The following is a 115343-nucleotide window of genomic DNA, read 5'->3' on the forward strand; positions in this document are numbered from 1 at the left end:
CGGATGACTGCGGGTTTGTCATATTGGTTGGCGTTAGTCGGTGATAAGGACTAACAACAATGACATTGACGCCTGCTGTCTGTTCTTGCATACCGCGCGCGTTCGGCCAAAGTGCCGGATTAAGGGTCGTTAAACAAAACATAGAAACGGGATCACTCATCATGGCGGACACCGATTTTGAAATGCACGAGACGCTGATCACTCTGACGGCGGATATTGTTGCAGCACATGTCAGCAACAACAGTGTGGCTGTTGCAGACATTCCAACCTTGATCGAAAATGTACATCGCGCCCTCAACGGCTTGTCGCCGACTGAAGCGGTGCCCGAGGTCGAGCGGCCTGAACCGGCCGTTACCGTCCGTGCGTCGATCAAGCCCGATTATATCGTCTGCCTCGAGGACGGCAAAAAGCTCAAGATGCTCAAGCGGCATCTGATGACGCATTACAACATGACGCCCGATGACTATCGCGCGCGCTGGAACCTGCCTGCCGATTATCCGATGGTCGCGCCGAATTATGCGGCGACCCGCCGCGAACTGGCGAAGAAAATCGGTCTCGGTCGCAAGCCAGGCAAGCGCCCGGTCAAGTAAGTTTTAGGCAAAATCGGCCTTTGTCGCCGCGCGGCCAAGGCTGGCGGTTGCAATTGTTGCGATGCACGATAAATTGGCTGGCAGATGCGGCACCGTCCGCGCCTGCCAGCCATCGTGCCATATCGGTGCACGACAGGCCTGGCGTTCACCATCGACGGCATTCAAAGGGGCAGCATGCGCCAGAAAATAGACCTGGAGGCGCTGTGCGCTGATCGTGGCCTTCGGATCACCGACCAGCGCCGCGTGATCGCGCGCGTCCTGTCCGAAGCCGATGACCATCCCGACGTCGAGCGGCTGCATGAGCGTGCCTCGGCGATCGATCCGCGCATCTCGATCGCCACCGTCTATCGCACGGTGCGGCTGTTCGAGGAGGCGGGCATCCTCGACCGCCACGATTTCGGCGACGGCCGCGCGCGCTACGAGGCCGCGCCCGAAGCGCATCACGACCATCTGATCGATGTCGAAACCGGCAAGGTGATCGAATTCGTCGATCCCGAGCTTGAAGCGCTGCAGAAGCTGATCGCCAAGAAACTGGGCTATCGGCTGGTCGATCACCGCATGGAACTGTACGGCGTCTCGATCGACCGCAAAGACTGACCGCGCATGAGCGAGGCAATCGCGCCGCCCCCGCTTCCGTCGCCGCCACCTTATCCCGATACGCCCGACATGGCGCATCTGCATTGGGTCGATCCCGGTCCGATCGGCAGGGTGCGACTGGCGCTGAGGGCTACGGCGATCGTCATCGCGCTCATCATGTGCGTCCCCTTGTATTACATCTGGCGCGCGCTCAGGCTCTCCAATCCATGGCCAAAACTGTTCCTGCGCGCCGTCGCGCGCGCGTGCGGCGCGCGGGTGAACATCGTCGGCACGCCGCTCAAGCGTGACGTGTTCTATATCTCCAACCATCTCAGCTGGCTCGACATTCCGGTCATCGCCGGGCGCAACGGCAGCGCTTTCGTGGCGCAGGACGGCATCAAGAGCTGGCCGCTGGTCGGCTGGCTGTGCAAGCTCAACGACACCGTGTTCGTCTCGCGCAGCAACCGCATGGGCATCGCCGGACAGATCAACGAACTGCGCGATGCGTTGAGCGAAACCTGGGCGATCACGATCTTCCCCGAGGGCACCACCACCGATGGCAGCACCCTGCTGCCATTCAAGTCGCCACTGCTGCAGGTGCTCGACCCGCCGCCGCCCGGGGTGATGGTGCAGCCGATGTACCTGGATTACGGCGCGCATGCGCGCGACATCGCCTGGGTGGGGGAAGAGACCGCCCCGAACAACGCGCTGCGCCTGTTCACGCGGCGGGGCAATTTCGATGCGACGCTGCATTTTCTCGAACCGTTCAGCCCTGCCGATTTTCCCGGCCGCAAGGCAATCGCGGCAGAAGCGCGGGTGCGGATCGAAGCAGCGCTTTGTGCTTCCGTAGGGCGCGATCGCACTGTATAGCCGGTGCATCCATGAACCAATCCACCGATACCCTTGTCGCCCCGACCTCCGCCCCCGATGCGGACGGCGGACCCCGCCGCTATTTCGTCACCTCGTTCGGCTGCCAGATGAACGTCTATGACGGCGAGCGGATGGGCGAGATGCTGGCTGCGCAGGGCATGCAGGCGACCGAGCGGCGCGAAGACGCTGACCTCGTCATCCTCAACACCTGCCACATCCGCGAAAAGGCGGTGGCGCGGGTCTATTCGGATATCGGCAGGCTCAAGCGCGAAGACGGATCGACGCCGATGATCGCGGTTGCCGGCTGCGTCGCGCAGGCCGAGGGCGAGGAAATCGCCCGGCGCGCGCCCAGCGTCGACATCGTCGTGGGTCCGCAGGCGTATCACCGCCTGCCGCAATTGATCGAGCAGGCGCGCGCAACGAAGAAAACGGCGGTCGATACCGACATGCCCGCGATCACCAAGTTCGGTGCGCTTGCCCCCCGCGCTAGCCAGCCGCGTCCATCCGCCTTCCTCACCGTGCAGGAAGGCTGCGACAAGTTCTGCACCTATTGCGTGGTGCCCTATACCCGCGGCGCCGAAATCAGCCGCCCGTTCTCCGATCTGGTCGATGAGGCCAAGGCTCTTGTCGATGGCGGGGTCAAGGAGATCACGCTGCTCGGCCAGAACGTCAATGCGTGGGTCGGCGACGACGCAAGAGGCTGCCGCCAGGGGCTCGAAGGGCTGATCGAGACGCTCGCCGACATCGCCGGGCTCGAACGTATCCGCTACACCACCAGCCACCCCAACGACATGACCGACGGGCTGATCGCCGCGCACCGCGATATCGCCAAACTGATGCCCTATCTGCATCTGCCGGTGCAATCGGGCTCGGACCGCATCCTCAAAGCGATGAACCGCAGCCACAATGCCGCGAGCTACCTCGCGGTGATCGACAAGGTGCGCGCCGCCCGGCCCGATATCGCGCTGTCGGGCGATTTCATCGTCGGCTTTCCCGGCGAGACCGAAGCGGATTTCCAGGCGACGCTCGATATCGTGCGCGCTGCCGGTTACGCGCATGCCTACAGCTTCAAATATTCACCGCGCCCCGGCACGCCCGCTGCCGATATGGAGGATCAGATCAGCCCCGAGATCATGGACGAGCGGTTGCAGCGCCTGCAGGAATTGCTGGGCGAACAGCAACAGGCCTTCAACCAGACCACCGTCGGCCAGCGCACCCGCGTGCTGCTCGAACGGCCGGGCCGCAAGCCCGACCAGCTGGTGGGCAAGTCGCCCTGGCTGCAATCGGTGCATGTCGTCGATGCCCAGGCCAGGATCGGCGACCTGATCGATGTCGAGATCATCTCTGCCGGGCCCAACAGCCTGGAAGGCGCCGCGCTGCAACTGGTGACCGCATAATGGCGCGCAAGCAGGGCGGCGGCAGCGGCGGTGATCGGCGCGGCGGCGATGGCGGCAAGTTTCGCGGCAAGCCCGAGCCGCAGAGCACCCGGCTCTCGCCGGTCTATGGCACCGACTTTCCGTTCAACCGGCCCGAACCCGCCAACAAGGCGCGGATCGGGGTGGAGTTCGATGAGCCGACCTTGCTTGGGCCGCTGTTCGGCCAGTTCGACAAGAACCTCGTCGCGATCGAGAATCGGCTTGGCGTCTATATCGCCGCGCGCGGCAACCGCATTCAGATCGAGGGAGAGGCCGAAAGCGCCGCACGCGCCCGCGACGTGCTGGTGGGTCTGCACAAGCGGATCGAACAGGGCCTGGATATCGACGAAGGCGCGGTCGAGGCGCTGATCAGCATGTCGGCGGAACCGACGCTCGAGGGCATCGTGCGCAGCGATGTCGCGCAGGCGCCCGGCATCATGATCCGCACGCGCAAGAAGACCATCGTGCCGCGCTCGGCGACGCAGACCGAGTATATGGGCTCGCTGGTCCGCGACGACATCATCTTCGCGCTTGGTCCGGCGGGCACCGGCAAGACCTATCTGGCGGTCGCGCAGGCGGTCAGCCAGCTGATCACCGGCAGCGTCAACCGGCTGATCCTGTCGCGCCCTGCGGTCGAGGCGGGCGAGCGGCTGGGCTTCCTGCCCGGCGACATGAAGGAAAAGGTCGATCCATACCTGCGTCCGCTCTACGACGCATTGTATGATACGCTGCCTGCCGAACAGGTCGAGCGGCGCATCGCCAGCGGCGAAATTGAGATCGCGCCCTTAGCGTTCATGCGCGGTCGCACATTGGCCGACAGCTTCATCATCCTCGACGAGGCGCAGAACACCACGCCTGCGCAGATGAAGATGTTCCTCACCCGCTTCGGCATGAACAGCCGGATGGTGATCTGCGGCGACCCCAAACAGGTCGATCTGCCCGGCGGCGTCGGCGCTTCGGGCCTGGCCGATGCGGTAAGCAAGCTCGAGGGTGTGCAGGGCATCGGCACGGTGCGCTTCACCGCCGCCGACGTGGTCCGCCACCCGATCGTCGGGCGCATCGTGGAGGCCTATGAGGGCAAGGATGCGTGAGGTATCTGCGCCTCACTCGTGCAACATTTCCGAGTTCCCGAGCGAAGTCGAGGGACCTATGCGCCACCGGTCGCGCGCGCGTCCCTCGACTTCCCGGTTTTACCGGGAAGTTTATCCCGAGCGGCTGGCTTGCCAGCCAGCCGAGGGGCTCGGGAGAGCGGGTTGGGTTAGGTCTGGCTCAACCCAATGATCGAAACCGAAACCTCCACCGACCCGCTCTGGTCCGCCGACACCGACTGGGAAGCGCTGGCCACCCGTGCGGTCGCCGCAGCGCTCGCGGTCAGCCCTTATGGCAGTCTTGCCGATGCGCGCTTTGCGGTATCGGTCAGCGTGCATTTCGGCTCGGACGATGAGGTGCACGCTCTCAACCGCGACTATCGCGGCAAGGACAAGCCGACCAACGTGCTGTCGTTCCCGATGCTCGAACCCGACATGCTGGATGCGCTCGCCAACACCGACGACGGCGAGGTGCTGCTCGGCGACATCATGCTCGCCTATCAGACCTGCGCCTCCGAAGCGGCGGAAAAGGGCATAGCGGTTGCCGCCCACGCCACCCATCTGATCGCGCACGGGACGCTGCATCTGGTGGGCTATGACCATATCGATGATGCCGCTGCGGTCCGCATGGAAGAGCTTGAAGTGAAAGCCCTTGCCAATTTGGGGTTGGACAATCCATATTGACGCAGCGTAGTGGCGCGCGACGATCTGATATATTCCACCAATAGCGGGGTTAAGATACAGCCAGTCATGGCAGACGCAGACAGTAATGGCGGCGGTAAATCCGCCGCAAACGACGACGGCACGGGACGAATTTGGCGGGGTCTCAAGGCCCTGCTGTTCGGAGAACACCAAGACCAGTCGCTGCGCGCCCAGCTCGAAGAGGCCATCGACGAGCATGAGCACGACGACGATGCCGATGGCGCTTCCGGCAAGGGAGACCTGTCGCGGATCGAGCGCGAGATGCTGCGCAACCTGCTGCACTTCAGCGAGCACGATGTCGACGATGTCGCGGTGCCGCGCAGCGACATCATCGCGATCGACAAACATGCCAGCTTCGATGCGCTGGTGCAGATTTTCGCTGAGCACGGCCACAGCCGGGTGCCGGTGTACGATGGCTCGCTCGATCACATCGTCGGCATGGTACACATCAAGGACGTCTTCCCGATCATCGCGACCGATGGACCGCGTCCCGACACCTGGGACGACCTGATCCGCCAGCCGCGGTTCGTGCCCGAAACCATGGGCGTGCTCGATCTGCTTGCCGAAATGCGCCAGACGCGGACGCATCTGGCCATTGTGATCGATGAATATTCGGGCACCGAAGGGCTGGTGACGATCGAGGATCTGGTCGAGGAGATCGTCGGCGATATCGAGGACGAACACGACGACGAGCCCGAGACTTTGGTCAGCCGCAGCGAAGACGGCAGCTGGGACGCCGATGCCCGCGCCGAACTGGACGATGTCGCCAAGTTGATCGACGCCGCGCTGGGCGAGATCGACGAGGATGTCGACACGCTGGGCGGCCTCGCGTTCATCCTGGCGGGCGAAGTGCCTGCCGCCGGGCGGGTGCTCGATCACCCCAGCGGTTGGCAGCTCGAGATCGTCGATGGCGACGAACGCCGGGTGACCCGCATCCGCCTTTTGCCGCCTGCCGAAGCGGTCGCCCTGCACGGCTGACCATGCGCCGCGCGTCGCGGCAGCCACGCGCTCTGGCTTTTCGGCGAGCGCACGCCTAAGGCGACGCGATCATGGATATTTCCGATCTTCGCATCGCGCTGTTCAGCGGCAACTACAATTACGTGCGCGACGGCGCCAACCAGGCGCTGAACCGGCTGGTCGGGTGGCTGCTCGACCATGGCGCGGCGGTGCGCGTCTATTCGCCGACCACCAAGACCCCGGCGTTCGATCCGGCAGGCGATCTTGTCAGCCTGCCCTCGCTGCCGATCCCCGGGCGCAGCGAATACCGCGTCACCACCATACTGCCGCCGGGAATCAAGAAGGACCTCAACCGGTTCGCGCCCAATATCGTGCATGTGTCCAGCCCCGACAGCGCCGGACACAGCGCGGTGCGCTGGGCGCAAAGGCACAACCTGCCGATCCTGGGATCGGTGCACACACGGTTCGAGACCTATCCGCGCTATTACAACATGGCGTTTCTGGAGCCGGTGCTCGAAGCGATCCTGCGGCGGCTCTACCGCAAGTGCGATGCGATCGTCGCGCCATCCGATTCGATGGCGCAGGTGCTGCGCGAACAGCGGATGAGCTATGACGTCGGCATCTGGTCGCGCGGCGTCGACAAGCATATCTTCAACCCCCAGGCCCGCGACATGGACTGGCGGCGCTCGCTGGGGCTGACCGACGACGTGCCCGTGATCGGCTTTCTGGGGCGGCTGGTGATGGAAAAGGGGCTCGACGTCTTTTCCGATTCGATCGACCGGCTGATCCGCCGCAACATCCAGCATCAGGTGCTGGTGGTGGGTGAGGGGCCGGCGCGCGGCTGGTTCGAATCGCGTTTGCCCGGCGCGGTGTTCGCAGGCTTTCAGGGCGGCGCGGACCTTGGCCGCGCGGTCGCCAGCATGGACATGTTCTTCAACCCCTCGATCACCGAAACCTTCGGCAACGTGACGCTGGAAGCGATGGCGTGCGGTCTTCCCGTCGTCGCCGCGCGCGCCACCGGCAGCGAAAGTCTGGTCGAACACGGGGTCACCGGCCAATTGGTCCGGCCCGGCGCGACGATGGAATTCGCCGATGCGCTGCAGGCCTATTGCGCCGATCCCGCGCTGCGCCACACCCACGGGACCGCCGGCATCCGGCGCAGCGAGAAATACAGCTGGGACCGGATCAACGGCGGCCTTGCGCAGACCTATATCCGGCTGATCCGCCAGCGCCAGGCGGGCACCGGCGGCGTACCCTATCGCGCCATTCGCTGAGCGCTTTCCGGCCCTCGGACATGCCGAGGGCCGGAACAGGCATCATACCGCGTCGAGCGCCTGTTCGAAATCGGCGATCAGATCGTCGGGGTCTTCGACGCCGATCGAGATGCGCACCAGATTGTTGGTGATACCCAGCGCCGCCTTGCGCGCATCGGGCACCGACAGGTGGGTCATCGCCGCAGGGTGGCTCGCCAGCGTCTCGGTACCGCCCAGGCTGACGGCGAGCTTGGCGATCACCATCGCATCAAGGAAGCGGAAGCTCTCGGCCTCGCCGCCCTTGATGAACAGCGAGAAGGTCGACCCCGCGCCCGAGCAATGCCGGTCATAGATGTCCTTCTGGCGTGCGTCCTGGATCATGCCGAGATAGCCCAGGCCATCGACCTTGGGATGCTGCGCCAGGAATTCGCAGACCTTCGCCGCGTTCTCGCCGGCGCGGTTCATGCGCAGTTCGACCGTTTCAAGCGACCGCATCAGCATCCAGGCCGTGTTGGGATCGCAGATGGTGCCGATGGTGTTGCGCAGCGCGCGCACCGGGTCCATCCACTTCTTGGGGCCAGACAGCCCGCCTGCGACCAGATCGCTGTGCCCGCCGACATATTTGGTGAGGCTGTAGACCACGATGTCCGCGCCATGGTGCAAAGGCTGCTGCCACAGCGGACCCAGGAAGGTATTGTCGATCGCGATCGGGGTCGGGGTTTCGCCGCCCAGCACCACGTCGCGCGAGGCTGCCACCGCCTCGATATCGACCAGCGCATTGGTGGGGTTGGCCGGGCTTTCGAGATAGATCAACGCGACGCGGCCGCCCTGCTTGGCCGCCATGTCCCTGGCCTGCTCCATCACCATGTCGATTTCCTCGCGGGTCGCGCCTGCGGGGAAGTCGAGATAGGTGATGCCGAAGCGCGACAGGATGCGCGCGATCATCGTCTCGGTCGCGGCATAGAGCGGGCCGGAATGGACGATGACATCGTTGTTGCTGCAATAAGCGAGCAGCAAGGTGGCGATCGCCGACATGCCGCTGGAAAACACCAAGGAATCCTCGGCATCGTCCCAGATGCTCAGGCGGTCTTCGAGGATTTCCTGGTTGGGGCCGTTGAAGCGCGAATAGACCAGGCCTTCCGCGCCGCCCGGGCGCTTGCCGGTCAGCCCCTCGAAATGGCGCTTGCCGGCGGCCGCGTTCTCGAACGCGAAGGTCGAAGTGAGGAAGATCGGGGCTTTCAGCGATCCTTCGGAGAGCACCGGATCGAAGCCATGGCCCATCATCAAGGTGGCAGGCTTGAGCTTGCGCCCGCCCAAAGTCGCCACCTTGGGCTTGGGTTTGCGGCGCGGGGTGGGGGTGGTGATCGGCTTGACGGGAGTGTCGGTCATGATTGGGTTCCTGCGATTGGGGCCGGTTTATACCAGCAACACCCTCCGCTCAGCCTGAGCCTGTCGAAGGCCACGGGAAACCGCCAGCGGGGGCGCGGGACCTTCGACAGGCTCAGGTTGAGCGACTGTGGGTGCCGGGAATATCCGGCCCTTGTTATGCCGCCATCTATGCCCGAGCGATCAACTGATTACAAAGGAAACCACCCAGATCGTGCCCACCATGAGGGGAACGCCCGCGACATCGAGCATCAGCCCGGCCTTGAGCTGGCGCGGTAGCGAGATGTTGCCGCTGGCCCAGGCGATGGCATTGGGTCCGGTGCCAGAGGGCAGCATGAAGCCCCAGCTCGCCGCCATCGCCACCGGCATCGCGAGCAGCACCGGATCGACCCCCAAAGTGACGATCAGCGCCGCGACGACGGGCATCACCCCGCTCGCGGTGGCGACGTTGCTGGCAAATTCGGTGACCAGCACCACTAGGCCGGTCAGCGCCAGCGCGATGACGATCAGCGGAACGCCCGCCAGCGGCTCGAGCGCGGTGCCGATCCAGCTGTCGAGCCCCGATGCCCCGATCCCCGCTGCGAGCGCCAGTCCTCCGCCAAACATCATGATCACATCCCAGGGCGCGCGATTGGCCTCCTTCCACACCAGCATCGGACGGCCGGTGCCATCGGGCATGATGAACAAGGCGATGCCTGCGATCACCGCGATGCTGCCATCGGTGAGCGCGCCTGCGGGCAGCATGCCGCTGAACCAGGGTTGCAGGATCCACGCGATCACGACCAGCGCGATCACCGGCACCAATCGGCGTTCAGGCACGCTCCATTGGTCCTGCCGGGCGATCGCGCTGCGCGCCGCATCGACATCGAAGGGAAAGCGGCTGAGCTTCTGAACCCGCGCCAGGATGTAGGCCGCGATCGGCACCGACAGGATCACGATCGGCATCCCGTACGCCGCCCATTCGGCAAACCCGATTTGCAATCCGGTGGTCTTTTCGAGCAGCCCTGCGGCGATCGCATTGGTGGGGGAGCCCACGAGCGTGCCAAGCCCGCCGATCGAGGCGGCAAAGGCGATCCCCATCATCAGCGCGCCGGGCAGCCCCTCGCTCTCGCCCTCGGCCACGTTGCCCGCGAGCAGCACCGCGCTGGCGATCGGCACCATGATCAGCGTCGTCGAGGTGTTCGAGATCAGCAGCGAGAGCGTTGCGGTGGCGATCATGAACGCGAACAGCAATTGCGCCGAGGTGTGACCCGATCGGTTGACGATCGCGAGCGCGAGGCGCTTGTGCAGGCCCACCCGCTCGATCGCCAGCGCCAGAAACGCGCCGCCCAGGATCAGGAACAGGATCGGCGAATAATATTCCGCCGCGATATCGTTGGCGCTCATCACCCCGGTCAGCGGCAGCACCACGAAGGGCAGCAATGCGGTGACGGTGAGCGGCACGACCTGCGTCATCCACCACGTCGCCATCCAGAACACCAGGCCTGCGGTGCTCCACGCCTGCGGCTCCATCCCGCCGGGCGCCGGCGTAATGAGCGTGAGCGCAAAGCCCCCGATGCCGATGACAAGCCCCCAGATGGTTTTCAATGCAACGCCCGCCCTTTTGTGTCCGCACCCGCTTGGCGGAGGGGATTACTGCCCGATCGGGTTCGCCACCGCCTCGGCGCGCGGAGAGTAGCCCGGCGCGACCCGTGCCTTGCTCGTCTGCTCGAACGCGTACCCGGCCTTGATCACGTCATGGTCCTGCCACTTCCCGCCGATGATCGATAGCCCAACCGGCAACCCCGCGACATAGCCCATCGGCACAGTGATGTGCGGATAGCCCGCGACCGCAGGCATCTGGCTCTGGCTGGGGCCGACGCTGTGGTCGCCATTGACCAGATCGCTGACCCACGCAGGTGCGTTGCTTGGGCCGACGAGGAAGCGGACATCGTGCGTTTTCATGAGCTTGTCGATGTCTTCGGCTCCCGCCAGCCGCTTCGATTTCGCCAATGCCTCGGTGTACTCCGGATCATCGAGCCCCTTCTGGCTTTCGGCGAGATCGAACAGCGACTGGTCGAACCAGGCGAGCTCGGTTGCGGCATTGGCGGCGTTGAACGCGATCACATCCTTGAGCGTCCGCGCCGTGACCTCGGGGGGCGTGGTCGCGAGGTACGCGTTGAGATCGGCCTTAAGCTCGACCATCAGCACCTTGAACTCGGCCTCGCCCAGCCCCTCGAGCCCGGTGCGGCTGTCTTCGATCTCGACCAGTTCGGCGCCGGCGGCGGCAAGCTGGTCGAGCGCGCCTGCAAACACCGCCTGCACCCGCGCGTTGCCCCCGGTGCGATCCTTGAGCACGCCGATGCGCACACCCCGGAGGTAATCGGGGGATAGCCCGGCGGCATAATCGGTCTTGCGCGCATCCGCCTCGGCGGTGGCGGGATCCGCCGGATCAGAGCCCGCCAGCGCGGTCAGCACCAACGCGGCATCGGTAACCGAGCGCGCCATCGGCCCTGCGGTGTCCTGGCTGTGGCTGATCGGGACCACGTGCGTGCGCGAGACAAGGCCGAGCGTCGGCTTGAAGCCGACAAGCCCGTTGATCGACGCAGGGCAGATGATCGAGCCATCGGTCTCGGTGCCGATCGTCGCGGCCGCGAGGCTCGCCGCTGCCGCCGCGCCGCTGCCCGATGAGGAACCGCAAGCATTGCGGTCGAGCGCATAGGGGTTCTTCACCAGCCCGCCGATGCTCGACCAGCCGCTGACCGAATCGTTGCTGCGGATGTTGGCCCATTGCGACAGGTTGGTCTTGCCCAGGATGATCGCGCCTGCCGCGCGCAGCCGGGCCACGAGCGGCGCATCGCGCTCGGTGACATTGGCGAGCAACGCGGTCGATCCGGCGGTGGTGGGGACGGGGCCTTGGGCCTCGATATTGTCCTTGATCAGGATCGGGATGCCGTGGAGCGGACCGCGCAAGGCTCCTGCCTTGCGTTCGGCATCGAGAATGCGCGCTTCCTCGATCGCGCCTGGCATCACCGCGATGACGCTGTTGAGTCTTGGGCCCGTGCGATCGATTGTCTTTATCCGGTCGAGATAGGCCTGGGTCAGGGCTTCGCTTGATGTTTCGCCGGAGGCTAGCAGAGCGGACAGCTGGGCGATCGATCTCTCTTGGACCGCATCAATGCGCGGGCTCTTTGCCTCCGCGGCCGATTGCGCGGCAGACATCGCGCCGATGGATGTGAGTGTGAGGGCGGCAAGTGCCAGGGCAACGGTTCGCATGGCGCTCACGATAGCGCAGCGATTCCGCCCGGCAAGATGGCGCGCGCGAAATGTTCCGCGCTCACTGGCCAAGCCGTAGCCCCGCGCCCATATCCCGATCATGCCCGAGAAACGCTACACCAAGTCGAACCTGCCCGAGAAGATCTGCGCGGCGTGCGGGCGGCCGTTTGCCTGGCGCAAGAAATGGGCGCGCGACTGGGACAATGTGAAGACCTGCTCGGAACGCTGCAAGGGCGACCTCAGGCGCCAGAACCGCTCCGTTTGAAGGGGCTCAGCCCTGCGCAGCGATCTGCTGGGCGATGGCCATCTGCTGCCGTGCCTGCTCGAGATGCAGCAGCTCGACCATCCTGCCATCGACCCGGATCGCGCCCTTGCCGGCATTTTCGGGCAAGGCGAACGCAGCGATCACCGCCTCGGCGTGCGCCAGCTCGTCTGCGCTGGGCGAGAAGACCGCGTTGCACGGGCCGATCTGGTCGGGGTGGATCAGTGTCTTGCCGTCGAAGCCGAACAGCAGCCCCTGCTCGGCTTCGGAAGTAAACACATCGAGATCGCGGAACTCGTTGCACACCCCGTCGAGGATCGCGACGTTGTGCGCGCGCGCCGCACCCACCGCCAGCGTCAGGATCGGTAGGAAGGGCGTGCGCTCGGGCGTCAGCCTTGCCCGCATTTCCTTGGCGAGATCGTTGACCCCCATCACGAACAGCGACAGCCGCGTTCCCGCCGACAGCGCCGCGAGCGCATCGAGGTGCGGCACCACCGCACAGGTCTCGATCATCGCCCACAATTGCAGCCGCGATGGCGCATCAGCGAGCGCAGCGTTGCACGCGGTGATGTCGGTCGGACGATAGACCTTGGGCACCAGCACCGCGTCGATATCGGCATGCGCAACGGCGGCGAGGTCATCCTTGCCCCAGGGCGTGTCGAGCGCATTGATCCGGATCGCCAGCTCACGGTTGCCGAAACCGCTCTCTGCCGCGGCAGCGATCGCGGCATCACGCGCGTCCTCCTTGGCCTCGGGCGCGACCGCGTCTTCGAGATCGAGGATGATCACATCGGCAGGCAGGCTGCGCGCCTTGGCGATCGCGCGCGGGTTGGAGGCGGGCATATACAGCGCGCTGCGCCTGGGTCTTGCGATGTCGGACATGGGGCCTCCTGTGATCAGGCCCGATTAGCACCCAGATAGCGGAAGGCAACCACGGTGAGGTCGTCGCTGGGGTCGGTGCCCGCCTCGAACGCACGCACGGCGTCGCACAATGTGGCGACCATTTGAGCCGCGCTCGACTGATCGGCGACCAGCGCATCGCGGGTCCGCTGGGTGCCGAACAGTTGCTCGTGCGCGTTCTGCGCCTCGGTCACGCCATCGGTGATCAGCACCAGCGCCTCGCCGGGCAGCAGCGTGAGGTGTTCGGACGGCCAAGGATAATCCATGATGCAGAATGGAGGACCACCCTCGAGCGGCTCGTCAATCACCTCGCCCGCGTTGGTGATCCGCAGCGGATTGTCGTGCCCGGCATTGACCATCTCGACCCGCCCGGTGGCAAGATCGATCAGGCATAGCAGCATCGTCAGCCCCAGCGCATCGCCGCTGTCGCGCATCAGCTCGGCGTTGAGCATCGCGGCGGTATCGGCCAGATCGCCGGGACTGCGCAGCATCGCGCTGCGCGACAACGCCTTGGACAATGCCATGAACAACGCGGCAGGCACGCCCTTGCCGGTGACGTCGGCGATCAGGATCACCACTCGGTCCTTGTCGAGCGGGATGATGTCGTAGAAATCCCCGCCCACCGACTTGGCCGCTTCGAGTTGCGCGGAGATGTCGATGCGCGGGTCGAGCCTGGCCAACGCGGCGCGGTCGGGCAGCATCCCCAGCTGGATAGCGCGAGCGGCGTCCAATTCGCCTTCGGTGCGGCTTTGCGCATCGCGCAGCACCGCGCGCTCGCGCCTCGCCTCGCGGAACAGCGCGCCGAACACCGCGAGCGCCGCGCCGCTGCCCAGCAGCAGCGGGCGAACGGGATCGAACAGTGTGTCGGCAAAGCGGAACAGCATCCAGCTCGCCAGCGGCAGGATCACGACCGCCGCCGCCAGCACGCCCCATGTCATCCGCCCTCGCGTCTGGCGCGCGGCGAGCAGCAGCAGGATGATCGCGAGCAGCGCGCCTGCCGCCCATTCCGCCACTTGGGCCCACGCGGGGCGCACCAGCCAACCGCCGCGCCGGATCGCGTCGGCCGCCTGCGCCTGCACCAGCACGCCGAACATCTCCGATCCCAAGGGCGTCGCGACGATGTCGGGCGACCCCTCGGCGGTCAGCGAGACGATCACGATCTTGCCGCGCAGCTGGGTCAGATCGAAGTCCTCGGACAGGATCTCGATCGCCGAATAGACATGGGCTTGCGGGATTTCGGCAAAGTGCAGCCGCATCCGGCCCTCACTGTCCACCGGGATAGCGCGGTCGCCGACCCGCAACATGCCAGGGGTCAGCGTGATCTCAGCATCCGCGCCGCTCTGCTGCTCCAGCGCGACCCGCGCCAGCTCGAGCGCCAGCCCAGGCACCACCGCATCGCCTGTCTGCAGCACCAAGGGCACGCCGCGCACCCGGCCGTCGCCATCGGGCTTGCCGTTGAGCAGCCCGAAGCCCGCCGCGCGCTGCTCGAGCGTATCGAGGTTGCGCTGCACCAGCGGAAAGCGGGGCATGGCAGCGGGCGGCTTGCCGGTGATCGTCGCCCATTGGCTGAGCTCGGCAGGGTCGGCGCCGCCCAGCGTGACCCCGGCGCGGCCGAGCACCACCGGCGCGGTGCTGATCGCTTCGGCAAACTCGTCGTCCATGCTGCCCAATTGGCCGAGCCAGGCTTCGGCCGCAGCGCTGTCGGGCGGATAGAGCCGGGAAAACCGCGAGGGGCTGACCGCATCGGGCTCGGCAAAGATGATATCGAAGCCGATCGCGCTGGCGCCGCCTTCGGTGAGACGCTGGGTCAGCGTCGCGAATACCCGGCGCGGCCAGGGCCAGCTGCCGATAACATCAAGGCTCTCATCGCCGATCGCGACGATGCGCACATCGCTGGCCGAAAGGTCGCGCGGGGCGATCCGCTGCCAGCCATCGAAAACCGCATTCTGCACCCGCGGGCTAAGCGCGAGGCTCAGCAAGGCTGCTGCGGCAAACCCCGCCAGCGCCGCCAGCCACAAGGTGCGCGAGGGGAGCGCAGCCGCGCTAGAGGGCGACTTCAAGGCCGTCATAGGCGCACAGCACCTCCAGCGGAGCATGCTCGCGGGTCAGTTCCTCATAGCGGATGCTCTCGGCGTGCATCCGCGCGATGTCGGCATCCGAATAGACCGGCTCGTGGTGGAACAGCGCCAGCCTTTTTGCGCGCGCGCCATGGCACAGGTCGATCGCGACGATGTTGCTCGAATGACCCCAGTCTTCCTTCATCGAGACGCTGTCGGCGAGCGAATACATCGTATCGCAGATTACGAGATTGGCGTTGCTGAAGAACGCCTCGACATCGGCCTCGCCTTGCATCTTCTCCATCTTGTGCTCGCTGTCGGTGCTGAACACCGCGACCTTGCCGGCGGCGTCGGTGAAGCGATAGCCGAAGCTGCTGTGCGAATGGTGCTGCTCCATCACCTCGACCTGCACCACGCCGATCGAATAGACCTCGCCGGGCTCGAGCGTGCGGAACTCGATCTTGGCGCGCAGCCAATCGAACGCCACCGGGAACGAAATTTCCTCCTGCTGGCGGCGGAGCGCAGTCTCGGCATCGGCATGGCCCGAATGGATGATGATGTGCGCATTGGGGTCGAACGCAGGCACGAAGAACGGGAAGCCCATGATATGGTCCCAGTGCAGGTGCGACATGAAGAAGTGATAGACCCGCGCATGGCCACCGGCACAACGGCGCATAGCATCGAGTCCGAATCCGCGAAGCCCGCTGCCCATGTCGCAGATGATGAACGGATCGCCCGCATCGGAATCGCCCGCCTCGATCTCGACACAGGTGGTCGCCCCGCCGAAGGTGCCGCCGGTGGCGAAGTCCAGTTCGTCGCGGGTAAAGGCGCGGGCCTCATCGATATCGGCAAAGCTGCGGCCCGATGCGGCGAGCAGTGCGTGAGCGACCTTGTCCTGCACGATCGACGCTGTCGCCGCCACCGGCAAGGACCCGCGTGTTCCCCAGAACCGGACCAGCATCCGCACCCCCCCTTGGTTTTAAGGACCCTGCTAAAGCACGCCCTCGATCGTATCGCTTACCGTAAACAGCTTGTCGTAGCGGCTGATCGCCAGAATTTCGCGCATCACCGCGTTGGGCCGCGCCAGTGCCATGGTGACGCCGGCGGTATCCGCCTGGCGCTTGGCGAGTGTGAGTGCGCGCAGACCGCGCGACGACATGTAATCGAGCCCGGCGAAATCGACGATCAGCTTGCGGTTCGCCGACTCGGCGGCCATCGCCACGCTCTCTGCCAGATGTTCGGTGAATGCCTGCGCCGTTGCCTCGTCAACCCGGCCATCAGGGCTCGCGACGATACACCCCTGCTGCTCGGTGCTGGACCATTGCATGTCTTCTGCCTTTCGCATCACGCACGAAGACTAGCTGCAAATTAACCTCGTGGGAAGTTGCCCTGAACATGGCTGGGGTGATGATAGGAAAGGGACCGTTTGCCGTCCGGCATCCAGCCCGCTAGTGTCAATTGCAATGGACACATCACCCGCGCCCAACCCGCACATCCTGACGGTCGATTTCGCCCCTGCCGTCCCGCGCACGCTTTGCACCGATTGCGGCATATCGCGGACCAGCGACCCCAAGGCGTGCGGGCGGGCGTGCCAGTTCATCCAGCCCGATTACCCGAAGCTCGAACGCCAGGTGCATGGCCGCGCGCGCGACGCTGCCAAGGGGGACGAACTGTTCTTCGGCCACTATCGCCGCATGGTGACGGCCGAGCTGGTTCCGCCTTCGCCGGGCGCGCAATGGACCGGCATCACCACCCGCATCGGGGCGCGGCTGCTCGAAACCGGAGCGGTCGATGCGGTGCTGGCGGTCGGTCCGCACCCCGATGATCGCTGGCGGCCGCTGCCGATGCTGGTCACGCGGGCTGAGGACATGGCAAAGGTGCGCGGCATGCGCATGGGCTATGCCCCCTTGCTGGCGCTGCTCGAGCCCGCGCGCGCGGCAGGGCACCGGCGGATCGCGGTGATCGGCATCCCGTGCCAGATTCACGCATTGCGCGCGCTCGAGGCGGAGCTGGGGTTCGATCGCATCTACGTCATCGGCACGCCGTGTTCGGACAACACCACCACCGAGAACTTCCATACGTTCCTGGGGCTGCTCTCCGACGCCCCAGAGACGATCAGCTATTTGGAGTTCCGCGCCGACTATCATGTCGAGCTGCGCTTCGATGATGGCAAGACCCGCGAAATCCCGTTCCTGCAGCTGCCGATTTCGGACCTGCCGGGCGATTTCTTCCCGCTGACCTGCCGCACCTGCGTCGATTACACCAATGTGCTCGCCGACATCACGGTGGGGTACATGGCGGGGCGGGGCAATCAGTGGCTGCTGGTGCGCAACGCGCGCGGCGAGGAGCTGATGCAGCTGCTCGGCGACGAACTGCGCACCGCCGAGGTGACCAGCGCGGGAAAAAGGGCAGGGCCGGTCAAGGGGTTCAAGACCAACACCGAGCTTGCCGCAGGCGGGCTGCCGTTGCGGCGGATGCCCAAATTCATGCGCAAGGTCTTCGGCTGGCTGATGCCGCGCGTCGGTCCGCGCGGGAGCGAATTTGCTCGCGCGCGGCTCGAGATGAAGGCGGTCGAAACCGTGCTCCACCTGCGCCGCGCTGCGCCGGCCAAGATGAAGGCGATGATCCCCGATCATGTCTGGACGCTGGTCAAGCCCTACGGGATCGAGCCGGAGCCGGGGGAATGGCGCGAGCGGGGTGAGACCTGACGCATATTGCCCGTCACCCCCGCGAAGGCGGGGGTCCCGCTTCTTTGCCACCGTCGCGCACAAGCGGGATTCCCGCGTTCGCGGGAATGACGGTGAGTGTTGTTGAAACTAACTGCGCTTTACCGCGATCCAGATGGTGTGCCGTGCGCCGCGCCCCGATGCGGTGGCGCGGACGGTCTCTTCGGTCACGTCGAACCCCGCCTTGCGCAGCCTTGCGGTAAAGCGCGGATCGGGCCCGCTCGACCAGACGGCCAGCACCCCGCCGGGACGCAGTGCCGCGCGGGCTTCGGCAAGGCCGACAAGCGTGTAGAGTGCATCGTTGCCTTCGCGCGACAGCCCGTCGGGGCCGTTGTCGACATCGAGCAGGATTGCGTCGAAATGGGTTTTGGAGGCGCGGATCAGCGCGCCGACATCCTCGATGCGGACCTGCACCTGCGCACTGTCGAGCGTGCCATCGTGCAGATGCGCCATCGGTCCGCGTGCCCAGTCGACGATTTCCGGGACAAGCTCTGCGACCGAGATCGTCGCTAGCGGGCCGAAGGCGGCCAGCGCTGCCCGGAGCGTGAAGCCCATGCCCAGCCCGCCGATCAGCACGCGGGGTTTGGTGACCCCTGTCAGCCGGGCCTGTGCCAGCGTGGCGAGCGCCTCTTCCGAGCCGCTGAGCCTGCTGTTCATCAGCTCGTTGGCGCCGAGCATGATCGAATATTCGCTGCCCCGGCGGATCAACCGCAGCGGGTCGCCACCACCCGGAACATCAGCGGTGGCGAGGAGCTCGCGCGGGACCATGAGGGTAGACCGGTGTTATCTGCGCTTCTTGCGCGCCGCATAGCGCGCATCGCGCTTGAGCTTCTTTTCAGCCTCGGTCTCGACTTCCTGCAGCGCAGCCTGCTCGGCCTCGGCCTCGGCAGCGGCGATCTTGGCAGCGGCATCCAGCTTGGCCTGCTCGCGCTCGGCGATCTTCTCGGCACGCTTGGCGGCCTGCGCTTCTTCCTTCGCGGCTTGCGCGGCGAGACGCTGGGCGACCACTTCGGGGTCGGGGGCCGGCTTGGCTTTCAGCTTGTCGAGTGCAGCCTGACGCGCCTTCTGCGCGAGCGCCTGCCGCTCCTGAAACCCGGGGTCTTTATACGATGCCATAGAGATGCAATTCTTTATTCTTGAACCAGAAAGGAATACAGGCACCGTTGCAGGGAAGGGGGAGTATCAATCCAGCCCACGCTGCGCCGGGTCAAAGCCTGCGCGATGACAGGCCTTTAGTCCAGTCAGGCAAAGAACGCAAAGCGGGAAACCGGCAGAGGCAATCTCAACCGGTCGGCTCAGCCGCCATTGCACATAGGGCCGCCGGTGCAGACATTGCCCGACTCGACGATGTCCCGCGCGTTGCGGTTGCCCTTGTCGCTCATCGCGCGCCATTCGGCGACGGTGCGGCACACCTTGGTCTTGCGCGCCAGCGAACCGGTCACCTCGACCTTGCGGCAGCGGATCTTGTCGTCATCGGCCGTCGACTCGTCATTCGCAGCCGCTTCCTTGGCAGAAGCGGTCACGCTGGCAGCGGGAACCCAGGCGCACGAAGCGGCCAGGGCAACAATCATTGCAATATTCTTCATCGGGATGATGTCCACTTCAACCACGGGCGCGACCGCAGACCCAATCCTGCCAGCTCCCCACCCTTATAAACGGATGTTATCATGCTGCATTGCGGAAAACAAATATCTTAAAACGCATGACTTGCAACATTTTCGGATAGGTTCAGCCCAGATTGGTGTTGAACCCGCTGGCATCGGCGGCCGAAAAATACCCGCAGATGATCTCCTGCTCGGCGGTGGTCAGATGCGGGTTCCACACATCGAAGATCAGGACGGCGCGATGGGTATCACTGTCGTTCCAGGCTTCGTGCTCGATGGTGTCGTCAAAGGCGAAGGCCTTGCCGACCTGCCATTCGCGGGTTTCCCCGCCGACGCGAAACCCGCAACCCGACGGAACCACCAGCGGCAGGTGAATGATCGCCCGGGTATTGGTGACCCCGGTGTGCGGCGGAATGCGCGTGTGCGGATTGAGGATCGAGAAGAAGGCTGTCGGGGCGCGGCCGGGGATATGGCTTTGCGGAATTCTGGCCAGCGCCGCTGCGGTGTGCGGGCAGCGATCGAGCACAGGCTGGTTGGGGGCGCCGTATTCCCACAGGAAGCAGGCGCCCCAGGCGAGCGACTGGTCCAGCGTCGACCATTTGCTTTGCGGGCTGCCCTTCTCCATCCGCACATAAGGCCGCAGCGCATCGCCGGGGCTGGCAAGCAGCGCTTCCATCTCGGCGCGGATCAGCTCCGTGCTGGCTTCGATATCGGCAAACCAGGGGAAATGCGCTTCGTCGAAGAACTCGTCGGCGGGCAGGAACGGATAATGCAATCCATGGCATTCGTTGGTGTAAATCTTGCGTTTGCCCAGCGCGGCATCGACGAACGCCCGCGCCCGCCGGCTGCCTGGCAGGTCCATCCTGGCGCTGAACGTGCCCAGATCATGGGTAATGCGCTGTTCGATGCGGCTCGAGCAGGCGTCGGAAAAACGCCTGCCTTCCGCCAGCACCGGTGCGAGTGAATCAGGAAGCGGGTCGAGATGCGTGGCAAGCTGCAACACCGCCTGCCAGGCGGCAAATGCCTGTGGCTCATCGTTCAGCCGCTGGTGCAGTTCGGCCTTGCGCAGCCATGCCATGAAATCGCGGCGGTCCGCATCGATCGCTGCGTCGAGCGCCGCCAGTTCGCCTGCATCGTCCCCCAGCGACCGCTTGGCGGTGGCAAGGTTTCGCCAGAGTGCGGTCGCTGCCGGGTCTGCCGCCACCGCGCGGGTGAAGGCGGCCGCCGCATCTGCATAGCGCCCTTCGCGCAATGCCGTCATCCCCGCGCTGTTGAGCGCCACCGGATCGACCGCTGCTGCTGGTACTGCTCCGTTCATGCTTGTCCCCCGACCACGTCCTGCTTGCCACGCTGTCGGCAGCTTGGCAAGGATTGCCGCCATGACGAATTTCCAGCCTGAGGCGGCCGACGAAAAGCGCGGCATCGTCCGCGATTCCCGGTGGCACGCGCACCGTTATGATGCGGCGCAGGACGCCTTCCAGTTCCGCCAGGTGAGCCGCGAGGCGCACCGCCAGGCGACCTTCCTGACCGACGAATATCTGGGCGAATCGTCGCGGACTGTTCCGGTCCCCAGGGTTGAAGCTCTGGCAGCCGGGGCAGAGCGCGCGCGCGTCCATTTCATCTTCCATTCCGCGTTCTGTGCCTCGACCATGCTGGTGCGTGCGCTCGACGTCCCGGGCATGGCCATGGGCCTGTCCGAACCGATGCTGTGCAACGACCTGATGGGCTGGCGCTGGCGCGGAGCGGAGCGTCGGCAGGTCGCCGCCGTGCTCGATGCATCGCTGGCGCTGCTGCAGCGCCCGTTTGGCGCGGACGAAGCGGTGGTGATCAAGCCCTCCAACATCTTCAACCCGCTGATCGGCGCGGCCATGGCGCTGCGGCCAGACGCGCACGCCGTGCTGCTTTATGCTCCGCTGCCCGTGTTTCTGGCGTCGGTTGCGCGCAAGGGGCTGTGGTGCCGCCTGTGGGCGCGCGAATTGCTTGAGGGTCAGCTGCGCGAGGGCACGGTCGATCTGGGCTTTGGCCCGGCGGATTATTTCCGGCAAAGCGACCTGCAGGTGGCGGCGATCGGCTGGCTGGTGCAGCATCGCATGTTCGCGCAGATCGCCGGGCAGCTGGGTCCCGAGCGGGTCCGCACCCTCGACAGCGAAACCCTGACCGGCCGGAAGGCAGATGCGCTGACGGCGGTGACCCGGCACTTCGGGCTGTCGCAGGCGCCTGAAATCCAGGCAGCGATGCTGGCCGGCCCGGCGCTGTCGAGCCATTCGAAATTCGGCCAGAGCTTCAGCGCCGACGATCGTGCCGCCGAACAGGACTTCGCCCGCCGCGCTTATGGCGACGAGATCGACAAGGTGCATGCATGGGCGCTGGAAGTCGCGCGGGTCAATGACATCGCAATGGATCTAGCCCACCCGCTACTGCCCTGATCCAGTCATCGCACAGTAATTCTCTGGCCAGTCTCACCTTTGGTGCAACATATTACATCGCACGCCGGAACCAGTTGGTCGCTGTTCCGTAACCCATGGCATGATCGCCCACCTGGCGCATCGCAAAAAAAACGGGAGACTGAACATGGGTTTGATTCTGGCACTGATCATGGGCGGCATCATGGGCTGGCTCGCCAGCAAAGTGATGAACCGCGATGCACAGATGGGTATCTTCTGGAACGTCGTGGTCGGCTGTGTCGGATCGGTCCTCGGTCACTTCCTGCTCGGCAGCCTGCTCGGTGGCCAGGGTCTGCGCGGCAATGCGTTCGATCCGCTGACTCTGCTCACCGCCTTTATCGGTGCGGTCATCCTGCTCGCGATCGTCAATCTGGTCCAGCGCGGTCGCGCACGTTAATCGGGCGCAGCGGACCAGCCTTTACTTCAAAATGCTGATCTAGACACGGGAGGCAGCGGGCGACATCGCCTTGCTGCCTCTCGTTTTGTTGTGCGCGACGGTTCGACAATTGCCACGACCACAGTCCCGTTCTAAAGGCACCGCTGCTGCGGGAAGCTTTATTGGCTTGCACGCGGTGACTTAATTGGATAACACAGTGCCATGAAAACCGGATGCCGCAGCTGCTGCATTTCGGGATAAAGCCGCCGGATCAGGGCAGGCCTGGCTCTCGCTCTGCGGGGTTCGGCGCGCTACGGGGCATGTGGCGGCGTGGTTTGGACGGATCGGTCAATGAATTACGAAAGCAGCATGAGCGGCGATACGATTAGCGCGCGCAGCGAAGACCTTTACGGGTCCGAAGCGGACGAGGCCGTGAAAAAGTCGCGCCGCAACAAGATCATCGGCGCCGTCATAGCGATTGCGCTGTTGATTGCTGCAGGCGTGTATTTCTTTGGCGGCGATGCCGATACCGCAGCAGGCGAAGCGGCGAGCGCCGGTGCAGGCGGCAGTGATTCGCAGGCACCGGCGGTTACCGTGATCGTGCCGGGCTCGGGATCGGTCGAGCGGGTGATCAACGCAACCGGAACGCTGGCGGCGCGCCGCGAAATGCCGGTCGGCATCGCCGGCGAGGGCGGCCAGGTCGTCCGCGTGCTCGTGCAGCCGGGCGACTGGGTGAAAACCGGGCAGGTGCTGGCGATCATCGATCAGGACGTCCAGACCCAGCAGGCCCGCTCGCTCGCAGCGCAGATCCAGGTCAACCAGGCCGATGCCGTGCTTGCCCAGAGCGAACTCGACCGTGCGCTGCAGCTGGTCGATCGCGGCTTCATCTCCAAGGCCGATGTCGATCGTCGCCGCGCCACCCGCGATGCTGCCGAAGCGCGGGTCGAGATTGCGCGCGCGCAGCTGCGCGAAGCGCAGGCGCGCAATGGACGCCTTAACATCCGTGCGCCCGAAGGCGGTCTGGTGCTCGAGCGCAATGTCGAGCCTGGCCAGGTCGTGGGTGCGGGCACCGGCGTGCTGTTCCGTCTGGCGGCCGGCGGCGAGATGGAACTGCGCGCACAGATGGGCGAGGCCGATCTTGCCAACCTGACGGTCGGCGTGCGCGCCGAAGTCCGTCCCGTCGGTGCAGGCCAAACCTTCACCGGCCAGGTCTGGCAGCTGCTGCCGGTGATCAACGAAACCTCGCGCCAGGGCATCGCTCGGATCGCTCTGTCCTATGACAAGGCGCTGCGTCCAGGCGGCTTTGCGAGCGCTGCAGTCATCAGCGGTTCTTCGCAATCGCCGGTGCTGCCCGAATCCGCAGTGCTCAGCGACGACAAGGGCAGTTATGTCTATGTCGTCGGCAAGGACAACAAGGTCGAGCGGCGCGACGTGACCACCGGAACGGTGACGCCGCGCGGCATCGCGATCGCAAGCGGCATCACCGGCGCGGAGCGGGTGGTGCTCTATGCGGGCGGATTCCTCAATCCCGGTGAAACGGTGCGTCCGCAAATGCAGGGCGCCAAGCGGAGCTGATCGCTTCACCGTCGTCGAACGCGAGCATGCATTGGTCGAGGCAGGGCGGTGGAGCTTTGCCCATGCGGGCATGGCCATATTGCTGCATTGCTTGCGCGGCCGCTGCATCTGGCTGTATTGGGATGGCGTAACTTTGAATGGGCCGGGTATCATCCGGGTTGAGGATTGAGCGATGAATTTCAGGAACATGTCGGCCTGGTCGATCCGCAACCCGATCATCCCGCTGGTCTTCTTCACAGGACTGCTGTTCGCGGGCATCCTCAGCTTCATGCGGATGGACGTGGTCAACAACCCGGACATCGACTTCCCGGCAGCGCAGATCACCATCTCGCAGCCCGGCGCTGCGCCGACCGAGATCGAAAACCAGATCACCCAGCGCATCGAGGCAGCCGTGCGCTCGATCAACGGCGTCAAGAACATCAGCTCGACCGCCAGCGAGGGCAGTTCGAATACGTTTGTCGAGTTCGAGATCGGCACCGACACCATCGAGGCGGTCAACGAGGTCAAGAACGCGGTCGACCAGATCCGCGGCAGCCTGCCCGAAGGCATCCTCGAGCCGTCGGTGCGCAAGGTCGATGCGACCGGCGAGCCGATCGCCTATTTCGCGGTCGAAGCCGACGACATGACCATCGAGCAATTGAGCTGGTTCGTCGATGACACGGTGACCAAGCGGCTGCTGTCGATCGATGGCATGGCCGAGGTCGATCGCTTCGGCGGGGTTGATCGCGAAATCCGGGTGATCCTCGATCCTCAGCGGATGCAGGCGCTGGGCGTCACCGCGAGCGTGGTCAACAATGCGCTGCGCCAGATCAATGTTGATGCCGCAGGCGGCCGCGCCGATGTCGGCGGCACCCGCCAGTCGCTGCGCGTTCTGGGCAATGCCGACACCGCGTTCGAGCTGTCGCAGATCCAGGTTCCGCTGGGCGGCGGGCGCACGATCAAGTTGACTGACGTCGCGACCGTAACCGATGGCTTTGGCGAACCCACCTCGATCAGTAAGGTGCGCAACAAGGAGGTGGTGAACTTCGCGATGACCCGCTCCAAGGGCGCATCCGACGTTACCGTCTATGATGACGCCATCAAGGCGATGGACGAACTCAAGGAGCAGAATCCCGGCGTCAGGTTCATTCGTTTGGGCTCGAGCGTGGATTACACCAAGGGCCAGTATGAAAGCTCGATCGCCTCGATGATCGAAGGCGCGGTGCTCGCCGTGGTTGTGGTGTTCTTCTTCCTGCGCGACTGGCGCGCGACGATCATCTCGGCAATCGCTATCCCCTTGTCGGCGATCCCGACGTTCTGGTTCATGGATCTGCTGGGCTTCAACCTCAACTTCCTCTCGCTGCTCGCTTTGGGGCTGGTGGCAGGCGTGCTGGTCGATGACGCGATCGTGGAGATCGAGAACATCGTGCGACACATGCGCATGGGCAAATCGGCCTATCAGGCCTCGATCGACGCTGCCGACGAAATCGGCCTGGCGGTGGTCGCGACCTCGTTCTGCATTGTTGCGGTGTTCCTGCCGGTGGGCCTGATGCCGGGCATTTCGGGCCAGTTCTTCAAGAATTTCGGCATCACCGTCGTGGTCTCGGTGCTGATGAGCTTGGCCGTCGCGCGTATGATCACGCCGATGGTCGCGGCCTATTTCCTCGAGGCCAAGGGCCACGCCGCGCACGGCGAGGGCAAATTGATGGACCGCTATATGCGGATGCTCAACTGGTCGCTCGATAAGCGTCGTGCGCAGGCCTATCGCGGCGAGAACCCGGGTTTCGGGCGCAAGTTCATCTCGATCTTTCTTGATCACCGTATCTGGATGATGGGAATCGGCCTGCTGGCGTTTCTCGTCACGATCGTGCTGTTTGCCAGCACCCCGGCGCAGTTCCAGCCGACCACGGACGAAGACAACAGCCGCATCCAGATCGAGATGGTGCCGGGCACCACGCTCGAGCAGACGGAGGTGGTTGCCGACAAGGTGGCCGCGATCATGTACCAGCAGCCCGAGGTCGAACGCGCGCTGATCCGCATCCGCGAAGGCAACGGCACGATCTTCGTGACGCTGAAGAAGGATCGCAAGAAGAAGTCGTTCGACTTCGAGCGCGACCTGGCGCCGACGTTGCAGAGCATTCCCGATGCGCGCGTGACCTTTGCCTCGCAATCGGGTGGCGGCGGCACCAACCGCGACATCTCGATCATGCTTACCGGGTCCGACCCCGATAAACTCTACCAGACCGCTGGGGTCCTGGTGGAGCAGATGAAGGGCCTCAAGCAGATCACCGGACCACGCGTGAACGCCGACATGCGTCGCCCGGAAATCATCATCAAGCCTCGTGCCGATCTGGCTGCGCAGCTGGGTATCACCACCGCCGCGCTCAGCCAGGCGATCCGCATCGCGACTTTGGGCGAGATCGAGCAGAACTCGGCCCGCTTCTCGCTGTCTGATCGCCAGATCCAGATCCGTGTCGTGCTGCCCAAGGAATCGCGCAACGATTTCAACACGATCCAGAACCTTCCGGTGCAGACTGCAGCAGGCGGCTCGGTGCCGCTCAGCCGGGTGGCGGATATCTCGTTTGGCTCGGGCCCGACCACCATCCAGCGCTACAACCAGGAACGGCGTGTCTTCGTGGGTGCTGACCGGGCGCCGGGCGTGGTGACCGGCGAGGCGATGACCGCGATCAACAATCTGCCGATCATGAAGAACCTGCCGACAGGCGTGGGCAACAAGCCGTTTGGCGAACAGGAATGGCAGGCCGAGCTTGCGGTGAACTTCATCATCGCGCTGGTCTCGGGCGTGCTGCTGGTGTTTGCGGTGCTGGTGCTGCTTTACAAGAGGCTGATGTCGCCGCTGGTCAACATGGGTTCGCTGGCGCTTGCGCCTCTTGGCGGCATCTTCCTGATCTGGGTGCTCGGCGAGCCGCTTTCGATGCCGGTGCTGATCGGGGTGCTGATGCTGCTGGGGATCGTGTCGAAGAACTCGATCCTGCTGATCGACTTCGCCATCGAGGAAATGCACCGCGGCGTGCCCAAGCTCGAGGCGATCCTCGAGGCCGGGCACAAGCGCGCGCAGCCGATCGTGATGACCACCGTGGCGATGACCGCAGGCATGGTGCCCACCGCTCTGTCGCTCTCGGGCGATGGCGCATGGCGCGCGCCGATGGGCATCGTCGTGATCGGCGGGCTTGTCGTCTCTACGCTGTTGACGCTGGTGATCGTGCCGGCGGGCTTCAGCCTTGCCGATGGCGTGGAAAAGCGCGTCGGCCCGTGGCTGCGCAACAAGTTCCTTACCTACAAGCCCGGCGATAACGCCGATGATAAGGCGTTGATGGCTGGGGGCAAGCCGCACGGGATTCAGCCTGCGGAGTGAGCGGCGGATACCTGCCATGACCGCCCGAGCCTTGCCAAGAAGCGCTGACCCCGCTTGGCGCATCCGGGCTATCGCCACCGGCATGCTGGTGGTGATGGCGGGCGTGTTCGTCGCGACCCATTGGGCCGAGGGCAACGTAGATGCGCGCTGGGGCTATGTCCGCGCCTTTGCCGAAGCGGCGATGGTTGGCGGGCTGGCCGACTGGTTCGCGGTCACCGCGCTGTTCCGCCATCCTTTGGGCTTGCCGATCCCGCACACCGCGATCATTCCGCGCAACAAGGACCGTATCGGCGACACGATGGCGCAGTTCCTGCGCAGCAATTTCCTGACGCCTTTGGTGGTCGCGCGGCGGATGCGCATGATGAATGTCGCCTCGGCAGCGGGGCGGTTCCTGGTTCAGCCGACCGGCGGCGAGGGGCGGCTGCGGCTGGGCGCGTCGAACATGATCGCCGATGTGCTCGAATCGCTCGATCAGGACCGGCTCGGCGGCAATGCCAAGGAGGCGCTGCGTGTCCAGCTCGACAAGCTTGATGTCGCGCCGCTGCTCGGCCAGATCCTGACCGCCGCGATCGCCGACAACCGCCATCTGCCGCTGATGGATGGGATCATCAAATGGACCCAGCGCACGCTGTTTGCCAACGAAGAGCTGCTGCGCGATATGGTGCGCAACCGCGCCAACACCATCATGCGCTGGACCGGACTCGACGAGCGGCTCGCGACCGGAATCGTCGATGGGCTGCACAACCTGTTGTTCGACATGGCCGAGGACACCAATCACCCGCTGCGTCACAAGGTCGAGGAGGGGCTCGAGACGATGGCCTACCGGCTGCTCAACGATCCCGACATGCAGGCCAAGGTCGCCGGCATCAAGGCCGAGATGCTGGCCAATCCCGCGATGGCGCGCTGGCTCGACGGCCTTTGGGAGCGCAGCCGCACCGCGCTGATCCGCGCCGCGCGAGACCCCGACCATGCGCTCTCCGGCCAGTTCGGCGACGGCCTGCGCCAGATCGGCGAATCGCTGCAGAACGATGCGCGGATGCAACTGCAGATCAACCGCTTCGCGCGCCGCACCCTGGTCGGCATCGCCAACCGCTATGGCGACCAGATCGTGCGCCTGGTGTCGGAGACCGTCCACCGCTGGGACGCGCGCACGATCACCGACCGCGTCGAAACCGCCGTCGGCAAGGACCTCCAGTTCATCCGCATCAACGGCACATTGGTCGGCGGGCTGGTGGGCCTGACGATCCATACGGCGGTGGTTTGGTTGGGTTAGGCACCAAATCCTCCCCCAGCTTGCTGGGGGAGGGGGACCGCCCGCGCAGCGGGTGGTGGAGGGGCAGCGGGATAGTGCAGCCCTGCCGATGACGTGCCATCCCGCTTCCCCTCCACCCCCGACCTTTGGACGGCGGTCCCCCTCCCCGAGACAAGCTCGGGGAGGATTTTATCAACCCTTTAGCGCATCCCCCATCGCCCTGACCGCCTCGACCTTGGCGAACAGCGGCGCCCAGTCGTCGCGCTCGGCGATTGCGGCCCAGAGGCTCTCGACCTCGTCGATCAGCATCGATTGTGGTGCATCGCCGTGCCAGTACGCATGATCACGCGTCTGCGCCGCAGCATAGCTCGCCTTGATCGCGCCGAACGCCGCCCACAAAGGCTCGCTCTCGGTGCCGACCAGGTACGCCGGGCACGCGGGCACCGCATCGCCCATCCACGCGAAGAAGAACGCGTCGATCCCGACACCGCCCTGCATCATCACCGCCTCGGCCGCCGCGACGAGCGCGCGGTCGGCCTCGAGCCCCTGGCTGACCACCCCCAGCCGCCAGCAGAACCTCCGCACCAGCGCCTGCTGGTACAATGGCCCGAAGCGTTCGAGCGCGGCGATCAGCGGGGGCGCGTCGCTGATCAGCCGCAATGCGACCGCGAGCTGCCCGAGGTTCCAGTGGATCGCCTCGGGCTGGCGGGCGAAGGCATAGAGTCCCGAATGGTCGAAATACGCCGCGGTGAACCCCGGCTGCCAGGTCGGCGCGAACCGCCACGGGCCGTAATCGAAGCTCTCGCCGGTGATGTTCATGTTGTCGGTGTTGAGCACGCCATGGACGAACCCTGCGACCATATAGCTCGCGGCCAGATCGGCCATGCGCTCGACCGCGAGGTTCAGCAGCAGCGCCGCGTCGTTCTCTCCGCTTTGGCCGTCATACAGCGTGTCGAGCGCATAGCGCACCACGCGATGCATCTTGGCCGCGTCGTCCTCGTACGCGATCCGCTGAAAGGTGCCGAAGCGGATATGGCTGTGGCTCAGCCGCACCAGCACCGCCGAGCGGGTCGGCGAAGGCTCGTCGCCGCGCCACAGTTCCTCGCCGGTCTCGATCACCGAGAAGGTCTTGGAGGTGTGCACGCCCAAGGCCTCGAGCATCTCGGTCGCCAATATCTCGCGCACCGCGCCCTTGAGCGTCAGCCGCCCGTCGCCATCGCGGCTGAACGGGGTCTGCCCCGATCCCTTGGTGCCCAGATCGAGCAGCCGCCCGGCATCATCGCGGACCTGCGCGAACAGGAACCCGCGCCCGTCGCCGATCTGCGGATTGTAGTTGCGGAACTGGTGGCCGTGATAGGCCAGCGCCAGCGGCTGCGGCAGGTTGCCGGGCAAAGGCTCGAACCGCCCGAAATGTCGCGCCCAGGCTGCATCGTCCAGCGTGTCGAGCCCGACGGTCGCCGCATGCCGGTCGTTGCGGAAGTGCAGCACCGTCTGCGGGAAATCCGCCGCCTTGACCGGGTGGGCGATGGCATCGGCAATCGAGAGGATCGCGGGATCGGCGCGGGTGGAAGCGGCTTGCGGTTCTGATGTCATCCAGCGATAGTGGGGGTGCAACGGAGCCAGCGCAACCATGACCAAGCCCGATCGACCCTATAGCGATGGTTTCTGGTGGTCGAACGACGGCCTGCGGCTCCATTTCCGCGATTATCCCGCGCGCCCCGAAAACGCGCACCGCCCCCCGGTGATCTGCATCCCCGGGCTCACCCGCAACGCACGCGATTTCGAACAGGTCGCAGCGCGACTGGCGGGCGACTGGCGGGTGATCTGCGTGGACCTGCGCGGGCGCGGCGACAGCGCCTATGCCAAGGATGCGATGAGCTATGTGCCCCTGACCTATGTCCAGGACATGGAGGCGCTGCTGCGCGAGCAGGCGATCGACCGCTTCGTGGCGATCGGCACGTCGCTGGGCGGGCTGATCACCATGCTGCTCGCTTCGACCCGGCCTGGCCGAGTGGTCGGTGCATTGCTCAACGATGTCGGGCCGCAGATCGAGCCGGCAGGGCTGGCGCGGATCCGCGATTATGTGGGGCAAGGGCGCTCGTTCCCCACCTGGATGCACGCCGCGCGCGCGCTATCCGAGGTGCAGGGCGCGGTGTTCCCCGGCAACACCGTCAGCGACTGGCTGGACATGGCCAAGAAGGCGATGAAGGTGGGGCCGGGCGGGCGCATCGTCTATGATTACGACATGAGGATCGCAGAGCCGTTCGCGGTTCCGGGCGGCGAGGCAGGCGTGGACCTGTGGCCCGCGCTCGCCGGGCTTGCGCCGGCGCCGGTGCTGATCGTGCGCGGCGCGTTGTCCGACCTGTTCAGCGTGCCAACCGCCCAAAGGATGCTCGATCTGCTGCCGCACGCGCGTCTGCTCACCGTGGCCAACAAGGGCCATGCGCCCTCGCTCGAGGAGCCCGAGGTAGCCGAGGCGATCGACACGCTGCTCGCCAGGGTCGATGCGGCGGCGCTTGCGACGCAACCTTAAGCGGTTATAGCCGCCGCCATGAAGCCTGCCGTCAAGATCCCCGCAAAGCCCGCGCGCATCCTCCACCTGCACAGCACGTTCGATCTGGGCGGCAAGGAGGCGCGCGCGGTGCGGCTGATGAACCATTTTGGGCCAGCAGCTCACCACACCATCCTCACCGCGGTGCCCGGAGCGCTGGGCGCGCGGGGCAGCATCGCGCCGGGCATCCGCGCCGATTTCCCGGCCGATGCGCCGTCTCTCGCGGGCAAGCCCAGCATCGCGCGCTACCGGCAATTCGTCGAGTATTTCAAGAAATTCGATCTGATCTGCAGCTATAACTGGGGCGCGATGGACGGGGTGATGGCGCGCACGCTGTTTGCCGGGCAGACCAGGCTGCCGCCGGTGATCCACCACGAGGACGGCTTCAACGAGGACGAGGCGGTGCGGCTCAAGCGCAAGCGCAACTGGTTCCGCATGGTCGCGCTGGCGCGCACCGAGGCGCTGGTCGTGCCTTCGTACACGCTCGAGCGGATCGCCTTCGATGTGTGGAAGCAGCCTACGACCCGGGTGCGCCGCATCCCCAACGGCATCGATATCGCCGCCTACGCCAAGCGCCCGCAGCGCGGCGCGATGCCCGGCTTCCAGCGCCGCGATGGCGAGATCGTCATCGGCACGCTCGCAGGCCTTCGCGCGGTCAAGAACCTGCCCCGCCTGATCCGCGCCGTCGCCGCGCTCGACATGCCGGTGCGGCTGGTGATCGTCGGCGAGGGGCCCGAGCGCGCCACGATCGAAGCCGAAGCCGCCCGCGTCGGCCTCTCCGACCGCCTGCTGATGCCGGGCTTCCTCAAGGCGCCTGCGCGTTTTGTCGGCCTGTTCGATATCTTCGCTTTGTCGTCGGACAGCGAGCAGCAGCCGATCTCGGTGATCGAAGCGATGGCGGCGGGGCTGCCGATGGCCGCGCCGATGATCGGCGACGTCGCCAACATGGTCGCGCCCGACAACGCGATCCTGCTCGGCGAACCGGGCAGCGAGGCGGGGCTGATCGACAACCTACGCCGCCTCGCGAGCGACCCCGCGCTGCGCGCCTCGCTCGGCGCCGCGAACCGCGCAAAGGCCGAGGCCGAGTTCGACGAGCGCAAGATGCTGGAGCGGTACGCCGCGCTCTACGGCCGCGCGATGGGGCGGCCGGAGTTCGGGCGGTGACGGATCTTCCCGAATAGGGTGAGGTGGCTGGCGCATTGACAATACCCAGCACTCAGTGCTACCTTTTAGTTCATGAATGCGGTTGCCTCGACACCTGCCCGCGTGTTCAAAACCGCTTGGTTCGCTAAAGCGGCGCGGAAGGCGCGCATTTCTGACGACGAATTGTGCGACGCGATTGCGCAGGTCATGAAGGGGCAGGCCGATGATCTTGGCGGCGGCGTTTTCAAAAAGCGCCTCAACAAAAACCAGCATCGCGCGATCATTGTCGCCAAGGCGGGGCGACACTGGATGTATGAATATCTGTTCGCAAAGAAGGACAGGGCCAACATCGAGGATCATGAACTGGCAGCCTTTCGGAAGCTGGCCAAAATTTACGAGACGCTGACCGATGCCCAGATCGTGCGGTTGCTTGCCGATGGCGACATCATGGAGATTTGCAATGACGACCAAAACTAAATTCAAGAGCGATGCGTTCGAGGCGATCCACGCCTCCGCCTCAGCACTGCGAAAGGTGGGGGCCATCGACAAGGCGACCATGCGCACTTTCGACGAGACCTGCCTGGCAGCGCCGCCCGCCTTCAAACCCGAACAGATCAAGCAACTGCGCGAAGCCCATCGCGTGAGCCAGCCGGTGTTTGCGCGCTATCTCAACACCAGCGAAAGTACCGTCGAGAAATGGGAGACCGGCGCCAAACGACCCAGCGGCATGGCGCTCAAACTTCTGGCGGTTGTACAGAAGCATGGGTTGGCGGTGTTAGGGTAGGGTTGGCTGTACCAGTAATTAGCTGCACGAGCGATGTGTAGCGATATAGCCTCGGTGATTTCCATTCCAAATCAGAAAATAAAATTTGGGCACCAGTATTCAGAATAATGGCTACGCTAAAGAACTATGAAAAAGTATCACGATGGTGAACATAGAAAAAATTATCGAGCGCATAAATGCTCTTCTTCACGAGGATACAGACGCAAGTGTATGCTATGCTGCACTCGAGGCTAGACTTGCACTTGAAAAGGTTTGCTATGACCGATTGCGGCAACGTCATGACTACATCTCCCATGCGGACTTAAAGGCCTGGACACCACGCCATGTCGTAAAACGAATAATGGAAGAAGTAGATGGCAGTGTGGCTCTCACAAAAACCCTGTCAATCAGCAAAGGTCCGGCGCGTGAAGGTGTCAAGCCAGAGGACGAAGACTACGTAGAGGTTGGAACGGAGGTTGGATTCAAACCCCAACATATAGCTTCCTTATGGCAGGCCCTCTCAAATCTTGCGCTGCATGTGCGTGTACCGGAGCATCGCGATGATCAGATCTCTGCTTATGGTGACAGGTTGAAGACACGTGCAAAAGTTGCCGAGGTTGTAGGGGAGCTTGAACGCCTCGCAAAAGGCACAATGATATTTTCGGGGTTTGGCGATGAGGTTTCGTTCGAATGCCCTTGTGGACAAAAAAATAGGCGACGGGCAGGCTTGCTCAAGGTCGATCAGATTGTTTCGTGCTTTAGCGAAAGTTGTAGCCGCAGTTACAAAGTGACGGTTGATGACGATGGAAGTTTCATATTCCAGTTGGATACAATAAAAATTCCCTGCGAAGGTTGTGGAAAAATGATGCTCGCGCCTAGGAGCAAGCTTTTTGAAATGCGTTACGAGGAACCGGCGAATATCAAGTGTATTAAGTGTGGACATCAGAACCAGATCGAGTGGAAACTCGCTCGACTGGCTTCGATCCCAAAGTCACCTGACGATAAAGTTGAAGGATGAATGTCCTCGCGTTTTGATTGACAATCTGCATCTGGCGCAGCCCTGACGTAACGCGCAACCGTAAAATATCAGCAACACGCTATACTCCATCCCCCCACTCCCCACCAATCCGCTCCCCCAGCACCGCACGCACCCGCGCCACCACCGCCTCGGGCACCGCACCCGCTTCCTGCATCAACACCCCCAAAGTCCGCACATGCGCGAAGTCCTCCATCGGCACCCGCGCCACGCCCGGTGCGCCAAAACAATCCGGCATCACCGTCACGCCCACGCCTGCTGCGACCAGTGCCAGGATGCGGTCGTCGTTGCGCGAGCGGGCGGCGAAGAAGGGGCGGACGCCGCGCGCGGTGAAGTGCTGGCTGGTCGCGGTGAGCAGCTCGCAGTGGCGGCGCACCAGCATCACGTTGTCGGCGAGCTCGTGCGCGGCGATCGTCGCGCGCTGGCCAAGCGGGTGGCTGGCGGGCAGGGCGAGGCTGTAGCCCTCGGTTGCCACGGGCATGAACTGCGCGCGGTGGCGGCCCTGCGGCTCGGTGATGATCGCCATGTCGATCCGCGCGGCGTCGAGCCGGTCCTGCAATTCGCTCGCGCGGCCCTCGACGAACTCGGTGCGGATCCCCTCGATCCCGCCCAGCGCCCCGGCGATCGCGGCGATGATCGCGCTGGGCAGGGTGGAGAGCACGCCCAGCCGGATGATCGCCTCGGGCCGGCGCTGCTTCATCGCCTGTTCGGCCAGGTTGAACTGCGCCTCGATCCGGCGCGCATGCTCGGCGAACTGCGCACCGGTCGGCGTCAGATCGACCCGCCGGTTCGATCGGTGGAACAGGCGCTGCCCCACGCTCTCCTCCAGCCGCGCGATGCCGACCGACAGCGTCGGCTGGGTCACGTTGCAGCTCTCGGCCGCGCGCGTAAAATTGCCGTGCTCGACGACAGCAAGAAAGTAGCGCAGCAGATAGCGTTCGATCATAGACAGCGTCTAGGATAAACCCCTTTCAATATCAATTTTCCTTTGTTGACCGTGCGCCCTAAAAGCCGCTTCAATCGAAGAACAAACGAGAGGATCCTATCGCATGTCGACGCTCCCCGAATTCGACTTCGCGCTTGGCGAGGCTGCGGACATGATCCGCGACACCACCGCGCGCTTTTCCGCAGACAAGATCGCGCCGATTGCGGCCAAGATCGACGCCGAGGACTGGTTCCCGGTCGAGCTGTGGCCGCAGATGGGCGCGCTCGGGCTGCACGGCATCACGGTCAGCGAGGAAGACGGCGGGCTGGGCCTGGGCTATCTCGAGCATGTCATCGCGATGGAAGAGGTCAGCCGCGCGAGCGCCTCGCTGGGGCTGAGCTACGGCGCGCACTCGAACCTGTGCGTCAACCAGCTGCGCCGCTGGGGCAATGCCGAGCAGAAGGCCAAGTATCTGCCCGGGCTGATCTCGGGCGAGCAGGTCGGGTCGCTGGCGATGTCCGAGGCGGGCGCGGGCTCCGACGTGGTCTCGATGAAGCTGAAGGCCAGCGCGGTCGATGGCGGATACCGGCTCAACGGCACCAAGTTCTGGATCACCAACGCGGCTTATGCGAGCACGCTGATCGTCTATGCCAAGACCGGTGAGGGATCGGGCGGGATCACCGCGTTCATTATCGAAAAGGGCATGCCGGGGTTCTCGATCGGCCAGAAGATCAGCAAGATGGGCATGCGCGGGAGCCCCACGGCGGAACTGGTGTTCAACGATTGCTTCGTGCCGGAAGAGAACATCATGGGGCCCCTGAACGGCGGCGTCGGCGTGCTGATGAGCGGGCTGGACTATGAGCGCGCGGTGCTCGCCGCGGGGCCGCTTGGCATCATGCAGGCGTGCCTTGATGTGGTGCTGCCTTATGTGCGCGAACGCAAGCAGTTTGGCTCGCCCATCGGATCGTTCCAGATGGTGCAGGCCAAGGTCGCCGACATGTACGTCGCGCTGAACAGCACGCGCGCCTATGTCTATGCGGTGGCGCGCGCGTGCGATGCGGGCAAGACCACGCGGTTCGATGCCGCCGGCGCGATCCTGCTCGCCAGCGAGAACGCGGTGAAGTGCTCGCTCGAGGCGATCCAGGCTTTGGGCGGTGCGGGCTACACCACCGACTGGCCGGTGGAGCGCTTCCTGCGCGATGCGAAATTGTACGACATCGGGGCGGGGACGAACGAGATCCGGCGGTTCCTGATCGCCCGCGAACTGATCGGAGCGCGGTGATGGTGATGGCGCAGGTCAGTCCTCCCCTGCAAGGGGAGGTGGCATCGCATCGCGATGACGGAGGGGTGTCACCCTCGCGTAGTCGTGGACACCCCTCCACCGCTTCGCGGTCCCCCTCCCCTTGCAGGGGAGGATTTTAAATATGACAGCCCCCACGCTCGATACCAAGATCGACACGAATTCAGATGCCTACCGCGCAGCATATACGCACAACATCACCCTGCGCGATGAGCTGTGGAGCAAGGTCGCCGAGGCCGCGCTCGGCGGCAACATCAAGTCGCGCGAGCGGCACACCGCGCGCGGCAAGCTGCTGCCGCGCGAGCGGGTCGAGCGGCTGCTCGATCCCGGCTCGCCGTTCCTCGAGATCGGCCAGCTGGCGGCGTGTGATCTGTACGATGGCGAAATCCCCGGCGCAGGGATGATCGCCGGCATCGGCCGTGTTTCGGGCCGCCAGTGCATGATCGTGTGCAACGACGCCACGGTGAAGGGCGGCACCTATTATCCGATGACGGTCAAGAAGCACCTGCGCGCGCAGGAGATCGCCGAGGCCAACCGGCTGCCGTGCATCTACCTCGTCGATAGCGGCGGCGCGAACCTGCCGCACCAGGCCGAGGTCTTCCCCGACCGCGACCATTTCGGCCGCATCTTCTTCAACCAGGCCAATATGTCCGCCAAAGGCATCCCGCAGATCGCCTGCGTGATGGGCAGCTGCACCGCCGGCGGCGCCTATGTGCCCGCGATGTCCGACGAGAGCGTGATCGTGCGCAACCAGGGCACAATCTTTCTCGCCGGCCCGCCTTTGGTCAAGGCCGCCACCGGCGAGGAAATCAGCGCCGAGGATCTGGGCGGCGGCGATCTGCATGGGCGCAAATCGGGCGTGGTCGATCATGTCGCCGAGAATGACGAGCACGCGCTGACCATCGTGCGCGACATCGTCTCGCATCTGGGGCCGATCCCCAAGCCGAACATCGACCTGCGCGATCCGCGCGCGCCCAAGTTCGATGCCGAAGAGCTGTACGGCATCATCCCGTCGGATGTTCGCGCGCCGTATGACGTGCACGAGGTGATCGCGCGCATCGTCGACGGTAGCGAGTTTCACGAGTTCAAGGCCCTGTACGGCAGCTCGCTGGTCTGCGGCTTCGCGCATATCTGGGGGATGCCGGTCGCGATCCTCGCCAACAACGGCGTGCTGTTCAGCGAAAGCGCGGTCAAGGGCGCGCATTTCATCGAGCTCGCCTGCCAGCGGCGGATCCCCTTGCTGTTCCTGCAGAACATCTCGGGCTTCATGGTCGGCGGCAAGTACGAGGCGGAAGGCATCGCCAAGCATGGCGCCAAATTGGTGACCGCGGTGGCAACCGCGAGCGTTCCCAAGGTCACCGTGCTGATCGGCGGCAGCTTCGGCGCGGGCAATTACGGCATGTGCGGGCGCGCGTATTCGCCGCGGTTCCTGTTCAGCTGGCCCAACAGCCGCATCAGCGTGATGGGCGGCGAGCAGGCGGCCAGCGTGCTGGCGACGGTGCACCGCGATGCGGACAGCTGGACCCCCGAGCAGGCCGAAGCCTTCAAGCAGCCGATCCGCGATGATTACGAGGCGCAGGGCAGCCCGTACCACGCGACATCGCGGCTTTGGGACGACGGCATCATCGACCCGGCGCAGACGAGGGACGTGCTGGGCCTGGCATTCGCGGCGTGCCTCAACGCGCCGGTCGAGGAGGGCACGCGGTTCGGCGTGTTCCGGATGTGATGGTGGGCTGGGCGACCCAAATCCTCCCCGAGCTTGTCTCGGGGAGGGGGACCGCCCGCGCAGCGGGTGGTGGAGGGGCTCTTCATGCTCAAGGATGAAGCCCCAAAACCCGCAACCGGCTCCGTGACGCGCGCCCGCCGGCTGCGCAAGGATATGAGCTTGCCCGAGGTGCTCTTATGGCAGCTGCTCAAGACGCGGCCTGACGGTCTCAAATTTCGCCGACAGCATCCCAGTGGCGATCTCACACTCGATTTCTACTGCGCCGACGCGCGCCTCGCGATCGAGATCGACGGGCAATCGCACGACTGTGGCGACCGGCCACAGCGTGATGAGCGCCGCGATGCGTGGGTGTCGTCGCAAGGGATTGAAACCCTGCGTATTCCCGCAAGCGATGTGCTTCGGGATTGTTCCACTGTAGCCGATGGGATCGTTCAGTTCGCACGGTCGCGATTGCCCCTCCACCACCCGGCAAGTGCCGGGCGGTCCCCCTCCCCGAGACAAGCTCGGGGAGGATTTTCAGGAAGCCCTGCATGATCACCTCCCTCCTCATTGCCAACCGCGGCGAAATCGCTTGCCGGATCATCCGCACCGCGCGCGATATGGGTATCCGGACCATCGCGGTGTACTCCGACGCCGATGCCAAGGCGCTGCATGTGCGCTCGGCCGATGAAGCGGTGCATATCGGGCCGTCGCCTGCACGCGAGAGCTACCTGGTGGGTGACAAGATCATCGCGGCGGCCAAGCAAACAGGCGCAGAGGCGATCCATCCGGGCTATGGCTTCCTCTCGGAAAACGCCGAGTTCGCGCAGGCCGTGATCGACGCAGGGCTGATCTGGGTTGGCCCCAAGCCAGATTCGATCCGCGCGATGGGGCTCAAGGATGCGGCGAAGAAGCTGATGGATGCCGCGGGCGTGCCGACGACGCCCGGCTATCTGGGCGAGGACCAGTCGCCCGACCGGCTGGCTGAAGAGGCGATGCGCATCGGCTATCCGGTGCTGATCAAGGCGGTCGCAGGCGGTGGCGGCAAGGGGATGCGCAAGGTCGATGCGCCCGCCGATTTCGCCGATGCGCTCGCCAGCTGCAAGCGCGAGGCGGCGGCGAGTTTCGGCAACGATGTCGTGCTGCTCGAAAAGTGGATCGAGAGCCCGCGCCATATCGAGGTGCAGGTGTTCGGCGACTCCCACGGCAATGTCGTCCACCTGTTCGAGCGCGACTGCTCGCTGCAACGCCGCCACCAGAAGGTGATCGAGGAAGCACCCGCGCCCGGCATGGACGACGCGACCCGCGAGGCGGTGTGCGGTGCGGCGGTGCGCGCGGCCAAGGCGGTGGATTATGAGGGCGCGGGCACGATCGAGTTCATCGCCGATGGCTCGCAAGGCCTGCGCGCCGACCGCATCTGGTTCATGGAAATGAACACGCGGCTGCAGGTCGAGCATCCGGTGACCGAGGAGATCACCGGGGTCGATCTGGTCGAATGGCAGCTCCGCGTGGCGAGCGGCGAGCCGTTGCCCAAGCGGCAGGAGGAGCTCAGCATCAATGGCTGGGCGATGGAGGCGCGACTGTATGCGGAAGACCCGGCCAAGGGGTTCTTGCCGAGTATCGGTGGCCTCTATAATCTCACGTTTCCAAGTGAATGCCGCGTTGATACGGGGGTCGAAGAAGACGACGAGGTCACTCCCAATTACGACCCAATGATCGCAAAATTCATCGTTCACGGAGCGAGCAGGGCTGTTGCAATCAATCGGTTGGCCGAGGCCTGTGGCGCGTTCGAAGCCCAACCTGTGCGCACAAACGCATGGTTTCTGAAGCGTCTGCTGGGCGATGCTGATGTTCGTTCCGGCAATATGACTACAGGCCTCATTGCCAGCAAGATCGAGGTCCTTGCAGCCGCACCAATCTTAAGCAAACCTGCTCTTGAAATCGCCGCAACCAGCCTCACGAACGACAACTTCGTGGGGGGAAGCAGGGGTGAATTTTGGTTCGAGGCGGCACGGCACATGCGCGGATTCCGTTTAAACGCGGCATCTCGGACTGATGTCCGCCTTATCGTCGATGGCACCCTTCGAGTTGTGGATATTACGGCCAGCGACGACGAATTGGTGTCCGAAAGCTGGCGGAGGCAAGCGCAACTTTTTAGTCAGCAGGGCATAATCGCATTCGAGCATGGAGCGACGTTTGAAATCTCCCTCGATCAACCACGTGGGAGCGGCCACCTCCACGCCCACGATGGAGCTATCCTCTCCCCGATGCCGGGCAAGGTGATCGCGGTGGATGTGACGGCGGGGCAGGCGGTCACAAAGGGGCAGAAATTGCTGACGCTCGAGGCGATGAAGATGGAGCATTCGCTCGTCGCGCCGTTCGATGGCGTGGTGGCGGAGTTGAATGCCAGCGAGGGCGCGCAGGTGCAGGTCGAGGCGCTGCTGGTGCGGATTGAGGCGGCGGCGGAGTGATGCGCGGCGATCCTTCTCCCTGTGGGAGAAGGATACGGAGCGTTACCAGCTTGCTGGTTACGCGCAGTTGGATGAGGGTGATGTGGGCGGGCGCGTGACGACGCAAGCGTTGCTGCCCCCTCTCCCAGCTTCGACTAGGCAGCAAGCTGCCAAGTCTTCGCAACCCTCTCCCTCGGAGGGGAGAGGGGTTAGATAGGAAACAGTATGGCAGGCAAATTCTTCGACGAGTGGACCATCGGCGACCGGATCGAGCATGAGATCCGCCGCACGGTGACCGAGACCGACAATCTGCTGTTCAGCACGATGACGCACAATCCGCAGCCGCTGCATCTCGATGTCGAGGCGGCGAAGGCGAGCGAGTTCGGGCAGATTCTGGTCAACGGCACCTTCACCTTTGCGCTGATGGTAGGGCTGTCGGTAGGCGATACGACTTTGGGCACGCTGGTGGCGAACCTGGGGTATGACAAGCTCGTGATGCCCAAGCCGGTGTTCATCGGCGACACCATGCGCGCGACCAGCGAGGTCACCGAACTCAAGCCATCGAAGTCGCGGCCCAATGCGGGGATTGTCACCTTCACCCACGAGCTGATCAACCAGCGCGATGAGGTCGTGTGCCGCTGCCTGCGCTCGGCGTTGCTGAAGAAGCGGGACGCTTAGATCCGTCATTCCCGCGAACGCGGGAATCCCGCTTTAGCGCTGCCGACAAAAAGAAAGCGGGACCCCCGCATGCGCGGGGGTGACGAGGTTGGCAGGCTGCCTCTAATAAAAACAGCGGCTTGATCGGTTTGTATACGATAACCCACCGTCCCCCTTGACCCCGTGACCCCCTCCTGCGTCTAATGCGGCGCACCAGTTCGCAGTCATTCCGGGATCCCATACATGCGCGCATCACCTCTCCTGCTTTCGCTCCTGCTCGGCGCCGCGAACGTCATCGCGACGTCCGCGTTTGCGCAGGAGGATGCGCCGCCGGCTCCCGTCACTGCCACGGTTGCCAAGCCCGCCCCCGGCCCGATGGATGCCAAGCTCCGCGCGCTTTACGATGCCGAGTGGGAGTGGCGGCAGAAGGAGTATGCGCAGGTCAAGGAGGGTGGCCGCTGGGTGCAGGGGGACCGGTTCTCGGACGAGACCGCCGAGGCGCAGGCGCGGCGGCTGGCGTACTGGACCGATGTGCTGGGGCAGCTCGATGCGATCCCGATGGACCAGCTTTCGCCCGATGAACAGGTCAATGCTGCGGTGTTCCGCCAGTCGGTGTGGGAGAACGCCAAGGGCCTGGAATACAAGACCTATGAAGCGCCGTTCAACAGCGACACCTTCTTCTGGGGCGGGCTGAACCCGCGCGCGGGCTATCCCAACGCCGCCGGATATCGCCGATATCTGGGGCGGATGAACGACATTCCGCGCTATTTCGACGAGCACACCGTCAACATGCGCGCCGGCCTCGCGCGCGGCTACACCGTGCCGCGCGTCGGTATCGAAGGCCGCGACACAACGATCGAGGCCTATACCGCCGCGGGCGAGGCCAACCCGTTCTACGACGCTTTCCGCACGATGCCCGACAGCATCCCGGCGGCAGAGCAGGCGGCACTGCGCGCCGACGCGCTGAAGGCGATTGAGACATCGGTGGTGCCCGCCTACACCAAGCTGCTCAGCTTCATGCGGGCTGAATACATGCCCAGGGCGCGGACGTCGATCGACGCGTATTCATTGCCCGATGGCGAGCGGTACTATCAGGACATGATCAAGGTCTTCACGACGCTCGACCTGACTCCAGAGCAGATCCACGAGATCGGCCTCAAGGAGGTCGCGCGGATCGATGCCGATATGCAGAAGACGATGCGCGAGACGGGCTTCAAGGGCACTTTCCCCGAGTTCCTCAATTTCATGCGCACCGATCCGCAGTTCTACGCCAAGACCCCGCGCGAACTGCTGTCGTACGCGGCGTATGTCACCAAGAAGATGGACGGCAAGCTCAAGGAATCGTTCGGGCTGCTGCCGCGTTATCGCTTTACCATCCGCCCCGTCCCCGACGAGATCGCGCCGATCTATACATCGGGGCGCGGCGGGCTGGAGAGCTGCCTGTTCAACACATACGACCTGCCCTCGCGGCCGTTGTACAACCTGACCGCGCTGGCGCTGCACGAGTGCATCCCCGGGCACAGCTTCCAGGCGGCGGTTGCGCTCGAGGCGCCCAACCGGCCCGATTTCCGGCGCCAGACCTATTTCTCGGGCTATGGCGAGGGCTGGGGGCTGTACACCGAGTGGCTGGGCACCAAGCTTGGCATGTACGAGACGCCGTACGAGGAGTTCGGCCGCGAGACCTTCGAGATGTGGCGCGCGGTGCGGCTGGTGATCGATACCGGCATCCACACCAAGGGCTGGAGCCGGCAGAAGGCGATCGACTATCTCGCCAGCCACACCGCGCTGGCGCAGCGCGATGTCGAGACCGAGGTGGATCGCTACATCTCGTGGCCGGCGCAGGCGCTGGCGTACAAATTGGGCGAACTGGCGTTGCGCAAGATGCGCAGCAAGGCCGAGGCCGAGCTGGGCGCGGGCTTCGACCAGCGACCGTTCCATGACGCCTACCTCGCGCTGGGATCGGTGCCGCTGCCGGTGATGGAGGCGCAGATGGAGAAGTTCATCATGGCTGAGAAGGCGAAGCTGGCCAAGGCGGGCAAGTGACGACAGCGGAACCCATTTCTGCCGTCACCCCCGCGAAGGCGGGGGTCCCGCTTTTGGCGGTCAGCGCGGCGCACAAGCGGGATTCCCGCGTTCGCGGGAATGACGGGGTGGGTTTTCTTGCGGCATGCGTGGCGATGGCATTTCTCTGCGCTTCGCCCACTTTTGCTCAAGCCCCCACACCCGAAGCCGAAATCCGCGCCGTTATCGCCGACATGCAGGCGGCGTGGAATCGCGGCGATTTCGAAGGCTATATGCGCGGCTTTCAGAACCCCGGCGTGGTGTTCGTCTCGCGCGGCCAGTTCCAGGACGACTGGCAGGGGACGCTCGACCATTATGTCCGCGATTATGGCGGCGCAGCCGAGCGGCGGGGCACGCTGCATTTCTATGATATCAAGGTGGAAGTGCTGAGCGAGGACGCCGCACAATTGATCAGCCGCTATCATCTCGACCGCGCGGAAAGCCCGCAATACGGCATCAACACCCGGCTGATGCGGCGGGTCGGCGGGCGCTGGGTGATCGCGCTCAACCACGTGTCTTCGACAGACACGCCCGATCCGAACGATCCGGTCGAGGCGCACAGATAGAAGAAATCCTCCCCTGTAAGGGGAGGGGGACCATCCGCAGGATGGTGGAGGGGTGTCACCCTCTCGCAAAGGTGGACACCCCTCCGTCTCGCTGTCGCGAGCCACCTCTCCTTTCAGGGGAGGATTTTTGCTCGGCTTACGCCTTGCGCGTGCCGCTCATCGCCATGGTGCCGAAGGCGCCTGCCTTGACCTGGCCGGTGATGGTGTCGCCATCGACGGTGGCGGTGCCTTCGAGCTTCATCGGCATCGGCACCTTCATGTCCATGGTCCAGGTCAGGGTGTTGCCATCGACCTTGCCGTCGGTGATCTCGAGCGCGCCCATCTGGCCGGCGTTCGATCCGGTCCAGCTGTCGCCATCGACGTTCACGGTCAGGACCGACTTCTGGTCGCCCATCGGCGATTTGGTGACGCAATCATATTGTCCAGCTACTGACATATTAAGTCCTCTCTTGGGTGGTTGAAGTGAAAAGGTTTAGTCGTCTCCGGCTGCCGGGGCAGCACGGCGAACTTCGATCGGCATGTTCAATGCCTTGAGCTGTTCCTCGATCTTGGCGGCGTCGCCGACGATCAGCCAGGTCAGCGTCTTGGGGTTGAGCGCCTCGCGCATCGCCCCGTTGAGCTGGTCGGCATCCATCTCGCGGTACTGCGCGGCCAGGCTTTCGGCATAATTGGTCGGCCGACCATAAAGCGCGTCTGCTTGCATCTGCGTCAGAACCGATGCCGAGCGTTCATACGTGCCAGCAAGCTCAAGGCTGTTGCCCTTGACCGTGCGATCGAGCTCTTCAGGGGTCACGCCCATGTCGCCGATAAAGCCGTTCATCTGCTCAATGATCGCTGCGACCGATGGCCCGGTCTGGTTGGTCTGCACCGGCGCGAAGATCAGGAACGGCACGTCGTTCTTCGGGCGCTGGATCAGCGAGCGCGAGCCATAGGACCAGCCCTTGGTCTCGCGAAGGTCCATGTTGATCCGCGACAGGAAGTCGCCGCCCAGGATGTCGTTGGCGGTTTCAAGCGCGAGCAGGTTGTCGGTGCCCTTGGCTTTCAGCACTTGCCCTGCAAGGATTAGCGACTGCGGCGAATTGGGCCGATCGACCAGGATGATGCGGCCCTGACCTTCGGGGATCGCCGCGCTGAAATCCTTCTGCTGTAATGCCATGCGGTTCGATGGCCATTTGCCGAAGCGGGCTTCCAGCATCGGCAGCATGTCCTTGAGCGTCGTATCGCCGACGACGAAGATCGAGGCGCGTTCGGGGCGCATCCACTGGCCGTGATAGGCGGCGATCTGGTCGCGGGTCAGCGTGGTGACCGCAGCCGGATCGCCGGTGCCGGTCAGCGGAACTCCGTAGGGATGGTTCGCGCCGTAAAGCATCGGCGGCAGGTTGCGCAAAGCGATGCCCTGCGGCTGGCTGAGTTCGGCCTGGATCCGGGTCAGCTGCTGCACGCGAACGCGCTCGAGCTCCTTGGCATCGAAGGCGGGGTTGCGGATGACATCGGCCAGCAGATCGAGCGAAGCGCCGAGGTTGGGTTTCATCGCGCTCATCGAGACGATGGTGCGGTCAAGGTCCGACGATGCGTTGATGTTGGTGCCCAGTCGCTCCTGCGCTTCGGCGAGCTGCACGGAGTTGAGCGTCTGGGTGCCTTCCTTGAGCAGCGCGATCATCAGGCTGTTGGTGCCCAATGCGTCCTTGGGGTCGCTGGCATAGCCCGCGTCGAAATTGACCGCGACGCGTACCACGGGGACCGCCGTGCGACGGGCGAAACGCACCTTGATGCCGTTGGAGAGCGTTGCTTCCTCGACATCGGGGAAGTCGAGATCGGGCACCGCGCCTGCTTCGGGGAAGGTCGAGCGATCGACGGCGGCCAGCGGGGTTTTGCTTGCTGCGCCCGCCGCGATCGCATCGCTCGCCAGGCTCGAATAGAACGCCGGGGCGGCCAGCACGCCCGACCGGGCGAATGGGCTGCGCATGGCAGCGCCGCTGGCATTGCCCGTGCTCCCGCCTGCATCATCCTCATAGGCATCGCGCTCGCCAGGCAGCACGTGCAGCTTGGCGACGGGACGGGTCAGCCACTTGTTCATGGCTGCGGTGACCTTTTGCGGGGTCATCGCGGCGAGCATCTCGAGCTGCTTCTTGTAGAACGCCGGATCATCCGAATACAGTGCGCCTTCGGCCAAGGTTACCGCCTTGCCGGTAAATCCGCCGACCTGCTCGAGCCCGGTGATGCGGCCTGCGGCCTCGCGCGTGGCGACGCGCTGCACTTCATCGGCGGTGGGGCCGTTCTTGATGAAATCGGCGAGGATCGCATCGAAGCGCTGCGACACCGCATCGATGTCCGCGCCGGGCTTCACATCGACATAGGCTTCGAACACGCTGCCATGGACGAAGGGCTGCGCCATCGCGGTGACGGCGACCGCGGTCTGCTCCTCGCGCACCAGGATGTTGTCGAGCCGCGAGCTGGCGAGCCCGCCGAGCACGGTCGCTGCGACATCGAGCGCGGCATAATCGGGGTCGTTGAGCCCGGGCACCGTCCAGAAGCGATAGAGCCGCGCGGTGGGGACCTTGTCCTTCATCTCGGCGACCTTGACCGCATCGAGCGTCGGCAGCGGCGGATTGAGCTTCGCAACTTCCGGTCCGCGCGCGATGTCACCGAAATACTTCTCGACCAGCGGCCGGGCTTCCTTGACGTCGATGTCGCCTGCCAGCACCAGGATGGCGTTGTTGGGGCCATAATGGTCGGTAAACCACTTCTTCATGTCATCGAGTGAGGCCGCTTGCAGGTCGGCCATCGATCCGATAGTCGAATGGCCATAAGGGTGCTCGGGCGGGGTCAGCATTTCGATCTGCTTGTATTCGACCAGGCCATAAGGCTGGTTGTCGCCCTGGCGCTTTTCGTTCTGCACCACGCCGATCTGGTTGGTCAGCTTTTCCTGGGTGATCCCGTTGAGCAGATGGCCCATGCGGTCGCTCTCGAGGAACAGCGCGCCTTCCAGGCCCGCCTTGGGCACGGTCTGGAAATAGTTGGTGCGGTCGAACCAGGTGGTGCCGTTGAAATCGGTCGCGCCGAGCTTCTTGAGATATTCGAAATAATCGCCCTCGGCATTTTCCGATCCGTTGAACATGATGTGCTCGAACAGATGGGCATAGCCGGTCTTGCCCTTGGGCTCGTGCTTGGAGCCGACATCGTACCAGATCGATACCGCGACGATCGGTGCCTTGCGGTCTTCGTGGACGATGACGGTCAGGCCGTTGGCAAGCGTGAACTGTTCATAGGGAATGTTGACCGTCTTGACGAGTTCGGCAACGGGCGCGGGCTGCTGGGCATGGGCCGGGGCCAGCGCGACGGCCATCGCGAGCGACGAGACGGCGATAAGCGAACGGAGCGGTTTAAGCATGGGAAAAGGAGCCTCTCTTGGGAGCAGTATCGTGCTTGTATCGTTGGCCGTGTGTCCGGACGACTTGAAACAATAAAGGGTGCGGGTCTGGTTTCAAGCGACAATCAGGGGCGATAGCGGCGTTTGGCATGCGGCATCAGCTGTTCGCGCGTGAAATAGACCGGCTTGGTCTTGTGCTCGACGAACAGCCTTGCCTGATCGGCATAATGCGGGCTGTCCGGCCGGGTGGTGGCAGCGCCGAATGGCTGGATCGAACGCGACGAAACCGTGCCATCCGCCGTCCATTCGACGAACTGGATGAAGCTGTCGCCATGGCGCACGGCAAGGCGGCCGTCCTTCTCGTCGACATCCCACAAGGTCGCTGCGCGCAGCGTGTCCGATCCGCCATCCATCGGCAGGTCGACCGTACCCTGGCGCAGCCGCAGCACGGTGCCGAGCTTCGGGTCGAGCGACCCGAAGTGCTTTTCAAGATGATCGATCGCGGCCACCAGTTCCCTGCGCGCATCGGGCAGCGGCTGGCGGCGATAGCTCTGCCGCATCGCCGGACGCATCAGCATCAGCGCGAGCGCATCACCCTTGCCCTTGCCGTCCATCTGCCAGTCCCACGCGCGCAGCAGCGCCTGGGCCTGCGGTATTCTGTTGTCGCCCTTTGGCTCCACTGCCAGCAGCGCGTCGACCCATCCGGTGGCATAATCGGACCGGTCATAACCGACATCGTACTTGATCCGCGCCAGCGTCGCTGCATCGATCTGGCCTGCCGCCTCGAACAGCTTGATCGCCTGCCGCGCGCGGTTGGTCATGTCGTCCTCGATGCCCATCAGCGGCGAAAAGCTGGCCGGGTCGAGCTCGTCGCCCGGGCCTGCAGCGACATAGGGCGTGTTGTTGGCGTTCATGATGTAGCCCGAGGCCGGGTTGACCAGCATCGGCACGCGATCCCAGGGCAGGTGCTCCTGCCAGATCAGATCGCTGCGGTTGCCGGGCAGCACGCCGCGCCAGTTGGCGCCGGGCGTGCGCGCCGGGAACAGCGCGTTGTACGCCATCGCGATGTTGCCTGCAGCATCGGCATAGATGAAGTTGGTCGCCGGCACGCCCTGGATCGCCATCGCCGCCTGCCACTCGTCGAAATTGCGCGCCTTGTTGATGCGGAAATACTGATCGAGCATCTTCAGGTCGTCGATGCCGGCATAGCGGATCGCGAACGCGCCCTTGGCGTTGACGATCACCGGGCCATGCGCCGAGCGATAAACGGTCTGCGGATAGGGCAGGGTAAACGGCCCCATCTTGACCTTGAGCCACACCCGCTTGGCTTCGAGATCGCGCCACTGACCGTCCAGCTTGTACTGCGTCTTGTCGTCGTTGAGCTCGAGCTTGTAGACGTCGATCAGATCGGGCCGGTTGACCGTATTGGTCCAGCCCAAGGTCTTGTTGTGGCCCAGGAACGGATAGGGCGATCCGGGGAAGGTCGCGCCCGCGAAATCCCAGCCTTCTTCCGAGTGCACGACCAGCTCGTACCACGCGACGCCGCCGCGCCAGGGCTGGTGCGAGTTGGAGATCAGCCGGGTGACGTTGTCGGTCGAGCGGCCAGGGGCGACGGCGAACGCGTTCGATCCGTTCATGTCGGGCTCGGGGCCGATCGGGGTAATCCGGTTCTCGGGCTCACCGGTCAGCTTGGGGCCACCCTCGATCGGCAGGTCCTTGCCCTCGACCAGCGCACCCAGCACCGAATCGAGCCCGAAGAAGAACGGCGAGCGCAGCGCGAAGCCTGCTGCAATATCCTGACCGCTGAGCGGGAACAGCCCGCTCAGGCGGACCTCGTCGGGGTGCTTGTCGGCATAATGATTGAGGCCCGCGGCATAGGCATCGAGCAAGGCGCGGATATCGGCCGGGAGCGTATCGTACTTGCGGTCGACGGTGCCGCGAATGTCGAGCAGATGCGCGGCAAAATCGATCTTGGCGCCATCGGCCCCGGTCATCGCGCCGCTGCGCATCCGCGTCATCGCGGCGACTTCCTGCAGCGTCGAAAAGTCATCCTCGGCGTGCGCATAAGCGATCCCGTAAGAGACATCGGGGTCGGTTCGCCCAAAGATGTGCGGCACGCCGAAATCGTCGCGGACGATCTCGACATCATATTGACGCGTGGCGGGCGCCCTTGCCTCCTCGGCCACCAGCGGTTCCCAGATCAGCAGCGCGATAGCGATGACAACAAGCAGGACGACGAGCCCAAGGGTGAGACGTTTGACGGTACGAAGCATGCGCGGCACCTTATCAGCGGAAAATCCGGCGTCTACTGACAATGCTGTAGGTAGGCCGCGACCTGCCGATTAGTCCTGCGTCGCTGCAGGCTTGGGTCCGGTTCGCGGCTTTCCGCCGAGCGGTGCGAACCTTTCAGGGACCACCCGCGCCACCTTGTCGAACGCGGCGGCCAACTCGGGGCTCCTGGCGAGCAGCAGGTTGGGCTGCGGGTCATTCCACGCGGATGGGGTGCCGTCCATATATGACGGCTGCAGCGCCGAGATGATGCTCGACCGGTGCGTTTCGTCGGCGAGTCCCTCCAGCGCCCAGGCGATCGCCAAGTCATCGCGACCGGTGCACATCGCAAAGCCGACCGCATGCGAGGGCGCATCGGTGCGCATGCCCTCAAGAACCTTGAACGCGTCTGCTGCTTCTGCGGACCTGCCGAGCAGGTGAAGCGAGCAGGCGCGCTGACCTGCGATGATCGCCCGAGAAAACGGCGATCCCTGCTTTTCGGCGATCGGCTGCGCGCGGTCATAGGACTTGAGCGCCTCTGCGTGCCGCGCCTCCCCCGCCAGCGAGGCAGCATGGTTGATCGCAAAGTTGACGACCCAGCTGCGCTTGTCGGTGTCGAGCGATGCCAGCGTGTCGAGCGCCTTGAGACCTTCGTCGGCGCGGCCGCTGGCGCGCAGCGCGATCGCCATGGAATTGATCGCCCAGCCGATTTGCTCGTCGATATCGGAATAATCCATGTCGGCGCTGCGGAAAGGTTCGGTCACCTCGATGGCGGTTTCAAGTTTTCCGCCCTGGAGCAGCGAATAAAGCAGAGCGGCAAACCGTTCGGTGTTTTCGGGGTCGTCCTGGAATCGCTCCACGTTGAGCTGGAGATCCAGCTCCAGCAGATTGGCCATGTTGTCGCCGGCGCGCGCTTCCATATGCGGCCAGAGCGGGGCATAACGCTTTTGCGCCAGCAGCGTGGCAAACGCGCTGGCATTGGTCACCAGATCGGCAAGGTCGCTGTCCTTGTCAGAAAGCAGCCCGGCATCAGCCTTGGCGCGCAGCAGGTTGATCCCGGTGCCGCCGCGCACATCGGGATCGAGCAGCGCAAAGGTCTTCGCCGAGTAGATCGATGACCAGAACGCGATCAGCATGTCGCTGCGCTTGGCCTTGAGCAGCTTGCCGCTGATTTCATAGATCACCTGCGGGGTCACCGCAGTCAGCGCATTGCCGCCATTGGTCCGGGCGATGGCATCCATCCGCGCCACCGCAAGCTCGAACTCGTTCAGGAACGAATGCAGCGACAGCGCCACCCGGTCGAACCTTTCCTGGCGGCCGATCCTGGCCTCGGTCCGCTGGAGGACCGCGGACGCATCGGCATAGCGCTCCTGATCGACCGCGCACCACAATTCGGCGTTGCCCGCCGCGAGTGCCTCGTCGGTGGCGGGCGGGGTTGCGCGCCGCAGCGTCTCCGCCGTCAGCGGGACCAGCTCGTCGCACAGTTGCGGCTCGTCCCGCTCCCGAGCCGTTTCCAGCGCAGCGGCCAAGGCTGCATCGTCGAGCTTGGACGCATCGATCGGCGCGGCGTGCAGCGGCACGCTGGCCAGCAAGGCAGCGGTTGCAGCGCCATGCGCCAGATGTTTCGCGCGATACCGCATGCCCGCCAGTTTCATTGTCGCATTTCCCCCGTCGTTCGGCCGAAAATGGACGGGGGCTGCAGCTTCGTCAATCGTCCTCGTCAGCGGTTCGGGCCGGCGCGGGGTGGTGGCGGCTAGAGGTCCGATAGGATATGCCGCCTGCAATCGGCAGCAAAAGAGGAGTTCGCGATGAATCCAGGGTTTCGTCCAGATCGGCATCGAGCGGCTCCGTCTTATCCGAAGGCGCGCGCGTAATGGTTGAAGGTGCGCGCCCGTTCGTGCTGCGCGAGCATTTCGCCGATGGCGCGCCGCCGCGCGCGATCGAACGCGCACTGGTCGAAGAAGCGCCGGTCGCGATCGAGATCAACGGGCTGGGCTATGCGGTGATGATGGCGACACCGGCCGATCTGGAAGATTATGCACTGGGCTTCTGCCTGTCCGAACAGCTGATCGCAGCGGCCACCGAGATGGCATCTGCCTATGCCGCCCCTGTCGATGCGGGCGGATGGGTGCTGCGGGTACAGCTCAACGTCGCCAATGCCGCGCCGTTGATCGAACGCGCGCGGTTGCGGCTGGCCGAGGGCAGCTGCGGCCTGTGCGGGATCGAGAGTCTCGAGCAGGTGATGCGTCCGCTGGAACCGGTGGCCGCCAGGCTTGAAGTCGAACCCGCCGCGATGTTCCGCGCGGTGGACGCGCTGCGCGACTGGCAGGTGCTGGGCAAGGTGACGCGCGCCGCGCATGCCGCCGCCTTGTGCGCCGCCGATGGCACCATCCGGCTGGTGCGCGAGGATATCGGGCGGCACAATGCGCTCGACAAATTGCTCGGCGCTGCAGCGCGGCAGGGGCTGGCCATCGCTGACCATTTCATCGTGCTCACCGCGCGGTGCAGCTTCGAACTGGTGCAAAAGGCGGTGATTGCCGGCGCGCCGTTGCTGGTGACGATCTCGGCTGCCTCGACGCTCGCGGCGGAGCAGGCGGCCGCGCATGGGCTTCGCCTCGTCAGCCTCGCGCGGCACGACAGTCTGCTCGAGATGGGCCAGCCCTGATCGGTAAAAATTTTACATCGAGTCTGCGTCAGTGATTTACACCAGCAATACACTTGGCTAGCGTGCATCCCATCAGGGAGGCACCGATGCTCGATCTTCGCAATATCACCCATGTCTACGCCAATGGAACGCGCGCGCTCGACGATGTCACGCTGACGATCCCCAAGGGCATGTATGGCCTGCTCGGTCCCAATGGTGCGGGCAAATCCACGCTGATGCGGACGATCGCGACGTTGCAGACCCCGACCGCAGGATCGATCCGCTTCGGCGATATCGATGTCATCGCCGCGCCCGAGCAATTGCGCCGGACCTTGGGATATCTGCCGCAGGACTTTGGCGTGTATCCGCGCGTCTCGGCGTACGACATGCTCGATCATATGGCGGTGCTCAAGGGCGTGGCCTCTGCGGCGGACCGCAAGGCGACGGTCGAGACCTTGCTCAACCAGACCAATCTTTGGAACGTCCGCAAAAAGGCGATCGCAGGCTTTTCGGGCGGCATGCGCCAGCGTTTCGGCATCGCGCAGGCGCTGATCGGCCAGCCGCAATTGATCATCGTCGATGAACCCACCGCCGGGCTCGACCCTGAAGAGCGCAACCGCTTCCTCAACCTGCTCGCCGAGATCGGCGAGAACGTCGTGATCATCCTGTCGACGCACATCGTCGAGGATGTCGCTGATCTGTGCCCGCGCATGGCGATCCTTGCCGCCGGGCGCATCCAGAGCGAAGGCGCACCGCACGACCTGATCGCGCAGACGCGCGGCAACATCTGGGCCAAGACGATCGCGCGCGACGAACTCGATGCGCACCGCGAGCGCTACACGGTCATCTCGACGCGGCTGTTTGCCGGGCGCACCGTCATCCACGTGATCTCTCCCACCGACCCGGGCGACGGCTTCACCAGCGTCGATGGCGGGTTGGAGGACGTGTATTTCTCGACCCTCGCCAACAGCCGCCTCGCACCCGCCGCCCGCGCAGCCTGAGGGGGAACGCCGCCATGTTCCGCCGCATCGCCGGGTTCGAGCTCCGCTATCAGATGACCAGCCCGGTGTTCTGGGTGGTGGCCATATTGTTCTTCCTGCTGACCTTCGGGGCGATGACGATCGACCAGGTGCAGATCGGCGGCGGTGGCAACGTTCACGCCAATGCGCCGACCGCGATCGCGCAGACGCATCTGATCCTCTCGATCTTCTTCATGTTCGTCACCACCGCGTTCGTCGCCAATGTCATCGTCCGCGACGATGAAAGCGGCTTCGGGCCGATGGTGCGATCGACCCAGGTGCGCAAGTTCGATTATCTGATCGGGCGGTTCACTGGCGCGTTCCTTGCAGCGGCGGTGGCGTTCCTCGCGGTGCCGCTGGCGATGTGGCTGGGTTCGCTGATGCCCTGGCTCGACCAGGAGACTTTGGGACCCAACCGGCTGCAATATTACGCCTTCGCCTATGGCGCGCTGGCGCTGCCCAACGTGTTCCTGACCGCCGCGATCTTCTTTGCCGTCGCCACCGTCACCCGATCGATGATGTACAGCTATGTCGGCGTGGTGGTGTTTCTGGTCGGCTATCTGGTGCTCACCGGGCTGATTGGTTCGCGGCCCGAATTGCGCGAGCTGGTCGCCTATATCGAGCCGTTCGGCATCGGCGCGGTGACCATCGCGACCCGATACTGGACCGCAGCCGAAGCCAACATGATGACCCCGCCGCTCGATGGCGTGCTGCTCGCCAACCGGGCGCTGGCGATCGGCATCGGCCTGCTGGCTCTGGTGTTTTCGTATTGGCGGTTCAGCTTTGCCGAAAAGGGCATGTCGAAGCGCAAGCTGCGGCGCCAGGCCAAGTCCGAGGCGCGGCTTTCGCGCGATGCCCCGCTGCTGGTCGCTACCCTGCCGCCGACCGACCCCGATGGCGCATGGCTGACCCAATTGCTGGTGCGCTGCCGGTTCGAGATACTGCAGCTGGTCAAGAGCCCGGCGTTCTTCGTGCTGCTGGCGATCGGCCTGGTCAACGCAGGCGCGTCCTTGTGGACCGCCAACGAGCTTTACGGTACGCCCGCCCGCCCGCTGACCTTCGCGATCATCGAGACGCTGACCGGTACCTTCGCGATCATCCCGATCATCATCGCAATCTATTACGCCGGTGAGGTCGTATGGCGCGATCGCGACCGGCGGATGCATGAGATCGTCGATGCGACGGCTTTGCCCAACTGGGCCTATATCGTGCCCAAGGCGCTGGCGGTCGCGATGGTGCTGTTCGCCACCGTATTGGTATCGATGCTGGCGGGAATCGTGATCCAGCTGGCGCGCGGCGGCGCGCCGATCGAAATCGGCCAGTTCGCATATTGGTATCTGCTGCCGCTGTCGGTGGACATGATGCTGATCGCGGTGCTGGCGGTGTTCCTGCAGGCGCTCAGCCCCAACAAGTACATCGGCTGGGGGCTGATGGTGGTGCAGCTCGTCGCCTCGATCACGCTGGCCGGGATCGGGTTTGAGCATCCCCTGTATTCTTATGCCCAGACCGGGGGCGTCAGCCTGTCGGACATGAACGGCACGCAGATCGGCGGCCCTGCGGGGTGGTGGCTCAGGCTCTATTGGGGCGCATTCGCGCTGATCCTGATCGTGCTTGCCCACCTTTTGTGGCGACGCGGCACCGAAACCCGGCTCAAGGCGCGGCTGGCGCGGGTTCCTTCGCGGCTGCGCGGCGCTCCCGGGGTCATCATCGCGGGCGCGGCATTGGTGTTCATTGCCACCGGCGGGTTCCTCTACTGGAACATGAACGTGCTCAACGAATACCGCACCCAGGATGACGGGCGCGAGCGGATGGCGGAGTACGAGAAGAAGTTCCTGAAATACGAGACCGTGCTGCAACCCTCGGCCACAGCGATGCGGATGCAGATCGACCTCTATCCGGAGCAGCGCCGGATGCAGGCGCAGGGGCGCTATACCCTGGTCAACGACACCGGTGCGCCGGTCGAGACGCTGCATGTGCGGCTGCCCGACCTCGACACGCAAATCATCCGCCTGGTCATTCCGGGCGCACAGCTTTCGCTCAACGACGAGGAAGACCAGTACCGCATTTACCGCTTCGCCACACCGCTGCAGCCCGGCGCGACCACGACGCTCGATTTCGAGACGCTGCGCGAGCAACGCGGCTTCCGCGCGACCGGCGACGACACCAACCTCGTTGCCAATGGCAGCTTCCTCAACAACCGCCAGTTCGCGCCATTGATCGGAATGGACCGCTCAGCGCTGCTGACCGACCGCACCCAGCGGCGCAAATACGGCCTGCCTGCCGATCTGCGTCCGGCCAAGCTCGAAGACCTCTCGGCGACCCGGCGCAACTATATCGGCGATGCCGACTGGGTGATGGCGGACATCACCGTGTCGACCAGCGCCGACCAGACCCCGATCGCACCCGGCGCCAAGGTATCCGATGTCACCCGCGACGGCAGGCGCACCGCAAGGTTCGTTTCGCGCGCACCGATCCTGGCGTTTTTCTCGGTCCAGTCGGCGCGCTATGCCGAGGTGAAGGCGCGTGCGGGCGATGTTGCGCTGTCCGTGTTCCATCACCCCGGCCATCCCTTCAACGTCCAGCGCATGCTCAAGGCGATGCAGGTTTCGCTGGGCTATTACGAACGCGCCTTCGGGCCGTACCAGTTCGATTATGCCCGGATCATCGAGTTCCCCGGCTATGCGAGCTTCGCCCAGGCATTCGCCGGCACCGTCCCGTATTCGGAGCGCATCGGCTTCATCGCCGACGACCGCGACCCCGAAGCGATCGACTTTGTGAGCTATGTCACCGCGCACGAGATCGCGCACCAATATTGGGCGCACCAGCTGATCAGCGCGGACATGCAAGGGGCGACCGTGCTGGTCGAGACGTTGGCGCAGTACAGCGCGCTGATGGTGATGAAGGAGCTTTACGGCGAGGACCAGATCCGCCGCTTCCTCAAGTACGAGCTTGATCGCTATCTGCGCGCGCGCGGCAGCGAGGTGGTCGAGGAACTGCCGCTCGCCCGCGTCGAGAACCAGGGCTATATCCACTACAACAAGGGGTCGCTGGTGATGTACCTTATGCAGGACCGGCTCGGCGAGGCGAGGGTCAATGCGATGCTGGCCGATCTGCTCGACCGCTACCGCTTCAAGAGCCAGCCCTATCCCCGTTCGACCGAACTGGTCGATGGCCTGAAATCGCTGGCCCGCAATCCCGCCGAACGCACGCTGGTGAGCGATCTGTTCGAACGGATCACGGTCTACGATCTCAAGGCCACTGCCGCGACCACCCGTCAGATCGCCCCCAACCGGTTCGAGACGACGCTGACGATTCAAGCGGGCAAGGTGTACGCCGATGGCGAGGGCAAGGAGACCAAGGCGCCGCTCAGCGACAGCATCGACATCGGCCTGTTCACCGCACGGCCCGGCGAAGGCGCCTTCGCGCGCAAGAACGTGCTGGCGATGGAGCGCAAGCCGATCACGAGCGGCAAGCAGACGGTGAAGATCATCACCAGCCGCCGTCCGACGCATGCGGGGATCGATCCTTACAATACTTATGTCGATCGCAACTCGGACGACAATGTGGTCGATGTCTCGAGCTGAGGCGCAGGTTCAGCGCAGCAGGGCCAGCGTCGCGGTGTCGGCACTGCCGAACCAGCGATCGAGCGCGGCGGCGAACAACGGCCCGCCGCGCGCCTGATCGAACAGGGTGAGCGAGGAGCGCAGCTTGACCGCGTCGATCTGCCCGAACACCGTCTCGGCATTGGTGTCGCCCAGCGCCTGCAACGCCTCGACGCAGGCGACAAGCCTTGGCCCCAGCACCGGGTGCGCGAGATAGGCCTGCGCTTCTTCCAGCGATCGAATGGCATAATGCTGCGCGGTGGGGCTTCTGCCGAGCCCTGCAATCTGCGGGAATATGAACCACATCCAGTGCCCGCGCTTGCTGCCGCGCCGGATTTCACCCAGCGCAGCGTCGAAGCTGTCGCTCTGGGCCGCAACGAAGCGGGCAAGGTTGTGAGGGTCAGCGGTCATCGCCTTCAGCGCAACTGGCTGTCCTTGCTGCCCCGGCGGTTGATCCCCGCCGAGCGCAGCTTGGCATCGCGCAGCGTCTGGCAGGCGATGCAGGTGCGGCTGGCGGGCAGCGCCTTGCGCCGCGCCGCCGGAATGTCCTCGCCGCAATCCTCGCAATAGTCCAGGCCTTCACCCGCGATCATCCGTGCGCGGGCGAGTGCCACCGCGTCTGATATCGTATCGTCGATCTGATCCTGTATCGCCCCGTCGCGGGCCCAGCCATTGGCCATGATTTTTCCATCTTCTGCCGCCCCGCCAACAGCTATCGACGCGTGCCAAGGGCGATGGTTCCAAGTTTACGGAACTGGTAAATGTCGATGGAACCTGTCACCAACAGGGTGTGACCAAAAATCAACAATTTCGCCGGTTTCCTGCGCCAAGTCACGGGACAGGGTCTTTTAACCTATGTCAGTGAACCTTTTCGGCATCTCAAGCATTTATACGCCGAATGTGCCTTGTGCCTGTCGCTGCGAATTTCTGGATAGTTGATGTCTCTGCGTTTTAGTGCGGCAGGTTGTGCTCTCATTGCCATGTCCGGCTGGACCGCGCCAGCGATCGCCGTGCAAAGCCTTGGCCAGAACCCATTCCCTGATCTTCCCGCAGCGTCCGAAGACGGCGAGCCACCGATCATCGACGACGAGGAATTCGACGCCACCATTCCCCCGATCGATCCCGATGGCCCGATGGGAACGGTCGAAGAGTGGGATGCCGAGCAATCGCGTCTGGACGAGGCGGCGCGGCTGCGCTCCGATGGCAGCATCGCGCCCCCTGGGCCACCGGGCGAGACGCTGTCCGATCCGCTGGAAATCGATGCCGAAATCGAAGCGCCGCTCGAACCTCTCGCCAGCTTCGATGTCGAGCCCTTTGACGAGAGCCAGTACACCGAAGCGGACGACACCCCCGCCACCTCCGTACGGTACAGCTACCGGCTCGAGGGATTGAACGCGCCTAACGCCGATGGCAGCAGCGCGAAGGATGCTCCCAGCGTCGCATCGGTGCGCGCGCGGTTCGAGGACCTTTCGGCGCTCGATGATGGCAACGGCAGGGCGACCAACGGAGCGATGGTCTCGGCACGGATGCTCGAAGACCAGCAGCTGCTGTCCGACCTGCTGATCGGCGAATGCTTTTTCGATGCGACCGTCAACGGCGCGATCGAGCTTCCCGAGAGCGGCACCGGGCCGATGGTGGTTGTCCTCACCGCTTCGCCGGGGCCGTGCTACCGCCTGGGTACGATCACCTTCGACGCTCCGGCGGTCGAACCGGCCGATCTCATCACGCGCAGCTTCGTGCCAGCGACCGGCGAGCCGATCGATGCCGAGCGCATTCTGGCGGCGGAGGCCAACATCGCGGTCGTCATGCCGCAGCAGGGCTATCCGTTCGCCCAGATAGGCCAGCGCGACATCCTGCTCGACCCGCAAACCGTCACCGGCGATTACACGCTGCCCGTGACGCCGGGGCCGCGCAGCAGCTTTGGCGACATCCTGGCCAGCGGTGAGGCGGTGTTCGATGCCGATCACATCGCGTTGCTGGCGCGGTTCGACAAGGGCGATCTTTACGACAGCCGCCTGGTCGACGATCTGCGCAAGGCGCTGGTGGCAACAGGGCTTTACTCGGTCGTTGCGGTGCGCCCCGAGCAGACGGGCACCCCGGCGCCCGACGGCACGCAATATGCCAACCTCGCCGTGGACCAGCAGGCAGGGCCAGCGCGGACGCTGGCGGCCAACGCAGGCTATGGCACCGGGCAGGGTATCCGCGCCCAAGGCACCTGGACCCACCGCAACCTGTTTCCGCCCGAAGGCGCGCTGATCGCCAGCGTGGTCGCAGGCACGCAGGAGCAGGGTGCCTCGGCCACGTTCCGGCGGTCCAACGCCGGACGCAGGGACCGGGCCGTCGAGTTGAGCCTGTCTGCCCTGCGCAGCGACTTTGCCGCGTTCGAGGCCTTTACCGGGCGACTGGCAGGGCGGGTGTCCTATTACAGCACCCCGATCTGGCAGAAGCGGCTGACCTACAGCTACGGTTTCGAGCTGCTCGGCACCAATGAGCAGGATTTCAACTTCGCGCTGGGTCGGCGCGATCGGCGCACATATTATGTCGCCGCGCTTCCTGGCCAGGTCACCTGGGACCGCTCGAACGACCTGCTCGATCCGACCAGAGGGTTCCGCCTGTCTGCGCAGGTTTCGCCCGAGACATCGCTGGGCAGCGGGACGCAGTTCTACGGGCGCGGGCTGTTCGAGGGCACGGTCTATTATCCGGTGGGCGACAGCATAGTGCTCGCCGGGCGCGCGCGGGTCGGGTCGATCATGGGCGCGGAACGCGAGGACATCGCCCCGTCGCGGCGCTATTATGCGGGCGGCGGCGGATCGGTGCGCGGCTTTGGCTATCAGGAGCTTGGACCCAAGGATCCCGACAACCGCCCGATCGGCGGGCGCAGCCTGGTCGAGGCGGCGGCAGAAGTCCGCTATCGCTTCGGCAATTATGGCGTCGTCGGCTTCTTCGATGCCGGGCAGGTATCGACCAGCTCGACCCCTGGCTTCGACGACCTGCGCTATGGCGTGGGCCTGGGCGGACGGTTCTACACCAATTTCGGCCCGATGCGGCTCGATGTCGCCACCCCGATCGCGCGGCGCCCCGGTGAATCGCGCGTGTCGATCTATATCTCGATCGGGCAGGCCTTCTGATGGCCGATCCGGTACAGCCCGTGGACGATGCAGCGATCGCCGACCCGGTGGAGACCGCCGAACCACCCCGCGAGGGGCATTCCTGGCCACGCAGGATAGCGCTGGGCGTGGCCGGGCTGCTCGGCGTCATCGTCGTCCTGCTCGGAATCGGCTATGTCTGGCTCGACAGCTCCAGCGGCAAGCGCTTTGTGGCCAAGCAGATCGCCGGGATGGAGTTCGAGAACGGGCTCGCCATCGGCATCGGCCGGCTCGAAGGCTCGTTGTACGGCGAACTGCAAATCCGCGACCTGACGTTGCGCGATCCCCAGGGCGTCTTCGCCTCCTCGCCATTGGTTCAGCTCGATTGGCGGCCGTTCGCGTTCATCGGCAGCCATGTCGATATCCGCTCGCTGGTGGTTCCGCAAATGCGCCTCCGCCGCCTGCCGACGTTCAACGAGACGCCGCCGACCGATGAGCCTTTGCTGCCCGATCTTGATATCGACATTGCCGATCTTCAGCTGCGCCGGATCGATGTCGATCCCGCCGTGACCGGGCAGCGCCACCGCGCGTCGCTTGCCGGCAAGGTCCATATCGCCGACCGCACTGCGGTCGTCACCGCACGCGCCGGTACGCTGGCAGGACAAGGCTTTGCAGGCGGCGAGACGATGACGCTCGACCTGCGTGCGGTGCCCGAAACCAACACGCTCGATGTCGCGTTCGATCTCGATGCGCCCGCACAGGGACTGGTCGCGGGTCTGACCGGCGTCGAACAGCCGATGCGGGTCAACCTGCGCGGCAAGGGCGATTGGGACGCGTGGAACGGCGCGCTGACCGGCAATCTGGGTGGGCAGCCGCTCGCAGACGTCGCGCTCACTGCGCGCAACGGCACGTTTACCGCGCGCGGCGACATGCGTCCTGCGCTGCTGATGCCGGGCCAGACGATGGCCTTGTTCACCCCCGCGACTGCGCTCGACATCAGCGCGACCGCAGACGACCGCCGGTTCGATATCGATGCGCGGATCGGTAACGCCAATTTCGCTTTCGAAGCCGACGGGCTGGTCGATCTGGGCGAAAGCCGTATGCGCGACCTTGCCATCGCGTTCAGGCTGTTGCGGCCGGGCACGATCGCCGAGAACCTCTCGGGTGACGGGATCAACGCCAACCTGGTGCTCAACGGAGCGTTCTCCGCGCCGCAAATTGCCTATGAGCTGACCGCAGCGCGGCTCGGGTTCAACGATGTCAACGTCATCGGCCTGACCGCTCAAGGTGCCGCGCGGCTCGACAAGGACGCCTGGATGATCCCGGTCAGTGCGCGTGCGCGGCGGATCGCCGGACTCAATGCCGCTGCCGGAGACTTGCTGACCAACGTGCGCCTCGATGGCGACCTGGCCTATTCCAACGCCCGCCTGATGTCGGACAACATGCGCATGCGCTCGGACCGGATCGATGCCACGGCCGTAATCCTCGCGGACATGAGCACCGGCGTCTACACCGGCGCGCTCAATGGCCGGGTCAATGGCTATAGGGTCGAAAGCGTCGGCATCTTCAACCTCGATACCGATATCGACCTTGAAACCATGGCGAATGGCGGCTTCCGCCTAGCGGGCAGCGTCCGCGCGCGGTCGAGCCAGATCCTGAACGATGGCCTGCGCGAGTTTCTGGGAGGCAACTCGCTGATCAACGCCAATGTCAGCTATGGCAGCAACGGGGTTGGCCGCATCGATCGTCTGACGGTCACGGCGCCTTCGTTCCGGCTTACCCAGGGCAGCGGTTCCTATTCCGCCGACGGCCAGATCCGGTTCAACGCGCAAGGTTCCTCCAACCAGTACGGGCCGCTGGCTGTCTCTGCGACCGGCACCGTCACCCGCCCGGTCGCAACCATCTCGGCAGCGCGTCCAGGCCTTGGGGTCGGCATGACCGATGTCGTCGCAACCATTCGCGGCGATGGCAACAGCTATGCCGTCACCGGCAACGGCAACACCGATTACGGGCCGTTCGCTGCCAACGTCAACGTGTTCACCGGCAGCGGGCCGATCGAGGTCGCGGTCAACGATGGCACCCGCTTTGCCGATATCGGCATCACCGGGCGGATACGGCAGACCGCCGCCGGTCCCTTCGCCGGCCAGCTGGCCGCGAACGGGGCAGGAGTTTCAGGCAACGTCGGCCTGTCCGCCGCAGGCGCCTATCAGCGCGCGGTGGTGGCGATGAATGCGCGCGATGCAAGGCTTCCGGGCCCTGCAGGCGTGGTCATCGGCCGCGCGATCGTCGCTGCCGATATCGTGCTGACCGAGCAGCCGCAGGTCGTCGCAGACATCCAGCTTTCAGGCACCCGCATGGGCGAATTGCAGATCGCCGCCGCCCGCGCCAAGGTCGATTATCGCAATGGCCAGGGCAATGCCCGGGTGATGGCCGAGGGGCGCAACAGCGTCCCGTTCCGCTTCGCCGCCAACGCCATCCTGCAGCCCGAGCTGTGGCGCGTGGCGCTGGACGGACGCGCCAACGGCATCGACTTCAAGACCCGCAACCCGGCGCGGATCGTCCCGGAAAACGCGCAGTACCGGCTGATGCCGACCACGATCGACCTGTCGCGCGGCAGCATCCAGCTCGCCGGCAGCTATGGCGCGGGGATGACCGTCGAGGCGCGGCTCAACGATGTCAATTTGGCGCTGATCAACCCGATCATGCCCGGCCTGGGCCTGGGCGGCACCGCAAGCGGCAGCCTCGATTTCCGCCAGCCGGATGCCAACAGCTTTCCGCAGGCGGACGCGCGGCTGATGATCGACGACTTTACCCGGACCAGCCTCGCTTCGGTGTCGCAGCCGGTGGATATCAACATCGTCGGTCGGCTCGAGCCCGATGGCGGCAATGCCCGTGCCATCGTGCGGCGGCGCGGCGCTGTTATCGGCAGGATGCAGGTCGCGCTCAATCCGCTGGGACCGGGTGCGGGCAGCTGGACCACCCGGCTGCTGGCAGCACCGCTCAGCGGCGGGGTGCGCTACAACGGCCCTGCCGACACCTTGTTCTCGCTGGCGGCATTGCCCGACCAGAGCCTGTCGGGCGCGATCGGTGTCGCGGCAGACTTTTCCGGACGGGTCCAGCAGCCGCAGCTGTCGGGCATCGTGCGCGCCAACAACCTGATCTACGAGAACGAGCAATTCGGCACCCGGCTGACCAACATGCGCGTGCGCGGCAGCTTCACCGGCGACCGACTGCAGGTCGAGCAACTGACCGCGCGCGCCGGCAGCGGCACGATCAGCGGCGAGGGCTTCGTCTCGCTGAGCTCGGCGCAGGGCTTCCCGATCCAGCTGGCGCTCAATCTGGACAACGCGCGTCTGGCCGAGGGCAATGATCTGGCTGCGGTCGCCACCGGGCAGCTCAGCATCGTCAACAGCGCCACGCAGCCGGCGCTGATATCGGGCACCATCAGCCTGCCCGAGACGCGCTATCGTATCGTCCGCCAGGGATCGGCACAGGTCGCCAAGCTGACCGGGGTCAGGCGGCGTCCCGCGCTGGGCCGCGAACGGATCACCGGCGATCCCGATCCCATAGCAGGTGTCCCGAGTGACTGGCGCCTCGATGTCAAGGTCGTCGCGGACAACCAGATCTACGTCTCGGGCATGGGGCTGGATTCGGAATGGGCCGCCGACATCCGCATCACGGGCACCACCGGCAACCCCAGGATTACCGGTGGCATCGATCTGGTGCGCGGTACGCTGGGCTTTGCCGGGCGGTCGTTCGATCTCGAAGAGGGTCGGCTGCGGTTCAATGGCGGCAACGCGACCAATCCGACGATCAACCTGCGCGCCAGCGGTGAGGCGGGCGACGTCACGGTCAACATCGCGGTATCGGGCACCGGCGAGAACCCGGATATCGCCTTCTCGTCGACGCCTGCCTTGCCGCAGGACGAAGTCATGGCGCGGATCCTGTTCGGCAATTCGATCGGCGAGCTCACCCCCATCCAGGCGGTGCAGCTGGCAGCTTCGCTCAATAGCCTGCGAGGCGGCAGCGGCGGCCTCAACCCGCTGGGCGTGCTGCAATCGGCATCGGGCATCGACCGCTTGCGCATTCTGGGCGCGGACGAGGACACCGGCCGCGGGACATCGCTCGCCGTCGGGCAGTACATCTCCAACGATGTCTATGTCGAGATCATCACCGATACGCGTGGCTTCACCGCAACCCAGATCGAGATCAGCCTGAGCAGGGCGCTGTCGGTGCTCAGCCAGGTCGGCAGTTTCGGCGGGTCCAACGTCAACGTGCAGTACCGGAAGGACTATTGATGCGCTTGGTTTTTCCAATGCTCGCCTGCGCGGCGCTGGCAATGACCGCCGGCTGCAGCGCCGAGCCGGACTTCGACACGCGCTTCGAGCAGCGCTCTCAGGAACTGGCGGCCGAGGCCCGAAAGATCGAAGCCGAATCCAGCGCGCAGCTGGCTGCAGCGCGCGAAGCCGAGAATGCCGCCGCTGAGGCAGCAGGCGAGAGGTCGACCACGCAGGCTGCTGCCCGATGACCGAAGGCAAACCCTCCACCGCGCCGCTGTCGCCAGAGCTGCAGCAACTGGCCGAGAATGCCGATGCACTGGCAGGCCAGGTGCCGGGTGCGAACGCGCATTCTCCGCTGCAGATACCCCGCCAGGCATGGATCGCCATCTTCAAGCGCGTCTATGTGATGAACGATTTCCACAACCTCGCGCTGCTGGCAGCAGGGGTCGCCTTTTTCGCCTTTCTGGCGTTCGTCCCGCTGATCGCAGTCATCGTGCTGTTGTACGGCCTGATCGCCGATCCGGCCACTGTGGCCAGCAGCCTCGACATGCTCAACGATGTCGCGCCGGAGGAGGTGCTGGTCATCCTGCGCGAGCAGTTGCTCCAGATCGTCACCACCAGCTCGACGCAGCAGGGTTTCGGGCTGCTGTTCGCTCTGCTGTTCTCGACTTATGGCGCGATGCGCGCCGCCACCGCGATGATGCGCGCGCTCAACATCATCTATGAAGAGCATGAGACGCGCGGTTTTTTCCGCACCACCCTGGTTGCGGTGATGATCACCTTAGGGATGGCCGGGATTGCCGTGACCGGGCTAATCTCTATCTCGTTGTTCAGCTATGCCCGCAATTTCCTGGCGCCCTATATCGGCGCGGGATCGCTGATGCTGATCCAGACGCTGACCTGGGCGCTCGCCGGGGTGCTGGTGAGCATGACCTTTGCGATCTTCTATCGCTATGCGCCGGATCGCCGCGCCGCCAAATGGCGCTGGCTGTCGCTCGGGTCGGTGGTCTCCACTCTGTTGTGGCTGCTCATCACGGTGGGCTTCGGCTTCTACGCTGCCAATTTCGGCGACTACAACGCCACTTACGGGTCGCTGGCGGCGATCGTGATCTTCCTGATGTGGCTGTTCCTGTCGGCCTATTCGGTGCTGATCGGCGCTGAAATCAATGCCGAGGCCGAGCGCCAGACCTTCCGCGATTCCACGGTAGGTGCCGACCGTCCGATCGGCATGCGCGGCGCGGTGCTTGCCGATTCGGTCGCGCTTGACGATGCCGAACGTGCGATCCTCGAAAAGCAGCAACGCCGGCATCTGATCTGAACGCACGGTTTCTGCGCCGAAAAAGGGAACTTCTGGCCAAGCCTGCGGTTGGTTTCTTTTGCAAGGGACCCCTGATAATGACCGACGAAACCGCCGCGCACGATTCAGACGACACGGTCTCCTATGACAGCGCGGCAGGCGGTTGGGGTTCGATGCGCGGAATGGTCCAGACCATGGCGCGCGAAATGTCCTCGCCCGGCGCGCTTGCGACCCTTGCCAAGCAGAACAAGACCGGCGGCTTCATGTGCACCAGCTGCGCCTGGGGCAAGCCCAAGCATCCGCATGCCTTCGAATTCTGCGAAAACGGCGCCAAGGCGACCTTGTGGGAGCTGACCAGCCACCGCTGCACTCCGGAATTCTTCGCCAAGCACACCGTCACCGAACTGCGCGGCTGGAGCGATCATGATCTCGAGCATGTCGGTCGGCTGACCCATCCGCTGCGCTATGACGCCGGCAGCGATCACTATGTGCCCTGCAGCTGGGAAGAAGCCTTTGCCGCGATCGGCAGCGAGCTCAAGGCCATCGATCCCAAATCGGCCGTATTTTACGCCTCGGGTCGCGCCAGCCTGGAAACGTCGTATCTCTATGCGCTGTTCGCGCGGCTGTATGGTCACAACAATCTGCCCGACAGTTCGAACATGTGCCACGAGACGACCTCGGTGACGCTCAATGAGCTGATCGGTTCGCCGGTCGGTACCTGCGTGCTCGAAGACTTCGAGGAATGCGACGCGATCTTCTTCTTCGGCCAGAATACAGGCACCAACAGCCCGCGGTTCCTGCACCCGTTGCAAAAAGCGGTCGAGCGCGGCTGCCGGATCGTGACCTTCAACCCGATCCGCGAAAAGGGTCTGCTCAGCTTCACCAATCCGCAGCGTCCCGGCCAGATGCTGACCGGTGGCGATACCGATCTGAGCTGCCAGTATCTGCAGGTCCGCGCCGGCGGCGATATCGCCGCGATCATGGGGCTGTGCAAATATGTCTTCGCGCAGGATGATGCGTCTGGCGGGAAGGTCATCGATTACGACTTCATCGCCGAACATTGCACCGGTTACGACGATTTCCGCGCCAAGGCAGACGCGACATCGTGGGAGCGGATCGAGCAGGAATCGGGCTTGTCCCGCGCCGATATCGAGGAGGCCGGGCGGGTCTACTTGGGGGCAGAACGCGTCATCGGCGTTTACGGCATGGGCCTGACCCAGCATGTCCACGGCTTCGAGAACATCGCGATGCTGGTCAACCTGCTGCTGATGCGCGGCCATATCGGGCGCAAGGGCGCCGGCATCTGTCCGGTCCGCGGGCATTCCAATGTCCAGGGACAGCGCACCGTCGGCATCTCCGAGAAGCCCGAGCTGGTGCCGCTCGACAAGATCGCCGAGCAGTTCGGCTTCGAACCGCCACGCGATACCGGGATGACCACGGTCGAGGTGTGCGAAGGCGTGCTCGATGGCAGCGCCAAGGCGTTCATCGGGCTGGGTGGCAACTTCCTGCGCGCAATCCCCGATCAATCGCGGATCGAACCCGCCTGGGAGAACCTGCAGCTGACGGTGCAGATCGCCACCAAGCTCAACCATAACCATCTGTTCAACGGCAAGGTCGCCTATCTGCTGCCCTGCCTCGGGCGCAGCGAGGAAGACATCCAGGCCACAGGGCCGCAGACGGTGACGGTCGAGGACAGCTTCAGCCATATCCACGGATCGCTGGGACACCGCACGCCGGCCAGCGAGCACCTGAAATCCGAAACCGCGATCGTGGCAGGCATCGCCAAGGCGACGCTGGCGCCCAATCCGAACGTGCATTGGGATGCCTGGACAGGCGACTACGGGTTGATCCGCGACCTGATTGCCGAAACCTATGCGGAAGAATTCCACGACATGAACGCGCGGATGTTCGAGCCGGGCGGTTTCTATCGTGGCAACGGCGCGCGCGAGCGGATCTGGAAAACCGAGAGCGGCAAGGCGGTGTTTACCGCGCCCGAGATGCTGGCCGCAACCGATGTCGCAGATGAGCCGGGCCGCTATCGGCTGGTCACGGTGCGATCGAACGACCAGTTCAACACCACGATCTACGGCTATAGCGACCGCCTGCGCGGTATCGAGGGCAAGCGCGACGTCGTGCTGATGAGCCCTGCCGATATCAAGGCTGCAGGGCTGGTCGCAGGGCAGCGGATCGCGTTGACGGGCGATGCCAATGATGGTCACGTCCGGCGCATCGGCAATCTTGAGGTCGTGCCGTTCGATCTGCCTTCGGGGACGATCGTGGGCTATTATCCCGAACTCAACCCGCTGATCGCACTGTCGCACCACGACCGGGCGTCGAAGACACCCGCGAGCAAGGCCGTTCCCGTCCGCATTGCAACCGGGGACTGATCATCTCCGAGCCAGCCCCTATCGATCCGGTCGGCGACGCCATAGCAGAAGCAGCGCCCGACATTCTGGCGACCAAGGCGGGGCAACCCTGGTTGCGCATGCTGGCGCTGGCGATCCTGGCAGGGGTGTTCATAGCCTTCGGATCGGTGATATCATTGGTCGCGCAGTCGGGCATGGACGATATCGGCGCGGTGCAGCTGATGGCCGGGGCGGCATTTTCGGTCGGGCTGATGCTGGTGATGATCGTGGGCGCGGAGCTGTTCACCGGCAACACGCTGATGATGCTTCCCGTCGTCACCGGTGAGCTTGGCGCTGGCCGCATGATCACCGCATGGGCGGTGGTATGGACCGGCAACCTGATCGGCAGCGTGGCAACGGCGCTGTTGTTTCAGGCCGCAGGCGGGCTTTCCGAGGGAGTAGCGGATGCGGCGGTGGCGCTTGCCGGCTCCAAGCTGGACAAGACTGCCCTTGAAACCTTCTGCTCGGGCATTCTTGCCAATGTGCTGGTGTGCCTCGCGGTGTGGATGGCGATGGCTGCCAAGTCGATCGTCGCCAAGCTGCTGGTCATCGTGGGTCCGGTGATGATCTTCGTCGCCGCCGGACTCGAACACTCGGTCGCCAACATGTCTATCCTGCCGCTTGGCTGGCTGGCCGATCCGATGGCAACGCCCGATCTGGCGGGCGGCCTTGCCAACCTGCTGTTCAGTACGTTGGGCAACATCGCAGGTGGTGCCTCGCTGGGACTCGCCATCGCATACGGCCACGACAAGCTCGGCAGGTCCGGGGACGACGCAAAGGCGTGATGCCCCTGCTCAGCAGGGCGCCAGCACCAGGATCGGAAGGCCTACGAACAGGGTCGACCCGATCGCGGTGATCTGAAGCAACCGGGCCGAGCGGAGCAGGCCGGGGGATACATCCTGCCGCACCGCCCACCGCGATTGAACGACGATCAGGCCCAGGCTCACCAGCCACAACGCTATCTGACCGATCTGCCCCGCGCCGCGCGAAAGGCCAAGCCCGCCCGCGCATTGCGCACCGTGGAACGCATAGGCAAATGTGAACCACGCAGCCCAGATCAGCAGCCCCGAAAGCAGAGCGATCGATGCTCGCAGCATGGCGGACCTTTGGTTCATAGCCGCGCCACCGCCAATGCCAGCGCGCCGACCAGCGCCACCAGCCCGGTATAGCCGTGCCATTGCGCCAGAACCCCTTGCGTCGCGGCACGCTGTACCCCGATCCGGTGACCGCGCGCGGCGGCGAGATGCATGGTCGTCAGGATCAGCGCGTGAACGACCAGATACGCACAGATCGCGCCTTGAACCGCATAGCGCGCATGCTCGATGGGCGAGCCTCCCATCAGTGCGAACACGGCGAGCGATCCACCAGCCACCGCGAAAATCCCGACGCCGGCAAGCACCCTGTGTGCTGACCTATCCTGCGGCCGAAGCCCGGCCCAGGTCAGCAGCGCGCCGCCTGCACCGGTCGCCAGCAGCGCAGCCCATCGTCCGATGCCGGGTGATTCTTGCGGCAGATCCTCCCAGCCCGGTGCAACGACCGCCAGAAACGCGACCGCAAACAGCAGCGAGACGAACAGGCTGGTATTGGCGAGCAGCAGCACCGCCGACCCCCACCAGCCCAGACCGTGGCTGTGGTACGGGGCAGCCGGCAAACCCTCGATCCGCTCGGGTACGGGTCCGTAAGCGGTATCGGCAGGCTGCACCGGCTTGATCCAGCTGGCGCAGGTCGCGGCGATCACCAGCACCATCGCCGCTGCCACCCAGTAATAGCCCGACAGCATGGCCAGGAAGAAGACGCCGATGATCAGCGCGGTGATCGCCGGGCGCAGCGTGTTCGCAGGCAGCACCGCGATGGCTTCGGCCTTGCCGCTGACCGCATCGACGATCAGCGTTTCGCGCACGCCGCGCGGAGCACCGGCGAGCATGCCATCGCCCATCGCGAGCTTGGTCGCCAGCGCATCGAGCCGCGACGGGGTCAACCTGCGCTCGTCGGTATCCATGTCGGCGTAGGGCAGCGAGGCGAGATTGTAGGTCGGCGGAGGCAGCCGCATCGCCCAGTCGAGGCTGGTGGCGCGCCAGGGGTTGCGCTTGGTGCGCCGACCCATGAACAGTTGCAGCCCCATATCGACCGCAAACAGCGCAAAGCCTGCGGTCATGATGAAGCCCCCCACCGACGAGATCAGGTTGAGCAGCTCCCATTCGGGATTGTCGGGATAGACGCTGACCCTGCGCGGCATGCCGAGCAGGCCGGTCAGGTGCATCAACAGGAAGGTGCCATGCACCCCGATGAAGATCAGCCAGAACGCCGCGCCGCCCAATCCGCGCACCGACCGCCTGCCGGTGAAGTGGGGCATCCAGTAAGTGATCGCCGCCAGCATCGGGAAGACGAAACCGCCGATCAGCACGTAATGAAGATGCGCGGTGACGAACGCGGTGTCGTGCGCCTGCCAGTTGAACGGCACCGCAGCCAGCATCACGCCGGTCAGGCCGCCGAGCACGAAGGTGAGGAAAAACCCGGTAATGTGCAGCATCGGCAGCGACCAGCGCGGCCGCCCGCTCCACAAGGTGCCGATCCAGGCGAAGATCTGCACCGATGTCGGCACCGCGACGAGCATCGAGGCGGCGGAAAAGAACGCCAGCGCCAGATGCGGGATGCCGATGGTGAACATGTGGTGGACCCACAGGCCAAAGCTCAGGAACACCATCGCCCAGATCGCAGCGATGATCATCGCATGCCCGATGATCGGCTGGCGCGCGAAGGTGGCGATCATGACCGACAGCGCACCGGCTGCGGGCAGGAAGATGATGTACACCTCGGGATGGCCGAACAGCCAGAACAGGTGCTGCCACAGGATCGGGTCGCCGCCGCGCGCAGGATCGAAGAATGCCCAGTCGAACGCGCGCTGCACCTCGAGCAGGATCGAGCCCAGGATCAACGGCGGAAAGCCGATCAGCATCATCGCGGCGGTGCCCAGCATGTACCACGCGAACAGCGGCAGCCGCGCCAGCGACATTCCCTCGGCGCGCACCTTGAGGATCGAGACGGTAATCTCCACCGCCGCGCAGATTGCCGAAATCTCGACGAAGGTGACGCCCAGCAACCAGACATCGGCGTTGATGCCCGGGGTGTGCACCTTGTCCGACAGCGGCGTGTACATGAACCAGCCGCTGTCAGGCGCAACGCCGGCGAACATCGCCACCAGCAGGATCAGCCCGCCCAGCGCATAGCACCACCAGCCCAAAGCCGAGAGGCGGGGATAGGCCATGTCGCGCGCGCCCATGAACTTGGGCAGCAGGTACAGCGCCAACCCCTCGAGCATCGGGATCGCGAACAGGAACATCATGATCGTGCCGTGCATCGTGAACAGCTGGTTGTAGATGTCCGGCCCGACAAATGCGGCGCGCGGGTTGGCCAGCTGCACGCGGATCAGCATCGCCAGAATCCCGCCAATGGCGAAATAGATGATCGCGGTCGCCATGAAGCGCATGCCGATGGCGCCGTGATTGACCTCGCCGACAAAGCCGCGCCAGCCGGGCCAGGACCGCCACACCGCGTCGAGCTCGGCATGGAGCGCGGCGGGATCGTGCGTGCGGGGGGGAGAGTGTTCGTTGGTCATGGTGTTCCCCCGGTGGCGACGACCACGAAGCGCATCTGGTCATGGCCGACCCCGCAATATTCGGCGCAGACACCCAGATAGGTTCCCGGCTGGTCCGCCTGAATCAAGTGGCGGTTGAGCTTGCCGGGGACGGCGTCCATCTTGCCTGCCAGCCGCGGCACCCAGAAGCTGTGGATGACATCGGTCGATGTCATCTCGACGATCACCGGCTCGCCTGCGGGGATGACCAGCCGGTCGCTCGCCGCGCCGACAACGCCATCCGCGCCGATCGGAGCAAAACGCCACCCCCATTGCGACGCGGTTGCGCGCCAGGTCGGCAGCGTGTCGTCGCGCACGAACTGGCCCTCGCCCACCCAAAGCGTGGCCACCAGCAGCGTGGTCAATACGCTCATCGGAAAGGCGATGCCCAGCCACAAGGTCCAGCGGCGCTCGGTGCGGGTCCTGGCCTCCCCGTCCGGGTCGCTGGCAGGCTCTGTGCGCTTGCCCCGACGCAATCCCATGGCAAACAGCGCGATCACCAGCACCATGGCCAGCGTGGCGACCAAGGTCATCGCGACGAAAAAGACGAAGACCGACTGCGCCTGGGGCCCGCCGGGGTCCAGCGTCGAGAGCGGTCCCTGGCATCCGCCTGCCAGCAGGCCAAGGGAACCGATCACCGGCGCGCGCATTGAAAGGAGCGACAGGCTGGAGGACATATTTGCGCGATGACTGAAAATTCCAAGAAGCTTCGCGCCGACCCCATCCTTTCGCACCGCAGGTTCAGGGAAACCGAATCGCGGATCGCGATTGCCAGCCATCCGGTGCATGCGATGATGGTCGCGTTCCCGATCACGGCGGCCTTCGGCACTTTCGGCTCGGATCTGTTCTACTGGGCGACCGGCGATGTCTTCTGGGCGCGCGCGGCCCTGTGGGCAATCGGTTCGGGCTTCATCTTCGGCGTGCTGGCCGGGGTTGCAGGCGCGGTGGAGCTGTTCGCCGTGCCCGGTATCCGGGTGCGTGCTGCCAGTTGGACGCATTTCATTCTCGCCATGACGTTGCTGTCGGTGCTGGGGGGCAATTGGGGCCTGCGGCTGTCCGATCCGGTGGGCGCAGTCCTCCCTTACGGGGTCCTGCTCTCGGCCCTGTGCGTCCTGATGACGGGCCTGACCGGTTGGCACGGCGGCAAATTGGTGTTCGACTATCAAATCGGCACCAAGCGCGGCAACGAGTTGGACTGAGGCTCGGTCATCCACTGCGGCCAGTCGATCACAAACACGGGCTTGGCGAGCACCAGCACCAGAATTCCCGTCATCACGATGAGCAACGGGACCAGCACCAGAAAAGGATTGGTCAGCCGCGCCATGCCGCGCGTCTCGGCCGTGGTCACGATCATGTGGCCGATATAGGCGTGCAGCACCGCGAGCAATGACACCAGTGCCAGCTTCGCAAACAGCCAGGGCTCGTATATCCCGCGCAGCATGATCAGCACGATGCCCGTCCCCACCGCAGTGACGGCAGCAGGCGTGAGCAGGCGGATGTAGCTGTAGTGGGTCAGGCGACGGAACCGGGTGTAGGCAGCATCGCTGAGCTGCGGACGATATTTGCGAAACAGCAGCGGCAGCATCACCAACCCGCCCGCCCACAAGGCGATGGTTGCGATATGCAGCGCCTTGAAAACCAGAGTCGCCCACTCGATCAAAACTGCGCGCCCTTGCTTGCGGTGAGCGCCAGCCTGCCGATGTGCAGGGCCGCCAGCGCCACCAGCGGTACCATGCCGGCCGTCCACATGACGAGCCCGGCAAGCTGCTGGTCCCACAACGGGGAGACATCGAACAGCACGGTGGTGAAGATGTGCTCGGCAAATAGCGGGCGCGGCGCGAAAGTGAGCAACGCGCCGACAAACCCCATCGCCATCGCCAGCAGGGCAGGGGCCGCGGCCGTCGCAAGCGGTCGGCGCGCGGTGCTGGGTGCAAACCAGGCCGCCCAGAACTGCCACGCCGTCCCCAGCATGGCCAGTTGCAGCAGCCAATAGCCTGCATGCGATTCCCACGCGAAACTGTAGACGGCAGGGACGAACCAAGCGGCCAGTACCAGGGCAGACGCGATCGACCACCCCACAGGTTCGCCGATGCGTATCCTGGGCCAGGCCAGCGCCAGGGCAGGGGCGAGCAGCAGCATCAGGATCATGTGATGGGCAACGCGGACCGAGAGCAGCGTGGCCGATGCTGCGCACAGCGGCGAGAGCCACAGCAGCACCATCAGGCCAACGGCGGTCCAGCGGTGCAGGCGCAGCGTGGCGGGACCACGCAGGGCCATCACCGCCGCTGCTCCGATGAGGGCGAGAAGTGCCGGCTCAAGGTTCCAGTCGGTCAGCCAGCCCGCGCCCGTGGTCAGCCCGCAATAGGGCACCGTCATGGATGCTCCGGGGACCATCGCCTGCTGTTCCTCGCTGAAATGAAATTGGCACGCCAGACAGGGGAACGAGGGACGCGACGAGCCGTTCCCTGCAAGGCGCGAAAATTCGGCGTTTTTCGGGCGTTTGCACAAACCCCACTGTCGTCACCCCCGCGCACGCGGGGGTCCCGCTTGTTCTCGAGAAGGGGCCGCAATAGCGGGATTCCCGCGTTCGCGGGAATGACGGGTGTGGGTTAGCCGCGTATTTCAGAAATTGTCCGGCTGTCTTGGCGGATGATCAATACTCTGGCAGCGCCTGCTTGGCGAAGCACCAGCCGCGAAGCTCCGGAGCGGCGGCGCGCTCCAGCAGCGTCTCGCGATCATCGATCGTCCATTGCCCGGCGCTTTTCACCTTGGCCAGCGCCTCCCAACCGATCGGTACGGCGACCGGCGCATGCGGCCTGGCGCGGACCGAGTAGGGCATTACGGCGGTGCTGCCGCGCTGGTTGCGCAGCCAGTCGATGAAGATCTTGCCCTTGCGCTTGGCCTTGCTCATCGTCGCGATGAACCGGTCCGGCTCTGCCATGCTCAAGGCTTCGGCGAAATGCTTGGAGAACGCCTTGTGGTCCTCCCAGCTGTGGCCCGGGTCGAGCGGTGCGATGACGTGGATGCCCTTGCCCCCGGTCAGCATGGCAAAGCTGACGAGGCCGATATCGGCGAGGTGCCCGCGCAGATCGAGCGCAGCCTTGCGGACATCGGCAAAGTCGATTCCCTCATCGGGGTCGAGATCGAACACCAGCCGGTCGGGTTGTTCCAGTGTCTCGATGCGGCTGCCCCATCCGTGAAACTCGATCGTGCCCATCTGCACGCAGGCAAGCACGCCCGCAGCGTCCTCGACGTACAGATAATCCTCGTGACCGCCGTCCTTCTCGCGGATCGAGACGTGGTGGACATCCGTGCCGAACGCGCCCGAATCGTGTTTCTGGAAGAAGCAGGCCTTGGCGCGCCCCTGGGGGCAGCGGACGAGGCTGATCGGGCGGTGCGCGGCATGGACCAGCATCAGCGGAGCGATCGCGGCGTAATAGTCCGCAAGATCGCCCTTGGTCTTCTTGGCCTCGGGGAAAAGGATGCGCTCGCGGCTGCTGATTTTCACCGCAGGCTCGGCGGCGGGCGCGGCACGGGCAACCTCGGGCGTCACATCGCGCGCAGGCTTGTCGCCCCTCAGTCCCAGAAAGCTTGCATGCCGCACCGATCCGCCCGCAGTGAACTGCGCGAACGCGATCTGCGCGACCAGTTGGGGCTTGAGCCAGTGCGCATGACGGGTGGTGGCGGCATCGGTCTTCAGCGGCGCGGTCTTGCGGGCCAGCTTCTTGAAGCTTTTCGCCAGATCGGCCATCACCTCGGCGGAAAAGCCCGTGCCGACATTGCCCTTGTAGACCAGGTCGTCGCCTTCATACTGCGCCAGCAGCAGCGAGGCGAACGGGCGGGTCTTGGCCTTTGACGGGTTCCAGCCGACGATGACGAACTCCTGCGCCAGCGTGCATTTCACCTTGACCCAGTTGGCCGAGCGCTTGCCCGAATAGGTCGCGCTGGCGCGTTTCGATATGATCCCTTCCTGGCCTGCGCCGCACATCGCCTTGTACAAGGCTTCGCCGGCACCGATGACGTGATCGGCCACCGCGATCGGCGGCACCGCGTGATGCAGCAGCGCTTCGAGCCGCTCCTTGCGCTCGAGGTTGCTCAAGCCGGTCAGCGTTTCGCCGTCCTGTTCGAGCAGGTCGAAGGCGAAGAACTGCAGCGAGGTCTGCTCGTCCTGTGCACCGCTGCCACGCTTGAGCACCGCCTGCAGCGCGGAGAAATCGGGGTTGCCGTCGCTGTCGAACGCCACGATCTCGCCATCGATCAGGCAAGAGGGCAGATCGAGCGCGGCAATGTGGGTGACGAGGGGCGCGAACTTGTCGGTCCAGTCGAGCCCGTTGCGGGTGTAGACCCGCACCTCTTCGCCCGAAGCGGCAATCTCCGCACGGTAGCCATCATATTTGATCTCGTGGATCCACTCGTGCCCCGTGGGGACGGCATCGACCAGGGTCGCCAGCTGCAGCGGCTGGAATTCGGGCAGCTTTGCACGCTTCGCGTGACGTTTGACGGGCTTTTTGGCCGCAGCCGGTTTTGCCGAGGCCGGCTTGGCCTTGGCGGGCATCGCGGCGTCTTCGCCACCGGCGATTTGCGCCATGGTTCGCCCGGTCTTGATGCTGGTGACCTCGCGGCCGACCAAATCGTCGGTGCCCCCGGACCATGCATCGTCGACCTTGCGCAGCAACCAGTTCTCGCGCTTCTCGCCGGGGCGCGGCTTCATCCGGACCAGCAGCCACTCGCCCTGCATCCGCTTGCCATCGAGCGTGAAGTGGAGGTGGCCTTGCTCGATATCGCTCGCACTCTTGCCGGGGATCGGTGCCCAGCTGCCGCGATCCCACAGCATCACGGTGCCGCCGCCATACGACCCCTTGGGGATAACGCCTTCGAATTCGGCGTAGGACAGGGGATGGTCTTCGGTGCGGACGGCGAGCCTCTTGTCGTCGGGATTGGCGCTTGGCCCTTTGGTGACCGCCCAGCTTTTGAGCACGCCGTCGATCTCGAGCCGCAGGTCGAAATGCAGCCGCGTGGCGTCGTGCTTCTGGACGATGAAGCTGTTGCCGGACTTGCCCTTGCCAACCTTGCCCGCAGGCTCGGCGGTCAGCTTGAAATCGCGCTTGGCGTTGTATTGCGCGAGCGGATCAGGCGTGCGTGCCATGTCAGGCGCGTTTGCGCGCGGGCGCCTTTTTCGGCGCAGCCTTTGTGGTTTTGGTGGCAGAGTCGGCCTTGGCAGCGGGCTTCGCCTTTGCCGCAGACGTCTTTTTGGGCGTGGCGGCCTTCTTGCCGTCGACCGATGCCTTGAGCGCGGCCATCAGATCGATCACGTTCGATCCGCGTCCGCCTGCATCGGCGGGTTCATCGACATCCTCAAGCACGCGCTTGCCCTTGGCCTTGGCCTTTTTGGCGATGACGCGCTTGAGCGCATCGACATAATGGTTTTGATAGTCGGCAGCGTCGAACGCGCCCGATTTCTTGGCTATCAGCGTCTCGGCCAGATCAAGCAGATCGGCATCGGGCTTTTCGGTGCCGACCTCGCGGAAATAGTCGGCGGCCTTGTTGACCTCGTCGGCATAGCGCAGCACCTCGAGGATCAGCCCGCATCCGCAGGGGCGCAGCGCCACCAGTTGCTCCTGGCCGCGCAGCGACAGCTGGCCGAGCCCGACCTTTTTCGTCTTCTTCAACGCCTCGCGCAGCACGATATAGGCTTCTTCCGCCAGGTCATCGGCCGGCGCGACATAATAGGGCTTGGTGTAATAGAGCAGGTCGATCGCATCGTTGTCGACGAACTGGACCAGCTCGAGCGTGCGCTTGCTCTCGAGCTTGACCGCCTCGATCTCGTCGTCATCGAGCAGGACATAGTTGCCCTTCGACAGCTCGAAGCCCTTGACGATATCGTCGTGATCGATCGCCCCTATTCCGGGCACGACCTTTTCATATTTGACAGGCTTGCCGCTGGGTTCGTGAATCTGCCGGAAGCTGAGCGATGCGCCGGATCGGGTTGCGGAGAATATCTCGACCGGAATCGAGACCAACGCCAGACGGATCTGCCCCTTCCAGTATGCGCGCGCCACCATGTCTGCCTCAAAATTCTGCCCCAGCCGCTAGTATGCGCCAGACCGCAACCGGTTCCCACCCCTAAGAACCCTTGGCGCGCCGGGCCTCGCGGATGGACGTTTTGACGATAACGCTGGTGGCAAGGAGAATGCCCGTGGTCAGTGCACCGATCGCCAGGATTCCTGCCGGTGTCAGGCTGACGGCGAACAGGAATTTCGGACGCGCGATCTCTAGCAGCAAGGTCTGATGGGATGTTGCGGAAGGCATGCGGTTGCAACGGGCCGGTGGCCGCTCGGTTCCCGTCGCCCCGCCCGCCGCGGCATCGGCCGCGCGCGCAAATCCGGTCTCAGGTTTCGGAGGTTGCGCCGGGCGTCCCCGGGCGCGGCGTCTCGAACGTCGCCCAGTCGGCATCACCTGGGACGGGCGGTGGCGCACCGGCGGGGCTTTCGATCTCGTTGGTTTCGCCCGCGCGCAGCCGGTGCAGGTGAACCTTGGCGATCATGTTCGCCGCGATCGGCGCCGTGATGAACAGGAACAGAGAAATCAGCAGTTCGTGTGCCGACCATTTGCCCTGGTAGAGCTGGAAGAACAGCACCGATCCCACAAGCATGCCGCCCAGCCCCAGTGTCGTCGCCTTGGTCGGACCGTGCAGGCGCTCCATCAGTGTCGGCAGGCGCACCAGCCCCCAGCTGCCCACCAGCGCGAAACCGGCGCCAAGCACGATCATCGCGCTGGTCAGGATCTCGACGATAATGGCAAGATCGATCATTCGATGATGTCCCCGCGCAGCATGAACTTGCAATAGGCGACGGTGCCGATGAATCCGACCATGGCCAGCAGCAACGCCGCCTCGAAATAGGTGTCGCTGGCCTCGGCGATGCCGATCAGCACGATCAGCGCGATGGAGTTTATCACCATCGTGTCGAGCGCCACGATGCGGTCGCCCGCGCTCGGTCCCTTGAGCAGGCGCCACAGGTTGAGAGCCAGCGCGAGCACGAGGCAGGAAAAACCGAAGATGACGGCATAACCGATCATTCGAAAACCCTCCTCAACCGCGCTTCGTAACGCGACTTGATCCGCGCAATCTCTGCTTGCGGATCTGGGGTGTCGAGCGCGTGGACCAGCAGGTACCTGCCGCATGCCGATACGTCGGTGGATACCGTGCCGGGGGTCAGGCTGATCGTGCCTGCCAGCACCGTGATCGCCTCGGGGGTTTCCAGTTCCATCGGGATGACCAGCCAATGGGGTTTCAGGTCGCGGTTGCGTTTGAACAGGATGATCGCGGCGACCTGGAAATTGGCGACGACGATATCCCATAACACCAGGCCAAGATAGGCAATCCCGGCCCGATAGTTGACATCGGGCCTGCTTGGCCAGAACGGCGCGGTGAAGATCGGCAGCAGGATGCCGATAACGATGCCGACGAACAGCCCGCCGAAGGTCACGTTGTTGGCCATCAGCAGCCAGACGATGACCAGCATGACCGACAGGCCGGGATGAGGGATCAGGCGACGCATCCTACTGCACTCCCAGCACGGCGCGGACGCTGGCGGCAGAATCCAGCACCTGCGCAGCAGCGGCGCGGGTATATGCGGTGGCCCAGCCCGCCCCGGCCGACAGCGCTGCCAGCAGGGCGATCGCGACGATCGGTGCGATCATGTCGGTGCGCGATACGCTGGTGGGCTCCGCCCCGTCGCTCGGCCTTCCTTCTTTCCAGAACACCGAACTGCCGGTGCGCGCGAACCCGATCACGCCGATCACCGTCGTCGCCAGGATGGCACCCCATGCCCAGCCCCAGCCACCGGTGCCGGCGATGGATTCGAGGATCAGCAGTTTGCCGATAAACCCTGACAGCGGCGGCAGTCCGGTCGCTGCGATCGCGGCGGCCATGAACAGCAGCCCGACCGTCTGCCGGTCGGTGAACGCAGGGCCGGGGCTCGCCTGGTCGGTGAAGCTTGCCCGCCGGCGCGCGACGACGTCTGCAACCAGGAACAATGCTGCACCGGCCAGGGTCGAATGGACCAGATAATAGAGCGCGGCGGCCAGCGTATCGACCTGCCATCCGGCGACCGCGATCAACAGCGTGCCGGTCGATCCGATCACCGCATAGGCCGCCTGTTCGGACAGGCTGCGCGCCACGAACACGCCCGCGAAACCGACGATCGCCGTCAAGATGGCGGCAGGGAAGAGATACGGGGCCGGTGCCCAGGCGGCGGCCCCTGCACCGTCGCCGAAGACCTGCGGCACGACGCGGATGATCGAATAGACGCCGACCTTGGTCATCAGCGCGAACAGCGCCGCGACCGCCGGGGTGGAAACGGCATATGTCCGCGGCAGCCACAGATGCAGCGGCACCAAGGCGGCCTTCAGCGCGAACACGCTGACCAGCAGCAGCGCGGCGACACGCAGCAACCCCTGGTCGTCAGCACCGATCGCCGCGACGCGCAGGCCCATATCGGCCATGTTGAGCGTGCCGGTGAGCGAATAAAGCAGCCCCAGCGCGATCAGGAACAGCGACGATCCCACGATATTGACGACGACATACTGGACGCCTGCCTTGAGCCGCGCCGGTCCCTGGCCGTGGAGCATAAGGCCATAAGAGGCGATCAGTAGGACTTCGAAGAACACGAAAAGGTTGAACAGGTCGCCGGTCAGGAACGCACCGTTCAACCCCAGCAGCTGGAACTGGAGCAGCGGGTGGAAGTGCCAGCCCTTGCGGTCGGCGCGGGTCACCACGCCATGCAGCAACGCGACCAGAGACAGGCTGGCGGCCAGCGTGAGCATGATTGCCGAAAGCCGGTCGACCACCAGCACGATCCCGAACGGCGCGGGCCAGTTGCCGAGTTCATAGGTGCGCACGGTGCCGTCGGCAGAGGCCGACAGCAGCACCAAAGCGGCGACCAGCATCGCCAGGCACGAGGCGAACGAGATGCCGACCCCCAGCCGGCGCTTGCGCCGCATCGCGAGCAGCGCGATCGGCGCGGCGAGCGCGGGGATCACGACCGGCGCGATCGCAAGATGCGCGGTCATACTCATTGCGTTGCCTCTGCGGCCGGCTCGGGCGGAAACGAATCGTTCAGCCCGGACTCGCAAGCATCGCCATCGACCTGATCGCTGCCCGTCTCCAGGAAGCTGCGCAAGGCCAGCACCACCGCGAACGCGGTCATGCCGAAGGTGATGACGATCGCGGTCAGGACCAGCGCCTGGGGCAGCGGATCGGCATATTCGGTCACCGTTTTGGACCAGATCGGCGGGCGGTTGACCACCAGACGGCCCGAGGCGAACAGGAACAGGTTCACCGCATAGGAAAACAGCGTCAGCCCCAGCACGACCTGAAAGGTCCGTCCCCGCAGGGCAAGGTAGATGCCGCCTGCGACAAGCACGCCGATCGCGCTGGCGACGAGGAATTCGAGGGTCATGATCCGCCCTCCGGCTGATTTCGTTTGTCGGCTTCGGTTTGCGCGGCGTGCGCGCGTGCGGCACGCTGCGAAATATGGCTGAGCTGCGCAAGCGCCAGCATCACCGCGCCGAACACGACCGCGAACACGCCGAGGTCGAACAGCAGTGCGGTCGCGAGCTCGAACTCCCCGATCAGCGGCAAGGTGTAATAATCGAACGCGCTCGACAGGAAGTTCGCGCCGAACACCAGCGACCCCAGGCCGGTTGCCATCGCCAGCAATATCCCGAAAGCGATGAGCGAATGCTCGCCGATCCGGCGGCGTGCGTCGGTCCAGTCGAAGCCCGAGGCGAGGTATTGCAGCAGAAATGCGATCGCGACCACCAGCGCCGAGATGAACCCGCCGCCGGGAAGATTGTGCCCGCGAAGGAAGATGTAGATCCCCGCCGCCAGCACCAGCGGCAGCAGGATGCGCGTCGCCATCGCGAACATCACCGGGTGGCGCTCGGGAGAATGCGGCATGTCTTCCTGCCACGAGCGCAGCCGCGCGCCTGCCGCGCCGCGTGCCGTCGTGTCGAGCAGCGCGAATATCGCCAGGCCGGCGATGCCCAGCACGATGATCTCGCCCAAGGTGTCGAACGCGCGGAAATCGACGAGCGTTACGTTGACGACATTGGTGCCGCCACCGCCCGCATAGCTGTTGGCGAGGTGAAAGCTCGAGATCGGATCATTGGGGTTGCGCGTCAGCATGGCCCACGCGGCTCCCCCCACGCCAAGCCCACCGCCAATCGCCAGCAGCGCATCGCGCACTCGTCGCGGTCCGGTCGACAGGGCAGGGGGCTTCTTGGGCAGCAGGTTGAGTGCAAGCAGCAGCAGCAGGATCGTCACCACCTCGACCGAGATCTGCGTCAGCGCAAGATCGGGCGCGGACAGATGGACGAAGCCCAGCGTGATGACCAGCCCGATGACGCTGATGTATATGAGCACGCGGAACCGGTGGTGCGCCGAATGCAGCACCGCGCCGGTTGCCGCGATCAGCAACACCCAGGCAAGGACGGCGACGGGCGACGCGGGCAGGGTTTCGCGCGGACCGGTGAAGCTGCCTTGGCCGACGATCGTACCTTCGATCACCGCGAGCACGACGATCGCGAAGGTCGCAAACAGCATCCGCTGGAGCGAGGGCGTGTGGACCGCGACGATGGCCTTGCGCACGAACCTGTCTGTGCCCGCCATAGCGCTGTCGAAGAGCGATTTTGCGTCCAAGTGCCGCACGGCTTCATATCGACGCAGCAGCCCCGCATGCCGCCACAGCAGCACCGAGCCGACAGCGACGGCGCCGATGCTCATCATCAGCGCGGTGTTGACGCCGTGCCACAACGAAAGCCCGAGCTCGGGTGCGCCGCTGCCGATCACCGCCCCCGACACCGAAGACACGAGCGGCGCCGCGACCAGCATCGGCAGCAGCCCCAGCAGCACCGCCAGAACGACCAGCAGCGCCGGCGATGCCCACATGCCGATGCCGGGATCGTGCGCGCGGGCATGCGGCTCGGGATCGCGCGGGCGCCCGAAGAACAGGTGGCCTGCCAACCGCAGCGAATAGCCGACCGACAACGTCGCGGCGATCGTCGCCACCACCGGCACCAGCCAGGGCAGGCCGAACAGCGCAACGTGCAGCGTCTCGTCGAGCATCATTTCCTTCGAGATGAACCCGCCCAGCGGAGGCAGCCCCGCCATCGCACCGGCGGCGATCGTGGCGATGACCGCGGTGATCGGCATCATCTTTGCCAGACCGCCCAGCCTGCGAATATCGCGCGTTCCCGTCTCGTGATCGACGATACCCGCCGACATGAACAGCGCCGCCTTGAAGGCTGCGTGGTTGAGGATGTGGAGCACCGCCGCAACTGCGGCCATCTCGATCGAGAAGCCGAGCAGCATGACCAGCAGGCCAAGCTGGCTGATCGTCGAATAGGCAAGGATGCCCTTCAGGTCGTGGCGGAACAGCGCGACCCACGCGCCGAAGAGCATCGTCGTCAGCCCGACCCCGGTGACGATCGTGGTATAAAGGTCGGTCCCCGCCAGCACCGGCCACAGCCGCGCGAGCAGAAACACGCCCGCCTTGACCATCGTCGCCGAGTGCAGATAGGCGCTGACCGGGGTCGGTGCCGCCATCGCGTGCGGCAGCCAGAAATGGAACGGGAATTGCGCCGATTTGGTGAAGCAGCCGATCAGGATCAGGATTAGGATCACCGGATAGAGCGGCGATGCCTGGACGACGTCGCCGCGCTGCAGGATCGTCATCAGGTCGAACGACCCTGCGACGATGCCCAGCAACAGCATGCCTGCGATCAGCACCAGCCCGCCGGCACCCGTCACCGCCAGCGCCATCCGCGCGCCCTGACGCGCCTCTGCGCTGTCGCGCCAGAACCCGATCAGCAGGAAGGATGACAGGCTGGTCAGTTCCCAGAAGATCAGCAGCAGCAGCACATTGCCCGAAATGACGATGCCCAGCATCGCCCCCTGGAACAGCATCAGGCTGGCAAAAAACCGCCCCGTCGCTTCACCTTGCGCCAGATAGAAATGCGCGAAGATGACGACGAGCAGGCCGATCCCCAGGATCATCCCTGCGAACATCAATCCCAACGGGTCGATCATCAGCGAAACATTGAGCCCGAGCGCAGGCACCCATGGCGTGGACACCGCAAGCACTTGCCCGCCGATCACGTCGCCTGCAACGCCAAGGATCAGCGCAAAGCCGGCGGCGCTGGCCGCAGTGGCGATGCCCGAATGGAGCGCACGCCCCCGATTGCTGACGACAGCAATCAGCAGCGATGCGACGAAAGGCATCAGGACAAGCGCGTAGAGTGTCAATGGGACCGCCATTGCCTGAGCGTGACATCCTTCTGCTAGATGGGGTGCTCGCCACCTAGCCCGTCATCGTGATGCAGCGCAACAAAAACACAACCCCACACCGGAAAATGTCGGGCATGCGCCACATAAATACCAGCGCCCTCGCGAAGAGCGCCGCGGTGGCAACCAATCCGCTGGCTGTTGGTAACCGTTGCACCACAAGGTCTGGCAATCCCGGTATACGGCACGCTGCTTGCCGCTTTGACCGTTCGTGGGTCAATGCACAGCAGCATTTCGCTGCAACGCTGGGTGATCTGCCGTCCGAAAGCCCCGCAATGGAGTGTCATGGGTTGCGCATCGGCATTATTTCCCATCTCAAGCACCCGATAGGCGAACCGTTTGCCGGTGGCCTGGAAATGCACACATTCCAACTCGCCAGGATGTTGCGGTCGCGCGGTCACGATGTCACCCTGTTTGCGTCCACCAGATCGGATGCGCGTCTGGGGCTGGAGGCGATCTGCTCGGAAACCGCGATCGCGACGGTCGGGACCGCCGAAGCGGGCGATGTTGCGTTCTTTCGCGAACACCATGCCTATCTGTCGTTGATGAACGACCTGCGGACGCGCGATTTCGACATCATCCACAACAACGCGCTGCATTACCTGCCGGTTTCGATGGCGGACGCCTTGCCGATGCCGATGGTCACGACGCTGCACACGCCGCCATTCTGCTGGCTCGAAAGCGGCATCCGGCTGAGCAACTGTGCCCACCATGCGCTGGTCGGGGTGTCGCAGTCGGTCAAGCAGCAATGGGCGCACGTCCGCAGCGTGGACGCGGTGATACCCAATGGCATCGATCTCGACAATTTCGCCTTCCGGCCGGTCGCCGATATCGACCCCTATCTGGTGTGGTATGGCCGGATCGTTCCCGAAAAAGGCCTGCATATGGCGATCGACGCAGCCCGCCAGGTCGGATTGCCGCTGCGCTTTGCCGGGCCCGTGCATGACCAGGCCTATTGGCGCGATGAGATACGGCCCAGGCTCGGCGACCATGCCCGGCATGAGGGCCATCTGGCCCATGCCGCGCTTGCCAGCCTGATCGGCGGGGCCCGCGCGTTCGTGTGCTCGCCGATGTGGGACGAGCCATACGGGCTGGTGGTGGCTGAGGCGCTGGCCTGCGGCGTACCTGTCGCAGCCTTTGCGCGCGGCGCCATTCCCGAAATCATCGATGCCTCGTCGGGTGTGCTGGCCGTCCCGGACGACGCCGGTTCGCTCGCGCTTGCCACTATGGCTGCGATGCAGCTTGACCGCCGCGCATGCCGCAGCCGCGCCTTTGCAACCTGCGATGCGGGCAGAATGATCGACGCCTATGAAGCCATCTATGCTCATATGATCCTGCGCAAGCAGGCACAGGATCTGCCGAAGCTGCCGCGGGCGCGGGGAGCTTTGACGCTGGCGGACCACTATCCCGTCGGGGGCTTGCGCCCCGCAACGCCGGTTGCCGCACATGGATGAGATCGCGCCAAGCCGGCTGTGCGTGTGCGTGCCTGCGCGCAACGAGGCAGAGCGTCTGCCCCGGCTTGTCGATGCCATCGCGGCGCAGGACTGGCCCGGGGTCATTCCTGTGGCGATCGGCGTCAACAACACGACCGACGACAGCCTCGATGTGCTGGACCGCTGCGCGGCGACCTATGCTGGCAGGCTTGCGATCGATGTCAGCGCCATCACCTTTGCGCCGCACGATGCGCATGCCGGATCGGCACGCAGGTTTGCCATGGACCGGGGCGCGGCGCTGCTGGGCCATGACCATCGCGCGATCCTGGTGAGTACCGATGCCGATGCCCGGCCGCCGCGCGGATGGCTGTCAGCGATCGCCGCTGCCGTGGCGCGCGGCGCCGATGTCGTGGGTGGGCGGCTCGAGATCGATCCGGAAGAGCCTTTGCCTGAACCCGCCGCCCGGCTGCGCCAGGCGCTGGACCGCTATTGGGCGCAGGTCCGCGCGATCGAGGATGCCATCGACCCCGTGGCCTGGGATCCGCAGCCGCGCCACGGCGATCATACCGGCGCCAGCGTCGCGATTACGGTCGGGGCATATCAGGCGTGCGGGGGAGTGCCGCTGATCGCCAGCGGCGAAGACTGTGCGATGGTGATGGCGGCCGTCGCGCATGGGGCCAGACTGACCCATCCGCCCGATGTCTGGGTCAACGTATCGCCGCGGTGCATCGGGCGCGCGCAAAATGGCATGGCGGATGATATGGCGCGGCTGGTGGCAGCCGCGTCCGGCGGACCGCCGATCCTGATGCCCGGCTTCGATCATTGGCGTGCCAGGGTGGCGTGGCGCCGCAGGATGCGCGCGCAATCGGATTGTCCCGCCCGGCTGGTGCATGAAGAAGCGCTGCTCCCGCCAATGCCGCGTGACATGCTGCTGGAGAGCGTCGAATGACCCCGCGTCCTGTCACGGCCAGCACGCCCCGTTCTGCCTCGTGCGATGGCGTCGCCGCTGCCACCGATATCGCGGAACAGCTCGCGGAGCTTGGCGCGCGCTACGACGCTGCGCCGGTCTACCCTGCCGACAGCATGGCGCTGATCGTGAAATCCGGCCTGCACCGGACATTCGCGCCGGTCGAAAGCTCAGGCCAGCCGTTCGAGGACGCGGTGCAGCGCACTCTGGCAATGCTCGATGTGCTGCGTGTCATCGGCCGCGCTGACCTCAGCGTCGGCCGGTTGTACGAGGGCCATGTCAATGCGCTGCTGCTTTTCGGATGGTACGGCGCGCCTGCGCAGCTGAAGATGCTCGAACGCTCGCTCGCCACCGGCGGCCTCTTTGGCGTCTGGGCAACCGAACCTGCGCCCGGCGTCGTGATCGAGTCGACGCCGACAGGTCACGTGCTCAAGGGGTCGAAGTCGTTCGCCACCGGCGCGGGCGGCAACCGCCATGCCTTGGTCACGGCCCGCCCGCCTGGCGGCGAATCGCAGCTCGTCATCGTCCGGGCCGACGATCCTGCGCGCACCGACCTGTCGGACTGGCGGGTGCGTGGCATGCGCGCGACAGGCAGCGGTACTTATTCGCTCGATGGCATCGAGCCGACGCGGGACGACTGGCTGGGCAAGGACGGCGATTACCAGCGGGACCCCCGGTTTACAGCCGGAGCATGGCGTTTCACCGCTGTCCAGCTGGGCGGCATCGAAGCATTGCTCACCGAAATCCGTGGTGCCATGCGTCCGGCCGCACGCGAGGATCCGGTGCAGCGCGCGCGCTTTGCCGATGCCGTCGCCGCCACTCGCACCGCCTATATGTGGGTCCGCGAATGCGCCTTGCGCGCCGCAGCGGAGGATCCGGACAGCGTGGCGTTCGCGCAGATGACGCGCGGGATCGTCGAGCGCGCAGGGCTGGACGTGATGGAGGCTGCGGCGCGGATCACCGGCACCTACAGCGCGCGGGACGGTACCCGCATCGACAAGATCACCCGCGACCTCAGCCTTTATCTGCGTCAGGCCGGACCCGATTACGCGCGCGACCAGGCGGCCCAGGCCTGGCTCGACCGGGACCCATGGGGTTCATCGGACGCATTGTGGTGACCGAGGGCCTGCGCGCCACCCGCCTGTCCGCGCGACCGTGGCGGTATCTGCGCTGGCTGGTGATCGCCCCGCATCCGGATGACGAGACCTTGGGCGCGGGCGCGCTGATCTATCAGACGGCGCGCGAGGACCGGTTGGCTGCAATAGCCTATCTGACGGATGGAACAGGGTCGCACCCTGCGCGTCCCGGACGCAGGCTGGCCGCGGTTCGACGGCGCGAGGCGGCATTGGCGATGCGCCGGCTGGCCGGCAGGCCGATCGACCGTATCCATCTGGACTGGCGCGATGCATCGCCGGCCGCGCCGGGCGACGCTCTGTTCGGCCGCACCTGCCGCCGTCTGGCACGGCTGTGCGAACGGCGGCGGGTGGATGCGATCGCGGTGACTGCGCTCGACGAGCCGCATTGCGATCATGCCGCCGCAGCCAGGCTGGCCTATGCCGTCCGCGATTCCAGCAGGCGCGCGCTGCGCGTCGTCGAATACATCGTGTGGGGGCGACGTCGATCGACAGGCGACGGAGCCCGGCTCAGAACCGAGCCGATGCCGGCAGGCATTCGCCGTCGGGCGCTGGCGGCCCATCGCAGCCAGACCGGTCCGTCGCAGGGCCCGGGTTTCCGCCTGCCGCGTGCGTTCAGGCGCATGCCTGCGATCGACATACTTTATCGCACCGGAGATTGAGATGCGTCACCAGACCAGCCTTGATGCCGACTATTTCGAGCAGATGTTCCGCAAGTCGCCCGACCCCTGGGGGTTCGAGACCAGCGCTTACGAGCAGGAGAAATACGCGCAGACGCTCGCGGCGCTCGGCGGTAAGCGGTTCAAACACGTTCTCGAGGTCGGCTGCGCCAACGGTGTGCTGACCGCACGGCTTGCCCCGCATTGCCACCGGCTGCTGGCGATCGATGTCAGCGAAACGGCGCTTTCGGCGGCGCGCGAACGCTGTGCCGGCTTGCCCGAAGTTGCGTTCGACCGGATGGCGTTTCCACGCCAGACGCCAGCGAAAAGTGCCTTCGACCTGTTGCTGCTGTCCGAGGTCGCCTATTACTGGGACGATGCGGACCTGCAGCGCGCAGCCGCCTGGATTTCCAGCGCGATGTCAGCTGCGGGTGATCTGCTGCTGGTGCACTGGACCGGTGGAACCGACTATCCCCAAAGCGGCGACGATGCCGTGACCAAGCTGCACCAGATGCTCGATGGCCATATCGACGTTCTGCGTGCCGATCGGCACGCCGAATACCGGCTGGACCACTGGCGCATGCGCGCGTGATCGCGGTCGTCCCGATCCTGTGCAACCATAAGGCGCATCAAGGGTGGGCTCAGGCGCCGCCGATGCTCAACGCCACGGCTTCGGCAATCTTGATGCCATCGACCGCCGCCGACAGGATGCCCCCGGCATAGCCTGCACCTTCGCCCGCAGGAAACAGCCCTTGGGTGTTCAGGCTTTGCAGATCGTCACCCCGGGTGAAGCGGATCGGGGATGACGTGCGGGTCTCGACCCCGGTCATCACCACATCGGGGTGATCATAGCCCGGGATCTGCCGCCCGAAAACGGGCAATGCCTCGCGCATCGCGGTCACGGCAAAGTCGGGCAGGCATTGCGCCAGATCGGTCATGTGCACGCCGGGCTTGTAGGATGGCGTGACCGATCCCAATGCCTGCGAGGGGCGGCCTGCGAGGAAGTCGCCCAGCCTTTGCGCCGGGGCCTTGTAGCTCGATCCACCCGCGACATAGGCCATCGATTCCCAGTGCCGCTGCAGCGCGATCCCCGCGAGCGGATCGCCTGGAAAGTCGCGCGCCGGGTCGATCGCGACGACCAGCCCGGAGTTCGCATTGCGCTCGTTGCGCGAATACTGGCTCATGCCGTTGGTGGCGACGCGGCCTTCCTCGGAGGTCGCAGCGACCACGGTGCCGCCGGGGCACATGCAGAAGCTGTACACGGTCCGGTCGTTACTGCAGTGGTGCGAGATGTGATATTCGGCCGCGCCGAGGATCGGATGGCCGGCCTCGACCCCGAACCGCGCCTTGTCGATCCACGATTGCGGGTGCTCGATCCTGACCCCGATCGAAAACGGCTTGGCCTCGACATGGACGCCGGCCGCATGGAGCATCGCAAAGGTGTCGCGCGCACTGTGACCGATCGCAAGCACGACATGGTCGGCCTCGAGATATTCGCCGGTGCTCAGGTGCACTCCGCGCACACGCCGGTCGCCCTGGGCATCGGTGGTGATATCGATGCCATCGACGCGGTTCGAGAAGCGGTATTCGCCGCCGAGTTCCTCGATGCTCTTGCGCATGCTCTCGACCATCGTCACCAGCCGGAAGGTTCCGATATGCGGATGCGCCTCGGTCAGGATCTCGGCCGGAGCGCCCGCCTTGACGAACTCGGTCAGCACCTTGCGGTCGCGGTTGCATGGATCCTTGATCCGGCTGTAGAGCTTGCCATCGGAAAAGGTGCCCGCGCCGCCCTCGCCGAACTGCGCGTTGGATTCCGGGTTGAGCACCCCGCGCCGCCACAGCCCCCAGGTGTCCTTGGTCCGCTCGCGCACCACCTTGCCCCGGTCGAGGATGATCGGGCGAAACCCCATCTGGGCCAATATCAGTCCGGCAAAAAGCCCGCATGGCCCCGCGCCGATGACGACTGGCCGCTTTGCCCCGCCTCCTGGCGGTGCCTTGGCGACAAGATGATAACGCGGATCGGGGGTACGCTGGACGTTGCTGTCCTTGCGAAAGCGCGCGAGCACCGCCGCCTCGTCTTTCACGTTCACGTCGACCGAATAGACCAGCTGGATGTTCGCCTTGTTGCGCGCATCATGGCCGCGGCGAGCGACGACATGGCGTACCAGCTCGCGCGGGGCGATCCGCAGCCGCTTGCAAATCGCAGCGGGCAGCGCCTCGTCGGGATGATGGAGCGGCAGGGTGAGTTCGGTGATGCGCAACATTGTGCGGCTTTACAGAGTGGCAGACCGGTATGCCAACCGCTCATGTGCGCTCTGTGTCGATCTCGTCGGAGGAATGTGTCGCCCGGGGTTGCCGGAAGCCCAACTCTGGGCTTTGCCAAGCCAATGATGAATGGTGCACCCGACTGGATTCGAACCAGTGGCCTCTGCCTTCGGAGGGCAGCGCTCTATCCAGCTGAGCTACGGGTGCGTGGGAGCCGGAAGGCACGCCCTTAGCAAGCGCCGCGCTGCGCCGCCAGTCCCTTTGTGAAGCCATTCGCGCCGCTTCGCGCTGCCGTTATTGACCCGGCGGCCCCGGCGCGGCTATAGCTGAAGCCCGCAAGTTGGCGGCCCTTTGAGCAGGGTCGCCTTTTCTGTTTGGTGCAGAGGCCCCCTGCGCCTTGCCTGCTTGCCGGATATGCCATCGGGGACCGCTTGCCAGGAAGGACAAGGCCGCCATGACGATCACGCCGCTGATGCCCGTTTACCCCCGGTGCGATGTACGCCCGGTGCGCGGGGAAGGCTGTTATCTGATCGGAGAGCGCGGCGAGCGATATCTGGATTTCGCCAGCGGCATCGCGGTCAACCTGCTGGGCCACGGCCATCCGCATCTGACCAAGGCGATCCAGAAGCAGGCCGAAACGCTCGTTCACGTTTCGAACCTGTACGGCAGCCCGCAGGGCGAGCATCTGGCGCAGCGGCTGGTCGATTCGACCTTTGCCGACACGGTGTTCTTCACCAATTCGGGCGCCGAGGCGGTCGAGTGCGCGATCAAGACCGCACGCGCCTATCACCAGTCCGAGGGCGGCGATGCCAACCGCACGGTGCTGATCACCTTCAAGAACGCCTTTCACGGGCGGACGATGGCGACGATCAGCGCGTCGAACCAGGAAAAGATGCACAAGGGCTTCGCGCCACTGCTCGCCGGTTTCCGCTATGTCGATTTCGACGATCTGGAGGGCGCCAAGGCCGCGCTCGGCCCCGATGTCGCAGGCTTTCTGGTCGAGCCGATCCAGGGCGAGGGCGGTGTCCGCCCGGCTTCCCCGGAGTTCATGAAGGGCCTGCGCGATCTGTGCGACGAGCACGATCTGATGCTGGTGCTCGACGAGGTCCAGTGCGGCGTCGCGCGCACCGGATCGCTCTATGCCTATGAGCAATACGGCATCCTCCCCGACATCATGGCGACCGCCAAGGGTATCGGCGGCGGCTTCCCGATGGGTGCGTGCCTTGCCACCGAAAAGGCGGCGCGCGGCATGGTCGCAGGGACGCATGGCTCTACCTATGGCGGCAATCCGCTCGCCATGGCAGCGGGCGAAGCGGTGCTCGATGTCGTCGACAATCCAGAGTTCCTCGAACACGTCCGCACTACGGGCGACCGCTTGCGCGGGGCGCTCGAGCAGTTGATCCCCAACCATGACGCGATCTTCGATTCGGTCCGCGGCATGGGGCTGATGCTGGGATTGAAGCTCAAGCCGGCGGTCGAGGCGCGCAACTTCGTGGCGCATCTGCGCGATCATCACGGGCTGCTGACGGTGGCTGCGGGCGAAAACGTCGTGCGTATCCTGCCGCCGCTGGTGATCGAACAGACGCATGTCGACGAGTTCATCGAACGCCTGTCCGCAGGCGCACGCGAGTTCGCCGTGCCGGTGGCTGCTTGACGTAACACTTAGCCCTCTCCCCTTCAGGGGAGAGGGTTGGGGAGAGGGGCAAGCCGCACAGCTTTGCATGACATTCCCCTCTCCAACTTTGCCTGGGCAGCAAGCTGCCGAGGCTCCGTATCCTCTCCCCTGAAGGGGAGAGGAAGGAGATTGAATATGACCCGTCATTTCCTCAACCTGTCCGATGCCGGACACGATGCCATTGCCGCGATGCTCAACGATGCGCTCGACCGCAAGGCGGTGCGCCATGGCTGGCCGCGCGGCAAGGCCGATCCCGATACGCCGCTCGAAGGCCACACGCTTGCCATGGTGTTCGAGAAGAACTCGACCCGCACCCGCGTTTCGTTCGACATGGCGATCCGCCAGCTCGGCGGCACCAGCCTGATCCTCGATTCGGGCAGTACCCAGCTGGGCCGCGGCGAGAGCGTCGCCGATACCGCGCGCGTGCTCTCGCGGATGTGCGATGCCATCATGATCCGCACCGATGATCACGCCAAGGTCGAGGCGATGGCCCATTTTGCCACGGTGCCGGTGATCAACGGGCTGACCGACCTGTCGCATCCGTGCCAGATCGTCGCCGATCTGCTGACCATCATCGAGCATCGCAAGGCGCTGCCCGGGCTGGTCGTCGCGTGGCTGGGCGACGGCAACAACGTGCTGCACTCGATCATCGAGGCGGCGGGGCTGATGAAGTTCACCGTGCGGGTCGGATGCCCGCTGGGCTATGATCCCGACGATGGCTTTGTCGCACGCGCGCAGGCTGCGGGCGGCACGATCACGCTGCATCGCGACGCGGCCGAGGCGGCTGCAGACGCCGACGTCATCGTCACCGATACCTGGATATCGATGGGGCAGGAGCATGCCGAGGCAAAGCTCAAGGCGATGATGCCGTTCCAGGTCAACGGCGCGCTGATGGCGCTGGCCAAGCCCGATGCCCTGTTTCTCCACTGCCTGCCCGCGCACCGCGAGGAAGAGGTGACCACCAACGTGATCGATGGCCCGCAATCGGTGGTGTGGGACGAAGCGGAGAACCGGCTGCACGCGCAGAAATCGGTGCTGCGCTGGGTGTTCGGCCAGATCTGACGACACCAAAAAAGCCCCGGAGCGCGATGCTCCGGGGCTTTTTGCGTTCGGGACTGCAGCGCGGATCAGCTGTTGATCAGGTTGCTGTGCTTTTCAGACAGCTTGTACGCCTTTTCATACCATTCCGAGCCCGGATAGTTGGCGCCCAGCACCGCGGCCGACCGTTTGGCTTCCTGCGGGATGCCCAGCGCCAGATAGCATTCGGTCAGCCGATACAGCGCCTCGGCGGTGTGGCTGGTGGTCTCGTATTTCTCCACGACCTCGCGGAAACGCAGCGTCGCCGCCAGCCAGTTGGAGCTGCGCTGGTAATAGCGGCCGATTTCCATTTCCTTGCCCGCAAGGTGATCGTTGACCAGATCGATCTTCAGCCGCGCATCGGCGGCATAGCGGGTGTTGGGGTAGCGGCGCATCACCTCGCCAAGTGCGGCGAGCGCCTGTTGGGTGATCTTCTGGTCGCGGGTGACATCGCTGATCTGCTCGTAATAATTGAGCGAGATCAGATAATAAGCGTACGGCGCGTCCTTGTTGCCGGGATGGATCGCAAGGAACCGCTGTGCCGACTGGATCGACTTGTTGTGATCCTTGGCAAGATAATAGCTGAACGAGCTCATCAGCTGCGCGCGGCGCGCCCAGGGTGAATAGGGGTGCTGCCGCTCGACCTCGTCGAACAGCTCGGCGGCGATCTTGTTCTGGCCGCGGTCGAGCCGGTCCTTGGCCGCCATATACAGCGTGCTGACATCGCGTGCGATGTAGTTGGTGTTGACCTTGTTCTTGCCTCCGGCACAGCCAGAAAGAAGAGCCAGCGCGCCCGCGCTTGCCAGAGCCAGTTTGATCGCCTTGTTCATGGCCGCAACCCTTATCGGCTAAGCACCCGTGCGCCAAGCGCAAATCAAGCGGGGTGGCGAGGATTCGCCATGCCGCCCGATCGCTAGTTTTTGCCGCCTGTATCGCCGATGAACCGCGCGGGCTTTTGGTATGACATTCAGAAGCTTCCGTTGATATCGATCGAGAACACCGGGCCGAAAAACCGGTCGCGGTCCTCGACGAACGCCACCGGTCCATCGCGCCGGCCGACATAGAAGGTGCGGCGGAACGCCTCGTTGGTGCCAATGAGGTTGGAAAGCCCGGCGCGCACGGTCAGCCCGCGCACGTTCTTGTGCTCGACGTAGAAGCCCAAGTCGCCGCCATTGATCGGGAATTGCGCCAGCTGGCTCAGGCGGACTTCATCGGCCTGGCTGAAGTCGAAATAGTTCGCGCCCGCCGCCCAGTTGCCGCCGGGGATGTCATAGCGCAGTTCGGCGCTGAACTCGTGGATAAGGTCGCCGGAGATGCGGCGGCGGATGCCGGTGAGCGGATCGGGCAGGCTGGACTTGCGATAGGTATAATCGATGTCGAAGCGCACCCCGGTCCAGCCGATGACATCCATCTTGAAGGTGCTGTCGAGCGTGACGCCCCAGATCGTCGCGCTCTCGATATTGCCCGGAGCCTCGCCGGTGAGCCCGATCGGAACCTGATCGACGATATCCTCGACGAAATTGACGAACGCCTTGGCGTTGATCGATCCCAATGCACCCAGGTTCCGCGTCGCCTGAAAATCGACGTTCCAGCTTTGCTGCGGCACCAGTTCGGGATTGCCGCTGTTCTGGTTTTCCGCGCCGAGATCGGCCGACGCCACGAAATCGAAGAAGTTGAGCTGGCCCACGTCGCGCTGGACGCGCAAGCTCAGGTCGAGCCGCTTGCTGGGCTTCCATGCCAGCGAGATGAAGCCCTTGGGGCGGATGAAGCTTCGCGTCAGGCCACCTGCGCCGCTTTGCATGATCTGCGAATATTCAGCCCCGATCGACGCCTGCAGCGTGAGCGTGGGCGACAGCGGGCGGCCATAGCTCATGCCAACCTCGGCGCGCTTTTCCTCTACCGTGGCGTCCGATCCGGGCAGCGGCACCGGCTGGAAAACCCCGGCCGCATCGAGCAGCGCCAGCTCGGCATTGGTATCGAGCGTGTTGATCGCGCCTTCCAGGCTGAACTGCCAGTCGGCACCGCCTGCCTTCCAGCCATATTCGGCGCGCGCGATGGTTTCGGTCTCGTCGATCACGGTGGCCAGGCTGTTGCCTTCACGCGGGCGGTTGTCCTCGAAATCCAGGAAGATCCGGGTGAAGAACGGGCTGTGCTCGAACCGGCGCAGGCCGATCAGTTTGAGCGTGCCGCCCCCGAGCGCAAACGCGTAATCCCCGCCGATCTCGTAGTTGTACTCCTTCTCGGTCTCGAGATAATCGCGGTCTCGCACCACCTCGCCATCGGAATCTTCGGTGATCCGGGTCCAGGGGCGCTCGAACGAGAGGTTGATGTTGCCGATCTGGCCGCTGTCGCCGGTGTATTTGAGGCCAGCGGCGATTTTGGGCTGGTCGCCGTCGACGAAAAGATTCTCGTAGCGCCGATCGGTGACGTTGCCTGCGGCATCGAGCACCCGCTCGGTGCCCTGGTTGCCGTTGCGAAAACTGTTGTTGGAGAGGCTGAGCGTATAGGCGATCTTGCCCGCCTTGCCGCTGACCGAGACCTCGCCATCGAAAAGCTGCGGGTCGGTGTGGCGGAAGCGGATGCGCGGGCTCCAGCGGAACTGGCCAGTCAGCGAATCCACCTTGCTGACGATGTTGACCACCTGGCCGGTGAGGCCCGGCAGGTTGAGCGTCGCACCATCGATCAGCTCGATGCGGATGACATTGGCCGCACCGATGCGGCCAAGTTCGGACACCACATCGTTGCTCTTGCCCGAAAAGCGTTCGCCATTGATCAGCACGTTGCTGCCTGCCTGGCCAAGTCCGCGGCGATCTTCACCCTGGTCGATCGAAAAGCCGGGGATCTGGCGGACCATGTCGAGCGCGGTGCGCGGCGCGAACTGGTTGAAATACGCCGGATCAAAGCTGCGCAGCGTAGTGGGGGCGGGCGGGGCAGGGGCAGCAGGTGCAGGCGCATCCTGCGCGTTCACCACGCCGGGGCTGCACAGGATTCCCGCCAAGGCCGCAGAGGCAAGCAATCGATTGGTCACGCAAAAAATCCCCCTGCGGGCGCGGCAGTCCGAACGGCCTTGCAACTACACCCGTAGTCGTCCCATGCGATCATCGGCAGCGTTCCCGGCACCGCCTTCGACAAGCGCACTGTTCGCTTCGACCAAGCGCCATCCGCTGCAGACGATGACGGCAGCAGGGCAAGTCGGGTGCCATGCCCATTTACCAGGGGCGACGCGCCGGGTAAGACCCTGATGGTGGCGCGCGTCAACGGGAGGGATTGCGGCATGGATCCGCACGATATTATCCAGCATCGTCCGATCGAGAACCGGTCCCCCTTGCGCCGCATGGAGGGGTTGCCGCGCATCGAGTTTCGCTCATCCACCTTCGCCTGGCTGTTCCAGTCGGGTACCGGCTGGATGATACTGGCGCTTGCGGTCGCGGTGGTGGCGGGCGGGTCCTACGCCGGGTACTGGTGGCAGACATCTGCGGTCCTCGCGGTGGTGCTGGGCGTCTATATCGCCTGGACGCATATCGAGAACCGCACCAGCCTGTTCTGGATCGACGACCAGAGGCTGTTCATGCGGCGCGGCATCCTGATGCGCAGCGAGGAAGAGATCGAGCTGTACCGGATCAAGGACGTCAAGGTGTCGTTCTCGCTGATCGAGCAGATGTTCAACGCGGGCACGATCCAGATCAGCTCGTCGGACGCCAGCAGCGCGATGAAGGCCATGCCGCCCATGGGGCGCTCGACGATCATCATCACCAACGTGCGCGATGCGCGCGCCATCCGTGCCGAAATCCGCGACCGGGTCGAGGCGATCCGGCAGAAGCGCGGTGTGCGCGAATTTGATATCGGCTGACAGGGAAACACCATGACATTGAAGACTTTGGGCCTTGCTGCGGCCACCGCACTTTTCGCCTTTGCCGCGCCCGCATATGCCAAGCTGTCGCCGCAGGAAGCGAAAATGGTCGAGGCGGTGGACAAGGGCCATGACCGCTGGATCGGCGTGCTCGAGACGATCACGCGGCAGAACAGCGGCAGCCGCAACATCGCCGGGGTGAAGAAGGTCGGCGAGATGGTGACGCCCGAGCTCGAGAAACTGGGCTTCAAGGTCGAATGGGTCGACCAGAGCGCGGCCAAGCGTTCGGGCCATCTGATCGCAACCCGCACGGGTCGCCCCGGCAGCACCAAGATGCTGCTGATCGGCCATCTCGACACCGTGTTCGAACCCGATTCGCCGTTCCAGGGAGTCAAACGCCTCAATGAAACGACGATGGAAGGCCCGGGGATCGAGGACAACAAGGGCGGCGTCGTGACGATGTTCGCCGCTTTGGAAGCGATGCAGGCGGCGGGCACGCTGTCGGCGGCGACGATCACCATCGTGCTGACCGGCGACGAGGAAGATGCGGGCGACCCGATCGATATCGCGCGCGCGGACCTGATCAAATGGGGCCAGTGGGCCGATGTCGCGCTCGATTTCGAAGGGCTAAGCCAGGTCGACGGCAAGGACATGGGCTCGATCGCGCGGCGGTCCTCCTACAGCTGGCAGGTCAACGCCACCGGCAAGGAAGGGCACAGCTCGGGGATTTTCTCGGCCAGCGCGGGCCATGGCGCGATCTACGAACTCGCGCGGATCATCGACCAGTTCCGCAACGAGCTGCCCGAGGACAAATTGACCTTCAATGTCGGCCTGATCGCGGGCGGATCGGTGGCGCAGCTCGACGCTGACCTCGTCCGCGCACAGGCGGCGGGCAAGACCAACATCATCCCCGCGCTCGCAGTCGCCCGCGGCGATTTCCGCACGCTGAGCGACGAACAGTCCGAGCGGGTGAAGGCCAAGATGCAGGGAATCGTCGCGCAGCACCTGCCCGGCACCAGCGCCGAGATCGTGTTCGAACAGGGCTATCCCCCGATGGCCCCGACCGAAGGCAACCGCGGCCTGCTCCGCCGCCTCAACATCATCAACGCCGACCTTGGCCTCGAACAGATGGCGGAGCTTGATCCCCTCAAGCGCGGCGCAGGCGATATCTCGTTCGTCGCGCGCTATGTCGACGGGCTGGTCGGCATGGGCCCCGCCGGAGACGGCGCGCATGCTCCGGGTGAAACGGTGGATCTGCCGAGCATCAAGCGCCAGGCGAAACGTGCGGCGATTTTGATGACGCGGTTGTCGATGGAGAAGAGGTGAGGGGGTGGTTCTGGGGGGCTGAGCCAATTAGGGGCGCCAAGTAGCCATTTAAGATAGCTTGGTAAGGTTCCGCCCAAATGTTGCCTTCACATGCGGTTTACAATCGAAGCCGACGTTTGATACGATCCCACAATGGCCTCGGCTGGTAAGTATCGGCAGGCGTGCCGCCGAGCCGAGCGGCAGGATGCCCACCGAAAACGATGCTGAGAATTCCTTTGGTTAAACCATCTGGAATGGAAATTGTCGCCGACCCTGAATCTTGAAGCACGGTGTCGACGAAAACCTCTACCGTTGGAGCACTTGCCCACACAACAAGATGATCTGGGGTCCATTCAATCTCGCCCAAGGCTTGCCCACGAGCCGGGGTCATCGCGATGGTTGATTTGGGCGGCACGACGAACTCTTCTGCCCAAGGTTCAAGCCAAACTAAAAGCGAGTTACGACCTGGGTTCGAAAGGCTCCATTGATTGTCGAGGTCTGCCATAGTGGCCAGTATTTCAGATTGAGCTTAAGTCGGCTACGGCGTTGTTTCATGACCTGCAACTCTTCCCGTTTGCCTGCGAAGGCAGGCATCCATCTCCTGCCCTTGCACCCGGCACGGGGGTCGGGAGATGGGCCCCTGCCTTCGCAGGGGACCGGGTGAGGTGTGCGGGGAGGGTTGTCGTTGCGGCAAACATCTTCGCGGCTTCGCGGGCTTCGCGTGAACCCATTTTTTTTCATGCGAAGACGCGAAGGGATACTTCGGCTGTGGATGGACATGCGGTGACTTGGGTAGCCGCAAGGGTAGCCGCAAGGGTAGCCGCAAGGGTAGCGCACACGTCCCTCGACTTCGCTCGGGACAGACGGGTGGGGGTGGAGCATATATCAAAGTGAATGCAACCTCCCCGAGTTCCCGAGCGAAGTCGAGGGACGTTGCACAAACTTAGCCGGATTGTCGGGATATGGTGAAAGCCGGACGCCCTTATTGCTAGCGGGCAACGAACGGGTAGGGCATCCGGCTTCCGCAACAGGGTTAATATGGGCTAGGGCGATTCGCTGTGACGCAGTTCACACCCGATACAGTTGCCGCGCCATAATCCGGGCGCGGTTTCCATCGACCAACCGTTAGGAGCGCCGCATGGCCAAGGACCGCAGCCCGGGATTCAAGCTGGGCATGACCGTGCTGATCGGCGCGTTGCTCGCGATTCCGCTGTTCATGGTCTACGCGCTGGTCTGGGACCGGCAGAGCCAGTCGGAGACTGCGCGCGCCAGTGTCGCCGAGGGCTGGGGCGGGCCGCAGATGCTGGCAGGGCCGGTGATGGTCATTCCTTATCGCCAGCAATCGGTCGAGACCGTCACCGAGAATGGCAAGGCGACGACGCGGGCGGTGACGATCGACCGCGAGTTGTTTCTCGCGCCGGTGAAGAACACCGCGAAGGTCGATGTCAGCCCCGAGCGGCGGACCAAATCGATCTACGAAACCGTGGTCTATGAAGCGCGGGTCAAGGGCACCGCGCGGTTTGCGCTGCCCGCCGATCTGGCGCGCTTCGGCGTGAAGCCCGAAGAGCTGCTGCTCGACCGCGCCGAGATCCGCGTCGGCATATCGGATGCGCGTGGGCTGCTTGCCGACAACGGCATCAGCGTCGGCGGCACCGCATTGCCGCTGCGCCCCGGCAAGGGGCTGGGCGCGACCAATGGGTCGGGCTTCTTCGCCTTTGCCGACTGGTCCGCAGGTGCTGCCGCGCCACTCGATGTCGCCTATCGTTTCGGGGTGCGCGGCAATGGCCAGCTCACCCTGATCCCCGATGCCGAATCGACCGACTGGACGATCGCTTCGACTTGGCCGCACCCAAGCTTTGCAGGCCAGTTCCTGCCCAACAGCCGCTCGGTGACCGACAAGGGCTTCACCGCGCGCTACACCATCAGTAACCTCGCGCTCGGCCGCGCGATCGTCCAGCTGCCGCAGCCGGGCGAGCAGGTAGGCCAGGGCGGACAGTCGGCGCAGATCGACCTGATCGAGCCGGTCAACCTCTACAGCCAGGTCGACCGCGCGGTGAAATACGGCTTCCTGTTCATCGGCTTCACCTTCCTCGCCTTCCTGATGTTCGACATCATCGCAGGCGCGCGGGTCGCGGCGGCGGAATATCTGCTGACCGGCGCGGGGCTGATCCTGTTCTTCGTGCTGTTGCTCGCCTTTGCCGAGATCATCGGCTTTACGCTGGCGTACCTCGCGGCATCGGGCGCGATCATCGGGCTGATCAGCGCGTACAGCGCCGCGGTGCTGGGCAGCGTCAAGCGCGCAGGCTTCATCGCCGGGCTGCTGCTCGGGCTGTATGCCTTGCTCTATGTGCTGCTCAACCTTGAGGCCTATTCGCTGATCATCGGATCGGTGCTGCTGTTCGTGGCGCTGGCGGCGGTGATGTATGTGACGCGGCGGGTCGACTGGTCGGGGCTGGGCAAGCGCGACGAGCCAGCGGAGCTGACGGCCTAGGGGCTTGCCGGACGCGTAAAGCCGTCCATAGTACATCCAAACGATAAAGTGAGGATGCATTCATGGATTTTGCGCTGCCGGCGGAGCTGACCGCCTATCTGGCCGAGCTCGACGCGTTCATCGAGGCCGAGATCAAACCGCTCGAGCAGGCGGACGACAACATCCGCTTTTTCGACCACCGCCGCGAATGGGCGCGGACCGATTTCGATGCCGGCGGCCTGCCTGCCCACGATTGGGAAGAGCTGCTGCGCGAGGCGCAGCGCCGTGCCGATGCCGCCGGGCACTGGCGTTTCTCCGCGCCGAAGAAATACGGCGGCAAGGACGGGTCGAACCTGTGGATGGCGGTGATCCGCGAGCATTTCGCCGCGAAGGGTCTCGGGCTGCACAATGATCTGCAGAACGAGCATTCGATCGTCGGCAACTTCCCGTTCGTCGCGATGTTCGAGGAGTTCGGCACCGAGGACCAGAAGCAGGAGTTCATCCTGGGCGGGTTCGAGCGCACCCGCATCACCGCGTTCGGCCTGACCGAGCCCGACCACGGATCGGACGCGACGCATATGGAGACGCGCGCCGTGCGCGAGACCCGCGATGGCGTTCCCGGCTGGCGGATCGATGGCGAGAAAATGTGGATCACCGGGATGCATGTCGCGACGCACTGCGCCTTGTTCGTGCGCACCAGCGGCGCGGATGGCGACGCCAAAGGTATCACCTGCCTGCTGGTGCCGACCGAAACGCCCGGGCTGAAGATCGAAGAGTATCTGTGGACCTTCAACATGCCCACCGATCACCCGCGCCTGTCGTTCAATAATGTCTGGGTTCCCGAAACCGCGATGCTGGGCGAGGAGGGGCGCGGGCTCGCGCTGGCGCAGAGCTTCGTCCACCAGAACCGCATCCGCCAGGCGGCATCTTCGCTGGGCGCGGCGGTGTTCTGCATTGAGGAAAGCGTCAAATACGCCCGCAAGCGCATGCCCTTTGGCAAGGCATTGAGCGAGAACCAGGGCATCCAGTTTCCGTTGGTCGAGCTGGCGACGCAGGCCGAGATGCTGCGCTGGCTGATCTACAAGACCGCCTGGGACATGGACCGGTTGCCGCACAAGGCGATCGAGCGCGAGATCTCGGACAAGGTCAGCATGTGCAATTACTGGGCGAACCGGCTGTGCTGCGAGGCCGCCGACCGCGCGATGCAGGTGCACGGCGGCATCGGCTATTCGCGCCACACCCCGTTCGAACACATTTACCGCCACCACCGGCGGTACAGGATCACCGAGGGATCGGAGGAGATCCAGATGCGCAAGGTGGGGGCGTATCTGTTTGGCTATCTGGGGCCAAGGAAGGGGAGCTTTGATTGATTTTTTAGATCCTCCCCCAGCTTGCTGGGGGAGGGGGACCGCTCGCGCAGCGGGTGGTGGAGGGGCAGCGAGATCGTGAAGCCGATGGGACGCCGTGCCATCCCGCTTCCCCTCCACCACCGACCTGCGGTCGGCGGTCCCCCTCCCCGAGACAAGCTCGAGGAGGATTTCAACAAACCGTCAACTTTGCCTGACACTCCTGCTTGTCGCGGCAAACCAATCTGTTAGACCATTGCCATGCCCTTTCCCTTTTCGGCCATCGTCGGCCAGGACGAAATGAAACGAGCCCTGCTGATCTCCGCGGTCGATCCGCGGATTGGCGGGGTGATGGTGTTTGGCGATCGCGGCACCGGCAAGTCCACCGCCGCGCGCGCGCTGTCGGCGCTGCTGCCGCCGATGCTGGCTGTCGCCGGGTGTCGCTACAATTGCGCGCCCGATGAGGCCGACCGCTGCCCCGACCAGTGCCAGTCGCGCAAGACCGCCAAGGTTCCGGTACCGTTCGTCGATCTGCCCTTGGGCGCGACCGAGGACCGGGTGCTCGGCGCGCTCGATCTGGAACGCGCGCTGGGGCGCGGCGAAAAGGCGTTTGAGCCCGGGCTGCTCGCCAAGGCGCACCGCGGCTATCTGTATATCGACGAGATCAACCTGCTCGAGGATCACTTGGTCGACCTGCTGCTCGATGTCGCCGCCTCGGGCGAAAACCTGGTCGAGCGCGAGGGGCTTTCGGTGCGGCACCCTGCGCGGTTTGTGCTGATCGGCAGCGGCAATCCCGAGGAGGGCGAATTGCGCCCGCAATTGCTCGACCGTTTCGGGCTGTCGGTCGAGGTCAAGACCCCGCAGGACATCGAACAACGGATCGAGATCATGCGCCGCTGCGACGCCTTGGAGCGCGAACCTGCGAAGTTTGCCGCCGATTGGGCCGAGGCGGATGCCAAGATCGTCAGGCGGCTCGCCAAGGGCAAGAAGGCGCTGCCCGGCGTCGCGATGCCCGAGACGACGCTGACCGATGCCGCCACCTTGTGCATGGCGGTCGGCGCGGACGGCCTTCGCGGCGAACTCACGCTGATGCGCGCGGCGCGGGCCTACGCCGCATTGGAAGGCGCCAAATCCGCCGAGCGCAAGCATCTGCGCGCGGTAGCCCCCATGGCGCTGCGCCACCGTCTGCGCCGCGACGTGCTCGACGAGACCGGATCGACGGTGCGGATCGACCGCGCGCTGACCGAGCTTTTCGGATGAGCGATGCGCTGCTGGCGGCAGAGCTGCTGGCCGCCGCGCCTGCCCGGCTGGGCGGGATGTCGTTGCGCGGACCGTCCGCAGAACGCGATGCGGTGCTGGCTTTCCTGACCGAAGAATTTGCCGATCGCCCGGTGCGCCGCCTGCCGGTGCATATCGACGAGGAAAGGCTGTGTGGCGGCATAGACGTTGCCTCGAGCCTGTCCGCCGGTCGCCGGATCGAGCAGGCGGGATTGCTGCAGGAGGTCGCAGGCGGGCTGTTGCTGGTGCCGATGGCCGAGCGGATGAGCGGCGTGGTCGCGGGGCGCATCGCCCAGGCGATGGATGCGGGCGCGGGCTTCGCTCTGGTGCTGGTCGATGATGGCGGCGAGGAGGAGGTGCCGCCGGTTTCGCTGACCGAGCGGGTGGCGTTCTGGTGCGATTTTTCGGCTTCCGCACCCTCCGACTCCGAAGCTGCCCTTCCCCGCATTCCCGAGCGAAGTCGAGGGACGCGCGCGCCAACGGTTGCGCAAGGTCCCTCGACTTCGCTCGGGAACACGGGAGGGGGGGTAGAGATCGTTCAAGCGGACCGCCAGACCCTCGCAAACATCACCCTAGCACTGGGAATCGACTCCGCGCGCGCCATGCTGTTCGCGCAGTCCGCTCTCTCCTTCTCAGCACAGATCGACGCGCGCGACTCCATCACCGACGACGACATCCAGTTCGTCGCGCGAACGGTGCTCGGCCCGCGCGCCACCCGCATTCCGCAACAGGCCGAAGAGCCGCCCCCGCCGCCGCCCCCCGAGGGCGAGGAGGAGCCCCCGCCCGGTGACAACGATGGCGAAGACGAACAGCACGATCCCAACCAGCTCGATGACCTGATCCTCGCCGCCGTGCTTGCCTCGATCCCCAAGGACGTGCTCGCGCGGATCGGCGAGGGGCGCTCCGCGCGGCGCGCGACCGGCGGCGGCGGGGCAGGGCGCAAGCGTGCCTCGCAGATGCGCGGGCGGCCATTGGGCGCACGGCCCGGGCTTCCACGCGGCGGCGCGCGTTTGGCGTTGATCGATACCTTGCGCGCCGCAGTGCCCTGGCAGGAGATCCGCCGCCAGCAGGAGGGCATGGACGCCCCCAAGCGCCTGCGTATCCGCAAGGGCGATCTGCGCATCCGGCGCTTCGAGGAGCGCGCCGAAGCGCTGACGATTTTCGCGGTCGATGCGTCGGGCTCGTCGGCGCTGGCACGTCTGGCCGAGGCCAAGGGCGCGGTCGAGCTGATGCTGGCGCAAAGCTATGTCAAACGCGCGCAGGTCGCGCTGATCGCGTTTCGCGGCACGAGCGCCGATCTGCTGTTGCCCCCCACCCGGTCGCTGACCCGCGCCAAGAAGGTGCTCGGCGAACTGCCCGGCGGGGGCGGCACGCCGCTGGCGCTGGGGCTGTCGGCAGCCGCCGAGCTCGCCGAGACCCAGGCCGCGCGCGGGCGCACGCCGTTCGTTGCGGTGCTCACCGACGGCAAGGGCAATATCGACAAGAACGGCCAGCCCGGGCGCGCGCAGGCGGGCGAGGATGCACTCGCGGCGGCGCGGCGTTTTGCGCAATCGGGGACGCAAGGCGTGGTGATCGATATCTCCGCCCGGCCCCAGCCCGAGGCGGCGGCGATTGCAGCGGCGATGCGCGCGCGCTATCTGGCTTTGCCGCGCGCCGATGCGCGGGGGGTCGAGCGCGCGGTGTCCGCGCTGCAATTCGGGAAAGCGCCATGAGTTCTGTCCGCTGGGAGGTCGAAGGCCACGATTGGCCCAACCGTGAACACAGCCGCTTCGTGCGCACCGGAATGCTCGAATGGCATGTCCAGGTTTCAGGGCCCGAGGGTCGCAATGCTCCGGTGCTGCTGCTGATCCACGGCACCGGTGCTGCGACCCACAGCTGGCGCGATCTGCTGCCGCTGCTGGCACAGCATTACACCGTGATCGCCCCCGACATGCCCGGCCACGGTTTCACGCGGGGGCGCATTTCGGGCGGTCAAAGCCTGCCGGGGATGGCCAAGGCGCTGGCCGAGTTGCTCGGCAAGCTCGGGCTGGGGGCGCCGGAGATCATTGTCGGTCATTCGGCGGGCGCGGCGATCGGTGTGCGCCTTGCGATCGATCTGGCGATCGACGCGCCGATCATCGGCCTCAACCCCGCGCTACTGCCGTTTCCGGGGCTCGCCGCGCGCCTGTTCCCCGCGATGGCGCGCGCATTGTTCGTCAACCCGTTCACCGCGATGATCTTCGCGCAGATCGCCAGCAGCCGAAGTGAAGTTGGCAGTTTCCTCAAAAAGGCGACCGGATCGCGGATCGATGCGCGCGGGGTGGAACTGTATCACCGGTTGTTCCGCACATCGGACCATTGCGCGGGCGCCATCGGCATGATGGCCAACTGGGACCTTGAAACGCTGGCCGCAGAGTTGCCCAGCGTCGCGGCGCGATCCTTGTTGGTGCATGGCGCGCTCGACAGCGCGATCCCGCTTGATTCGGTCGAGCGAGCGGCCAGGCTGATGCCGCATGCGGTCTCGATGAACCTGGCAGACCTCGGGCATCTGGCGCACGAGGAGGCGCCCGAACAGATCGCTGCGCTGATCCTCGAGTTCGCGGCGCAGACGTCCGCCGTGGCGGCCTGATCGCGATGGCTGGATGGAAGCAGCGCTGGGTCGGCTGGCGCAACGGCATCATCTCCAGCCCGGCGTTCCAGTCCTGGGCCTCGCGTTTTCCGCTGACCCGCCCGGTCTCGCGGGTCCGCGCGCGGCGGTTGTTCGATATCATCGCCGGGTTCACTTATTCGCAGACGCTGTTCGCCTGCGTGGAAAGCGGCATCATAGCGCGGCTGGAACAGGGCGCGGCACGCTCGGCAGAGTTGGGCGCGCTGGCGCGACTCGGGGCCGACGCGACGCGCAGGCTGCTGCGCGCTGCGGCGGCACTCGGGCTGATCGAGCGCGTCGATGATGACCTTTGGATGCTGGGTGAACAGGGGGTGGCCTTGGTCGGCAACCCCGGTGCGATCGCGATGATTCGTCACCATCACCTGCTGTATGCCGATCTTGCCGATCCGCTGTCACTGCTGCGCGGCGAGCGCACCGAGCCGGGCGCGCTGGCGGGATACTGGCCCTATGCGCTGGGCGATGGCAGCGAGGGCGAGGACCAGGCGGCGGTTTCCCCTTATTCGCAGCTGATGGCCGCATCGCAGCCGATGGTCGCCGATCAGGTGGTGCACGCCTGGAAGTTCGATCGCTACAAACGCATGCTCGATGTCGGCGGCGGGGCAGGGGCGTTTATCGCGGCGGTGGCCAAGGTTGCCCCGAGGCTCGATTTCGGGCTGTTCGATCTGCCCGCCGTCACCGCGATCGGCGTGCGTCAGCTGGGCGAGCAGGGCGTGAAGGTTAACGCGCACCCCGGCGATTTTCGGGGCGATGCGATTCCCACCGGCTATGACTTGATCACGCTGATTCGAATCCTGCACGATCATGACGATGCGCTGGCGCAGGAACTGCTGGTCAAGGTCCGCACGGCGCTTAACCCCGGAGATACGTTGCTGATCGCCGAACCAATGGCTGGGACCAGCGGCGCAGAAGCGATGGCCGATGCCTATTTCGGCTTTTATCTGCTGGCCATGGGCTCGGGCCGCGCCCGCACGCCGCAGGAAATCGGCGCCATGCTGACCCGCGCAGGCTTTGCCTCCTGGCGGGAACGACCCACCGGGCTGCCGATCGTGACCCGCGTGATTGCCGCTACCGCCTGAACGCCCCCAGGCCCCTCATGCCATCGCCATGTGTCAGAGTGTCCAAAAACAAATGCACCTGAATGTGTAAACCTACATTGACACTATGGGGAGTTAAGTTAAGATGACACCTTGTTCAGGGGTCTCGTAAGCGACCCTGCAAGGCTCGAAACAAGGGGAGCGCACCGTGCAGGCAATGGCCGTCATTTTCGAAGCGCCACACCGCCTTGCCTTGCGTTCGCTGGCGCTGAATGCCCCTGAATCCGGCGATGTCATCGTCGAGATCGTGTGGAGCGGGATCAGCACCGGCACCGAAAAACTGTTGTTTACCGGCAAGATGCCGAACTTCCCCGGAATGGGGTATCCGCTGGTGCCGGGCTATGAGTCGGTGGGGCGGATCGTCGACTCAGGGTCCGAGTGCAAGGGCCGGATCGGCGAATGGGTCTTCGTTCCAGGTGCCAACTGCTTTGCCGATGCGCGCGGCCTGTTCGGCGGATCGGCGCGGCGACTCGTGGTGCCCTCGGCGCGCGCGTTGCCCATCGACGAAAGCTGGGGATCGGACGGCGTCCTGTTCGCGCTGGCGGCCACCGCATTGCATGCGATGGCGGGCGGCGCTCCCGATCTGATCGTCGGTCACGGCATTCTGGGGCGTCTGCTCGCCCGGCTCACCATCGCCAGCGGCGCGCCTGCGCCGACCGTCTGGGAAATCAACCCGGCCCGCAGCGCCGGCGCGGATGGCTATGACATTGTCCATCCCGATGCGGACGAGCGCCGCGATTATCGCAGCATCTGCGATGTCAGCGGCGACAGTTCGCTGCTCGACACGCTGATCGGCCGGCTCGGCAAGGGCGGCGAGGTCACCCTTGCCGGATTTTACCAGCAGCCCTTGAGCTTCACCTTTCCGCCTGCATTCATGCGCGAGGCGCGCATTCGCGTCGCCGCTGAGTGGGGGCCGGACGACCTGGTCGCGATCCGCGCGATGGTCTCTTCAGGGGCACTCAGCCTCACCGGGCTGGTCAGCCATGTTCAGCCGGTCGCCGATGCGACCAGCGCCTATCCGACCGCATTTACAGACCCGGCCTGCCTCAAGATGATACTCGATTGGAGCGCTTGCGCATGACGATGTTGGAAAACTCAGGTCCCGATATGGACGCTCTTCGTGAGGAAGCGTCGCACGAACCCGATCCGGTGCACACCGGCCCGGTGACCAAGGAAACGCAGATCATCGCGATCTATGGCAAGGGCGGTTCGGGCAAGAGCTTTGCGCTGTCCAACCTCAGCTACATGATGGCGCAGCAGGGCAAGCGCGTGCTGCTCATCGGTTGCGATCCCAAGTCCGATACCACCAGCCTGCTGTTCGGCGGCAAGGCGTGCCCGACGATCATCGAAACCAGCAGCGCCAAGAAGCTCGCCGGTGAAGAGGTCCGCATCGAGGATGTCTGCTTCCAGCGCGACGGCGTGTTCGCGATGGAGCTTGGCGGCCCCGAAGTGGGACGCGGCTGCGGCGGACGCGGCATCATCCACGGCTTCGAACTGCTCGAAAAGCTGGGCTTCCATGACTGGGGCTTCGATTTCGTGCTGCTCGATTTCCTCGGCGACGTGGTCTGCGGCGGCTTCGGCCTGCCGATCGCCCGCGACATGTGCCAGAAGGTCATCGTCGTCGCCTCCAACGACCTGCAATCGCTCTATGTCGCCAATAACGTCTGCAAGGCGGTCGACTATTTCGGCAAGATGGGCGGCAATGTCGGCGTCGCGGGCATCCTGATCAACAAGGATGACGGCACCGGCGAAGCGCAGGCGTTCGCCGAAGAGGTCGGCATCCCGGTGCTCGCCTCGATCCCAGCCAATGACGACATCCGCCGCAAGTCGGCCAACTACCAGATCATCGGTCGCCCCGACACCGAATGGGCGTCGCTGTTCGAGGAACTCGCGATCAACGTCGCCGAAGCGCAGCCCGCGCCGCCGCGTCCGCTCACCCAGGATGGCCTGCTCGCGCTGTTCAAGCCCGAGGACACCGGCGGCAACGTCGAACTCGTCCCCGCCAGCCAGGCCGACATGCGCGGCGGCACCTACGAACAAAAGCCCTCGCTCGAAGTGGTTTACGACAGCGTATGACCGATAGCCCCGCCTCTTCCGCCTCACGCACACCCGACCGGATCGACCTTGTGGCCGCGCCTGTCGAAGGGGGGTGCTCGTCAAAGGACACCATGCGCGCAGCGGCCGAAGAGGCTGGCAAGGGCGAGATTCTGGCGCGTTATGCCGCCGATTACCCCAAGGGCCCGCACGATCAGCCGCAAAGCATGTGCCCCGCGTTCGGGTCGCTCCGGGTCGGCCTGCGCATGCGCCGCACCGCGACGATCCTGTCGGGATCGGCCTGCTGCGTTTATGGCCTGACCTTCACCTCGCATTTCTACGGCGCGCGCCGTTCGGTCGGTTACGTGCCGTTCAGCTCGGAAACGCTGGTGACCGGCAAATTGTATGAAGACATCCGCGACGCGGTGCATCTGATGGCCGATCCGGCGCTGTACGATACCGTCGTCGTCACCAACCTGTGCGTACCGACCGCATCGGGTGTGCCGATCCAAAGTCTGCCCAAGCAGATCAACGGTGTGCGCATCATTGGTATCGATGTTCCCGGCTTTGGCGTGCCCACGCATGCCGAAGCCAAGGACGTGCTCGCTGGCGCGATGCTGGCTTATGCCCGCAAGGAAGCCTCGCAGGGTCCGGTCGCCGCGCCCAGCCATCGCCCCGATCGCCCGACGGTCACTTTGCTGGGCGAAATGTTCCCTGCCGATCCCGTAGGCATCGGTCAGCTGCTCGAGCCCTTGGGCCTGGCTGCAGGACCCGTCGTCCCCACCCGCGAATGGCGCGAGCTCTACAGCGCGCTCGATTGCGCTGCGGTCGCCGCGATCCATCCGTTCTACACCGCAAGCGTGCGCGAGTTCGAAGGCGCCGGTCGTCCGGTTGTCGGCTCTGCCCCCGTCGGCGTCGATGGCACCGCGGCCTGGCTCGATGCGATTGGTGCGACCTGCGGCGTTGCCCAGTCCGTCATCGATGCCGCCAAGGACAAGTTCCTGCCCGCGATCCGCGCAGCGCTTGCTGCCAATCCGATCAAGGGCCGGATCACCGTCTCGGGCTACGAAGGCTCCGAATTGCTGGTCGCTCGGCTGCTGATCGAAAGCGGCGCGGACGTGCCTTACGTCGGTACTGCCTGCCCCAAGACCAAGTGGTCGGACCCTGATCGTGCCTGGCTGGAGGAACGCGGCGTTCGCATCCAGTATCGCGCCAGCCTCGAACAGGACATCGCCGCAGTCGAAGAGTTCCGCCCGAATCTGGCGATCGGCACCACGCCTGTGGTCCAGCACGCAAAGAGCGAGGCGATCCCGGCTTTGTATTTCACCAACCTGATCTCGGCGCGTCCGCTGATGGGTCCGGCAGGCGCAGGTTCGCTGGCATTGGTGATCAACGCCGCACTCGCCAATCAGGACCGGTTCAACCGGATGCAAAGTTTCTTCGATGGTGTCGGTACCAACGAGACCGCCGGCATCTGGCGCGATACCCCGGTCGATCGGCCCGAGTTCAAGAAGAAGTACGCCGCACGCATCAAGGGGCTCAACAAGTCCGAAGAGGCGGTGGGCACATGACCCTGATTATCGATCACGATCGGGCCGGCGGTTATTGGGGCGCGGTTTACGCGTTCACCGCGATCAAGGGCCTGCAGGTCATCATTGACGGCCCTGTCGGTTGCGAAAACCTGCCGGTGACCTCGGTGCTGCATTATACCGATGCGCTGCCGCCGCACGAACTCCCCATCGTCGTAACCGGCCTTGGCGAGGAAGAGCTCGGCAAGACCGGCACCGAAGCTGCGATGCGCCGTGCCTGGCAGACGTTGGACCCTGATCTTCCCGCCGTGGTGGTCACCGGATCGATTTCCGAGATGATCGGCGGCGGGGTGACCCCCAATGGCACCAACATCCGCCGGTTCCTGCCGCGCACCATCGATGAAGATCAGTGGCAGGCCGCCGATCGCGCGCTGACCTGGCTGTGGACCGAGTTCGGCCCCAAGAAGGTCAAGCCGCTTGCTCCGCGCAAGGAAGGCGTAAAGCCCAAGGTCAATATCCTCGGCCCGATCTATGGCACGTTCAACATGCCCAGCGACCTGGCCGAGATCCAGCGTCTGGTCGAAGGCATCGGCTGCGAGCTCAACATGGTCTTCCCGCTGGGCAGCCATCTGGCCGACGTCAAGAAGCTGGCCGACGCAGAGGTCAACATCTGCATGTACCGCGAGTTCGGCCGCAACCTGTGCGAAACCCTTGAACGTCCCTACCTGCAGGCGCCGATCGGGCTTGAATCGACGACGCTGTTCCTGCGCAAGCTGGGCGAGCTCACCGGCCTCAACCCCGAGCCGTTCATCGACCGCGAAAAGCACACCACGATCAAGCCGCTGTGGGACCTGTGGCGCTCGGTCACCCAGGATTTCTTCGGCACCGCAAGCTTCGGCATCCACGCCAACGAAACCTATGCGCGCGGCATCCGCAATTTCCTCGAGCACGACATGGGGCTGCCGTGCAACTTCGCCTTCAGCCGCACCGCAGGCGTCAAGCCCGACAACGAGGCGGTGCGCGAGGCGATCCGCACCAACCCGCCGCTGGTGATGTTCGGCAGCTATAACGAGCGGATGTACATGGCCGAGTGCGGCGCGCGCGGCATGTATATTCCGGCCAGCTTCCCCGGCGCGGTGATCCGCCGCCACACGGGAACGCCGGTGATGGGCTATTCCGGGGCGACCTGGCTGGTTCAGGAAGTGTGCAATGCGCTGTTCGATGCGCTGTTCCACATCCTGCCGCTGTCGACCCAGATGGACGCAGTTGCGGCCACTCCGGCCAGAATCGAGCGGGAACTCGATTGGACTCCGGAAGCCAAGGCGCGGCTTGACCAGCTGGTCGACGCGCAGCCGGTTCTGGTGCGGATTTCCGCCGCCAAGAACCTTCGCGACGCTGCCGAAAGGGCGGCAAGGCGCGCAAACGAGAATTCAGTAACCGAGGTGCGGCTGGTGGAGGAAGCCGTCGCACAGAATATGGGTCAGCTCGCGTGAGCGGCTGGTCCAGTCATCGGCCTTGGGACGGGGCCTCCATCATCCGCACGGGGTTCTCCCGAACGGATAATCGCCTGGAAGGCGCTCATTTGGCGTTCTTCCAAATTTGGAAGCTAAGGAGAATATCTCATGGCAGATGAAGGGATGGGTCCTGCGACCTACCTGACGGAAAGCGAAGCAAAGGAGTTTCACAAACTCTTCGTTGCAAGCTTTGCCTTCTTTACGATCATCGCGATCATCGCTCACGTTCTGGTCTGGCAATGGCGCCCGTGGTTCCCGGGCACGCCCGGCTACGAAGCGACTTCGAGTCTCGACCCCGTGACCGACGTCCAGCTCAGCTAAAAAGGAACGTACCATGCATAGAATGTGGCAAACATTCGATGGCAACAAGGTTCTGACTGCACTTGCAGTCTTCTTGTTCACCCTCGCACTCCTGATCCATTTCATCCTGTTGAGCACCAATCGCTACAACTGGCTGGAAGCCCCCAACCCGACCGCTGCTCCTGCAGCAGTGGCTGCGGCATCGGCGATCACACCCTGATCTCGGGGTAAGAGCCAGTGTGTCGCCTGACCAGGCGATAAGGGCAGACCAGCATGGCTGGTCCTTCTGGTCTGCCCCCTTCACTGGTGATCGCCGCGGTGCGGTGAGTTAAAATTGAGTCCTCGTAAATGAGGGAAAGCTATCCGGTTCGCTGCACCCTTGCTGCAGCGGCTAACGAAGGAGTCTGGCAATGGCGCTCTTGAGCTTCGAGAGAAAATATCGTGTCAGAGGCGGAACATTGGTCGGCGGGGATCTGTTCGATTTCTGGGTCGGGCCATTTTATGTCGGCTTCTTCGGGATCACGACGCTGTTCTTTTCCGCACTCGGTACCGCGCTGATATTCTACGGCGCATCGCAGGGGGGAACATGGAACCCCTGGCTGATCAGCATCGCGCCGCCTGACCTGAGCTATGGTCTTGGGCTGGCGCCGATGATGGCAGGCGGTCTGTGGCAGATCATCACGGTCTGCGCGATCGGGGCCTTTGTCAGCTGGGCGCTGCGCGAGGTCGAAATCTGCCGCAAATTGGGCATGGGCTATCATGTCCCGTTCGCCTTTGCGGTCGCGATCTTCGCTTATGTCACCTTGGTGGTGTTCCGCCCGATGCTGCTGGGCGCCTGGGGACATGGCTTCCCTTACGGCATCTTCAGCCACCTCGATTGGGTGTCGAACGTCGGCTACCAGTATCTGCACTTCCACTACAACCCGGCCCATATGCTGGCCGTATCGTTCTTCTTCACCACCACGCTTGCGCTGTCGATGCACGGTGCGCTGGTTCTTTCGGCCACCAACCCGGCCAAGGGTGAAGACGTCAAATCGCCCGAATATGAAGACACCTTCTTCCGCGACCTGATCGGCTATTCGGTCGGCACGCTCGGTATCCACCGCGTGGGCCTGCTGCTGGCGCTGAATGCCGGGTTCTGGAGCGCAGTGTGCATCATCATATCCGGCCCGTTCTGGACCCGCGGCTGGCCGGAATGGTGGAGCTGGTGGCTCAACCTGCCGATCTGGATGTGAGGGGATAATTCATCATGCCACGCTATCAAAACATCTTCACCCAGGTCCAATTGCACGGGCATCCCGAAATGGGGATGCCGTTCAAGGACGACAGCGAACCGCGCATCCACGCCACCACGTTCAGCTACTGGCTGGGCAAGCTTGGCCAGGCGCAGATCGGCCCGGTCTATCTGGGCAAGCTCGGCCTTGCATCGCTGCTGTTCGGCACGCTCGCATTCGTGATCATCGGCCTCAACATGCTGGCCTCGGTGAACTGGAACCCCAACGTCTTCCTCAAGGAATTCTTCTGGCTCGCGCTCGAACCGCCCGGACCTGAATGGGGCTTCTCGCCGATGGTGCCGCTGGCCGAAGGCGGCTGGTGGATCATCACCGGCTTCTTCCTGACCACCTCGATCCTGTTGTGGTGGGCACGCACCTACCGCCGCGCCCGGGCACTGGGCATGGGCACGCACGTCGCCTGGGCTTTCGCCAGCGCCATCTGGCTGTACTTGGTGCTGGGCTTCATCCGCCCCGGACTGCTGGGCAGCTGGGCAGAGGCGGTACCCTTCGGCATCTTCCCGCACCTGGATTGGACCGCAGCCTTCTCGATCCGCTACGGCAACCTGTTCTACAACCCGTTCCATGCGCTTTCGATCGCCTTTTTGTACGGCTCGACCTTGCTTTTTGCGATGCACGGAGCCACAATTCTGGCTGTGGGTCGTTATGGCGGCGAGCGTGAGATCGAGCAGATCTACGATCGTGGTACCGCCAGCGAACGCGCCGGACTGTTCTGGCGCTGGACCATGGGGTTCAATGCCACCATGGAATCGATCCATCGCTGGGCCTGGTGGTTTGCGGTGCTCACCACACTTACTGGCGGTATCGGCATCCTGCTGACCGGCACGGTTGTCGATAACTGGTATCTCTGGGCCCAAGAGCACAATTTTGCCCCAGCCTATCCCGATACCGGTGTTGTCGATCCCAGCACGACGCTCATCGCACCGAGCGACGTGGTGATCGATCCAAACCAGATGGTTGAAGACCCGAGCGTACAGCCTGTGGTCCCCAGCCAGACGCAAGGGAGCTGACAGCCATGCCTAGTCTTTCCAAACTGACCGCCGTGGGTGCGCTGGCCTTGGCCGGCCTCGCCCTGGCGGGATGCGAGCTTGGTCCCAAGCAGTCGCAGCAAACCGGGTATCGTGGCACCGGCATCGTCCAGATCGTCGATCCGCAGAATGTCGTTGCCCCCGGAGAAGTGCCTCCGCCGCCTTATGCCTTGCCGGCGGCCGGCGGAGAAACTGCGGGCGAAGTGTACGAGAACGTCAACGTGCTGGCGCATGTCAGCCGCGAGGAATTCGACTACACGATGGCGGCGATCACCCAGTGGATCGTGCCTGCCAATGCTCCGGCCGAGGAGGCTGGATGCAATTATTGCCACAACCCCGAAAATCTGGCCGATGACAGCAAATACACCAAGGTCGTCGCGCGCCGGATGATCCAGATGACGCAGAACATCAACCAGAACTATTCGGATCACGTCAAGCAGACCGGTGTCACCTGCTATACCTGTCACCGGGGCAATGCCGTTCCAGAGTATGTCTGGACCGATCCCAGGCCATCTGACGGCCGTCTGATGGGCAACAAGCGCGGGCAGAACACACCTGCCTCGGCCGTGGGCTTCGCTTCGCTGCCGCTCGATGCCTATGCCAAGTACATGCGTGGCAATTCGGGGCCGGCACGGGTGATCTCCACGACCATCCACCCCACCACCGCCAACCGCCAGAGCATCAAGGACGCAGAAG

Annotated in this window: 99 protein-coding genes and 1 tRNA gene (1 of these 100 running past the window's edge); 61 read left to right on the plus strand and 39 right to left on the minus strand. The window is 64.7% G+C overall.

Annotated elements, in window-relative coordinates; all coding sequences use genetic code 11:
• The first annotated feature begins 161 nt into the window (after positions 1-161).
• From ACK4R0_RS10360 to ACK4R0_RS10395, 8 genes are all read left to right on the plus strand, one after another.
• Positions 162-590, plus strand: coding sequence for a MucR family transcriptional regulator (locus tag ACK4R0_RS10360; RefSeq protein WP_409673976.1), 429 nt, complete (start codon positions 162-164; stop codon positions 588-590).
• Between the two features lie 174 nt (positions 591-764).
• Positions 765-1187 carry a Fur family transcriptional regulator gene (locus ACK4R0_RS10365; protein WP_409673853.1) on the plus strand — a complete coding sequence of 141 codons (423 nt, stop codon included), beginning with the start codon at positions 765-767 and terminating at the stop codon, positions 1185-1187.
• A 6-nt stretch (positions 1188-1193) separates the two neighbouring features.
• Positions 1194-2036, plus strand: a complete 843-nt coding sequence (locus ACK4R0_RS10370) for a lysophospholipid acyltransferase family protein (RefSeq protein WP_409673854.1) — start codon at positions 1194-1196, stop codon at positions 2034-2036.
• An 11-nt stretch (positions 2037-2047) separates the two neighbouring features.
• Positions 2048-3433, plus strand: a complete 1386-nt coding sequence (gene miaB / locus ACK4R0_RS10375; protein WP_409673855.1) for a tRNA (N6-isopentenyl adenosine(37)-C2)-methylthiotransferase MiaB — start codon at positions 2048-2050, stop codon at positions 3431-3433.
• Positions 3433-4542, plus strand: a complete 1110-nt coding sequence (locus ACK4R0_RS10380) for a PhoH family protein (RefSeq protein ID WP_409673856.1) — start codon at positions 3433-3435, stop codon at positions 4540-4542. Before miaB ends, ACK4R0_RS10380 begins: the two co-directional genes overlap by 1 nt.
• Before the next feature lie 186 nt (positions 4543-4728).
• Complete coding sequence (gene ybeY, locus ACK4R0_RS10385; RefSeq protein ID WP_409673857.1) at positions 4729-5223, plus strand: rRNA maturation RNase YbeY; 495 nt, start codon at positions 4729-4731, stop codon at positions 5221-5223.
• A gap of 66 nt (positions 5224-5289) precedes the next feature.
• Complete coding sequence (locus ACK4R0_RS10390) at positions 5290-6219, plus strand: hemolysin family protein (protein ID WP_409673858.1); 930 nt, start codon at positions 5290-5292, stop codon at positions 6217-6219.
• A gap of 71 nt (positions 6220-6290) precedes the next feature.
• Positions 6291-7472: a glycosyltransferase family 4 protein gene (locus tag ACK4R0_RS10395; RefSeq protein ID WP_409673859.1), complete on the plus strand. Its 1182-nt coding sequence runs from the start codon at positions 6291-6293 to the stop codon at positions 7470-7472.
• 42 nt (positions 7473-7514) lie between these two features.
• Here the strand turns inward: ACK4R0_RS10395 and ACK4R0_RS10400 are convergent, their stop codons facing one another.
• From ACK4R0_RS10400 to ACK4R0_RS10410, 3 genes are all read right to left on the minus strand, one after another.
• Positions 7515-8840 (minus strand): cystathionine gamma-synthase family protein, encoded by a 1326-nt coding sequence (locus tag ACK4R0_RS10400; RefSeq protein WP_409673860.1) that lies wholly within the window; start codon positions 8838-8840, stop codon positions 7515-7517.
• Positions 8841-9020: 180 nt separating this feature from the next.
• Positions 9021-10424: an SLC13 family permease gene (locus ACK4R0_RS10405; protein ID WP_409673861.1), complete on the minus strand. Its 1404-nt coding sequence runs from the start codon at positions 10422-10424 to the stop codon at positions 9021-9023.
• A 45-nt stretch (positions 10425-10469) separates the two neighbouring features.
• The gene (locus ACK4R0_RS10410; RefSeq protein ID WP_409673862.1) at positions 10470-12092 is read right to left on the minus strand and encodes an amidase; all 1623 of its coding nucleotides are present in this window, start codon (positions 12090-12092) and stop codon (positions 10470-10472) included.
• A gap of 100 nt (positions 12093-12192) precedes the next feature.
• Here ACK4R0_RS10410 and ACK4R0_RS10415 point away from each other — a divergent pair, with 100 nt between their 5' ends.
• Positions 12193-12357 (plus strand): DUF2256 domain-containing protein, encoded by a 165-nt coding sequence (locus ACK4R0_RS10415; protein ID WP_409673863.1) that lies wholly within the window; start codon positions 12193-12195, stop codon positions 12355-12357.
• Between the two features lie 6 nt (positions 12358-12363).
• On the opposite strand, the gene ACK4R0_RS10420 is transcribed toward ACK4R0_RS10415, so the two are convergent.
• The 4 genes from ACK4R0_RS10420 to ACK4R0_RS10435 are packed head-to-tail and all read right to left on the minus strand — an operon-like array spanning position 12364 to position 16638.
• Positions 12364-13236 carry an HpcH/HpaI aldolase/citrate lyase family protein gene (locus tag ACK4R0_RS10420; RefSeq protein WP_409673864.1) on the minus strand — a complete coding sequence of 291 codons (873 nt, stop codon included), beginning with the start codon at positions 13234-13236 and terminating at the stop codon, positions 12364-12366.
• Positions 13237-13250: 14 nt separating this feature from the next.
• Entirely contained in the window at positions 13251-15323 is a 2073-nt protein-coding gene (locus ACK4R0_RS10425; protein ID WP_409673865.1) for a CHASE2 domain-containing protein, read from the minus strand.
• The gene (locus ACK4R0_RS10430) at positions 15298-16272 is read right to left on the minus strand and encodes an MBL fold metallo-hydrolase (RefSeq protein ID WP_409673866.1); all 975 of its coding nucleotides are present in this window, start codon (positions 16270-16272) and stop codon (positions 15298-15300) included. Before ACK4R0_RS10430 ends, ACK4R0_RS10425 begins: the two co-directional genes overlap by 26 nt.
• A 30-nt stretch (positions 16273-16302) precedes the next feature.
• Positions 16303-16638 (minus strand): STAS domain-containing protein, encoded by a 336-nt coding sequence (locus tag ACK4R0_RS10435; RefSeq protein ID WP_409673867.1) that lies wholly within the window; start codon positions 16636-16638, stop codon positions 16303-16305.
• A 136-nt stretch (positions 16639-16774) separates the two neighbouring features.
• On the opposite strand from ACK4R0_RS10435, the gene ACK4R0_RS10440 reads away from it, so the two are divergent.
• Positions 16775-18019: a Coenzyme F420 hydrogenase/dehydrogenase, beta subunit C-terminal domain gene (locus ACK4R0_RS10440; RefSeq protein WP_409673868.1), complete on the plus strand. Its 1245-nt coding sequence runs from the start codon at positions 16775-16777 to the stop codon at positions 18017-18019.
• Between the two features lie 108 nt (positions 18020-18127).
• On the opposite strand, the gene ACK4R0_RS10445 is transcribed toward ACK4R0_RS10440, so the two are convergent.
• From ACK4R0_RS10445 to ACK4R0_RS10460, 4 genes are all read right to left on the minus strand, one after another.
• The gene (locus ACK4R0_RS10445; protein ID WP_409673869.1) at positions 18128-18805 is read right to left on the minus strand and encodes a spermidine synthase; all 678 of its coding nucleotides are present in this window, start codon (positions 18803-18805) and stop codon (positions 18128-18130) included.
• A 15-nt stretch (positions 18806-18820) separates the two neighbouring features.
• Complete coding sequence (locus tag ACK4R0_RS10450) at positions 18821-19153, minus strand: DUF6481 family protein (RefSeq protein WP_409673870.1); 333 nt, start codon at positions 19151-19153, stop codon at positions 18821-18823.
• Positions 19154-19332: 179 nt separating this feature from the next.
• Entirely contained in the window at positions 19333-19623 is a 291-nt protein-coding gene (locus tag ACK4R0_RS10455; protein ID WP_409673871.1) for a hypothetical protein, read from the minus strand.
• A 142-nt stretch (positions 19624-19765) separates the two neighbouring features.
• A complete protein-coding gene (locus ACK4R0_RS10460) occupies positions 19766-20959 on the minus strand; it encodes an aspartyl/asparaginyl beta-hydroxylase domain-containing protein (protein WP_409673872.1) in 1194 nt (397 codons plus the stop codon).
• Positions 20960-21020: 61 nt separating this feature from the next.
• Here ACK4R0_RS10460 and ACK4R0_RS10465 point away from each other — a divergent pair, with 61 nt between their 5' ends.
• The 5 genes from ACK4R0_RS10465 (at position 21021) to ACK4R0_RS10485 (ending at position 28664) form a co-directional block, all read left to right on the plus strand.
• Positions 21021-22067, plus strand: a complete 1047-nt coding sequence (locus tag ACK4R0_RS10465) for a hypothetical protein (protein ID WP_409673873.1) — start codon at positions 21021-21023, stop codon at positions 22065-22067.
• A gap of 145 nt (positions 22068-22212) precedes the next feature.
• Positions 22213-22482, plus strand: coding sequence for a GlsB/YeaQ/YmgE family stress response membrane protein (locus ACK4R0_RS10470; RefSeq protein WP_409673874.1), 270 nt, complete (start codon positions 22213-22215; stop codon positions 22480-22482).
• Positions 22483-22812: 330 nt separating this feature from the next.
• On the plus strand, positions 22813-24036 hold the full coding sequence (locus ACK4R0_RS10475) for an efflux RND transporter periplasmic adaptor subunit (RefSeq protein WP_409673875.1): 1224 nt from the start codon (positions 22813-22815) through the stop codon (positions 24034-24036).
• 172 nt (positions 24037-24208) lie between these two features.
• Positions 24209-27391: an efflux RND transporter permease subunit gene (locus tag ACK4R0_RS10480; protein WP_409673876.1), complete on the plus strand. Its 3183-nt coding sequence runs from the start codon at positions 24209-24211 to the stop codon at positions 27389-27391.
• Between the two features lie 16 nt (positions 27392-27407).
• Positions 27408-28664, plus strand: coding sequence for a DUF445 domain-containing protein (locus ACK4R0_RS10485; protein ID WP_409673877.1), 1257 nt, complete (start codon positions 27408-27410; stop codon positions 28662-28664).
• A 171-nt stretch (positions 28665-28835) separates the two neighbouring features.
• Here ACK4R0_RS10485 and ACK4R0_RS10490 read toward each other — a convergent pair whose 3' ends face one another.
• Positions 28836-30236 carry a protein adenylyltransferase SelO family protein gene (locus ACK4R0_RS10490; protein ID WP_409673878.1) on the minus strand — a complete coding sequence of 467 codons (1401 nt, stop codon included), beginning with the start codon at positions 30234-30236 and terminating at the stop codon, positions 28836-28838.
• A 37-nt stretch (positions 30237-30273) separates the two neighbouring features.
• Between ACK4R0_RS10490 and ACK4R0_RS10495 the strand changes: the two genes are divergently transcribed.
• From ACK4R0_RS10495 to ACK4R0_RS10515, 5 genes are all read left to right on the plus strand, one after another.
• Entirely contained in the window at positions 30274-31176 is a 903-nt protein-coding gene (locus ACK4R0_RS10495; protein ID WP_409673879.1) for an alpha/beta fold hydrolase, read from the plus strand.
• 18 nt (positions 31177-31194) lie between these two features.
• A complete protein-coding gene (locus ACK4R0_RS10500) occupies positions 31195-32358 on the plus strand; it encodes a glycosyltransferase family 4 protein (protein WP_409673880.1) in 1164 nt (387 codons plus the stop codon).
• A gap of 72 nt (positions 32359-32430) precedes the next feature.
• The gene (locus ACK4R0_RS10505) at positions 32431-32814 is read left to right on the plus strand and encodes a type II toxin-antitoxin system RelE/ParE family toxin (RefSeq protein ID WP_409673881.1); all 384 of its coding nucleotides are present in this window, start codon (positions 32431-32433) and stop codon (positions 32812-32814) included.
• On the plus strand, positions 32798-33121 hold the full coding sequence (locus tag ACK4R0_RS10510; protein WP_409673882.1) for a helix-turn-helix domain-containing protein: 324 nt from the start codon (positions 32798-32800) through the stop codon (positions 33119-33121). Before ACK4R0_RS10505 ends, ACK4R0_RS10510 begins: the two co-directional genes overlap by 17 nt.
• Before the next feature lie 142 nt (positions 33122-33263).
• Positions 33264-34118, plus strand: coding sequence for a hypothetical protein (locus ACK4R0_RS10515; protein WP_409673883.1), 855 nt, complete (start codon positions 33264-33266; stop codon positions 34116-34118).
• A gap of 79 nt (positions 34119-34197) precedes the next feature.
• Here the strand turns inward: ACK4R0_RS10515 and ACK4R0_RS10520 are convergent, their stop codons facing one another.
• A complete protein-coding gene (locus tag ACK4R0_RS10520) occupies positions 34198-35082 on the minus strand; it encodes a LysR family transcriptional regulator (RefSeq protein ID WP_409673884.1) in 885 nt (294 codons plus the stop codon).
• A gap of 103 nt (positions 35083-35185) precedes the next feature.
• Here ACK4R0_RS10520 and ACK4R0_RS10525 point away from each other — a divergent pair, with 103 nt between their 5' ends.
• The 7 genes from ACK4R0_RS10525 (at position 35186) to ACK4R0_RS10555 (ending at position 43800) form a co-directional block, all read left to right on the plus strand.
• A complete protein-coding gene (locus ACK4R0_RS10525) occupies positions 35186-36343 on the plus strand; it encodes an isovaleryl-CoA dehydrogenase (protein WP_409673885.1) in 1158 nt (385 codons plus the stop codon).
• 142 nt (positions 36344-36485) lie between these two features.
• Positions 36486-38087 (plus strand): carboxyl transferase domain-containing protein, encoded by a 1602-nt coding sequence (locus ACK4R0_RS10530; protein WP_409673886.1) that lies wholly within the window; start codon positions 36486-36488, stop codon positions 38085-38087.
• Positions 38088-38171: 84 nt separating this feature from the next.
• Positions 38172-38621, plus strand: coding sequence for an endonuclease domain-containing protein (locus ACK4R0_RS10535; protein WP_409673887.1), 450 nt, complete (start codon positions 38172-38174; stop codon positions 38619-38621).
• Positions 38618-40537 carry an acetyl/propionyl/methylcrotonyl-CoA carboxylase subunit alpha gene (locus ACK4R0_RS10540; protein ID WP_409673888.1) on the plus strand — a complete coding sequence of 640 codons (1920 nt, stop codon included), beginning with the start codon at positions 38618-38620 and terminating at the stop codon, positions 40535-40537. The genes ACK4R0_RS10535 and ACK4R0_RS10540 overlap by 4 nt, the downstream gene beginning before the upstream one ends.
• A 204-nt stretch (positions 40538-40741) precedes the next feature.
• Entirely contained in the window at positions 40742-41194 is a 453-nt protein-coding gene (locus ACK4R0_RS10545) for a MaoC family dehydratase (protein WP_409673889.1), read from the plus strand.
• Positions 41195-41416: 222 nt separating this feature from the next.
• Positions 41417-43216: a DUF885 domain-containing protein gene (locus ACK4R0_RS10550; RefSeq protein WP_409673890.1), complete on the plus strand. Its 1800-nt coding sequence runs from the start codon at positions 41417-41419 to the stop codon at positions 43214-43216.
• A gap of 134 nt (positions 43217-43350) precedes the next feature.
• The gene (locus tag ACK4R0_RS10555; protein ID WP_409673891.1) at positions 43351-43800 is read left to right on the plus strand and encodes a nuclear transport factor 2 family protein; all 450 of its coding nucleotides are present in this window, start codon (positions 43351-43353) and stop codon (positions 43798-43800) included.
• A 136-nt stretch (positions 43801-43936) separates the two neighbouring features.
• Here ACK4R0_RS10555 and ACK4R0_RS10560 read toward each other — a convergent pair whose 3' ends face one another.
• The 4 genes from ACK4R0_RS10560 to ACK4R0_RS10575 form a co-directional block, all read right to left on the minus strand.
• Positions 43937-44236 carry a hypothetical protein gene (locus tag ACK4R0_RS10560; protein ID WP_409673892.1) on the minus strand — a complete coding sequence of 100 codons (300 nt, stop codon included), beginning with the start codon at positions 44234-44236 and terminating at the stop codon, positions 43937-43939.
• 36 nt (positions 44237-44272) lie between these two features.
• Positions 44273-47191: a M16 family metallopeptidase gene (locus tag ACK4R0_RS10565; protein ID WP_409673893.1), complete on the minus strand. Its 2919-nt coding sequence runs from the start codon at positions 47189-47191 to the stop codon at positions 44273-44275.
• Positions 47192-47295: 104 nt separating this feature from the next.
• Positions 47296-49443, minus strand: coding sequence for an acylase (locus ACK4R0_RS10570; protein WP_409673894.1), 2148 nt, complete (start codon positions 49441-49443; stop codon positions 47296-47298).
• A gap of 69 nt (positions 49444-49512) precedes the next feature.
• Positions 49513-51093, minus strand: a complete 1581-nt coding sequence (locus ACK4R0_RS10575; RefSeq protein WP_409673895.1) for a hypothetical protein — start codon at positions 51091-51093, stop codon at positions 49513-49515.
• Positions 51094-51311: 218 nt separating this feature from the next.
• Here ACK4R0_RS10575 and fdhD point away from each other — a divergent pair, with 218 nt between their 5' ends.
• The 3 genes from fdhD to ACK4R0_RS10590 all read left to right on the plus strand — a co-directional run bounded on the left by fdhD (position 51312) and on the right by ACK4R0_RS10590 (position 56685).
• Positions 51312-52103 (plus strand): formate dehydrogenase accessory sulfurtransferase FdhD, encoded by a 792-nt coding sequence (gene fdhD, locus ACK4R0_RS10580; protein ID WP_409673896.1) that lies wholly within the window; start codon positions 51312-51314, stop codon positions 52101-52103.
• An 86-nt stretch (positions 52104-52189) separates the two neighbouring features.
• Positions 52190-53083, plus strand: coding sequence for an ABC transporter ATP-binding protein (locus tag ACK4R0_RS10585; protein ID WP_409673897.1), 894 nt, complete (start codon positions 52190-52192; stop codon positions 53081-53083).
• Positions 53084-53097: 14 nt separating this feature from the next.
• Positions 53098-56685 carry an ABC transporter permease/M1 family aminopeptidase gene (locus ACK4R0_RS10590; RefSeq protein WP_409673898.1) on the plus strand — a complete coding sequence of 1196 codons (3588 nt, stop codon included), beginning with the start codon at positions 53098-53100 and terminating at the stop codon, positions 56683-56685.
• A gap of 9 nt (positions 56686-56694) precedes the next feature.
• Here ACK4R0_RS10590 and ACK4R0_RS10595 read toward each other — a convergent pair whose 3' ends face one another.
• A complete protein-coding gene (locus ACK4R0_RS10595; protein ID WP_409673899.1) occupies positions 56695-57114 on the minus strand; it encodes a DUF1810 domain-containing protein in 420 nt (139 codons plus the stop codon).
• 5 nt (positions 57115-57119) lie between these two features.
• Positions 57120-57383: a DksA/TraR family C4-type zinc finger protein gene (locus tag ACK4R0_RS10600; protein WP_409673900.1), complete on the minus strand. Its 264-nt coding sequence runs from the start codon at positions 57381-57383 to the stop codon at positions 57120-57122.
• 300 nt (positions 57384-57683) lie between these two features.
• Between ACK4R0_RS10600 and ACK4R0_RS10605 the strand changes: the two genes are divergently transcribed.
• From ACK4R0_RS10605 to ACK4R0_RS10630, 6 genes are all read left to right on the plus strand, one after another.
• Positions 57684-59831, plus strand: a complete 2148-nt coding sequence (locus ACK4R0_RS10605) for an autotransporter assembly complex protein TamA (protein WP_409673901.1) — start codon at positions 57684-57686, stop codon at positions 59829-59831.
• Entirely contained in the window at positions 59831-64087 is a 4257-nt protein-coding gene (locus ACK4R0_RS10610) for a translocation/assembly module TamB domain-containing protein (RefSeq protein WP_409673902.1), read from the plus strand. Before ACK4R0_RS10605 ends, ACK4R0_RS10610 begins: the two co-directional genes overlap by 1 nt.
• Positions 64087-64317, plus strand: a complete 231-nt coding sequence (locus tag ACK4R0_RS10615; protein WP_409673903.1) for a hypothetical protein — start codon at positions 64087-64089, stop codon at positions 64315-64317. The genes ACK4R0_RS10610 and ACK4R0_RS10615 overlap by 1 nt, the downstream gene beginning before the upstream one ends.
• Positions 64314-65387 (plus strand): YihY/virulence factor BrkB family protein, encoded by a 1074-nt coding sequence (locus ACK4R0_RS10620; RefSeq protein WP_409673904.1) that lies wholly within the window; start codon positions 64314-64316, stop codon positions 65385-65387. The genes ACK4R0_RS10615 and ACK4R0_RS10620 overlap by 4 nt, the downstream gene beginning before the upstream one ends.
• A 77-nt stretch (positions 65388-65464) precedes the next feature.
• Positions 65465-67753, plus strand: coding sequence for an FdhF/YdeP family oxidoreductase (locus ACK4R0_RS10625; protein ID WP_409673905.1), 2289 nt, complete (start codon positions 65465-65467; stop codon positions 67751-67753).
• Positions 67754-67794: 41 nt separating this feature from the next.
• Entirely contained in the window at positions 67795-68556 is a 762-nt protein-coding gene (locus tag ACK4R0_RS10630) for a formate/nitrite transporter family protein (RefSeq protein WP_409673977.1), read from the plus strand.
• 9 nt (positions 68557-68565) lie between these two features.
• Here the strand turns inward: ACK4R0_RS10630 and ACK4R0_RS10635 are convergent, their stop codons facing one another.
• From ACK4R0_RS10635 to ACK4R0_RS10645, 3 genes are read right to left on the minus strand one after another with little or no spacing between them, the layout of a single operon-like run.
• Positions 68566-68868: a hypothetical protein gene (locus ACK4R0_RS10635; protein ID WP_409673906.1), complete on the minus strand. Its 303-nt coding sequence runs from the start codon at positions 68866-68868 to the stop codon at positions 68566-68568.
• A 14-nt stretch (positions 68869-68882) separates the two neighbouring features.
• A complete protein-coding gene (locus tag ACK4R0_RS10640) occupies positions 68883-71387 on the minus strand; it encodes a cbb3-type cytochrome c oxidase subunit I (protein WP_409673907.1) in 2505 nt (834 codons plus the stop codon).
• Positions 71384-72043: a cytochrome c oxidase subunit II gene (locus tag ACK4R0_RS10645; RefSeq protein WP_409673908.1), complete on the minus strand. Its 660-nt coding sequence runs from the start codon at positions 72041-72043 to the stop codon at positions 71384-71386. The genes ACK4R0_RS10640 and ACK4R0_RS10645 overlap by 4 nt, the downstream gene beginning before the upstream one ends.
• 48 nt (positions 72044-72091) lie before the next feature.
• Between ACK4R0_RS10645 and ACK4R0_RS10650 the strand changes: the two genes are divergently transcribed.
• Positions 72092-72604, plus strand: coding sequence for a DUF2231 domain-containing protein (locus ACK4R0_RS10650; protein ID WP_409673909.1), 513 nt, complete (start codon positions 72092-72094; stop codon positions 72602-72604).
• Here ACK4R0_RS10650 and ACK4R0_RS10655 read toward each other — a convergent pair.
• The 12 genes from ACK4R0_RS10655 to ACK4R0_RS10710 form a co-directional block, all read right to left on the minus strand.
• The gene (locus tag ACK4R0_RS10655) at positions 72568-73065 is read right to left on the minus strand and encodes a CopD family protein (RefSeq protein WP_409673910.1); all 498 of its coding nucleotides are present in this window, start codon (positions 73063-73065) and stop codon (positions 72568-72570) included. The two genes, ACK4R0_RS10650 and ACK4R0_RS10655, sit on opposite strands and share 37 nt — an antisense overlap.
• Positions 73062-73781, minus strand: a complete 720-nt coding sequence (locus ACK4R0_RS10660; RefSeq protein ID WP_409673911.1) for a cytochrome c oxidase assembly protein — start codon at positions 73779-73781, stop codon at positions 73062-73064. The genes ACK4R0_RS10655 and ACK4R0_RS10660 overlap by 4 nt, the downstream gene beginning before the upstream one ends.
• A 277-nt stretch (positions 73782-74058) precedes the next feature.
• Positions 74059-76551, minus strand: a complete 2493-nt coding sequence (gene ligD, locus ACK4R0_RS10665) for a DNA ligase D (RefSeq protein ID WP_409673912.1) — start codon at positions 76549-76551, stop codon at positions 74059-74061.
• A gap of 1 nt (position 76552) precedes the next feature.
• The gene (locus tag ACK4R0_RS10670) at positions 76553-77467 is read right to left on the minus strand and encodes a Ku protein (RefSeq protein ID WP_409673913.1); all 915 of its coding nucleotides are present in this window, start codon (positions 77465-77467) and stop codon (positions 76553-76555) included.
• A 61-nt stretch (positions 77468-77528) separates the two neighbouring features.
• The gene (locus ACK4R0_RS10675) at positions 77529-77687 is read right to left on the minus strand and encodes a hypothetical protein (RefSeq protein ID WP_409673914.1); all 159 of its coding nucleotides are present in this window, start codon (positions 77685-77687) and stop codon (positions 77529-77531) included.
• Positions 77688-77793: 106 nt separating this feature from the next.
• A complete protein-coding gene (locus ACK4R0_RS10680) occupies positions 77794-78216 on the minus strand; it encodes a Na+/H+ antiporter subunit G (RefSeq protein ID WP_409673915.1) in 423 nt (140 codons plus the stop codon).
• Positions 78213-78482 carry a K+/H+ antiporter subunit F gene (locus ACK4R0_RS10685; RefSeq protein WP_409673916.1) on the minus strand — a complete coding sequence of 90 codons (270 nt, stop codon included), beginning with the start codon at positions 78480-78482 and terminating at the stop codon, positions 78213-78215. The genes ACK4R0_RS10680 and ACK4R0_RS10685 overlap by 4 nt, the downstream gene beginning before the upstream one ends.
• Positions 78479-78964 (minus strand): Na+/H+ antiporter subunit E, encoded by a 486-nt coding sequence (locus ACK4R0_RS10690; protein WP_409673917.1) that lies wholly within the window; start codon positions 78962-78964, stop codon positions 78479-78481. Before ACK4R0_RS10690 ends, ACK4R0_RS10685 begins: the two co-directional genes overlap by 4 nt.
• Position 78965: 1 nt before the next feature.
• On the minus strand, positions 78966-80477 hold the full coding sequence (locus tag ACK4R0_RS10695; RefSeq protein WP_409673918.1) for a monovalent cation/H+ antiporter subunit D: 1512 nt from the start codon (positions 80475-80477) through the stop codon (positions 78966-78968).
• A gap of 2 nt (positions 80478-80479) precedes the next feature.
• On the minus strand, positions 80480-80866 hold the full coding sequence (locus tag ACK4R0_RS10700) for a Na+/H+ antiporter subunit C (protein WP_409673919.1): 387 nt from the start codon (positions 80864-80866) through the stop codon (positions 80480-80482).
• The gene (locus ACK4R0_RS10705; RefSeq protein WP_409673920.1) at positions 80863-83724 is read right to left on the minus strand and encodes a monovalent cation/H+ antiporter subunit A; all 2862 of its coding nucleotides are present in this window, start codon (positions 83722-83724) and stop codon (positions 80863-80865) included. Before ACK4R0_RS10705 ends, ACK4R0_RS10700 begins: the two co-directional genes overlap by 4 nt.
• Positions 83725-83747: 23 nt before the next feature.
• Complete coding sequence (locus tag ACK4R0_RS10710) at positions 83748-84113, minus strand: hypothetical protein (protein WP_409673980.1); 366 nt, start codon at positions 84111-84113, stop codon at positions 83748-83750.
• Between ACK4R0_RS10710 and ACK4R0_RS10715 the strand changes: the two genes are divergently transcribed.
• The 5 genes from ACK4R0_RS10715 to ACK4R0_RS10735 are packed head-to-tail and all read left to right on the plus strand — an operon-like array spanning position 84042 to position 88535.
• Positions 84042-85205, plus strand: coding sequence for a glycosyltransferase (locus tag ACK4R0_RS10715; protein WP_409673921.1), 1164 nt, complete (start codon positions 84042-84044; stop codon positions 85203-85205). The genes ACK4R0_RS10710 and ACK4R0_RS10715 overlap by 72 nt on opposite strands.
• Complete coding sequence (locus tag ACK4R0_RS10720; RefSeq protein ID WP_409673922.1) at positions 85198-86133, plus strand: glycosyltransferase; 936 nt, start codon at positions 85198-85200, stop codon at positions 86131-86133. The genes ACK4R0_RS10715 and ACK4R0_RS10720 overlap by 8 nt, the downstream gene beginning before the upstream one ends.
• Positions 86130-87269, plus strand: a complete 1140-nt coding sequence (locus ACK4R0_RS10725) for an acyl-CoA dehydrogenase family protein (protein WP_409673923.1) — start codon at positions 86130-86132, stop codon at positions 87267-87269. Before ACK4R0_RS10720 ends, ACK4R0_RS10725 begins: the two co-directional genes overlap by 4 nt.
• Entirely contained in the window at positions 87266-87946 is a 681-nt protein-coding gene (locus tag ACK4R0_RS10730; RefSeq protein ID WP_409673924.1) for a PIG-L deacetylase family protein, read from the plus strand. Before ACK4R0_RS10725 ends, ACK4R0_RS10730 begins: the two co-directional genes overlap by 4 nt.
• Position 87947: 1 nt before the next feature.
• Complete coding sequence (locus ACK4R0_RS10735; RefSeq protein WP_409673925.1) at positions 87948-88535, plus strand: SAM-dependent methyltransferase; 588 nt, start codon at positions 87948-87950, stop codon at positions 88533-88535.
• A gap of 49 nt (positions 88536-88584) precedes the next feature.
• Here ACK4R0_RS10735 and ACK4R0_RS10740 read toward each other — a convergent pair whose 3' ends face one another.
• Positions 88585-90207, minus strand: a complete 1623-nt coding sequence (locus ACK4R0_RS10740) for an NAD(P)/FAD-dependent oxidoreductase (protein WP_409673926.1) — start codon at positions 90205-90207, stop codon at positions 88585-88587.
• Between the two features lie 131 nt (positions 90208-90338).
• Positions 90339-90415 (minus strand) — tRNA-Arg (locus ACK4R0_RS10745).
• A gap of 247 nt (positions 90416-90662) precedes the next feature.
• Between ACK4R0_RS10745 and ACK4R0_RS10750 the strand changes: the two genes are divergently transcribed.
• Positions 90663-91862 (plus strand): aspartate aminotransferase family protein, encoded by a 1200-nt coding sequence (locus ACK4R0_RS10750; RefSeq protein WP_409673927.1) that lies wholly within the window; start codon positions 90663-90665, stop codon positions 91860-91862.
• A 156-nt stretch (positions 91863-92018) separates the two neighbouring features.
• Complete coding sequence (gene argF, locus ACK4R0_RS10755) at positions 92019-92945, plus strand: ornithine carbamoyltransferase (protein ID WP_409673928.1); 927 nt, start codon at positions 92019-92021, stop codon at positions 92943-92945.
• A gap of 65 nt (positions 92946-93010) precedes the next feature.
• Here the strand turns inward: argF and ACK4R0_RS10760 are convergent, their stop codons facing one another.
• Both ACK4R0_RS10760 and ACK4R0_RS10765 read right to left on the minus strand, forming a co-directional pair.
• On the minus strand, positions 93011-93790 hold the full coding sequence (locus ACK4R0_RS10760; protein ID WP_409673929.1) for an outer membrane protein assembly factor BamD: 780 nt from the start codon (positions 93788-93790) through the stop codon (positions 93011-93013).
• Positions 93791-93927: 137 nt separating this feature from the next.
• Positions 93928-95988 (minus strand): TonB-dependent receptor plug domain-containing protein, encoded by a 2061-nt coding sequence (locus ACK4R0_RS10765; RefSeq protein ID WP_409673930.1) that lies wholly within the window; start codon positions 95986-95988, stop codon positions 93928-93930.
• Between the two features lie 246 nt (positions 95989-96234).
• Between ACK4R0_RS10765 and ACK4R0_RS10770 the strand changes: the two genes are divergently transcribed.
• Together ACK4R0_RS10770 and ACK4R0_RS10775 are read left to right on the plus strand one after the other, a co-directional pair.
• Positions 96235-96810 (plus strand): PH domain-containing protein, encoded by a 576-nt coding sequence (locus ACK4R0_RS10770; protein ID WP_409673931.1) that lies wholly within the window; start codon positions 96235-96237, stop codon positions 96808-96810.
• A 12-nt stretch (positions 96811-96822) separates the two neighbouring features.
• Entirely contained in the window at positions 96823-98136 is a 1314-nt protein-coding gene (locus tag ACK4R0_RS10775; protein ID WP_409673932.1) for a M20/M25/M40 family metallo-hydrolase, read from the plus strand.
• A 97-nt stretch (positions 98137-98233) separates the two neighbouring features.
• Here the strand turns inward: ACK4R0_RS10775 and ACK4R0_RS10780 are convergent, their stop codons facing one another.
• Positions 98234-98620, minus strand: a complete 387-nt coding sequence (locus ACK4R0_RS10780; RefSeq protein ID WP_409673933.1) for a hypothetical protein — start codon at positions 98618-98620, stop codon at positions 98234-98236.
• Positions 98621-99253: 633 nt separating this feature from the next.
• Here ACK4R0_RS10780 and creD point away from each other — a divergent pair.
• From creD to pufC, 15 genes are all read left to right on the plus strand, one after another.
• On the plus strand, positions 99254-100606 hold the full coding sequence (gene creD / locus ACK4R0_RS10785; protein WP_409673934.1) for a cell envelope integrity protein CreD: 1353 nt from the start codon (positions 99254-99256) through the stop codon (positions 100604-100606).
• 62 nt (positions 100607-100668) lie between these two features.
• The gene (locus ACK4R0_RS10790) at positions 100669-101955 is read left to right on the plus strand and encodes an acyl-CoA dehydrogenase family protein (protein WP_409673935.1); all 1287 of its coding nucleotides are present in this window, start codon (positions 100669-100671) and stop codon (positions 101953-101955) included.
• Positions 101956-102192: 237 nt separating this feature from the next.
• Positions 102193-103191 carry a magnesium chelatase ATPase subunit I gene (gene bchI, locus ACK4R0_RS10795; RefSeq protein ID WP_409673936.1) on the plus strand — a complete coding sequence of 333 codons (999 nt, stop codon included), beginning with the start codon at positions 102193-102195 and terminating at the stop codon, positions 103189-103191.
• Positions 103188-104921: a magnesium chelatase subunit D gene (locus tag ACK4R0_RS10800; protein ID WP_409673937.1), complete on the plus strand. Its 1734-nt coding sequence runs from the start codon at positions 103188-103190 to the stop codon at positions 104919-104921. The genes bchI and ACK4R0_RS10800 overlap by 4 nt, the downstream gene beginning before the upstream one ends.
• A complete protein-coding gene (gene bchO / locus ACK4R0_RS10805; RefSeq protein ID WP_409673938.1) occupies positions 104918-105817 on the plus strand; it encodes an alpha/beta fold hydrolase BchO in 900 nt (299 codons plus the stop codon). The genes ACK4R0_RS10800 and bchO overlap by 4 nt, the downstream gene beginning before the upstream one ends.
• Before the next feature lie 5 nt (positions 105818-105822).
• Positions 105823-106932 (plus strand): methyltransferase, encoded by a 1110-nt coding sequence (locus ACK4R0_RS10810; protein WP_409673939.1) that lies wholly within the window; start codon positions 105823-105825, stop codon positions 106930-106932.
• 175 nt (positions 106933-107107) lie between these two features.
• Positions 107108-108031: a chlorophyll synthesis pathway protein BchC gene (gene bchC, locus ACK4R0_RS10815; RefSeq protein ID WP_409673940.1), complete on the plus strand. Its 924-nt coding sequence runs from the start codon at positions 107108-107110 to the stop codon at positions 108029-108031.
• Complete coding sequence (locus tag ACK4R0_RS10820) at positions 108028-109026, plus strand: chlorophyllide a reductase iron protein subunit X (protein WP_409673941.1); 999 nt, start codon at positions 108028-108030, stop codon at positions 109024-109026. The genes bchC and ACK4R0_RS10820 overlap by 4 nt, the downstream gene beginning before the upstream one ends.
• Positions 109023-110555 (plus strand): chlorophyllide a reductase subunit Y, encoded by a 1533-nt coding sequence (bchY, locus tag ACK4R0_RS10825; protein WP_409673942.1) that lies wholly within the window; start codon positions 109023-109025, stop codon positions 110553-110555. The genes ACK4R0_RS10820 and bchY overlap by 4 nt, the downstream gene beginning before the upstream one ends.
• Positions 110552-112006: a chlorophyllide a reductase subunit Z gene (gene bchZ, locus ACK4R0_RS10830; protein WP_409673943.1), complete on the plus strand. Its 1455-nt coding sequence runs from the start codon at positions 110552-110554 to the stop codon at positions 112004-112006. The genes bchY and bchZ overlap by 4 nt, the downstream gene beginning before the upstream one ends.
• 129 nt (positions 112007-112135) lie before the next feature.
• Positions 112136-112348, plus strand: a complete 213-nt coding sequence (gene pufB, locus ACK4R0_RS10835; protein WP_017669604.1) for a light-harvesting antenna LH1, beta subunit — start codon at positions 112136-112138, stop codon at positions 112346-112348.
• Positions 112349-112370: 22 nt separating this feature from the next.
• Positions 112371-112547 (plus strand): light-harvesting antenna LH1, alpha subunit, encoded by a 177-nt coding sequence (gene pufA / locus ACK4R0_RS10840; RefSeq protein ID WP_409673978.1) that lies wholly within the window; start codon positions 112371-112373, stop codon positions 112545-112547.
• Positions 112548-112737: 190 nt separating this feature from the next.
• Positions 112738-113562: a photosynthetic reaction center subunit L gene (gene pufL / locus ACK4R0_RS10845; RefSeq protein WP_409673944.1), complete on the plus strand. Its 825-nt coding sequence runs from the start codon at positions 112738-112740 to the stop codon at positions 113560-113562.
• A 14-nt stretch (positions 113563-113576) separates the two neighbouring features.
• Complete coding sequence (gene pufM, locus ACK4R0_RS10850; RefSeq protein WP_409673945.1) at positions 113577-114629, plus strand: photosynthetic reaction center subunit M; 1053 nt, start codon at positions 113577-113579, stop codon at positions 114627-114629.
• A 5-nt stretch (positions 114630-114634) separates the two neighbouring features.
• On the plus strand, positions 114635-115343 hold the 5' portion of the coding sequence (gene pufC / locus ACK4R0_RS10855; RefSeq protein ID WP_409673946.1) for a photosynthetic reaction center cytochrome PufC. Its footprint extends 392 nt past the window's final position; 709 of the gene's 1101 nt are visible here — the first part of the coding sequence; its start codon is at positions 114635-114637; its stop codon lies beyond the right edge, outside the window.

This window comes from Blastomonas sp., from assembly GCF_046294995.1.
In the GTDB taxonomy this organism is placed as follows: domain Bacteria; phylum Pseudomonadota; class Alphaproteobacteria; order Sphingomonadales; family Sphingomonadaceae; genus Blastomonas.

What these genes read in the sequence shown, in the direction of transcription:
- ACK4R0_RS10360 (WP_409673976.1), top strand. Translation starts at nt 162, where the DNA reads ATGGCGGACACCGATTTTGAAATGCACGAGACGCTGATCACTCTGACG.
- ACK4R0_RS10365 (WP_409673853.1), top strand. Translation starts at nt 765, where the DNA reads ATGCGCCAGAAAATAGACCTGGAGGCGCTGTGCGCTGATCGTGGCCTT.
- ACK4R0_RS10370 (WP_409673854.1), top strand. Translation starts at nt 1,194, where the DNA reads ATGAGCGAGGCAATCGCGCCGCCCCCGCTTCCGTCGCCGCCACCTTAT.
- miaB (WP_409673855.1), top strand. Translation starts at nt 2,048, where the DNA reads ATGAACCAATCCACCGATACCCTTGTCGCCCCGACCTCCGCCCCCGAT.
- ACK4R0_RS10380 (WP_409673856.1), top strand. Translation starts at nt 3,433, where the DNA reads ATGGCGCGCAAGCAGGGCGGCGGCAGCGGCGGTGATCGGCGCGGCGGC.
- ybeY (WP_409673857.1), top strand. Translation starts at nt 4,729, where the DNA reads ATGATCGAAACCGAAACCTCCACCGACCCGCTCTGGTCCGCCGACACC.
- ACK4R0_RS10390 (WP_409673858.1), top strand. Translation starts at nt 5,290, where the DNA reads ATGGCAGACGCAGACAGTAATGGCGGCGGTAAATCCGCCGCAAACGAC.
- ACK4R0_RS10395 (WP_409673859.1), top strand. Translation starts at nt 6,291, where the DNA reads ATGGATATTTCCGATCTTCGCATCGCGCTGTTCAGCGGCAACTACAAT.
- ACK4R0_RS10400 (WP_409673860.1), bottom strand. Translation starts at nt 8,840, where the DNA reads ATGACCGACACTCCCGTCAAGCCGATCACCACCCCCACCCCGCGCCGC.
- ACK4R0_RS10410 (WP_409673862.1), bottom strand. Translation starts at nt 12,092, where the DNA reads ATGCGAACCGTTGCCCTGGCACTTGCCGCCCTCACACTCACATCCATC.
- ACK4R0_RS10415 (WP_409673863.1), top strand. Translation starts at nt 12,193, where the DNA reads ATGCCCGAGAAACGCTACACCAAGTCGAACCTGCCCGAGAAGATCTGC.
- ACK4R0_RS10420 (WP_409673864.1), bottom strand. Translation starts at nt 13,236, where the DNA reads ATGTCCGACATCGCAAGACCCAGGCGCAGCGCGCTGTATATGCCCGCC.
- ACK4R0_RS10425 (WP_409673865.1), bottom strand. Translation starts at nt 15,323, where the DNA reads ATGACGGCCTTGAAGTCGCCCTCTAGCGCGGCTGCGCTCCCCTCGCGC.
- ACK4R0_RS10430 (WP_409673866.1), bottom strand. Translation starts at nt 16,272, where the DNA reads ATGCTGGTCCGGTTCTGGGGAACACGCGGGTCCTTGCCGGTGGCGGCG.
- ACK4R0_RS10435 (WP_409673867.1), bottom strand. Translation starts at nt 16,638, where the DNA reads ATGCAATGGTCCAGCACCGAGCAGCAGGGGTGTATCGTCGCGAGCCCT.
- ACK4R0_RS10440 (WP_409673868.1), top strand. Translation starts at nt 16,775, where the DNA reads ATGGACACATCACCCGCGCCCAACCCGCACATCCTGACGGTCGATTTC.
- ACK4R0_RS10445 (WP_409673869.1), bottom strand. Translation starts at nt 18,805, where the DNA reads ATGGTCCCGCGCGAGCTCCTCGCCACCGCTGATGTTCCGGGTGGTGGC.
- ACK4R0_RS10450 (WP_409673870.1), bottom strand. Translation starts at nt 19,153, where the DNA reads ATGGCATCGTATAAAGACCCCGGGTTTCAGGAGCGGCAGGCGCTCGCG.
- ACK4R0_RS10455 (WP_409673871.1), bottom strand. Translation starts at nt 19,623, where the DNA reads ATGAAGAATATTGCAATGATTGTTGCCCTGGCCGCTTCGTGCGCCTGG.
- ACK4R0_RS10460 (WP_409673872.1), bottom strand. Translation starts at nt 20,959, where the DNA reads ATGAACGGAGCAGTACCAGCAGCAGCGGTCGATCCGGTGGCGCTCAAC.
- ACK4R0_RS10465 (WP_409673873.1), top strand. Translation starts at nt 21,021, where the DNA reads ATGACGAATTTCCAGCCTGAGGCGGCCGACGAAAAGCGCGGCATCGTC.
- ACK4R0_RS10470 (WP_409673874.1), top strand. Translation starts at nt 22,213, where the DNA reads ATGGGTTTGATTCTGGCACTGATCATGGGCGGCATCATGGGCTGGCTC.
- ACK4R0_RS10475 (WP_409673875.1), top strand. Translation starts at nt 22,813, where the DNA reads ATGAATTACGAAAGCAGCATGAGCGGCGATACGATTAGCGCGCGCAGC.
- ACK4R0_RS10480 (WP_409673876.1), top strand. Translation starts at nt 24,209, where the DNA reads ATGAATTTCAGGAACATGTCGGCCTGGTCGATCCGCAACCCGATCATC.
- ACK4R0_RS10485 (WP_409673877.1), top strand. Translation starts at nt 27,408, where the DNA reads ATGACCGCCCGAGCCTTGCCAAGAAGCGCTGACCCCGCTTGGCGCATC.
- ACK4R0_RS10490 (WP_409673878.1), bottom strand. Translation starts at nt 30,236, where the DNA reads ATGACATCAGAACCGCAAGCCGCTTCCACCCGCGCCGATCCCGCGATC.
- ACK4R0_RS10495 (WP_409673879.1), top strand. Translation starts at nt 30,274, where the DNA reads ATGACCAAGCCCGATCGACCCTATAGCGATGGTTTCTGGTGGTCGAAC.
- ACK4R0_RS10500 (WP_409673880.1), top strand. Translation starts at nt 31,195, where the DNA reads ATGAAGCCTGCCGTCAAGATCCCCGCAAAGCCCGCGCGCATCCTCCAC.
- ACK4R0_RS10505 (WP_409673881.1), top strand. Translation starts at nt 32,431, where the DNA reads ATGAATGCGGTTGCCTCGACACCTGCCCGCGTGTTCAAAACCGCTTGG.
- ACK4R0_RS10510 (WP_409673882.1), top strand. Translation starts at nt 32,798, where the DNA reads ATGACGACCAAAACTAAATTCAAGAGCGATGCGTTCGAGGCGATCCAC.
- ACK4R0_RS10515 (WP_409673883.1), top strand. Translation starts at nt 33,264, where the DNA reads ATGGTGAACATAGAAAAAATTATCGAGCGCATAAATGCTCTTCTTCAC.
- ACK4R0_RS10520 (WP_409673884.1), bottom strand. Translation starts at nt 35,082, where the DNA reads ATGATCGAACGCTATCTGCTGCGCTACTTTCTTGCTGTCGTCGAGCAC.
- ACK4R0_RS10525 (WP_409673885.1), top strand. Translation starts at nt 35,186, where the DNA reads ATGTCGACGCTCCCCGAATTCGACTTCGCGCTTGGCGAGGCTGCGGAC.
- ACK4R0_RS10530 (WP_409673886.1), top strand. Translation starts at nt 36,486, where the DNA reads ATGACAGCCCCCACGCTCGATACCAAGATCGACACGAATTCAGATGCC.
- ACK4R0_RS10535 (WP_409673887.1), top strand. Translation starts at nt 38,172, where the DNA reads ATGCTCAAGGATGAAGCCCCAAAACCCGCAACCGGCTCCGTGACGCGC.
- ACK4R0_RS10540 (WP_409673888.1), top strand. Translation starts at nt 38,618, where the DNA reads ATGATCACCTCCCTCCTCATTGCCAACCGCGGCGAAATCGCTTGCCGG.
- ACK4R0_RS10545 (WP_409673889.1), top strand. Translation starts at nt 40,742, where the DNA reads ATGGCAGGCAAATTCTTCGACGAGTGGACCATCGGCGACCGGATCGAG.
- ACK4R0_RS10550 (WP_409673890.1), top strand. Translation starts at nt 41,417, where the DNA reads ATGCGCGCATCACCTCTCCTGCTTTCGCTCCTGCTCGGCGCCGCGAAC.
- ACK4R0_RS10555 (WP_409673891.1), top strand. Translation starts at nt 43,351, where the DNA reads ATGGCATTTCTCTGCGCTTCGCCCACTTTTGCTCAAGCCCCCACACCC.
- ACK4R0_RS10560 (WP_409673892.1), bottom strand. Translation starts at nt 44,236, where the DNA reads ATGTCAGTAGCTGGACAATATGATTGCGTCACCAAATCGCCGATGGGC.
- ACK4R0_RS10565 (WP_409673893.1), bottom strand. Translation starts at nt 47,191, where the DNA reads ATGCTTAAACCGCTCCGTTCGCTTATCGCCGTCTCGTCGCTCGCGATG.
- ACK4R0_RS10570 (WP_409673894.1), bottom strand. Translation starts at nt 49,443, where the DNA reads ATGCTTCGTACCGTCAAACGTCTCACCCTTGGGCTCGTCGTCCTGCTT.
- ACK4R0_RS10575 (WP_409673895.1), bottom strand. Translation starts at nt 51,093, where the DNA reads ATGAAACTGGCGGGCATGCGGTATCGCGCGAAACATCTGGCGCATGGC.
- fdhD (WP_409673896.1), top strand. Translation starts at nt 51,312, where the DNA reads ATGGTTGAAGGTGCGCGCCCGTTCGTGCTGCGCGAGCATTTCGCCGAT.
- ACK4R0_RS10585 (WP_409673897.1), top strand. Translation starts at nt 52,190, where the DNA reads ATGCTCGATCTTCGCAATATCACCCATGTCTACGCCAATGGAACGCGC.
- ACK4R0_RS10590 (WP_409673898.1), top strand. Translation starts at nt 53,098, where the DNA reads ATGTTCCGCCGCATCGCCGGGTTCGAGCTCCGCTATCAGATGACCAGC.
- ACK4R0_RS10595 (WP_409673899.1), bottom strand. Translation starts at nt 57,114, where the DNA reads ATGACCGCTGACCCTCACAACCTTGCCCGCTTCGTTGCGGCCCAGAGC.
- ACK4R0_RS10600 (WP_409673900.1), bottom strand. Translation starts at nt 57,383, where the DNA reads ATGGCCAATGGCTGGGCCCGCGACGGGGCGATACAGGATCAGATCGAC.
- ACK4R0_RS10605 (WP_409673901.1), top strand. Translation starts at nt 57,684, where the DNA reads ATGTCCGGCTGGACCGCGCCAGCGATCGCCGTGCAAAGCCTTGGCCAG.
- ACK4R0_RS10610 (WP_409673902.1), top strand. Translation starts at nt 59,831, where the DNA reads ATGGCCGATCCGGTACAGCCCGTGGACGATGCAGCGATCGCCGACCCG.
- ACK4R0_RS10615 (WP_409673903.1), top strand. Translation starts at nt 64,087, where the DNA reads ATGCGCTTGGTTTTTCCAATGCTCGCCTGCGCGGCGCTGGCAATGACC.
- ACK4R0_RS10620 (WP_409673904.1), top strand. Translation starts at nt 64,314, where the DNA reads ATGACCGAAGGCAAACCCTCCACCGCGCCGCTGTCGCCAGAGCTGCAG.
- ACK4R0_RS10625 (WP_409673905.1), top strand. Translation starts at nt 65,465, where the DNA reads ATGACCGACGAAACCGCCGCGCACGATTCAGACGACACGGTCTCCTAT.
- ACK4R0_RS10635 (WP_409673906.1), bottom strand. Translation starts at nt 68,868, where the DNA reads ATGCTGCGAGCATCGATCGCTCTGCTTTCGGGGCTGCTGATCTGGGCT.
- ACK4R0_RS10640 (WP_409673907.1), bottom strand. Translation starts at nt 71,387, where the DNA reads ATGACCAACGAACACTCTCCCCCCCGCACGCACGATCCCGCCGCGCTC.
- ACK4R0_RS10650 (WP_409673909.1), top strand. Translation starts at nt 72,092, where the DNA reads ATGACTGAAAATTCCAAGAAGCTTCGCGCCGACCCCATCCTTTCGCAC.
- ACK4R0_RS10660 (WP_409673911.1), bottom strand. Translation starts at nt 73,781, where the DNA reads ATGACGGTGCCCTATTGCGGGCTGACCACGGGCGCGGGCTGGCTGACC.
- ligD (WP_409673912.1), bottom strand. Translation starts at nt 76,551, where the DNA reads ATGGCACGCACGCCTGATCCGCTCGCGCAATACAACGCCAAGCGCGAT.
- ACK4R0_RS10670 (WP_409673913.1), bottom strand. Translation starts at nt 77,467, where the DNA reads ATGGTGGCGCGCGCATACTGGAAGGGGCAGATCCGTCTGGCGTTGGTC.
- ACK4R0_RS10680 (WP_409673915.1), bottom strand. Translation starts at nt 78,216, where the DNA reads ATGATCGATCTTGCCATTATCGTCGAGATCCTGACCAGCGCGATGATC.
- ACK4R0_RS10685 (WP_409673916.1), bottom strand. Translation starts at nt 78,482, where the DNA reads ATGATCGGTTATGCCGTCATCTTCGGTTTTTCCTGCCTCGTGCTCGCG.
- ACK4R0_RS10690 (WP_409673917.1), bottom strand. Translation starts at nt 78,964, where the DNA reads ATGCGTCGCCTGATCCCTCATCCCGGCCTGTCGGTCATGCTGGTCATC.
- ACK4R0_RS10695 (WP_409673918.1), bottom strand. Translation starts at nt 80,477, where the DNA reads ATGACCGCGCATCTTGCGATCGCGCCGGTCGTGATCCCCGCGCTCGCC.
- ACK4R0_RS10700 (WP_409673919.1), bottom strand. Translation starts at nt 80,866, where the DNA reads ATGACCCTCGAATTCCTCGTCGCCAGCGCGATCGGCGTGCTTGTCGCA.
- ACK4R0_RS10705 (WP_409673920.1), bottom strand. Translation starts at nt 83,724, where the DNA reads ATGGCGGTCCCATTGACACTCTACGCGCTTGTCCTGATGCCTTTCGTC.
- ACK4R0_RS10720 (WP_409673922.1), top strand. Translation starts at nt 85,198, where the DNA reads ATGGATGAGATCGCGCCAAGCCGGCTGTGCGTGTGCGTGCCTGCGCGC.
- ACK4R0_RS10725 (WP_409673923.1), top strand. Translation starts at nt 86,130, where the DNA reads ATGACCCCGCGTCCTGTCACGGCCAGCACGCCCCGTTCTGCCTCGTGC.
- ACK4R0_RS10735 (WP_409673925.1), top strand. Translation starts at nt 87,948, where the DNA reads ATGCGTCACCAGACCAGCCTTGATGCCGACTATTTCGAGCAGATGTTC.
- ACK4R0_RS10740 (WP_409673926.1), bottom strand. Translation starts at nt 90,207, where the DNA reads ATGTTGCGCATCACCGAACTCACCCTGCCGCTCCATCATCCCGACGAG.
- ACK4R0_RS10750 (WP_409673927.1), top strand. Translation starts at nt 90,663, where the DNA reads ATGACGATCACGCCGCTGATGCCCGTTTACCCCCGGTGCGATGTACGC.
- argF (WP_409673928.1), top strand. Translation starts at nt 92,019, where the DNA reads ATGACCCGTCATTTCCTCAACCTGTCCGATGCCGGACACGATGCCATT.
- ACK4R0_RS10760 (WP_409673929.1), bottom strand. Translation starts at nt 93,790, where the DNA reads ATGAACAAGGCGATCAAACTGGCTCTGGCAAGCGCGGGCGCGCTGGCT.
- ACK4R0_RS10770 (WP_409673931.1), top strand. Translation starts at nt 96,235, where the DNA reads ATGGATCCGCACGATATTATCCAGCATCGTCCGATCGAGAACCGGTCC.
- ACK4R0_RS10775 (WP_409673932.1), top strand. Translation starts at nt 96,823, where the DNA reads ATGACATTGAAGACTTTGGGCCTTGCTGCGGCCACCGCACTTTTCGCC.
- ACK4R0_RS10780 (WP_409673933.1), bottom strand. Translation starts at nt 98,620, where the DNA reads ATGGCAGACCTCGACAATCAATGGAGCCTTTCGAACCCAGGTCGTAAC.
- creD (WP_409673934.1), top strand. Translation starts at nt 99,254, where the DNA reads ATGGCCAAGGACCGCAGCCCGGGATTCAAGCTGGGCATGACCGTGCTG.
- ACK4R0_RS10790 (WP_409673935.1), top strand. Translation starts at nt 100,669, where the DNA reads ATGGATTTTGCGCTGCCGGCGGAGCTGACCGCCTATCTGGCCGAGCTC.
- bchI (WP_409673936.1), top strand. Translation starts at nt 102,193, where the DNA reads ATGCCCTTTCCCTTTTCGGCCATCGTCGGCCAGGACGAAATGAAACGA.
- ACK4R0_RS10800 (WP_409673937.1), top strand. Translation starts at nt 103,188, where the DNA reads ATGAGCGATGCGCTGCTGGCGGCAGAGCTGCTGGCCGCCGCGCCTGCC.
- bchO (WP_409673938.1), top strand. Translation starts at nt 104,918, where the DNA reads ATGAGTTCTGTCCGCTGGGAGGTCGAAGGCCACGATTGGCCCAACCGT.
- ACK4R0_RS10810 (WP_409673939.1), top strand. Translation starts at nt 105,823, where the DNA reads ATGGCTGGATGGAAGCAGCGCTGGGTCGGCTGGCGCAACGGCATCATC.
- bchC (WP_409673940.1), top strand. Translation starts at nt 107,108, where the DNA reads ATGGCCGTCATTTTCGAAGCGCCACACCGCCTTGCCTTGCGTTCGCTG.
- ACK4R0_RS10820 (WP_409673941.1), top strand. Translation starts at nt 108,028, where the DNA reads ATGACGATGTTGGAAAACTCAGGTCCCGATATGGACGCTCTTCGTGAG.
- bchY (WP_409673942.1), top strand. Translation starts at nt 109,023, where the DNA reads ATGACCGATAGCCCCGCCTCTTCCGCCTCACGCACACCCGACCGGATC.
- bchZ (WP_409673943.1), top strand. Translation starts at nt 110,552, where the DNA reads ATGACCCTGATTATCGATCACGATCGGGCCGGCGGTTATTGGGGCGCG.
- pufB (WP_017669604.1), top strand. Translation starts at nt 112,136, where the DNA reads ATGGCAGATGAAGGGATGGGTCCTGCGACCTACCTGACGGAAAGCGAA.
- pufA (WP_409673978.1), top strand. Translation starts at nt 112,371, where the DNA reads ATGTGGCAAACATTCGATGGCAACAAGGTTCTGACTGCACTTGCAGTC.
- pufL (WP_409673944.1), top strand. Translation starts at nt 112,738, where the DNA reads ATGGCGCTCTTGAGCTTCGAGAGAAAATATCGTGTCAGAGGCGGAACA.
- pufM (WP_409673945.1), top strand. Translation starts at nt 113,577, where the DNA reads ATGCCACGCTATCAAAACATCTTCACCCAGGTCCAATTGCACGGGCAT.